Origin of the sequence: Pyxidicoccus sp. MSG2 (assembly GCF_026626705.1) — a bacterium.
In the GTDB taxonomy this organism is placed as follows: Bacteria; Myxococcota; Myxococcia; order Myxococcales; family Myxococcaceae; genus Myxococcus.
On the sequence record NZ_JAPNKC010000001.1, the window covers coordinates 7,205,545 to 7,320,537 of the forward strand.

91 protein-coding genes (2 of these 91 cut by a window edge) are annotated in these 114,993 nt (G+C 70.3%); 45 read left to right on the forward strand and 46 right to left on the reverse strand.

Going from position 1 to position 114,993, the window contains the following annotated elements; all coding sequences use genetic code 11:
• From OV427_RS28400 to OV427_RS28410, 3 genes are all read right to left on the reverse strand, one after another.
• A protein-coding gene (locus tag OV427_RS28400; RefSeq protein ID WP_267859321.1) for a hypothetical protein crosses the window boundary here: on the reverse strand, positions 1-1,371 show its 5' end (the start). The gene continues 2,997 nt to the left of window position 1, outside the view; 1,371 of the gene's 4,368 nt are visible here — the first part of the coding sequence; the start codon lies at positions 1,369-1,371; its stop codon lies beyond the left edge, outside the window.
• 395 nt (positions 1,372-1,766) lie between these two features.
• Positions 1,767-2,330: a protease gene (locus OV427_RS28405; protein ID WP_267859322.1), complete on the reverse strand. Its 564-nt coding sequence runs from the start codon at positions 2,328-2,330 to the stop codon at positions 1,767-1,769.
• Positions 2,331-2,414: 84 nt separating this feature from the next.
• Positions 2,415-3,509 carry a M35 family metallo-endopeptidase gene (locus OV427_RS28410; RefSeq protein WP_267859323.1) on the reverse strand — a complete coding sequence of 365 codons (1,095 nt, stop codon included), beginning with the start codon at positions 3,507-3,509 and terminating at the stop codon, positions 2,415-2,417.
• A gap of 548 nt (positions 3,510-4,057) precedes the next feature.
• Here OV427_RS28410 and OV427_RS28415 point away from each other — a divergent pair.
• Complete coding sequence (locus OV427_RS28415; protein ID WP_267859324.1) at positions 4,058-4,972, forward strand: TPR end-of-group domain-containing protein; 915 nt, start codon at positions 4,058-4,060, stop codon at positions 4,970-4,972.
• Positions 4,973-5,021: 49 nt separating this feature from the next.
• Here OV427_RS28415 and OV427_RS28420 read toward each other — a convergent pair whose 3' ends face one another.
• The gene (locus OV427_RS28420; RefSeq protein WP_267859325.1) at positions 5,022-5,531 is read right to left on the reverse strand and encodes a peroxiredoxin; all 510 of its coding nucleotides are present in this window, start codon (positions 5,529-5,531) and stop codon (positions 5,022-5,024) included.
• A gap of 524 nt (positions 5,532-6,055) precedes the next feature.
• On the opposite strand from OV427_RS28420, the gene OV427_RS28425 reads away from it, so the two are divergent.
• The 7 genes from OV427_RS28425 (at position 6,056) to OV427_RS28455 (ending at position 11,347) form a co-directional block, all read left to right on the forward strand.
• The gene (locus OV427_RS28425) at positions 6,056-6,478 is read left to right on the forward strand and encodes a PTS sugar transporter subunit IIA (RefSeq protein WP_163995050.1); all 423 of its coding nucleotides are present in this window, start codon (positions 6,056-6,058) and stop codon (positions 6,476-6,478) included.
• A gap of 33 nt (positions 6,479-6,511) precedes the next feature.
• The gene (locus OV427_RS28430) at positions 6,512-6,997 is read left to right on the forward strand and encodes a PTS sugar transporter subunit IIB (RefSeq protein ID WP_267859326.1); all 486 of its coding nucleotides are present in this window, start codon (positions 6,512-6,514) and stop codon (positions 6,995-6,997) included.
• 4 nt (positions 6,998-7,001) lie between these two features.
• Positions 7,002-7,718 carry a PTS sugar transporter subunit IIC gene (locus OV427_RS28435; RefSeq protein WP_267859327.1) on the forward strand — a complete coding sequence of 239 codons (717 nt, stop codon included), beginning with the start codon at positions 7,002-7,004 and terminating at the stop codon, positions 7,716-7,718.
• Positions 7,715-8,482: a PTS system mannose/fructose/sorbose family transporter subunit IID gene (locus OV427_RS28440; protein ID WP_267859328.1), complete on the forward strand. Its 768-nt coding sequence runs from the start codon at positions 7,715-7,717 to the stop codon at positions 8,480-8,482. The genes OV427_RS28435 and OV427_RS28440 overlap by 4 nt, the downstream gene beginning before the upstream one ends.
• A 20-nt stretch (positions 8,483-8,502) precedes the next feature.
• The gene (locus tag OV427_RS28445) at positions 8,503-8,781 is read left to right on the forward strand and encodes an HPr family phosphocarrier protein (protein ID WP_267859329.1); all 279 of its coding nucleotides are present in this window, start codon (positions 8,503-8,505) and stop codon (positions 8,779-8,781) included.
• Between the two features lie 46 nt (positions 8,782-8,827).
• Entirely contained in the window at positions 8,828-10,657 is a 1,830-nt protein-coding gene (gene ptsP, locus OV427_RS28450) for a phosphoenolpyruvate--protein phosphotransferase (RefSeq protein WP_267859330.1), read from the forward strand.
• Positions 10,658-10,792: 135 nt separating this feature from the next.
• On the forward strand, positions 10,793-11,347 hold the full coding sequence (locus OV427_RS28455; protein ID WP_267859331.1) for a hypothetical protein: 555 nt from the start codon (positions 10,793-10,795) through the stop codon (positions 11,345-11,347).
• Positions 11,348-11,365: 18 nt separating this feature from the next.
• Here the strand turns inward: OV427_RS28455 and OV427_RS28460 are convergent, their stop codons facing one another.
• The 5 genes from OV427_RS28460 to OV427_RS28480 all read right to left on the reverse strand — a co-directional run bounded on the left by OV427_RS28460 (position 11,366) and on the right by OV427_RS28480 (position 18,233).
• Positions 11,366-11,884, reverse strand: coding sequence for an MgtC/SapB family protein (locus tag OV427_RS28460; RefSeq protein WP_267859332.1), 519 nt, complete (start codon positions 11,882-11,884; stop codon positions 11,366-11,368).
• Between the two features lie 11 nt (positions 11,885-11,895).
• Entirely contained in the window at positions 11,896-12,501 is a 606-nt protein-coding gene (locus OV427_RS28465) for an MXAN_6521/LA_1396 family lipoprotein (protein ID WP_267859333.1), read from the reverse strand.
• A 59-nt stretch (positions 12,502-12,560) separates the two neighbouring features.
• Positions 12,561-15,278 carry an efflux RND transporter permease subunit gene (locus OV427_RS28470; RefSeq protein ID WP_267859334.1) on the reverse strand — a complete coding sequence of 906 codons (2,718 nt, stop codon included), beginning with the start codon at positions 15,276-15,278 and terminating at the stop codon, positions 12,561-12,563.
• A 129-nt stretch (positions 15,279-15,407) separates the two neighbouring features.
• Positions 15,408-17,549 (reverse strand): site-specific recombinase, encoded by a 2,142-nt coding sequence (locus OV427_RS28475; RefSeq protein WP_267859335.1) that lies wholly within the window; start codon positions 17,547-17,549, stop codon positions 15,408-15,410.
• A 105-nt stretch (positions 17,550-17,654) separates the two neighbouring features.
• A complete protein-coding gene (locus tag OV427_RS28480; RefSeq protein ID WP_267859336.1) occupies positions 17,655-18,233 on the reverse strand; it encodes an ABC transporter substrate-binding protein in 579 nt (192 codons plus the stop codon).
• 240 nt (positions 18,234-18,473) lie between these two features.
• Between OV427_RS28480 and metK the strand changes: the two genes are divergently transcribed.
• Entirely contained in the window at positions 18,474-19,643 is a 1,170-nt protein-coding gene (metK, locus tag OV427_RS28485; protein WP_267859337.1) for a methionine adenosyltransferase, read from the forward strand.
• Positions 19,644-19,719: 76 nt separating this feature from the next.
• On the opposite strand, the gene OV427_RS28490 is transcribed toward metK, so the two are convergent.
• Positions 19,720-20,553, reverse strand: coding sequence for a penicillin-binding transpeptidase domain-containing protein (locus OV427_RS28490; protein ID WP_267859338.1), 834 nt, complete (start codon positions 20,551-20,553; stop codon positions 19,720-19,722).
• 329 nt (positions 20,554-20,882) lie between these two features.
• Here OV427_RS28490 and OV427_RS28495 point away from each other — a divergent pair, with 329 nt between their 5' ends.
• Positions 20,883-23,630 (forward strand): CHAT domain-containing protein, encoded by a 2,748-nt coding sequence (locus OV427_RS28495; protein ID WP_267859339.1) that lies wholly within the window; start codon positions 20,883-20,885, stop codon positions 23,628-23,630.
• 712 nt (positions 23,631-24,342) lie between these two features.
• Here OV427_RS28495 and OV427_RS28500 read toward each other — a convergent pair.
• Positions 24,343-24,813: a YchJ family protein gene (locus OV427_RS28500; protein ID WP_267859340.1), complete on the reverse strand. Its 471-nt coding sequence runs from the start codon at positions 24,811-24,813 to the stop codon at positions 24,343-24,345.
• 115 nt (positions 24,814-24,928) lie between these two features.
• Between OV427_RS28500 and OV427_RS28505 the strand changes: the two genes are divergently transcribed.
• Positions 24,929-25,822, forward strand: a complete 894-nt coding sequence (locus OV427_RS28505) for an undecaprenyl-diphosphate phosphatase (RefSeq protein WP_267859341.1) — start codon at positions 24,929-24,931, stop codon at positions 25,820-25,822.
• 14 nt (positions 25,823-25,836) lie between these two features.
• Positions 25,837-26,439 carry a CoA pyrophosphatase gene (locus OV427_RS28510; protein WP_267859342.1) on the forward strand — a complete coding sequence of 201 codons (603 nt, stop codon included), beginning with the start codon at positions 25,837-25,839 and terminating at the stop codon, positions 26,437-26,439.
• 4 nt (positions 26,440-26,443) lie between these two features.
• Here OV427_RS28510 and OV427_RS28515 read toward each other — a convergent pair whose 3' ends face one another.
• Both OV427_RS28515 and OV427_RS28520 read right to left on the reverse strand, forming a co-directional pair.
• Positions 26,444-27,859, reverse strand: a complete 1,416-nt coding sequence (locus OV427_RS28515) for an MBOAT family O-acyltransferase (protein ID WP_267859343.1) — start codon at positions 27,857-27,859, stop codon at positions 26,444-26,446.
• A 1-nt stretch (position 27,860) separates the two neighbouring features.
• Positions 27,861-30,590, reverse strand: coding sequence for a GDSL-type esterase/lipase family protein (locus OV427_RS28520; RefSeq protein ID WP_267859344.1), 2,730 nt, complete (start codon positions 30,588-30,590; stop codon positions 27,861-27,863).
• Between the two features lie 192 nt (positions 30,591-30,782).
• Between OV427_RS28520 and OV427_RS28525 the strand changes: the two genes are divergently transcribed.
• A complete protein-coding gene (locus tag OV427_RS28525; protein WP_267859345.1) occupies positions 30,783-31,847 on the forward strand; it encodes a mannose-1-phosphate guanylyltransferase in 1,065 nt (354 codons plus the stop codon).
• Positions 31,848-31,877: 30 nt separating this feature from the next.
• On the opposite strand, the gene OV427_RS28530 is transcribed toward OV427_RS28525, so the two are convergent.
• Positions 31,878-33,476, reverse strand: a complete 1,599-nt coding sequence (locus tag OV427_RS28530; RefSeq protein WP_267859346.1) for a Tox-REase-5 domain-containing protein — start codon at positions 33,474-33,476, stop codon at positions 31,878-31,880.
• A 256-nt stretch (positions 33,477-33,732) separates the two neighbouring features.
• Here OV427_RS28530 and OV427_RS28535 point away from each other — a divergent pair, with 256 nt between their 5' ends.
• The 6 genes from OV427_RS28535 to tpx all read left to right on the forward strand — a co-directional run bounded on the left by OV427_RS28535 (position 33,733) and on the right by tpx (position 41,256).
• Complete coding sequence (locus OV427_RS28535; RefSeq protein ID WP_267859347.1) at positions 33,733-35,826, forward strand: serine/threonine-protein kinase; 2,094 nt, start codon at positions 33,733-33,735, stop codon at positions 35,824-35,826.
• A 119-nt stretch (positions 35,827-35,945) separates the two neighbouring features.
• Entirely contained in the window at positions 35,946-37,766 is a 1,821-nt protein-coding gene (locus OV427_RS28540; RefSeq protein WP_267859348.1) for a CotH kinase family protein, read from the forward strand.
• Between the two features lie 85 nt (positions 37,767-37,851).
• Positions 37,852-39,222, forward strand: a complete 1,371-nt coding sequence (locus OV427_RS28545; protein ID WP_267859349.1) for a phosphomannomutase/phosphoglucomutase — start codon at positions 37,852-37,854, stop codon at positions 39,220-39,222.
• A 3-nt stretch (positions 39,223-39,225) separates the two neighbouring features.
• Positions 39,226-39,777 (forward strand): NADPH-dependent FMN reductase, encoded by a 552-nt coding sequence (locus OV427_RS28550; protein ID WP_267859350.1) that lies wholly within the window; start codon positions 39,226-39,228, stop codon positions 39,775-39,777.
• A 16-nt stretch (positions 39,778-39,793) separates the two neighbouring features.
• Complete coding sequence (locus OV427_RS28555; RefSeq protein WP_267859351.1) at positions 39,794-40,726, forward strand: ROK family protein; 933 nt, start codon at positions 39,794-39,796, stop codon at positions 40,724-40,726.
• A gap of 14 nt (positions 40,727-40,740) precedes the next feature.
• On the forward strand, positions 40,741-41,256 hold the full coding sequence (gene tpx / locus OV427_RS28560; protein WP_267859352.1) for a thiol peroxidase: 516 nt from the start codon (positions 40,741-40,743) through the stop codon (positions 41,254-41,256).
• On the opposite strand, the gene OV427_RS28565 is transcribed toward tpx, so the two are convergent.
• Positions 41,217-41,714, reverse strand: a complete 498-nt coding sequence (locus tag OV427_RS28565) for a response regulator (protein WP_267859353.1) — start codon at positions 41,712-41,714, stop codon at positions 41,217-41,219. The genes tpx and OV427_RS28565 overlap by 40 nt on opposite strands.
• 205 nt (positions 41,715-41,919) lie before the next feature.
• Between OV427_RS28565 and OV427_RS28570 the strand changes: the two genes are divergently transcribed.
• A complete protein-coding gene (locus OV427_RS28570) occupies positions 41,920-42,522 on the forward strand; it encodes an RNA polymerase sigma factor (protein WP_267859354.1) in 603 nt (200 codons plus the stop codon).
• A 55-nt stretch (positions 42,523-42,577) separates the two neighbouring features.
• Here OV427_RS28570 and OV427_RS28575 read toward each other — a convergent pair whose 3' ends face one another.
• Positions 42,578-43,765 carry a low temperature requirement protein A gene (locus OV427_RS28575; RefSeq protein ID WP_267859355.1) on the reverse strand — a complete coding sequence of 396 codons (1,188 nt, stop codon included), beginning with the start codon at positions 43,763-43,765 and terminating at the stop codon, positions 42,578-42,580.
• A gap of 144 nt (positions 43,766-43,909) precedes the next feature.
• Here OV427_RS28575 and OV427_RS28580 point away from each other — a divergent pair, with 144 nt between their 5' ends.
• Positions 43,910-46,366 (forward strand): alpha-amylase family glycosyl hydrolase, encoded by a 2,457-nt coding sequence (locus OV427_RS28580; protein WP_267859356.1) that lies wholly within the window; start codon positions 43,910-43,912, stop codon positions 46,364-46,366.
• A 73-nt stretch (positions 46,367-46,439) separates the two neighbouring features.
• On the opposite strand, the gene OV427_RS28585 is transcribed toward OV427_RS28580, so the two are convergent.
• The 6 genes from OV427_RS28585 to OV427_RS28610 form a co-directional block, all read right to left on the reverse strand.
• Positions 46,440-48,125: a thiamine pyrophosphate-binding protein gene (locus OV427_RS28585; RefSeq protein ID WP_267859357.1), complete on the reverse strand. Its 1,686-nt coding sequence runs from the start codon at positions 48,123-48,125 to the stop codon at positions 46,440-46,442.
• Between the two features lie 29 nt (positions 48,126-48,154).
• Positions 48,155-49,708 (reverse strand): DJ-1/PfpI family protein, encoded by a 1,554-nt coding sequence (locus OV427_RS28590; RefSeq protein ID WP_267859358.1) that lies wholly within the window; start codon positions 49,706-49,708, stop codon positions 48,155-48,157.
• Complete coding sequence (locus OV427_RS28595) at positions 49,705-51,657, reverse strand: AGE family epimerase/isomerase (RefSeq protein WP_267859359.1); 1,953 nt, start codon at positions 51,655-51,657, stop codon at positions 49,705-49,707. Before OV427_RS28595 ends, OV427_RS28590 begins: the two co-directional genes overlap by 4 nt.
• A gap of 76 nt (positions 51,658-51,733) precedes the next feature.
• Positions 51,734-52,153: a VOC family protein gene (locus OV427_RS28600; RefSeq protein WP_267859360.1), complete on the reverse strand. Its 420-nt coding sequence runs from the start codon at positions 52,151-52,153 to the stop codon at positions 51,734-51,736.
• Positions 52,150-53,703 carry a GMC family oxidoreductase gene (locus OV427_RS28605; RefSeq protein WP_267859361.1) on the reverse strand — a complete coding sequence of 518 codons (1,554 nt, stop codon included), beginning with the start codon at positions 53,701-53,703 and terminating at the stop codon, positions 52,150-52,152. Before OV427_RS28605 ends, OV427_RS28600 begins: the two co-directional genes overlap by 4 nt.
• A gap of 27 nt (positions 53,704-53,730) precedes the next feature.
• Positions 53,731-54,096, reverse strand: a complete 366-nt coding sequence (locus OV427_RS28610) for a nuclear transport factor 2 family protein (protein ID WP_267859362.1) — start codon at positions 54,094-54,096, stop codon at positions 53,731-53,733.
• 173 nt (positions 54,097-54,269) lie between these two features.
• Between OV427_RS28610 and OV427_RS28615 the strand changes: the two genes are divergently transcribed.
• From OV427_RS28615 to OV427_RS28645, 7 genes are all read left to right on the forward strand, one after another.
• Positions 54,270-54,716: a hypothetical protein gene (locus tag OV427_RS28615; protein WP_267859363.1), complete on the forward strand. Its 447-nt coding sequence runs from the start codon at positions 54,270-54,272 to the stop codon at positions 54,714-54,716.
• A 154-nt stretch (positions 54,717-54,870) separates the two neighbouring features.
• On the forward strand, positions 54,871-55,299 hold the full coding sequence (locus tag OV427_RS28620) for a nuclear transport factor 2 family protein (RefSeq protein WP_267859364.1): 429 nt from the start codon (positions 54,871-54,873) through the stop codon (positions 55,297-55,299).
• 41 nt (positions 55,300-55,340) lie between these two features.
• The gene (locus OV427_RS28625; RefSeq protein WP_267859365.1) at positions 55,341-55,751 is read left to right on the forward strand and encodes a nuclear transport factor 2 family protein; all 411 of its coding nucleotides are present in this window, start codon (positions 55,341-55,343) and stop codon (positions 55,749-55,751) included.
• Between the two features lie 173 nt (positions 55,752-55,924).
• Positions 55,925-56,848: an ester cyclase gene (locus OV427_RS28630; RefSeq protein WP_267859366.1), complete on the forward strand. Its 924-nt coding sequence runs from the start codon at positions 55,925-55,927 to the stop codon at positions 56,846-56,848.
• A 45-nt stretch (positions 56,849-56,893) separates the two neighbouring features.
• Positions 56,894-57,724 (forward strand): hypothetical protein, encoded by an 831-nt coding sequence (locus OV427_RS28635; protein WP_267859367.1) that lies wholly within the window; start codon positions 56,894-56,896, stop codon positions 57,722-57,724.
• A 50-nt stretch (positions 57,725-57,774) separates the two neighbouring features.
• Entirely contained in the window at positions 57,775-58,506 is a 732-nt protein-coding gene (locus OV427_RS28640) for a hypothetical protein (protein ID WP_267859368.1), read from the forward strand.
• A gap of 44 nt (positions 58,507-58,550) precedes the next feature.
• The gene (locus OV427_RS28645; RefSeq protein ID WP_267859369.1) at positions 58,551-59,573 is read left to right on the forward strand and encodes an alpha/beta hydrolase; all 1,023 of its coding nucleotides are present in this window, start codon (positions 58,551-58,553) and stop codon (positions 59,571-59,573) included.
• Positions 59,574-59,694: 121 nt separating this feature from the next.
• Here OV427_RS28645 and OV427_RS28650 read toward each other — a convergent pair whose 3' ends face one another.
• Complete coding sequence (locus tag OV427_RS28650) at positions 59,695-60,237, reverse strand: hypothetical protein (RefSeq protein WP_267859370.1); 543 nt, start codon at positions 60,235-60,237, stop codon at positions 59,695-59,697.
• 15 nt (positions 60,238-60,252) lie between these two features.
• Positions 60,253-65,484, reverse strand: a complete 5,232-nt coding sequence (locus OV427_RS28655; RefSeq protein ID WP_267859371.1) for a patatin-like phospholipase family protein — start codon at positions 65,482-65,484, stop codon at positions 60,253-60,255.
• 442 nt (positions 65,485-65,926) lie between these two features.
• On the opposite strand from OV427_RS28655, the gene OV427_RS28660 reads away from it, so the two are divergent.
• The 3 genes from OV427_RS28660 to OV427_RS28670 all read left to right on the forward strand — a co-directional run bounded on the left by OV427_RS28660 (position 65,927) and on the right by OV427_RS28670 (position 71,621).
• On the forward strand, positions 65,927-66,895 hold the full coding sequence (locus OV427_RS28660) for a 3-oxoacyl-ACP synthase III family protein (RefSeq protein WP_267859372.1): 969 nt from the start codon (positions 65,927-65,929) through the stop codon (positions 66,893-66,895).
• A gap of 212 nt (positions 66,896-67,107) precedes the next feature.
• The gene (locus tag OV427_RS28665) at positions 67,108-70,764 is read left to right on the forward strand and encodes a serine/threonine-protein kinase PknK (RefSeq protein WP_267859373.1); all 3,657 of its coding nucleotides are present in this window, start codon (positions 67,108-67,110) and stop codon (positions 70,762-70,764) included.
• On the forward strand, positions 70,761-71,621 hold the full coding sequence (locus OV427_RS28670; protein ID WP_267859374.1) for a methyltransferase domain-containing protein: 861 nt from the start codon (positions 70,761-70,763) through the stop codon (positions 71,619-71,621). Before OV427_RS28665 ends, OV427_RS28670 begins: the two co-directional genes overlap by 4 nt.
• Here the strand turns inward: OV427_RS28670 and OV427_RS28675 are convergent.
• Both OV427_RS28675 and OV427_RS28680 read right to left on the reverse strand, forming a co-directional pair.
• The gene (locus OV427_RS28675) at positions 71,584-72,420 is read right to left on the reverse strand and encodes an SDR family oxidoreductase (protein ID WP_267859375.1); all 837 of its coding nucleotides are present in this window, start codon (positions 72,418-72,420) and stop codon (positions 71,584-71,586) included. The genes OV427_RS28670 and OV427_RS28675 overlap by 38 nt on opposite strands.
• Before the next feature lie 195 nt (positions 72,421-72,615).
• On the reverse strand, positions 72,616-73,023 hold the full coding sequence (locus tag OV427_RS28680; RefSeq protein WP_267859376.1) for a hypothetical protein: 408 nt from the start codon (positions 73,021-73,023) through the stop codon (positions 72,616-72,618).
• Between the two features lie 148 nt (positions 73,024-73,171).
• On the opposite strand from OV427_RS28680, the gene OV427_RS28685 reads away from it, so the two are divergent.
• On the forward strand, positions 73,172-73,993 hold the full coding sequence (locus tag OV427_RS28685) for a helix-turn-helix transcriptional regulator (protein ID WP_324289999.1): 822 nt from the start codon (positions 73,172-73,174) through the stop codon (positions 73,991-73,993).
• 30 nt (positions 73,994-74,023) lie between these two features.
• Here OV427_RS28685 and OV427_RS28690 read toward each other — a convergent pair whose 3' ends face one another.
• The 7 genes from OV427_RS28690 to OV427_RS28720 all read right to left on the reverse strand — a co-directional run bounded on the left by OV427_RS28690 (position 74,024) and on the right by OV427_RS28720 (position 83,844).
• Complete coding sequence (locus OV427_RS28690; RefSeq protein ID WP_267859377.1) at positions 74,024-75,325, reverse strand: MFS transporter; 1,302 nt, start codon at positions 75,323-75,325, stop codon at positions 74,024-74,026.
• 36 nt (positions 75,326-75,361) lie between these two features.
• Positions 75,362-76,375, reverse strand: coding sequence for a MerR family transcriptional regulator (locus OV427_RS28695; RefSeq protein ID WP_267859378.1), 1,014 nt, complete (start codon positions 76,373-76,375; stop codon positions 75,362-75,364).
• 97 nt (positions 76,376-76,472) lie between these two features.
• Positions 76,473-78,125 carry an FAD-dependent oxidoreductase gene (locus tag OV427_RS28700; protein ID WP_267859379.1) on the reverse strand — a complete coding sequence of 551 codons (1,653 nt, stop codon included), beginning with the start codon at positions 78,123-78,125 and terminating at the stop codon, positions 76,473-76,475.
• 81 nt (positions 78,126-78,206) lie between these two features.
• Positions 78,207-79,235 carry a pectin acetylesterase-family hydrolase gene (locus tag OV427_RS28705; RefSeq protein WP_267859380.1) on the reverse strand — a complete coding sequence of 343 codons (1,029 nt, stop codon included), beginning with the start codon at positions 79,233-79,235 and terminating at the stop codon, positions 78,207-78,209.
• Between the two features lie 81 nt (positions 79,236-79,316).
• Entirely contained in the window at positions 79,317-80,834 is a 1,518-nt protein-coding gene (locus OV427_RS28710) for a class I adenylate-forming enzyme family protein (RefSeq protein WP_267859381.1), read from the reverse strand.
• On the reverse strand, positions 80,834-82,510 hold the full coding sequence (locus tag OV427_RS28715; protein WP_267859382.1) for an isovaleryl-CoA dehydrogenase: 1,677 nt from the start codon (positions 82,508-82,510) through the stop codon (positions 80,834-80,836). Before OV427_RS28715 ends, OV427_RS28710 begins: the two co-directional genes overlap by 1 nt.
• Positions 82,511-82,644: 134 nt before the next feature.
• Positions 82,645-83,844 (reverse strand): FIST signal transduction protein, encoded by a 1,200-nt coding sequence (locus tag OV427_RS28720; RefSeq protein ID WP_267859383.1) that lies wholly within the window; start codon positions 83,842-83,844, stop codon positions 82,645-82,647.
• Positions 83,845-84,098: 254 nt separating this feature from the next.
• Between OV427_RS28720 and OV427_RS28725 the strand changes: the two genes are divergently transcribed.
• Positions 84,099-85,124 carry a BPSS1187 family protein gene (locus OV427_RS28725; RefSeq protein WP_267859384.1) on the forward strand — a complete coding sequence of 342 codons (1,026 nt, stop codon included), beginning with the start codon at positions 84,099-84,101 and terminating at the stop codon, positions 85,122-85,124.
• A gap of 219 nt (positions 85,125-85,343) precedes the next feature.
• A complete protein-coding gene (locus tag OV427_RS28730) occupies positions 85,344-88,196 on the forward strand; it encodes a cation-translocating P-type ATPase (protein WP_267859385.1) in 2,853 nt (950 codons plus the stop codon).
• 3 nt (positions 88,197-88,199) lie between these two features.
• Here the strand turns inward: OV427_RS28730 and OV427_RS28735 are convergent, their stop codons facing one another.
• Complete coding sequence (locus tag OV427_RS28735; protein WP_267859386.1) at positions 88,200-89,096, reverse strand: DUF547 domain-containing protein; 897 nt, start codon at positions 89,094-89,096, stop codon at positions 88,200-88,202.
• Positions 89,097-89,212: 116 nt separating this feature from the next.
• Between OV427_RS28735 and OV427_RS28740 the strand changes: the two genes are divergently transcribed.
• Positions 89,213-90,256, forward strand: coding sequence for an aromatic ring-hydroxylating dioxygenase subunit alpha (locus OV427_RS28740; protein ID WP_324290072.1), 1,044 nt, complete (start codon positions 89,213-89,215; stop codon positions 90,254-90,256).
• Between the two features lie 12 nt (positions 90,257-90,268).
• Here OV427_RS28740 and OV427_RS28745 read toward each other — a convergent pair whose 3' ends face one another.
• The gene (locus tag OV427_RS28745) at positions 90,269-90,487 is read right to left on the reverse strand and encodes a hypothetical protein (RefSeq protein ID WP_267859388.1); all 219 of its coding nucleotides are present in this window, start codon (positions 90,485-90,487) and stop codon (positions 90,269-90,271) included.
• A 144-nt stretch (positions 90,488-90,631) separates the two neighbouring features.
• Complete coding sequence (locus OV427_RS28750) at positions 90,632-92,056, reverse strand: TolC family protein (protein ID WP_267859389.1); 1,425 nt, start codon at positions 92,054-92,056, stop codon at positions 90,632-90,634.
• Positions 92,057-92,369: 313 nt separating this feature from the next.
• Between OV427_RS28750 and OV427_RS28755 the strand changes: the two genes are divergently transcribed.
• Positions 92,370-92,861, forward strand: a complete 492-nt coding sequence (locus tag OV427_RS28755) for a MarR family winged helix-turn-helix transcriptional regulator (protein WP_420718286.1) — start codon at positions 92,370-92,372, stop codon at positions 92,859-92,861.
• Positions 92,862-92,903: 42 nt separating this feature from the next.
• On the opposite strand, the gene OV427_RS28760 is transcribed toward OV427_RS28755, so the two are convergent.
• Genes OV427_RS28760 through OV427_RS28770 form a run of 3 tightly spaced genes read right to left on the reverse strand, consistent with a single transcriptional unit; the run spans position 92,904 to position 94,863 of the window.
• Positions 92,904-93,695: an energy transducer TonB gene (locus OV427_RS28760; RefSeq protein ID WP_267859390.1), complete on the reverse strand. Its 792-nt coding sequence runs from the start codon at positions 93,693-93,695 to the stop codon at positions 92,904-92,906.
• Between the two features lie 16 nt (positions 93,696-93,711).
• The gene (locus OV427_RS28765; protein ID WP_267859391.1) at positions 93,712-94,149 is read right to left on the reverse strand and encodes an ExbD/TolR family protein; all 438 of its coding nucleotides are present in this window, start codon (positions 94,147-94,149) and stop codon (positions 93,712-93,714) included.
• Between the two features lie 3 nt (positions 94,150-94,152).
• Positions 94,153-94,863, reverse strand: a complete 711-nt coding sequence (locus OV427_RS28770) for a MotA/TolQ/ExbB proton channel family protein (RefSeq protein ID WP_267859392.1) — start codon at positions 94,861-94,863, stop codon at positions 94,153-94,155.
• A gap of 304 nt (positions 94,864-95,167) precedes the next feature.
• Here OV427_RS28770 and OV427_RS28775 point away from each other — a divergent pair, with 304 nt between their 5' ends.
• Positions 95,168-96,382: a hypothetical protein gene (locus OV427_RS28775; RefSeq protein WP_267859393.1), complete on the forward strand. Its 1,215-nt coding sequence runs from the start codon at positions 95,168-95,170 to the stop codon at positions 96,380-96,382.
• A gap of 49 nt (positions 96,383-96,431) precedes the next feature.
• Here OV427_RS28775 and OV427_RS28780 read toward each other — a convergent pair whose 3' ends face one another.
• The 4 genes from OV427_RS28780 to OV427_RS28795 are packed head-to-tail and all read right to left on the reverse strand — an operon-like array spanning position 96,432 to position 99,386.
• Complete coding sequence (locus OV427_RS28780) at positions 96,432-97,427, reverse strand: aldo/keto reductase family protein (protein WP_267859394.1); 996 nt, start codon at positions 97,425-97,427, stop codon at positions 96,432-96,434.
• Between the two features lie 12 nt (positions 97,428-97,439).
• Positions 97,440-97,922, reverse strand: coding sequence for a DoxX family membrane protein (locus OV427_RS28785; RefSeq protein WP_267859395.1), 483 nt, complete (start codon positions 97,920-97,922; stop codon positions 97,440-97,442).
• A 50-nt stretch (positions 97,923-97,972) separates the two neighbouring features.
• Positions 97,973-98,797 carry a helix-turn-helix transcriptional regulator gene (locus OV427_RS28790; protein ID WP_267859396.1) on the reverse strand — a complete coding sequence of 275 codons (825 nt, stop codon included), beginning with the start codon at positions 98,795-98,797 and terminating at the stop codon, positions 97,973-97,975.
• Positions 98,798-98,801: 4 nt separating this feature from the next.
• Positions 98,802-99,386, reverse strand: a complete 585-nt coding sequence (locus tag OV427_RS28795; protein ID WP_267859397.1) for an RNA polymerase sigma factor — start codon at positions 99,384-99,386, stop codon at positions 98,802-98,804.
• Positions 99,387-99,509: 123 nt separating this feature from the next.
• On the opposite strand from OV427_RS28795, the gene OV427_RS28800 reads away from it, so the two are divergent.
• Positions 99,510-99,722: a YgaP family membrane protein gene (locus OV427_RS28800; protein ID WP_267859398.1), complete on the forward strand. Its 213-nt coding sequence runs from the start codon at positions 99,510-99,512 to the stop codon at positions 99,720-99,722.
• A gap of 85 nt (positions 99,723-99,807) precedes the next feature.
• Here the strand turns inward: OV427_RS28800 and OV427_RS28805 are convergent, their stop codons facing one another.
• The 3 genes from OV427_RS28805 to OV427_RS28815 all read right to left on the reverse strand — a co-directional run bounded on the left by OV427_RS28805 (position 99,808) and on the right by OV427_RS28815 (position 105,724).
• Complete coding sequence (locus tag OV427_RS28805) at positions 99,808-101,772, reverse strand: alpha-amylase family glycosyl hydrolase (protein ID WP_267859399.1); 1,965 nt, start codon at positions 101,770-101,772, stop codon at positions 99,808-99,810.
• 83 nt (positions 101,773-101,855) lie between these two features.
• On the reverse strand, positions 101,856-103,649 hold the full coding sequence (locus tag OV427_RS28810; protein ID WP_267859400.1) for a WD40/YVTN/BNR-like repeat-containing protein: 1,794 nt from the start codon (positions 103,647-103,649) through the stop codon (positions 101,856-101,858).
• Between the two features lie 176 nt (positions 103,650-103,825).
• Positions 103,826-105,724 (reverse strand): WD40/YVTN/BNR-like repeat-containing protein, encoded by a 1,899-nt coding sequence (locus OV427_RS28815; RefSeq protein WP_267859401.1) that lies wholly within the window; start codon positions 105,722-105,724, stop codon positions 103,826-103,828.
• Between the two features lie 209 nt (positions 105,725-105,933).
• On the opposite strand from OV427_RS28815, the gene OV427_RS28820 reads away from it, so the two are divergent.
• The 7 genes in view from OV427_RS28820 to OV427_RS28850 are tightly spaced (at most 29 nt apart) and all read left to right on the forward strand, a layout consistent with a single transcriptional unit that may run on beyond the window.
• Positions 105,934-107,487 carry a hypothetical protein gene (locus OV427_RS28820; RefSeq protein ID WP_267859402.1) on the forward strand — a complete coding sequence of 518 codons (1,554 nt, stop codon included), beginning with the start codon at positions 105,934-105,936 and terminating at the stop codon, positions 107,485-107,487.
• A gap of 29 nt (positions 107,488-107,516) precedes the next feature.
• Positions 107,517-108,515, forward strand: coding sequence for an AAA family ATPase (locus OV427_RS28825; RefSeq protein ID WP_267859403.1), 999 nt, complete (start codon positions 107,517-107,519; stop codon positions 108,513-108,515).
• The gene (locus OV427_RS28830; RefSeq protein WP_267859404.1) at positions 108,508-110,238 is read left to right on the forward strand and encodes a hypothetical protein; all 1,731 of its coding nucleotides are present in this window, start codon (positions 108,508-108,510) and stop codon (positions 110,236-110,238) included. The genes OV427_RS28825 and OV427_RS28830 overlap by 8 nt, the downstream gene beginning before the upstream one ends.
• Positions 110,235-111,218, forward strand: coding sequence for an ABC transporter ATP-binding protein (locus tag OV427_RS28835; protein ID WP_267859405.1), 984 nt, complete (start codon positions 110,235-110,237; stop codon positions 111,216-111,218). Before OV427_RS28830 ends, OV427_RS28835 begins: the two co-directional genes overlap by 4 nt.
• 8 nt (positions 111,219-111,226) lie before the next feature.
• Positions 111,227-112,744, forward strand: a complete 1,518-nt coding sequence (locus tag OV427_RS28840) for an ABC transporter permease (RefSeq protein ID WP_420718370.1) — start codon at positions 111,227-111,229, stop codon at positions 112,742-112,744.
• 8 nt (positions 112,745-112,752) lie between these two features.
• The gene (locus OV427_RS28845) at positions 112,753-113,601 is read left to right on the forward strand and encodes a DUF58 domain-containing protein (RefSeq protein ID WP_267859407.1); all 849 of its coding nucleotides are present in this window, start codon (positions 112,753-112,755) and stop codon (positions 113,599-113,601) included.
• Positions 113,598-114,993: the 5' portion of a BatA and WFA domain-containing protein gene (locus OV427_RS28850; protein WP_267859408.1), read on the forward strand. Its footprint extends 332 nt past the window's final position; the window shows 1,396 of its 1,728 coding nt (coding positions 1-1,396); the start codon lies at positions 113,598-113,600; its stop codon lies off the right edge, out of view. Before OV427_RS28845 ends, OV427_RS28850 begins: the two co-directional genes overlap by 4 nt.

A 114,993-nucleotide genomic window follows, 5' to 3' on the forward strand; every position in this document is an offset into this window, starting at 1 on the left:
CGCCCGCTGCACCGCATACCAGTCGCTGATGCTCTGCAGATGGAGGCGCACGTCGGTCGTGTCCGGCACCTTGCGCTGGAGCGCGTCCCCCGCGACGTCCACCCGGTGGATGTCCGAGAGCGCGCGCTCGTACAGCTTCAGCCACATGCCGTGGTACTTCTCGCGGTACACGTCGCCCTGGCAGGCGCCCGCGCTCACCGCCGCCACCTGCGAGGCCAGGCCCACGCAGTACGGCATCTGCGAGCGGGCCGAGGCCCCCGGCACGTGCGACGACGCGAGGCGCGTGCAGAGGTCCATCGCCGCGTTGAGCGGCGCCAGGTTCAGGCCGCAGCCGGAGACGGTGGGCGGGACGAAGGCCGCGCTGCACGTGGTGTTCGCCGCCGGGTCGGACTGGTACAGGCCGCGTACGTACTGGACCTGGGCCGGCGTCATGTGGTGGCTGTGCAATTCGTAGAGCAGCTTCAGCCGGGATACGACCTCGGAGCGGAGCTGCGCGCCCCCGGCGCCCGCCGGGAGTCCGGCGGCCAGGCCCTGTAGCAGGCAGTCGTACTTGGCGGTGACCTGCGTCTGCCCGCTCTGCGCGTTGAGGGCAAGCTGGTCACACGTGCGGCAGAGCGGCTGCAGCGTGTAGAGGGGGTTGGTCTCGAAGTTCTTCGGGAGCATCGCGCCCCAGACGTTGGTCGCCGTCTGCTTCACGGCGCCCAGCGTGGTGCCGGCCGCGGCGAACAGGGGGTCCGCGTTGCAGGCGGTCGGGACGTCGTTGCCGAAGCTGTTGTGACGGCACGTCGGGTAGATGGGCTTCGTCGTGTCGTCGCACGAGTACGAGCTCGTGGCGGCGCCGCACGCGGGGTCCTCCTGGTCATTGTAGGTGGGCCAGTTGCTCAGCGTGTACGAGCAGGACCCCGTCGACGTGGAGGACATCTCGTTGCCGTTGTACGAGACGATGGAGACCCCGGTGCGGTCCGCCGCCGGGAGGCTGTTGATCTTCGCCTGCGCCGTGGTGTGGCATTGGGTGTAGCAGTTGTAGCGGGTGACCGTGGTGCAGATCTCGATGTCGGGTGTCTGCGGCTTCGGACGGCACTCCGTGGAGGAGTAGGCGGGGCACGAGATGGATTGGGAGAAGGCCTTCTGCGCGCGGCTCTCGATGCCGAACTGCGGGAGCCGGCACACCGGGTAGTGGTAGCAGGTCTTCTGCTGGTACCCGGTTCTCGCGCCGCAGGTGATGTTGCTGCCCGACTTGTTGCAGTCGAGCCCGTACTGCCACGGCACCGCGCAGACGTTGGCCGGGTCGCCAGCGGAGGTCCACGCCAGCCGGGTCTCGTCACACGCGCCGACCTCCTGCGTGCTCGTGGCGAGCTCCTCCACATCCATCACTTCTTCTTCGGACGTTCCTCCGCAGGCCATCAGCACGCAGAGGACCCCGAACAACCACGGATTCGAGCGAGGCAAAGGACGCACTCCTTTCGTGAAGCTCGCGCAGGCGCACGGCTCCCGGCACTGGCGCCCTGGGGGACGCCTTCAGACTGGGACTGAGACGAACGCCGCGACGTGCCCGGGCCGCGTGTGCCCGGGGACCTCGGCGGCGAGGTGAGTACTGTTCTCAGGGCAACGAAGCCGGCGCCGGATATTCCCGGCGAATCATTCCAGGCGCGCGCGTTGCCGCGCGCCGGCGCCTCCGGCCTCCAGTTTCCGGTCTGAACGTCAGGAGGACCTCCCGGGCGCCCCGGTGGCCAGGAGCCATCCGGGGGCGGAGTCTCTCGCTGACCTCAGGGCGCGACGACAGCCGTCTCCACCTCGGGGCACTTCACCGGCAGCTCGCGGAACCCGTCGAGCGTGTGCGGCACTTCCGCCTGCTGCGTGGCGACATCCATCAGCCGGCCACGGAAGGCGATGCGGTAGCGGCCCGGCTGCGTGAAGTCATACGCGAGCGCGACATTCACGCGGCCCTCCACGGAGGCACCCGGCGCCACGGCGACATAGTCGTCCGCGCCCGGGTTGCCGCGCTTCAGCATGGGCCCCGCGTAGGACAACTCCGTGCCGTCGCGCGTAATCTGGAAGATGTCGTTGAGCAGCCCCTCCAGCGGCGTGTGCCAGTCGAGCACGTACAGCGGCTTCGCCGTGGGGTTGGTCAGTCGGAAGACCACCTCCACCGGCTCGCCCGCCTTCACCGTCTTGGGGGCGCTCAGTGCACACTCCAGCGTCGTCGCCATGGCGGACTCCTCCTGCCTTGCCGCGGCCGGCGGCGGTGTTCCCTCGGAAGAACGTGACGCGCACGCGCCACCCATGACTCCCAGGCACAGCAGCGTCAGGCTCAGCTTTCCACGTGTCATGAGAATGGGGCTCCAGGCTCCAGAAAAAAGAAACGGGGGCGTCGCCGCCCCCGTTCCACTGCACATCATGTCACCGCGCCGCGATTACGGCAGCGACGGCGTGTTCTCGGCGAAGTACTCGTGGCTGTCCGCGTTGTCGCGGGCGTTGGTGGGGCTGGACTTCGCCAGGTTCTTGGCGGCGGTCTGGCCGTAGGCGTGGTCGTCCGTGTCCGCCACCACCGTGAAGTGGCTCATCTCGTGGATGAGCGTGCCGGCGCGGGAGTCCGTGCCCGTGTTCGGCGCGCTCCAGAAGGCGTTGCACACGTAGATGCGGTACGGCGAGTTCTTGTACACGTACGCGTAGGCGCTGTCCGTGCAGCCGCAGTCGACGATGACGGACTTGGTGTCGAAGGCGCTCTTGATGGACGTGAAGTGCGTCTTGATGGTGCTCCAGCCCGAGCTGCTGTAGGTGCCGAACCAGGTGGTGTAGCGCGTGGTGGCGCTGGGCGTGCCGCCCAGGTAGGTCACCGCGCTGTTCGCGTAGGTCTTCGCGGAGTTGAACGCCGTGGTGACGGACGTCACACGGGCGCTGGTGCAGTTCGCCGTGGACAGCGCCATGGCGTCGACGGTGCCCGGGGCGGCCTCGGCCTCGGGGCTGACGAAGGGACGGCCCTCGATGAACACCGTCAGGCTGTTGGAGCTCAGCTCCGACACGCCATCGTGGCTCGCGGAGCCGAAGCTGATGTCGTAGGTGCCCGTCTTGGACAGGTCATAGACGGACGACAGGTCCACCTTGCTCGACACGCTCTCGCCCGGCGCCAGGTTCAGGTAGTCCGTCGCCTGCGGCGCGGCCCACTTGTAGTGACGGCCGTTGTACTCCGCCGAGACGCCATTGGCGGTGACCTTGAACAGGTCCTCCTTCAGCCCGTCCACCGCCGTGTGCCACTTGAGCAGGCGCACGGTGCGCGACGAGACGTTCGTCATCGTCACGGAGACGAGCACGTTGTCGCGCGCGGCCAGGGAGGACTTCTCCACGGACAGCTTCACCGCCACATCGCCCGCGACCGCGTCCTGCACGGTCTCGTTCGACTCGAGCGCGTCACCGGCGCGCTCATCCGGCGCTCCGCAAGCACCCAGCAGGGACACGCTGGCAACTGCACCAATCCACCAATTGAGACGACTGCGGGGGGTCAGGCTCATTTCGGGGACTTCCTTTCAGCTCGGGGGGAACTCAGCGGCAGCGCGGCGGCGTCCTTCGGCGAATGCCAGCCTGTCGCGCTATTCCGTTTATATCGAGCTGAAACCAGTCCCGTCCAGGGGCCAACATATTACGTGATGTTACGCGCGCCGCTGACGCGGGTGGCTATGAGTGCGCATAGGTGACGACCATCATCACCAGCCCGAACAGCTGCACCGCCATCAGCGGGCTGACGGCGAGGACGACGACGTCGAAGAAGCTCTCATCCGGGGTCTTCATGACCTTGCTCTCCCTGCCTCGCGTGTGTCGCGTGGCACTCCTCGCTTGAGCAAGGCCTGGGCCAGCGTCTGAAACACGCGGCGCGGCGTGCATGAAGTGAAGCACTTCGCGGGTTTGCGTCAGGGGCAGCGACATCCTGGCGAGGTTTCCGCGCGCGTGCGGGACAGCGTGTCCGCGGTGCGTGTTCGCGTGTGGGACGCGGGCGTGCGGCTCCGGCATTTCGGTGCTTGAAGTGGCGTCAAGGTCGCTTCGGACCCCTAGACTGCGCGCCATGCGACTCCCCACTTCCGCCCTGTTGCTCGTCCTCGCCGGCGCGTGTGCGCATGCGCCGGCTTCCACGGAAACCCCCACCGCCGCCGCGAAGGCGCCCGTCGCGGAGCTGCCGTTCATGGAGCCGCCCGCGGCGCCGATGCCCGGCTGGCAGCTCGTGAAGCGCGGGGATGTGTTGATGCGTGAGGGCAGGCACGCCGAGGCCCTGGCGGAGTACACGCGGGCGCTGGACGCGGGGAACACGAACGACGGCACCGCGTACTCCGCCGCGTGCGCGCTCGCGCTGCTGGGGAAGAAGCAGGAGGCGCTCGACCAGCTGTCGCGCGCGGCGGAGTGGGGCTTTCGCGACGTGAGGTGGATGCAGCAGGACGAGGACCTGGCCTCGCTGCGCACGGAGCCTGCCTTCACGGCGCTGGTGGCGCGCATCCCCACGCTCCCGGAGAAAGACCCCACGGCCCATGCCGAGCTGAAGCGGATGTTCGCGGAGGACCAGGCGGACCGCTCTCCGCCGCCGGCTTCTCCAGAAGCGTGGAAGGCCGTCACGGCGCGCGACGAGCAGCGCCGCGCGCGGGTGAAGGAACTGGTGGCAGCGGGCGAGCTGAAGGAGGGCGCGGACTTCCTCGCCGCCGCGTTCATCTTCCAGCACGGCCACGCGCAGGAGGACTTCGCCATGGCGCGGGAGCTGGGCGCGGAGGCCGCGCGCCGCGGTCACCCGGGCGGCCTGTGGATTGCCGCCGCCGCGTGGGACCGCTGGCTGATGAACGCCGAGCGGCCGCAGCGCTTCGGCACGCAGTACCGGGGCGACCTGCAGACGAAGCAGATGAAGCTCTACCCGGTGGACCCGAGCGTCACCGACGAGGAGCGCGCACGCTGGGGCTTCCCTCCGCTCGCGGAGATTCCCACCACACTGCGGTAGCCGGTGTCCCATCCGGGCCCGCCCGTGCCGGGCCCGGTGCCGGGAGCGTCTACTTCGCGGCGGACGCGCCCGTCGCCGCCTCACCCTCGCGGGCGAGCGTGCGGACCAGCTCCAGCGCGCGCCGCACGTGCTCGCCCACGCGCAGCTGCGACTCGAACGCGTGGCGGATGACACCCTTGCGGTCCACCACGAAGGTGACGCGTCCGGGGATGAGCCCCAGCAGGGAAGGGGGCACGCCGAACGCGTCACGCACCTCGCCGCCCGCGTCGCTCAGCAGGACGAAGGGCAGCCGGTGCTTCGTGGCGAAGCCCTCGTGCGACGTCACCGAGTCACCGCTGATGCCCACCACCTCCGCGCCCGCGGCCACGAAGTCCTCGTACTGGTCCCTCAGGCTGCACGCCTGCGCGGTGCAGCCCGGCGAGTCATCCTTCGGGTAGAAGTAGACGACGAGCACCTTCTGCCCCACCAGGTCGCGCAGCCGCACCGGCCGGTCTCCCGCGCCCTTCAGCGTGACATCGGGGACCGCATCGCCTTCCTTCAGCAGCTTCGACCGCGCCATGACGCCTCCATCCGCCCCGGGACGTCACACCGGCGCGTGCGATCCGCTGGATGCTGAGGAGTGACTCACATGTCAATTCATTCGTGCCAGCAGGGCGTCAGCAGGGACCCAGGTGCGCCCCGGGGCGCGGCTTCGAGCCCACCTGCCGGGCGCACGGCTCTGGCGGGGTCATGCATGTCCCCTCTATCGTTCCAGTCCCGACTCGTTTAATAGGGCGCTTGCTTCCTTGCTGTACGGGCGGTGGGTCGGGGTGGGTGGGGTAAAGGCGACGGCGCGCATCGCGCATGTCTCAGTGGCATCCGATAAGGTGTGGGGGGAACGAAGTCGCTCCCCCGTCCGGCAGGCGACAGCCCTGCACGCGGCCGGACCCGAAATTCCGGGCATGGGAGCCACTGTCGTCTTACCTTTCGACACAGGAAGTGGGAGCGTGGGTCTGGGGTTCAGGGCGGAAACTTTCGCCGGAGTTGCGCAACGCGGCGTTCAGGCGTAGACCGCAAACTTCGGGGGGTTGGTCAGGAGCGGACATGGTCGGCCTCGTCGTCGCATCGCACGGGCGTCTAGCGGAGGAGCTGGTCTCCACCGCGGAGCAGATCGTGGGAAAGCTTCCCGCGGTGGCAACCTGCAACATCGAGCCAGGGACTCCTGTCGAGGAGCTCCGCGCGAAGATGAAGCAGGCGGTTGCCCGCGTGGATGAGGGGGAAGGTGTCATCATCCTCGCGGACCTGTTCGGCGGCACTCCCTGCAAGGAGTCGCTGATGATGTGTCAGCGGATGAACCTGGAGGTCCTCGCCGGCGTCAACCTGCCCATGCTTCTCAAGGCGAACTCGCTCCGCAACGAGCAGTTGTCGCTTCCGGAGATGGCCAACCAGCTGGCTTCCCATGGCCAGCGCAACATCACCTGCGCATCCGCCCTGCTTCGCGAGGCCCAGCAGCAGCCGCGAACTTGACGGGCCCGCGCGGGTCGGCGATTCGAGACTGCCGTGATCACCCTGGTCCGCGTCGACAACCGCCTCATCCATGGTCAGGTCGTCGAGGCCTGGCTGCCCTTCCTCAAGGTCTCCCGGGTCGTCGTCGCGGATGACGAGGCGGCTTCCAGCCCCCTCATCCGGGCGGCCATGGCCCTGGCCGTCCAGAGCGCCATCGAGGTGCAGATTCTCCCCCTGGCCCAGGTGGACTTCGCCGCCCTCTCCAAGGACGGGGTGCGCACCCTGGTGCTCCTGCGGGACGTCGCGGCGGTGCCCTTCGCCTTCGCGCACGGCCTGTCCATGGACGAGCTGAACCTGGGCAACGTGCACTTCGGCACCGGGCGCCGGCAGGTGTCCCCGTCCGTCTTCCTGGCGGAGGCGGAGCTGAAGACGCTCCAGCAGGTGTCCGAGCAGGGCGTGCGCGTGGAGGCCCGCGCGGTGCCCTCGGAGAAGCCCGTGGAGTTGCTGGACCTCACCGACCGGTGGGCGAAGGCCGGGTGAGGACGTGAGCGTCGTCTGGACCCAGGTGGCGCTCGCGGGGCTGTGGGGCGGACTGGTGGCCTTGGAGCGCAAGGCGTTCCTCCAGGCCATGCTGTCCCGCCCCCTCGTGGCCGCCACCATCATGGGGCTGTTGCTCGGGGACGTGCCCTCCGGTCTGGCCGTGGGGCTGCTCCTGGAGCTGTTCTTCCTGGGCACCGCCAACCTGGGCGCCGCGCTGCCGGAGAACGACACGCTGGCCGCCACCGGCACCAGCGCCGCCGCCGCCACCCTCACCACCGCCACCGGCGCGGGCTCCACACCGGCCATCTGGTCCCTTGCTGTATTGCTGTTCATCGGCCTGGGGCGGGTGGGGCGCCGGGGAGACCGGCTCCTGGAGGGCTACACGGCGCGGCTGGCCCGGGTGGCGCTGGCCTCGGCGGAGGCCGGCAACCTCACCCGCGCCGTCCGACAGAACCTGTGGGGCATGTGGCCGCACTTCGTGCTGTACGGCGCCCTCACGTCGCTGTGCGCGCTGGCGGGCTTCTTCGTGGAGCCCCTGCTGCAGGCGCTGCCCCCCCCGGTGGTGCGAGGGCTGGCGTGGGCCTGGCCGGCCATGGCCTCGGTGGCGGCCTCCCTCGCGGCGCAGGGCAGCCACGCCCGGCGCGCGCCCCTGTACGCGGCGCTGGGGGCGGCGGCGGTGACGGTGGCGGTGGTGCTCCTCCTCCTCCGGGAGGGCCGGTGAGCGCGTCCGAATGGCCCCTGCCGCCGTGGGTGCTGCTGCGCGTCTTCCTGCGCTCGCTCTTCCTCCAGGCGTCGTGGAACCCCAAGGGCATGCAGAACCTGGGGCTGGCCTACTCCGTCTACCCCGCCCTGGCGCACCTGTACCCGGACGGCGCCGCGCGCGAGGAGGCGGTGCGCCGCCACCTCGTCTTCTTCAACACCCACCCCTATGTGGCCGCGGCGATTGTGGGCGGGGTCGTCAACCACGAGGTGCGCATCGCCCGGGGGGAGGAGACGCCGGACAAGGTCGTGGCCTTCAAGGCCGCGCTGATGGGGCCGCTGGCGGCGCTGGGGGACGGCTTCTTCTGGCTGTCCCTCAAGCCGGCGGTGGGGGCGGTGAGCGCGGCCATGGTGCCGCTGCTGGGCGTGTGGGCGGTGCCCCTCTTCCTGGTGCTCTACAATCTGGTGCACGTGCTCCTGCGCGTGCGGCTGTACTGGCTGGGCCTGTCCCTGGGAGACAGGCTGGTGGAGGCGGTGGCCCGGGCCAACCTCCCGTCACGGGGGGCGAAGCTGCGGGCGGTGGCGGCGACGAGCGCTGGCGGCCTGGCCGCCTGGCTGTCGGTGTCCTTCGGTACCAACGCGGGAGGGGCCCGTGCGCCCTTCCTGGCGGCCGGGTGTCTGGCCCTGGGGGTGGCGTCCTACGTGCTGGTCAGCCGTCGGGTGCCGAACTACGTGGTGCTCTACCTTGCCGCGGGGCTGGCCTGCGCGGCGGGGGCATTCCTTTAAGAAGAGAGGTGGGAGTCGCGATGGCAACCGTGGCCGAAGGGACATACGAGATCATCAACGCGCTGGGGCTGCACGCCCGGGCAGCGGCGCAGATGGTCAAGGTGGCCAACCGCTTCAAGAGCGAGGTCACCCTCGAGGCCCAGGGCCAGCGGGCCAATGCCAAGTCCATCATGGGGGTGCTGATGCTCGCGGCGGCCCAGGGGACCCAGGTGAAGGTGACGTGCAAAGGTGATGATGCCGACGCCTGCCTCCTGGAATTGGCAAAACTCATCGGGGACCGTTTCGGCGAGGCCCAGTGACGGGTGAGAATGGGAACGCGGTAGAGCCACAGGAGAAGATGGGAACGTGAGCAGCCAGGCCACCCCCACCCTGAGGTTGTTGGGCATCGGCGCCTCTCCCGGCGTGGCGGTGGGCCACGCCTTCATCCTGGACCGCAAGCGCATCCGCACCCCCAAGCTCCGGCTGGCCGAGGCCGAGGTCGAGCCCGAGCGGATGCGGATGAAGACGGCGATTGATTTGTCCGACCGCCAGCTCGCCGAGCTCAAGGACCAGATTACGCGCACCGAGGGCAGCGACCACGCCCTCATCCTCGAAGCCCACCGGCTGATGCTCCACGACCCGATGCTCGTGGACGAGGTCAACCGGCTCATCATCGACGACCGCATCAACGCCGAGTGGGCCGTGCGGCGGGTGGCGCGTAAAATCAAGCACCTCTTCGACAACATCCCCGACGAGTACTTCCGCGAGCGCCGCTCGGACGTGGACTACGTCGCCGACCGCATCATCCGCAACCTGATGGGCCAGGTGGTGGACGAGGAGGTGGAGGTTCCGGCCGAGGCCATCGTCGTCGCGCACGACTTGTCCCCCGCGGACGCGGCGCTGATGGCGCGCAGCGGACGGGTGGCGGGCTTCGTCACGGACCTGGGCGGCCAGACGAGCCACACGGCGATTGTCGCGCGGGCGCGCGAGACGCCCGCGGTGGTGGGCGCCGGCCGGGCCAGCGAGCAGATTTCGCCGGGCGACCTGGTGGCCATGGACGGCATCCGGGGCGTCATCCTCGTCAACCCGTCCGACGAGCAGCTTGCCGTCTTCCGCGAGGACCAGCGCCGCTACCAGGAGACCGAGCGGCTGGCGCTGACGACGAAGGACCTGCCGGCGGTGAGCACGGACAGCTACCGCATCCGGCTCTACGGCAACATGGAGTTCCTGGAGGAAATCCCCTCCCTGCTGGCGCACGGCGCGGAGGGCATTGGCCTGTACCGCACCGAGTTCATGTTCCTGGACCGGAAGACGGCGCCGACGGAGGAGGAGCACTACCGCGCCTACCGGCAGGTGCTGGAGGCCATGGGCGGGCGCCCCGTCACCATCCGCACGCTGGATTTGGGCGGCGACAAGGTGCCGGGCAAGACGAAGCACGAGAAGGAGCCCAACCCGGCCATGGGCCTGCGGGCCATCCGCTACTGCCTGTCCAACCGGGAGCTGTTCCGCACGCAATTGCGCGCCCTGTTGCGCGCCAGCGTGCACGGCAACCTGCGGCTGATGTTCCCGCTCATCTGCGGCGTGAGCGAATTGCGCGAGGCGCGCAGCGAGCTGGAGGCGTGCCGCACGGCGCTGGGCCGCGCGGGCGTGCCCGTGGGCAAGCGCTTCCCGGTGGGCATCATGGTGGAGACGCCGAGCGCGGCGATGATTGCCGACCGCCTGGCGCAGGAGGCGGACTTCTTCTCCATCGGGACGAACGACCTCATCCAGTACTCGCTGGCCATCGACCGCCAGAACCGCGAGGTGGCCTACCTCTACCGGCCCCTGCACCTGTCCGTGCTGCGGCTCCTGAGGACCATCATCGACGCGGGCAAGGCGGCGAACATCCCGGTGTCCATGTGCGGCGAGATGGCGGGAGACCCGCTGTACACGCTCGTGCTGTTGGCGCTCGGCTTCGACGAGCTGTCGATGACGTCGGGGCAGATTCCGGTGGTGAAGCGCTTCATCCGCCGGGTGAGCCGCGGGGACGCCGTGGAGTTGCTGAAGGGCGCCATGGAGCTGACCACCGCGGAGGAAATCGAGCGCTACGTGCGCACGGAGATGGACCGCCGCTTCGCGGAGGTCATGGAGCCGCCCTCCCACCCCGGCGAGCCCGAGCCCGCCGAGCACCAGCCCACGGACCGCACCACGGGCTGACAGCCCGCCTCCCTCCCCACCGTGGGGGGAGGCAGGGCCCGCCCGCCCGGACGTGGGGCGGAGCGGGGGATGCCGGGGGCTTCCCACCATGCCCAGTTTTCCCCAGGACGCGCACACGACTCCGGGGGAGCGAGCATGTTCAATCCAGCGAACATCCAGATGGGCATGACGGCGAGGGACCGGGACGGCGAGGTGGTGGGCACCGTCATCGCCGTGGACGCGGGGGGCTTCTTCGTCGGGAAGAGTCGCTACGTCACCCGAGACCTTCGCGTGGCCTTCACGGACGTGATGGACCTGGACGGGGACGACGTCTACCTGCGCGAGGCCGTGTCGGACATGCCCGGCGTCAACCCGGAGGCCCTCTCCGATGCACGGCGGGGCGTGAAGGCCCCGGAGCGGGCCCTTCAGCACGACCTCACCGGAGGCCTGGGGCTGGAGCCGGGGGACCTGGAGCAGGCCCGCATGGACAGCGCGAAGTTCCAGGCGCATGGCCGGTACGAATTCGGACAGGGCACCACGGCGTACCCGGAGCGGGCGCACCGCGGGGACGACCTCGTCAGCGAGGTGGACCCGGCGGTGGTGGCGGTCCGGCAGCCGCCGGGGGCGGTGGAGCGGCGGGCCGCGCGGGACGAGGACGAGACGCCTCGCCGAGAGGCGCCGTCCGACGTGGACCCGAACACGCGCCGCTGAGGCGCGGGCCGCTGCCGCTCATTCCCCGTCGAGGGGCGGGGACTCGGGGTGGATGGAGGCGGCGATGTCCTTGTCCGCCTTCAGCCCGCGCCGGGAGCGGTAGTGGTGGATGGCGCGCTCCAGGGGGCGCAGGCCCACCAGGCACAGCATGGCGATGGCCATGGTGGTGGCCGCCGCCGTGAAGAAGCCCAGCCCCGCGGCCAGGCCCACGGAGGCGGTGAGCCACAGGTTGGCCGCCGTCGTCAGCCCCCTCACCTGCCCGCCGTGGCGCAGGATGACGCCCGCGCCCAGGAAGCCGATGCCCACCACCACCTGGCTGGCGATGCGGCCGATGTCACCCCGCGTGCCCTCGGGGGCGCCCGCGCCGAGCACCACCTCGATGAAGACGCTGGCGAGCGTGAAGCAGCACGAGCCCAGGGACACGAGGATGTGGGTGCGCAGGCCGGCGTCCTGACCGCGCACCTCACGCTCCAGGCCCAGCACGCCGCCGAGCAGCGCCGCCAGGGCCAGCCTCAGGGCGATGGTCGTCTCGTCCACGAGGGACGAGCCTACTCACCCAGCTCTATCTTCTCGTCCTTGTCCGCGTCGTTCAGTTGGGGATTGGGCAGCGTGTCCAGCGTGGCCCTCAGCAGCTTCGCGGAGGGCACCACGTAGGGGCGCACCTCTTCGCCCAATTCCTCGACGTACTGGGCCACGCGCTGCTCGTAGTCCTCGTCCTTGGAGCCCCAGCTCCCGCCGGCCTCGGCGGCCCAGACCTCTTCGCCGTCGCGGCAGCGCGTCAGCCGCGCCTTGACCGAGGCCTCCGCGCCGTCGTCCTTGCCCTTGAGCGTGATGCTCGGGTCCAGCCAGAGCACGCCCTCCACGCCCTCCACGCACAGGCCCTTGAAGGACGTGTCCCCGGGCCGGTCCTGCAGCGCCAGGTTGGACTTCACGATGAAGTCCCGGTTCTGGTTCACCCACTGGCGGGCCAGCAGGCTCCACAGCTCGCCCACCGCGGGGATGCCGTTCGGCAGCGGCTGCGTCACCACCACCAGCCGCTTCACCTGCTGCTTGTCCACCTGCTCGTAGTCGGGGCGCACCCGATGGCTCTTCACCGTGGAGCACGCGGACAGCAGGCCCAGCCCGAGCACGGGCAACAGTCGCTTCGTGTTCATGTCCCTCTCTCCCAGCCCCCTTCGTGCGAAGGGGGCCTCCTTCAAGCACACCGTGGCTTTCAGGCCGCCTTCGTCTCGCTGCTCGCGTCGCCGCCGGACGTTCCGCCCGTTCCGGACGCCGCGCCGGCCTCGCGCTGCCGGCGGTCATGCATGAGCTGCATCACCGCGGCCAGCACCGTGAAGGACACCACCAGCGTGGTGATGAGGCCGATGCACGCCACCAGGCCCATGGACCGCAGGCCGTTGTGGGCGGCGGCCAGCAGCGCCGCGAAGCCCGCCACCGCCGTCAGCGTGGAGGACGCCACCGCCGCGCCCACGCTGCGCAGCGCCACCAGGGGCGAGGTGCCCTCCAGGAAGCGGTGCAGCAGGTAGAGGCCGTGACTCACGCCGAAGCCCAGCAGGATGGGCAGGATGATGATGTTCATGAAGTTCAGGCGCAGGTCCGTCAGCGACATGATGCCCAGCATCATCGCCACGCCCACGCCGAGCGGAATCACCGACGCCAGCGCCAGCTTCGCGTTGCGGAAGTCCAGGAAGTGCATCAGCAGAATCCACAGCGCGGTGAGCACCACGGTGACCTTGCCGTCCCAGAGCACGATGCTCGCCAGCTTCGCGTAGAGCTGCGTGGCACCCGCGGCGCGGAACTCCTTCTCCGCGGTGGGGCCTGGCGCGTCCCAGGCGTCCTTGTCCAACAGGCCCGGCGAGTACGTGGCGCGGATGGAGCGCGTCTCGTCCGCGAACTGCATCATCTTCTTGCCGTCGAGCAGGTCCACGCCCGAGTAGATGAACGTGAGGTAGCCCTGGTTCTCCGGCTGCGCGGTGGGCAGGTTCTTGAACTGGGCGGTGTAGTTGGCCGGCACGCCGTGGACGTCGAAGGGCTTCGCGTCCAGCACCTTCTTGAAGAACTCGGCCTTGTCCTGCATCTCCGGCGGCAGCGCGGCGGTGGAGAAGCCCTCCGACTCCAATTGCGCCAGCTCCGCCTTCCACTCCTCGAGCACCTTCGCGTTGGCCTCGGCCGTCTTCGCGGGCGGCACGAAGGTGAAGATGCTCACCACCTGGTCGATGGACGGGTACTTCTCCGGGTGCTGCGTCAGCTCCCGGTAGACCCCCTCGGCCTGGTCCAGGTCCTTGGTGTAGATGGCCATCGGGTCGCTGGAGATGTTGAAGCGCTCGTTGATTTCGTCCTGGAGCACCACGGAGGACATGCCGTCCGGGATGAGCGCGCGGGTGTTGTAGTTGAAGCCCACGCCGTACTTGAGGCGCTCGAGGAAGCCGAGCTTCACGCCCTTGGGCGCCTCCGCGTCCAGGCCCGCCCAGGGCACCGCCGCGGCGCAGATGAGGGCCACCGCGAGCGAGCTGACGGCCAGCACCAGGCCCGGCTTCGGGATGCGCAGCTCCTTGCCGGTGGTGGTGGAGGTGTTGGGCGGCGGCTTCATGATGCCGATGAGCTTCCGCGGCAGGTCCGGGTTGATGCGGCCCGCCAGCGCCAGCAGCGAAGCGCTCCACACGAACAGGGTGAGTCCGAGGATGAGCGTGCCGCAGCCGGCCAGGAAGCCGAACTGGCTGAAGCCCCGGAACTCGCTGACCATCAGCACGAAGAACGAGCCACCCGTCACCACCGCGGCCACCGCCGCGGGGCGGCCCGCGTTGACGAAGGCGTCGCGGATGGCCACGTCGTACGTCTTGCCCGCGCCCAGCTCCAGCCGGGTGCGGAAGATGAAGTGGATGCCGTAGTCGATGCCGAACCCCATCAGGATGCCGCCCAGGATGGAGGTAATCATGTTCAGCTCACCCACCGTCGCGTAGGTGAAGCCGAGCGTATAAATCGTCCCCATCACCGTGCCGCTCACCACGATGAACGTGGGCGCCAGCTTCCGGAAGAAGACGATGGTGATGAGGAAGATGGCCACCAGCGCGATGACCGTCACCGGCTGGAGCGAATCTTCAATCGCGAACGAGTCGTCCACCGTCGTCTTGTAGGAGCCGGTGAAGCCGTAGGCGATGGTGGTCGCGCCCTTGCCGTCCTTCGAGCCGTCGCGCTTGAAGGACTCCTTGTCGTAGTCCTCGACCAGCTTCACCTTGCCGGGCTGGGCGGAGTACGCGTCCAGCTGGAGCTGGAGCTTGTCGAGATACGCCTTCGTCTTGCCGATCTCCGTGGTGTCCCACATCGGCTTGATGAGCATCAGCACCATCTTCTTGTCGGTGGAGATGTTGTAGTCGTCGCGGATGCTCTTCTTGCCGACGGAGGAGTACTTGTCGACGAGGTCCTGCATGTCCAGCTCGACGGGCTTGGAGGCGCCCAGGTCGATGAAGAACGGGTTGCTGCGCTTCAGCTTGTCGCGCAGGAACGCCATGATGCGGCGCTTGCCCTCGACCAGGTCCTCCGTCTTCACGAAGAGGACCATGTTCTGCTGGATGAACTCGACGGGCAGCTTGTAGGAGACGTTGCGGACGTTCTCCTTGTCCGCCTCGAGCATCTTCGCGAGGTCATCCGCGGTGCTCTTCATGGCGGCCTCGTCCGAGGAGCGCAGGGCGAGCATCAGGAAGCCGCTGCCGCCCACCATGTCGATGACCTGCTTGACGTCCTTCACCTCCTGCAGGTCCTGGGAGATGAGGTCGAGCTGGTTGGAGTTGATGCGCAGCTTCGACGTGCCCCAGGCGGACAGGCCCAGGAGGGCCAGCAGGACCAGGAGGACTGCCCCGGGCCGGCGAACCAGCAGGCCGGCGAAGGCGAGGGCGAAGCGAGAGTGGGAGTTCGGGTTTCGGGCGCCGCTCATGCGGCGGCGACCCTACCGGCAAAAGCCCCCGTCAGGAAGCAGAGCCCGTCAGCCCGGCCGGTCCCCGGCCGCGGGCCCGCCGGGAATATTTTGTCATCCGCGTGTCACGGCGGGGGGCGGCGTGCCGTTTCAGGGCGAAGGCGGCGCGGACACCCGGAGCACGTCGGGGGCGGTGTCCCGGGGCGGCAGGAGGAAGGAGCGGGGGGCCTTCACGAGGTGGGCGGCCACCGCGCGCAGGAAGGGCAGGGCCTCGCGGGTGGGCACGTCTCTCGCGCGCAGGGCCACGCCCAGGGCCAGCGAGAAGGAGACGGTGAAGTTGAGCAGGCCGGTGAGCGCCATGCCCGCCAGCGCGGCGAGGAAGTCCGGCTGGAGCACCGCGCCCGCGCCCAGCGTCCCACCGGCCAGGGCCAGCGAGCCGAGCACGAAGGTGACGTGGCGCACGTCCAGCGTCACGCCAAAGAACTTCCCGACCACGGGCACCAGGGCCAGGAGGAAGCCCAGCGTCACGTTGCCGCCCAGACCGGAGGCGGCGTGCTGGAACCCGGAGGCCAGCCGGCTCGCTCCGGCCTCTCCCAGCAGCCGGCGCAGCACGCGGTGGTGCGCGAGCGCCTCCGGCAGCCGCCGGTACACCACGAAGTTCTCCAGCCACCCGCCCGCCACGCTGCTCAGCCACAGCAGCACGCCGGTGAGGGCCGCGAAGACGAGCGTGCCGCTCTTCCACGGGTGCATCGAGGCCACCATGGCGTGGGCCTTCGCGGGCGTGAGGAAGGTGTGGCCCGTCACCCCCTGGTACACCAGGGCCAGCGCCAGCGCCGCGGGGGCCACGACGCCGAGGTTGCCCGCGAAGGCCGCCAGCTGTGAGCGGGTGATGCGGGGGATGAGCTCCACCAGACTCGCCAGTCGCTCGCCCCGCGCGCCCTCGCCCACCGCGCCCGCCAGCGTGGCCGCCGTCACCGACGGCTGCTTGGTGGCGAGCGTGAAGCCCAGAACCTGGATGAGGACGAAGCCCAGGGCGTAGTTGAGGCCGGTGCCCAGCGCGAGGAAGAAGGGGGCCAGCGCCAGTCCGGAGAGGACGAGCTTCATCGCCACCGCCACGGCCGTCACCAGCCCGCCGCCCGCCGCCGAGTGCACCATGGCGTGGAACTCGGTGCGGGTGCTGGTGATGTAGTGCTCGCCGGAGTGGCCGGCGCGCTCGATGATTTTTCGCGCCAGCATCCGCACGTTGCGCTTCGCCAGCTCCATGACGGAGCGGTCCGCGTGCGCCCGCCGCAGCAGGTCCACCAGCAGCGTCATCGCCTCGCGCCAGCGGGGCTCGCCGCGCGGCGCGCCCAGCACCCGGGCGATGGCCTCCATGCGCTCCAGGCTCCGGCGGATGCGCTCCAGCCGGTACACCAGGTCCACGCTGACGCCCGCCTCCTCCAGGTGGCGCGACACGCTGGACACCACCTGCCGGCAGTCCGCCACGCAGGTGGAGAGGTCCTTCAGCGTGTCCTGCGCCGCGTCGCGCGCGAGCACCGCGTCGCAGACCAGGCGCAGCCGCAGGAAGGGCGAGCCCCGGAAGGACGTCTCCGGGCTGCGGTCCCTCACGTCCTCGGCCGTGCCCAGTCCGGCCGTCTGCACCGCCAGCAGCAGCAGCGCGTCCAGCATGTCCGCGCGCACGCGGGCGGCGGGCACCGGCTCGGGCGGACGCGCGTCGCCCACCAGCGACGCCAGCTTCGCGAGCAGCGCCGGGGACAGCGAGGCCAGCCAGTCCGCGTCGGCGGGCACGGGGAACAGCCGCAGGAGCAATTCGGACAGCTTTCCCGGCTCGGGGGGCGCGGGTAGGAGTGATCGCGCCAGCCGGTCCGAGGCCTCGGAGAAGAAGCCCTGGCCCGCGGGCAGTCCCACCTGCGCGAAGAGCTTCAGCCCGCGGCTGCCGTCGCACACCGCGGACACCAGCCGGGTGACGGCGGCGCGCATCGCGCTCTCGCCCTCCATCACCCGCACCATCAGCGTGAGGCGGCTGTCGGCGGCGGACAGCGGGGGCTCGTCGGCGTCCACCAGGGCATGGGCGGGGATGCGCTCGTGCAGCCACAACATCCACCGCTCCACCCACTCCAGCCGTGCCTCCAGCCCACCTTCGGGCACGTCGCACAGGAGCCGGTACAGGTCCCGGACGGCGGGGTTGCCCGGAGCGCGGGGGGCGTACTGCACGCAGAAGGCGTCCACCTCGCGGGCGGACGGGCCGGTGCTGCGGACAGGTGTGGGCTGGACGGGGGCGGGGGCGGTCATCGGCCAGTCACTCGGGGGGAGTGGGAGCCTATTCGATGACGCGCCGCCCCGGAACCCTTCCGGTGGCCGGGCGCCTGGTGGCCCGGCCGCCGGGTTCAACGGGGACTACTTCTTCTTCACCTTCGCCAGCTCGGTGCGCATGCGCGTCAGCAACAGGTCCCACCCACCCTGGGTGAGCAGCGGCTGCACCTGCGAGTCACGGATGTCCTGGAGCATGGAGGAGCCGAGCACCGTCACGTCCACCACCTTCCACGCGGCGGCGTCCTTCGTCAGGCGGTACTTCAGCTTCATCTCCTGCGTCTTCAGCGGGTGCTTGATGAAGATGGTGGAGGCGACGGTCGCCTCGTTGCCCTTCACCTCGGCGGGCTCGTAGGTGATGGAGTCCAGGTTCTTGAAGTTCTCCCGCACGCGGGGGAAGGCGATGCCCGCGAAGAGGCCCTGGAACAGCTCCACGAACTCCTTGCGCTGGGCGTCCGTGCCCTTGGCCCAGGCGTCGCCGAGCAGGAACTTCCCCTGCTCCTCGCTGCCGAAGAGCTTGAGGGCGGCCGCGTCGCGCTCGTAGCGCACGGACTGGACCACCGTCTTGACGGGCTTGGCGACGGCGTCGTCCTTCGGCGCGGCGAGCGCGGGGACGGCAAGGGCCAGGGCGGCCAGGAAGGTGACGGTACGGAAGCGGGCGTTCATGTCGGGCGGTCCTCCAGGAGGGAATTCGCGTGCTGCCTGTTAGCGCAAGGGAACGGCTGGCGCCCGGTGAAATTCACCGCCTCCTGGGGACCGGGCGTGCGGCGGGGGCCGCCTGCCCGCAGGGCTCGAATGGGGCGCGTAGGGTGAATGAAGAGGACCCGCCAGGCGTTTGACTCCTCTAGGACACGACGTTTAGTGTCCGGACCCTCGCGCACAGTCCCGCGCCAGTTCAGAGACGACATGCCTACCGACTATTTGTTCACGTCCGAATCCGTCACCGAAGGCCACCCGGACAAGATCGCTGATCAGATCTCCGACGGTGTGCTGGATGCCATCATCGCCAAGGATCCGCAGGCGCGCGTCGCCGTGGAGACCCTCGTCAAGACGGGCCTCGCCATCGTCGCGGGCGAGGTGACGACGAACTGTTACGTGGACATCCCGCGCATCGTTCGCAGCACCATCTGCCGCATCGGCTACACCGATAGCTCCATGGGCTACGACGGCAACACCTGCGGCGTCATGGTGGCCATCGAGGGCCAGAGCCAGGACATCGCCCGCGGCGTGGACAACAAGAAGGACCAGGGCGCCGGCGACCAGGGCATGATGTTCGGCTTCGCGTGCGACGAGACGCCGGAGCTGATGCCCGCGCCGCTGCACTACGCCCACGCGCTCACCCGCCGCCTGGCGGACGTGCGCCGCAAGCAGCACGACTGGATCCGCCCGGACGGCAAGAGCCAGGTGACGGTGCAGTACGTGGACGGCCGCCCGGTGCGCATCGACGCGGTGGTGGTGTCCACGCAGCACGCCGAGGAGGTCTCCAACAAGAAGATCCAGGAGGCCATCCGCGAGGACGTCATCGCGAAGGCGCTGCCCAAGAAGCTCATCGACAACAAGACCAAGTTCTTCATCAACCCCACGGGCCGCTTCGTGGTGGGTGGCCCCATGGGCGACTCGGGCGTGACGGGCCGGAAGATCATCGTCGACACCTACGGCGGCATGGGCCGTCACGGTGGCGGCGCGTTCAGCGGCAAGGACCCGTCCAAGGTGGACCGCTCGGCCGCGTACATGGGCCGTCACATCGCGAAGAACGTGGTGGCCGCGGGCCTGGCGAAGCGCTGCGAGGTGCAGGTGTCCTACGCCATCGGCGTGGCCGAGCCGGTCAGCGTCATGGTGGAGACCTTCGGCACCGCCACGGTTCCCGAGGAGCGCATCGCCAAGGCCGTGCGTCAGGTGTTCGGCCTGCGTCCGCGCGAAATCACCGAGTACCTGGACCTGCTGCGGCCCATCTACCAGAAGACCGCCGCGTACGGGCACTTCGGCCGCTCCGAGAAGGAGTTCACCTGGGAGCGCACCGACAAGAAGGACGCCCTGCGTGACGCCGTCGGTTCGAGCCGCCTGAAGGCGGTCTGATTCCGTCAGCCGCTGCTGGCTTGAAACCGCGCGCCTGTCCCGAGAGGGGTGGGCGCGCGTTTTCGTTCCGGGGCCTCTAGAGCAGCCCCTGTGCCTTCAGCGCGTCGATGGCGGAGGCGAGCGCGGGCGGAGGCGACGGCTTCTTGCCCGGCGGCGACTGCACGGCGCTGACGAAGACGTAGTTGCCGCGCGGCGAGGCGACGTGGCCCACCAGCCAGGTGATGTTGCCCTCGGGCTGGGGATACGTGCCCGTCTTGCAGCTCAGCACCGCGCCGTCCTTCCACGGGCCGCCCATGTTGATGCCCTCGCGGATGCTGGCCACGGTGTCCGGGCCCTGCACCAGCGTGGCCTTCACGGCCGCGAGGTTCTTCGGGCTCACGGGCAATTCGCCCCGGTACATGCGGGCGAGGAAGTCGAGCTGCTCGTCCGGGGAGATGCGCAGCGGGCCGCCCAGCCAGAAGCGGGTGATGTCGCCGGAGGCGTCCGCGGTGCCGTAGTGGAAGCGCTTCAGCCACTCCTCCATGCGCTGCTTCCCAAGCTGCTTCGCCGTGCCCTGGAAGAACCAGAGCGCGGAGCGGCGCATGGCCGTGTCCATCGTCTGGTCCTGGTTCCACATTTCGACTGCGTGCTTCGTGCCGTCCCACTTGCGCACCTCCGAGGTGCTGGAGACGACGCCCGTCTCCAGCGCGATGAGGGCGTGGGGCACCTTGAAGGAGGACGCGGGCACCAGGCGCTTCGCGCACTTCTCCGCGTCGTTGCGCGTCACCGTGCCCGTCGCCAGGTCCATCAGCAGGAAGCAGCCCGGGTGCGCGGAGGCGGGCTTCTTCGCGGGCTCGGCGGCGGAGAGCGTGGAGGCGAGCGTGGTGAGCGCGAGCAGCGCGGTGCGTGCGAAGCGGTGGGGTTGAAGCATGCGGGGCTCCTTGGGACTTCGTGGGCAGTGGACCTGCGGGGCGGGGCCTGGAGCAAGGTGTGGGCCAGCGTGGGTTGCTGTGGAGGGCGTTGGAGGCCGTGGCCGCTCGGACACGGGGTCGTGGGTCTCCGCCCGCACGCTGCCGCCGTGGGATGAGCCGACATGGGATTGCACCTGTTTCTGCTTCCGCGAAGCCGGAACCGCGCACCGGGCAAGTGAATGTCGCGGCTGCGGGGGAAGCGGCGTAGTTTGGGCGCGGGAAGATTCGTGGGCGCCGTCGTTGGGTGGGCGTGGGAAGCCACGGCACACAGGCAGGGAGTTCGGAGCTGGTGGAGGACAAGCCTCGTTCGTGGAGTCCGTGGCAGCGCCGGGCCGTGCTCATGGTCCTCGCGGCGGCCGCGGGAGTGGTCGCGGCAACGGTGGGCCTGCCGTCCCTGCGGAGCACGGCGCGTGAGTCGGTGCCTCCGGCCCTGTTCCTGGCGAACGCGCCCACGCGTGCGATTGAAGCGCGGGTGAGCTACCCGGGGGCGGACGTGCACCGCCCCTACGGGCCGATGCGCTCGGGTGATGCGGGAGCGCCGCCGCCCGCGCCGCTGCGCGAGCTGGCGCGGATGGAAGCGGAAGGGGACGTGCGCGGGCTGGCGGCGGCGTACCTCGTGCGCGGCAACATGCAGCTGGCGGCGCCGTACCTGGCGAAGGCGGGGGATTCACCGGACGTAGCCAGTGACAAGGCCGTGCTCGCGCTGGACCGGAGGGACTCCGCGAAGGCGCTCGAGCTGCTCGAGGGGGCGCTGAAGGCGGACCCGAAGCATGCGCAGGCCCTGTGGAACCGCGGGCTGGTGCTGAAGGAGCTGGAGCTGTGGGCGCTGGCGGCGCAGTCGTTCGAGGCGGTGGCCGCGCTGGGCGAGCACGGGTGGGCGGGGGAGGCGCGGGCACGGGCGGAGTCGCTGCGGGGACGGCTCGTGGACCACTGGCGCGAGTACTGGGATGTCTCGGAGGCGCTTGCCACCGGCGAGAGTGGCGTTGCTCCGGAGATGCTCCAGTCGCGGCCCGGTCTCTTCCGCGCGAGCTTGTATGAGGCCATCCGCGCCGCTCCATCGGAGGAGCGGCTCAAGGCACTGTGGCCGCTCGCCGAGGCGTTGGATGTGCGTTACGGAGAGTCCTCGCTCCGTGATGCCATTCGCTGGGCCGAGGCCCGGGACTTCCGCCGACGTGGGCCGCTGGCCGCGCGCTACCTGGAACTCCATCGCACGCATACCGTCGCTGGCGGGCTCCCTGCGTATCTGGAGGCGCTGTCCCAGGCTGGAGAGCGTGACCTGTACATGGGCGCGCTCCTTCGCGAACGGAAGGTCCAGGAGCATCTGGACTCCTTTGCGGAACTCGCCGCGCAGGTGGGGGACCCCTGGTTCCTGCTCATCGCTGAATATGAGAGGGCGCTGGCGGCCATCAACCGGGGGGAGTTCCTCCAGGCAGAGCAGTTCCTTCTGCATGCGGTCGAGCGCTGCAAGGCACATCCGATTGGTTACAGGTGCATTCCCATCGAGTCGCAGTTGGGAGACCTCTACCGCCAGCTTCATCGCCTGCCTGAGTCCAATCAGCACACGCTGGCGGCGCTCAAGGGCTATCCAGGGGATAGCCGCTGGAGCGAGACACAGCACCTGCTGCAGCTGGGGCAGAACGCTCGTTATCTCGAGGATGTAGCGCTGGCGCGGGCCTATCTCGAGGAAGCGCTCGTCCGAAATCCGGAGGACTGCCGCATCCGCCACTTCGTCCGTGCGAACGATGCCTTGGCGTTCATGGGGAGGTTCGCCGCCACGGAGGCGCGTGCGAGCATGGCCCAGGCATTGGCGTGCAAGGAGCCGCTTTCCATGGCGGGAGCCAAGACGTTGGCGGACCTGGCTCGCGTACTCCCCGATGCGGAGCAGGACCAGCGCCTGCTGGAAGGACTCGCGGCCAGGCGGAGCCAGGGCCAGCTCTCCCCGGGAGAGTTGGCGCTCGCGACGCACATCGAGGGTCGCTTCTACGTGGAGCGCGAGCGGGCGCGGGGCGAGGAGTTGTTCCGGCGCGCCATCGCCCTGGCAAGGGAGTTGCCCCGCTACAACGTCGATGCGCGCAAGGCCCGGGCCTTCAGCTACGCCTCCCTCATTCTCGCGGCTGGGAAGGCCGGTGAGTTCGAGCGGGCGCTCGCACTGTTCGGTGAGGAGCTGGGTGGAGAGATTCCCCGGAAGTGCGTGGTGGCTGTGACGGTGGACGAGGAGCGAACGTTCATCCTCACGCTCGGACCGGACGGACGGACGTGGGGCCACTACGACGCGAGCCGCGCGACACCTCTCGGTGAGGACGTGCGAGGGCTGGTGCCGGAGGCGCTGGTGGCTCCGCTTCGTGCCTGCGAACGAGTGCACGTGGTGGCCCGCCCGCCACTGCACGGTCGCGCGGGTCTGCTACCCGCCGACCTGGCATGGTCCTACTACGTCCTCCGGCCGGCGCTGCCAACGCCCACGTCTGGACCGGTCCGCCGTCTGGTCATCGCAGACGTGGCCGCGCCCAAGGCCCTCGAGCTTCCGTCGCTCAATGCATGGGACGGGGCTACCGAAGAGGGAACGACGCTTCTCTCCGGGACCCAGGCCACGCCCTCCCGCATGCTGGAGGCCATGGAGTCGGCCACGGAGGTCGAGGTCCACGCCCATGGGTTGGTGAACCCGAACCTTTCCGAGGCTTCACTGTTGGTGCTCTCGCCGGAAGAGGGGGGACGCTACGCATTGACGGCAGGAGAGGTTCAATCCCGGCGACTCCGGGAACACCCATTGGTCCTCCTGGCCGCATGCAAGGCTGCACATGGCGCCCCGTGGATGCATGAGCGCTTCAGTCTCCCCGTGGCGTTCATCGAGGCAGGAGCGCGCACGGTGCTCGCCGCCACGGTGGACGTGCCGGATGCCCAGGCGGGCGCGTTCTTCAATGCCGTCCGGGAACGCATCCGGAGTGGAGTGAACGCCGCCATCGCGGTTCGTGACGTTCGCATGGAGTGGATGACGCGGGACCCGGAGAGCTGGGTCCATGCGGTGCTGGTTTTCGATTGAGGATGGGATGCGCCCATCCAGAGGTTGGAGGGGGAAGACGATGATGAAGCGATTGCTGCTGTGTGCCTTGCTGGCCGGTTCGCTTTCGGGTTGCCGTATCTTTGGGGAGCCCCGGCCCACGCCGGACACGTGCCCTGAACCCGGACCGGCACCCAAGCCGCCACCGGTGTCGACGCTGCCTCCCGGAGGCACGTTGCCCAAGGGCGCGACCCAGATTGTCGGTGTGCTCTGCCCGGAGACGGGGGCCTTCGCTGCGGCCGGCGTGAACGTGTCGGGCCAAGCCTTCACCTATCTTGTGGCAGGCGAGCGCGCCGCGCGGGAGTCATTCCTCAACAACGCGTACAGGGCGGGAGTGCCCGTCGTGCTCTACACGGCTCCCGTGAAGTTGACGAAGGGGGCGGGCCCGGCGACGAGCGCGACCGTGACTTCGGGGGCAACTTCGGGCTCAGGAGCCGACGCGACGACAGCAGACCCGTGCGAGATCGCGAACTCGATTGGAGATCCTCCGCCGACTGACCCGAAGGACAAGGGCGACTCCAATCCGCGTCCGATAGACACCCTCACCAGCCTGGCATGGGCAACGGCTACCGCGGTCGATGGTGTGAGCGACCCAGCGGCCGCATCCAGCACCCAGCCGGCTCCCGGGACGAGCGTGCCCCGGTAGACTGATGAATGCAGGGCCGCCTTCCTTCGGGGAGGAAGGCGGCCTCAGCTACTCCGGAAACGTCGCCAGCGTCAGTGCCTCCGGAGGCCCCTTCACATCCTTCGGCAACACCGTCACACCGGACAGGTACCGCCAGCCGGTGCCGTCATGTCGGAAGTCCGAGCGCTCCACGAAGGACTGCTCCTTCCCCTTCTCGAACACCTTGGCGAAGAACAGCACCTGCGCCAGTCCGGACTCATCCGGAGCCTTCCGGTCCATCACCACCAGCTTCGGGAACTGGTGTCCCTGGGCGTAGGTGCGCAGCCCGCGCAGGTACTCCTCCTGGGGACGCGCACGGTCCGGGTGGTCCGGGTGCAGCGTCTTCCACAGGTACGCGACCTCCCGCAGGGCGAAGGCGCTGTAGCGGCTGCGCATCAGTCGCTCGGCGTCGGGCGGCTCCGCCTCACCTCGGTGGAACGGGGCGCAGCACTCCTTGTAGCGGAGTCCGGAGCAGCAGGGGCACGGTGGGGCAGGGGGCATGGCGCGGCGTCCAGCCTACCCCGGGGGCGTGCCCGTGCGTGTGGGCCCGCACAGTGACGGACGAACGCCCTTGCTGGCGGGGGAGAGCGGGCATACATCCGGGAGCCTCGCCCCTATGAGCCTCCTCCAAGCCATCGTCCTGGGTCTGGTCCAGGGCCTCACCGAGTTCCTCCCCATCAGCTCCACCGCGCACCTGCGCATCGCGCCGGAGCTGTTCGGCTGGAAGGACCCGGGAGCCGCGTACTCCGCCGTCATCCAGTTGGGCACGGTGGCCGCCGTGCTCATCTACTTCCGCAAGGACATCGTCTCGCTCACCGCGGCCTTCTTCCGCGGCCTGGCGCGGCGCGAGCCCTTCGGCACCCTGGAGTCGCGGCTGGCGTGGTTCGTCCTCGTGGGCACGCTGCCCGTCGGCATCTGCGGGCTGCTCTTCAAGAAGCTCATCGAGAACCAGTTCCGCTCGCTCTACATCATCTCCGGCAGCCTCATCGTCCTCGCGATCATCCTCTTCCTGGCGGAGCGGTTCGCCTCCCACAAGCGGACGCTGGAGGACATGCGCTGGAAGGACGGCATCATCATCGGCCTGTGGCAGGCGCTGGCGCTGATTCCGGGCTCGTCGCGCTCGGGCACCACGCTGACGGGCGGCCTGTCGCTGGGCTTCAAGCGCGAGGACGCCGCGCGCTACTCCTTCCTGCTGTCCATCCCCGCCACCACCCTGGCCGGTGTCTTCGAGCTCAAGCACCTGCTGGAGGCCACCGAGCGGCCGTCTGCCCTGTCCCTGTGGGTGGGCACGCTGGTGGCGTTCGGCTCGGGCATGGCGGCCATCGCCTGGCTGTTGCGCTACCTGCGCACCCGCACCACGCTGGTCTTCGTCGTGTACCGCGTGGCGCTGGGCGTGCTGCTGCTGGTGCTCCTGCAGATGGGCAAGCTCGCGCCGCGCTCCGGTTTGGAGAACCTCGACCTGCCGAAGGAGCCGGGCACGCAGCAGATTGAAAAGCAGGTCACGGACTAGGGAAGGGTGCCGTCGTGAGCGTGGAGGTGCTGTTCCAATCTCTGGAGGCGAGGCTGTCCTCTCGGCCGGCGCGTACGGTGGACCTGCCGGGGCTGGTGCTGCGCGAGGCCGCGGTGCTGGTGCCCGTCTTCGAGCGGGACGGCGTGCCGCACGTGCTCTTCACGCGCCGGCCCGCCAACCTGCGCACCCACGCGGACCAGTACAGCTTCCCCGGCGGCGGGCGCGATGCCGAGGATGCGACGCCGCTGCACACCGCGCTGCGCGAGACGGAAGAAGAGCTGGGCATCGACCGGCGGCGCGTGCGCGTGCTGGGCATGCTGGACGAGGTGCCCACCATCTCCCAGTACCGCGTGCGCCCCTTCGTGGGCGTCATCCCCGGTGACGGCCAGTACGCCCCGAGCGCGGAAGAGGTGGCCTTCATCCTCGAGGTGCCGCTGGCGAGCCTGCTGGACCCGGCCATCCTCCGCACCGAGCGCAAGGAGGTCTTCGGCTCCGAGCGCGAGCTGTACTTCTATACGTACGGCACCCACGTCATCTGGGGCGCCACGGCGCGCATCCTCCGTGACTTCCTCAACCACGTGACGCAGGTGTCCGAGCCGGCCCGCGCGCCAGGCTGAGTCGCTAGAACTGCAGGTACACGTACGGGCGCGTCTCCACCGAGGACAGGTGGCGGATGCCCAGGCCGAGCAGCACCAGGGCCACGGCGCGCACCGGCACCGGCATGCGGACGAAGAGCTCCGACGACACGGTGTAGAGCCTCAGCGGCACCGCGTGGAAGAACACCGCCGCCGCCAGCATGCCCCACACCAGCGGGCTCACGTTGGCGATGCCGGGCACGCCCGCAATCATTCGCACGTAGAACTCCCCCGCGTGCGTCATGTCCGGCGCGCGGAACACCACGCGCGTGAGCACCACAATCGTGAAGGTGGCCAGCATGCCCAGCGCGACGCGGGGGATGCCCGGCGACTCCGGCTTGCCCACCCACCACTCCCAGCAGCGGGAGATGCCCAGCGCCACGCCGTGCACCGCGCCCCAGACGGCGAAGCGCCAGTCCGCGCCGTGCCACAGGCCACCCAGCACCATCACCGTCATCAGGTTGAAGAGCACCCGCGGCTTCGACACGCGGTTGCCGCCCAGCGGCCGGTACAGGTAGTCCCGCAGCCACGTGGACAGGCTCAGGTGCCACCGGTTCCAGAACTCACCGATGTTCTTCGCCAGGTACGGGCGGTTGAAGTTCTCCGGGAATTTGAAGCCGAACAGCGCCGCCACGCCCAGCGCGATGTCCGAGTACCCCGAGAAGTCGTAGTAGAGCTCGAAGGTGTAGGCCACCGCGGCGACGATGCACTCGGCGGACGCGTACTTCTCCGGCGCGCCGAAGACGGGGTCGACGATGGCGCTGCCCAGCACGTCCGCGATGACCAGCTTCTTCACCAGGCCCACCGCGATGCGGAACAGCGCGTGGCCGCCCTGCTCGGGGGTGAGGCTCGGCGTGTCGCGGAAGTGCGCCATCAACTCCGACGCGCGGACGATGGGGCCGCTCACCACGCGCGGGAAGAAGAGCATGTACAGCAGGTGCTCGATGAAGGAGTGCTCCGCGCTCGCCTTCCCCCGGTACACGTCCACCGTGTAGCTGATGGCCTGGAAGACGAAGAAGGACAGGCCCACCGGCAGCAGCAGGTGGAAGGGCTCCGTGCGCACGCCGATGCCCAGCGGCGCCAGCAGCGACACCACCGTCTGCCGCAGGAGCTCCAGGTACTTGAAGCCCGCCAGCAGCCCCAGGTTGCTGACGATGGACAGCGTGACGAGCGCCTTGCGCGCGCCCTGTGACTGCGTGCGGGCCATGCCCTTCACGCACAGGTGGTCCACCGTGACGCCCGCCAGGAAGATGAGGAGCGGGAAGGGCGTGAAGACGGCGTAGAAGTACACGCTCGCCAGGAGCAGCACCGCCATGCGCCCCCAGTACTGACGGTGCACCGCCCAGTAGACGGCGAACACCACGACGACGAAGGCGAGGTATTGGAGGCTGTGGGACAGCACGTCAGTTGTCCTCCACGCGCGCGGTGGGCTGGGCCTTCTTGTGCAGCTCGTAGGCGGCGAGGAAGTCGCGCACGAAGGCGCCCGCCAGCCGCGCGTAGCCCTCCTGCGTCAGGTGCACACCGTCCGCGTGGCCCAGCGCCGGCTCCGCGCGCTGCCAGCGCAGCATGGCGCGCTCTCCGCCCATGGCCGCGCGCGGAGACCAGTACGCGCAGCCCGCCTCCTTCGCCACCAGCGGCAGCGTGTTCAACACCGAGGCCAGCGCGGGCGCCTCGTGCCACTGGCCATTCGCGTCCTGCTCCAGCCGGTCCGTGGGGCCCAGCAGCAGGCACTCCGCGTTGGTGGCCTTGCGCAGCCGGGCGATGAGGGCGGGGTAGTCGCGGCGCAGTCCCTCCGCGTCCAGGTCCGCCTTGCCGGCCTCGTTGGTGCCGTACCAGAAGACGAGCAAATCCGGCCGGCGCGAGGTGAGCTGCGCGTCCACCGCCGCCGCGTCCATGTCCCGCAGCGTGAAGGCGGTGGCGCCGGGCAGCCCCAGCGCGTCCAGCACCACGCCGGGCGTGTCCTGCTCCAGCGCGGCGCCCAGCACGGTGACGCCGCCCTCGGCGGGCGCGGACACCTGCACGGTGTGCGCGGGGCCGCTGATGGGGAAGGAGCGGATGCGCACGGTGGGCGCGGCGAGGGGCTCGGGCAGCGGCGCGTCCGGCGGCACCGGCTGGCCGTCCACGAGGATGTCCGGCGCGCCCGCGTTCGGCACGTCCAACGTGTAGAGGTCCAGCCGCCCCGCGGGTGTCTTCGCGTCCGGGCAGCCCTTGCAGAACTGGATGCGCAGCTTCGCGCCGGGCGCGCCCACGGCGCGGATGCCGGTGAGGCCCCAGAGGCCGCCGGGGGCCGCGTCCAGCGCGTCCTCCACCGTCCACTCGCCCTCCAGCTCGCGGGCCACGCGCGCCGTCTCCAGGCGCGGGGACGGCTTGCCGGCGGCGATGAAGCCCCGGCCCGCGTCGCCGAAGCGCTTCGTCAGCACCTCGCGCACCGCGTCCGTGAAGTAGTGCGAGGCCGTGTGCGAGGCGCCGAGCTGGGAGATGCCCACACGCACGGACTCGCCGGCCTCGCGGCGACCCAGCCGCTCGAAAGTCTTCACCAACGCCGCGTCCGCGCCTTGCAGCCCGGGCGGGTCCGCCACGGCCACCAGCGGCGCGTGCGACTTGGCGAAGGTGCGCTGCAGGGACAGGTCGAAGAGGTGGCCCAGCAGGTCCGAGCCCTTCACGCGCGGGTGGACGAGGTCCTCCAGCATCAGCCCCTCGTCCAGCCAGCGAATCGCGGAGCCCTCGCCGCCCATGGCGGTGAAGGCGTCGTAGAAGGCGCAGCCGCCCGCGCGGGCCTCCTCGCGGAAGATGTCGCCCACTTCCTTGGAGCCGCGGCGCGGAATCACGTCGCCGCTCAGGGTGCGCACGCCCGCGTCGATGGGGGACATGACGAGGCACGCGGAGTCCGGCACGTTGGTGCGCACGCGGGCGATGAGGTCCTTCATCTGCTGGCGCACCTGGTCCAGCGTGGTGCGCTCGCGCGAGAAGAAGAAGGCCTCGTTGCCGCCCACCATCAGCACCACCAGCGACGGCTTGCGCTGGCGCAGTTGCGCACGGAAGGCGGCGGGCTGGGCGCGCAGGTACACCTCCGCCATGCCTCCCAGCAGGCCCACCGTGTCGTAGACGATGCCGGGCGTGCCCGTCTCCAGCGACACGCCGTGCAGCTCCACCTTGCCGGACGTGGTGAGCGACAGCGTCTTCGCGCCCTCGGGCAGCAAGACGCGGGCGAAGGCCGCCTCGGACTTCGTCTTGGAGAAGCCGCGCGTCTGGATGCGTTGCACGGACTTGCCGTCCACGGACAACTGCACGGAGCCGCTGGCGGGCTGGGCGAGGAAGAACAACTCCGCCACCCGCGAGCCCTCCACGTCATAGCGCGTGCTCTGCGCCCCGCCGCCGGAGGTGAAGGCCACGCCCGTCCAGCCCACCCTGTCCCGGGGCCACTTCGTGTCGACGAGCCGCGCGATTTCCCAGCCGTCCGAACCGCGCCCGGAGCGCGTCCAGCGGCCGGCGCTGGCCGGACGGGTGATGAAGAGGAAGCCCCGGCCGCCCGCGCCGAAGCGCTCCTGGAGCCTGTCTCGCACCATGTCGGTGATGTGGTCGGACGCGACGAGCGAGTCCCCCAGGTGCACCACCCGCACCGGCGTGCGGCGGGTGTCGGCGCGCAAATCCGCCAGCGCACGGGTGAAGGGGGCGAGCCCGTCCTCCAGGCAGGTGCCGTCCGGGGCGGACTTCCGGCAGTTCAGCTCGATGTCCACGTGCTGGGCGCCCATGCGCTCGCGCAGGGCCTCCAGCTCCAGCGCGCGGGCCAGGGTGGGGGCGCTCAGCTCCTCCAGGCCGATGCCGGGCGTGGTGGGCACCAGGGGCAGGGCGGGCACGGTGTCCGCCACGGACGTCCCCGCGTCGGGCTCCTCCTCTTCGGGAGGGAGGGAGTCCGCCACCGCCGTGTCCACCGGGGGCGGGCGCGCGGGCTTCTTGCCCGTCAGCGACGGCGGCAGGACGAGCGCCACCAGCTTCGGCCCGAGCGGGCCGCTGCGTTGCAGGCTCGGGACGGGGCGGAGCGACTCGGGCACCGGTGCCAGCGACAGCCCCAGCGCCAGCGCGACGGTGAGGAGGAGCGTCAGCCCGGTGGATCTGGCCTTGAGGAAGTCCAACAGCGCGGCATGAGACTGGCTTTTTGGGGACCGGTCAAAACTCTCACCTACATTCGGAGTCTCCCCGGGCGGGGAGCAGGCAGGCTGCCGTGAGGCGCTCCGGGCCGGGAAGAGGCCCCGGCGGTGCGTTCCCCTTTTCCCGAGAGGCCGAAACGGTATGGTGCGCCGCCATACCAGGAGTTCGATACCCGTATGGCCCTCTATCCCGTCATCATGGCCGGTGGCTCCGGCACGCGTTTCTGGCCCCTGTCCCGCCAGGCGCGCCCCAAGCAGTTCCTGCCGCTGGCCTCGAAGCAGCCCCTCATCACCGACACCTCCGCGCGCCTCAAGGGGCTCGCCTCGGTGAAGGACACCTTCATCGTCTGCGGCCCGCTGCACGCGAAGGCCGCCGCGAAGCTGGTGAAGGGCCTGCCGAAGGCGAACCTCCTGGTGGAGCCGGTGGCGCGCAACACCGCCCCCGCCGTGGCCCTGGCCGCCGTGCAGGTGGCCGCGCGCAACCCGAAGGGCGTCATGGTGGTGCTGCCCTCCGACCACCACGTGGCGGACGTGCCCGGCTTCAAGCGCACCCTGGCCGAGGCCGCGAAGCTCGCCGAGGCGGGCCACATCGTCACGCTGGGCATCAAGCCCGCGCACCCGGAGACGGGCTATGGCTACATCCAGGTGGGTGAGGCCCTGGAGGGCGGCGGCCGCAAGGTGCAGGCCTTCAAGGAGAAGCCCGACCTGGAGACGGCGAAGGGCTACCTCGCGTCCGGTGACTACCTGTGGAACGGCGGCATCTTCCTCTTCCGCGCGGACGTCATCCTCGAGGCCTTCGCGAAGCACATGCCGGAGATGCAGAAGGGGCTGGACGCCCTGCGCAAGGCCGCGGGCAAGCGCACCTTCGCGTCCGTGCTGAAGAAGGTGTTCCCCAAGCTGCCGTCCATCTCCATCGACTACGGCGTCATGGAGAAGGCCTCCAACATCGCCGTGATTCCCGGCGACTTCGGCTGGTCCGACGTGGGCTCCTTCGCCGCGATTCCCGAGGTGCGCCCCGCGGATGCCAACGGCAACGTGGTGTCCGGTGACGCCGCGGTGGTGGTGGACTGCAAGAACTGCGTGGTGCTCGCCGACAAGCGCCCGCTGGCCGTCGTGGGCCTCACCGACGTGGTGGTGGTGGACTCCGGCGACGCCGTCCTCGTGGTGCCCAAGGACAAGAGCCAGGACGTGCGCAAGGTCGTCGAGGCCCTCAAGGCCCGCAAGCTGACGAAGTACGTGTAGTGCCCCGAGCGACTCCCCACGCCTCGCGCTTCACGGCGCGGGCGTGTGGAGGACCTCGACCTCGTCGAGCTGTGCGCCGTCGAAGAGCTTCCTCAGCGCACGCGCCGCCTTCTCCTCCGAGACGTGCCAGCGGACGCGCGCGCCCGTGGCCAGCGCCGCCTGCTGCTGCCGCCGCGCCCCCTCGACGAGCGCCTTCGCGCCCCACCGCGCGAACCAGGGCTTCGGCGTGAAGTCGTCGTTGAAGCGACTGGCGAAGCCCGGCCCCCGTGCCTCCAGCAGCGCGCCCTCCGCGACACCATCGAACCGCGTGGCGTCCTTCCGCCCCGGCTCGCCCAGCCAGTACGCCTCGCTCGCGGAGTGTCCGGACACGTGCTCCTGGTAGCGCGCCGCGCGCGGGGACAGCAGCTCGCGCGACGGTCCCCACCGTCCGGGGCCGCCCACCGGCTCGGGCCGACGGCGGGGCTCCGACAGGGACGCTTCCAGATGCAGGACGGCGGCCGCGCCCGGGCCTTCGCCCAGCACGGTGACGGCGCGGCCCACCGGCACCGCGACGCGCTCCACCACCAGCGTGCCGTCCTCCGCGAGCGACACCACCGGCACGCGGTGCGCCTCCCAACCCCGGCCCAGCGCCGCCAGCGTGCGCGGGGTGCCCACCACCGTGCCCCAGGTGGACAGCAGCGCGGCGCTCAGCTTCGACAGCTCGCGGACCTGCTCTCCGCGCGTCAGCTTCCGGAAGCGCTCCAGATACGCGGGCGAGGACGTGACGAGCATGGCGAGCCCCTCGGGGAGCTGGGCCAGCGCGGACAGGCTGTCTCCCGGCTGCGTGAGGAGCTGCCCCAGCGCGAGCACCAGCTCGATGAAGGTCTCCTCCGCGCCGTCCTGGGCCACGGCGTCGTCGCGCACCTCCGCCAGCACCGGGCTGTCCCAGCCTCGCTGGAGCGCGGCGTCCACGGGCCGCCACACGCCCGTGGCTCCCGAGTAGAGCGCGCCCACCACGAAGCCTCCCGCGCGGAAGGAACCCTCCCTCCACTGCACCTCGCCCACGCGCTGGCGCGCCGCCCCCGTGAGGGCCATGGCCAGGGTGCCATCCGGACGCAACACCGCGAGGCGCTCGTAGCGCTTCACGCGCTCCAGCAACTCCGCGCGCGACACCTCCTCGTCACCCTCCACCACCTCGCGCAACAGCCGCGAGGCGACGAGCCGCGGGCCGAAGCCCGCCACCGTGACGGGCTGCTCCAGCAGCGCGCCGAACAGGGCCGACGCGTCCTCGGGCGACAGCGGCGCCGTGTCGGGCAGCCGCTCGTGCGCGAGGGGCAGCCCGGCCCGCTGCAGCACCTGCACGAGTGCATCGCCGCGCACCAGCTTCTGCTTCACGGTGCTCGCGGCCAGGCCCGCCCGGGCCGCGGCGTCGCCACCTTCGGCGGTCGCTGGCTCCTCCGTCGGCGTGAAGGCGGGCGGCGACGCGGAGCGGTAGCGCAACGCGCTGCTGTCCATTTCGCTCAGCGGCATCTCCTTCAGGTTCCAGGTGCCGCAGCCGGTGACGGCCAGGAGCGGGATGAGCAGGGTGTGGGACCGGCCGCCAGGCTTGTGGGTGCTACAGCCGCGACGGCCGGGGGGACTGACGAACATGGGGGACCTCCCGTCAGTACCGGAGTAGCAGGCGGGGGTGACAGCCCTCGGAAGCGCCGGCATGGCGCCGATGTACGCGGGAGAATCTTCGCGGGCACCCCTGGAAGATTTACGGGTGCGTTCGGACCCGCACACCGGCGCTTCTCGCTCTCTCGGGAGGTTGTCCTGTCCATTCGTGGACGAAGGGGGGCTGCACGAAGGTTGCAGAGCCGACGCCGCCCGCCCCGCTTTCCGGGGCGCAACGAGGGTGGCTTCGATGGCATGCAAGCACTGCGCGGTGGCTCATCCGTCCGGGACTCCCTGCCCGGCCGAGCAGGCCACCTCCACCACGTCCGCGGAGGTGTCTCTGGAAGGGCAGCGGCACGGGCCGCTCGTCCTGAAGCGCCGGCTGGGCGCCGGGGCCCTGGGCACGGTGTACCTCGCCGAGCACCTCCCCAGCGCGCACCGCTTCGCCGTGAAGGTGCTGCACCCGCACCTGGCCGCGCGGCCCGCCATGCGCACCCGCTTCTACGCGGAGGCCCGCGCCCTGCGCGAGCTGACGCACCGCCATGTGGCCCGCGTGCTCGACGCGCGCCCCGGCCCCGGCGGTCTGCCGTGCCTCCTCATGGAGCATGCGAATGGCGAGCCCTTCTCGCGCCTGCCCATGCCGCTGGCGCCGGTGGAGGCCGTGGAGTTGCTCGCCCAGGCGCTGGAGGGCGTGGAGGCCGCGCACGCGCGCGGGCTGGTGCACTGTGATTTGTCCGCCGACAACCTCGTCCTCACCCGCGACAAGCGCGGCGAGCGGCGGGTGAAGGTGCTCGACTTCGGCGCCAGCGCCATCCTCAGCGCCAGCCTCTCCCGGGAGGAGCGCGCGTGCGGCATGGTGGTGGGCTCGCCCGCGTTCATCGCGCCCGAGCAGTGGTCCGGCGAGGCCGTGGATGGTCGCGCGGACCTGTACGCGCTGGGCGTGGTGGGCTACCTGCTCGTCACCGGGCGCCTGCCCTTCGGCTTCGGCCGCGTGGGCGAGCTGACCCCGCCGCAGCCGCACCTGCTCAACCCCGGCGTGCCGACCGCGCTGTCCGCGGTGCTGCTGCGCGCCCTGGCCCAGCGCCCCGACGAGCGCTTCCCGGATGCCCGCGCCTTCCGCGCCGCGCTCGCGAGCTGCCTGACGTCCGAGGCCGAGCCGCGCTCTCCGTTCGCCGACGAAGAGGAGCCGCTCGCCGACATCGAGGTCGTCGTGGACGAGCTGGCGGAGGGCCTGCCCGCCGGGGTGTCCGCGCCGTTCCCGAACACGGGCGTGCCGTGGGACATCCTCCCGCATCCCATTCCCCTGCTGGCCTCCATGGCGGCCCCGGGAATGAATGCCAGCATCTCCATCTTCGGGCAGCCGGTGCCCGCGGATGGCGCCACGCCGCTGCACCTGGCGCTGCGCGAGGCCGCGCATGGCGCCGCGCGGGTGCTGGAGGTCTCCGCGCCGTGTGTCCCCGCGCCCGCCGGGCTGCGCGTGCGCGTGGGGCTGGACGCCGCGTCGGGGCTGGTCTCCGTGGACGCCGGTGACGTGACGACGGATGGCTTCTTCGCCGCGTCGCTGGGGACGCTGCCGCCGCTCGCCGCGCGGGTGCCGGTGGAGCTGACCTTCGCCGGGCGCACGGTGGTGTGCGAGTGCGACGTCGTCCGTCACGTCACCCAGGACGAGGCCCGCATCTGGAACGTGGCCGCCGGCATCTTCGTCCAGTACGCCGAGCGCGGTGAGCCGCTGCTCCAGTTGCTGGCGCAGGCGCTCGCGAGCGCGCAGCGGCCCGCCCCACTCCGTCCGGACGCCGAGCTTGCCCGCCTGTTGTCTCGCGCCGCGGGCGTGGCGAAGGACCCGTACGCCCTGCTGGGCGCACTGCCGCACGCGGACTTCGACGAGGTGCGCCGCCGCGCCAGCGCCGCGCTGCGCCGCCTGGATGGCTTCCGCCAGCGCAAGCTGCCCGTGGAGCAGCGCCGCGCGCTGGAGTCGCTGCGCCAGCGCGTGGAGGCCGCCCGCCGCACCCTGGGCGAGCCGCTGAACCGCGCGGGCTTCGATGCCGTCCGGCGCAACCTCGCCGGGCTCGCGCGTTGCGTCGACGCGGGCCTCACCGACGAGGCCGTCGAGCCGCTGCGCCGCGCCTGGCTGGCCGCCCGTCCCGAAGCGGAGGCCCGCGCGCGCACCCTCTTCACCCAGGGCCACGCGATGGAGGCACAGCGCGCCCTGCGCGCCGCGCTCTCGCGCTACTCCGAGGCGCTCGCCCTGGACCCGCTCAACGTCTCCTGGCTGCGCCACTACCGGGAGCTGCGGCGCGGTGTGGCGTCCGTGACTCCTTCCCTGCCCTCGGGGGCGCTTGCCTGAGCGGGCCGCCGCCCGCGTCGGGGCAAAGCCTTTCCCTCTGGAGTCCCCGTGCTTCGCCTTTGCTGGCAAGACGCGGGCCAACATCCCTGGCGTGCGACTTGCTCTCACATCCAGGCGACATGAAACGCTTTGCCCTCCTTGCTGGATTGATGCTGCTGCTGGGCGCGTGTGGAAGCGCGTCCTCGAATCCTCCAACGCCAGACACTCCGCCGGACGACTCGGGCCGGGACGAGCGGCCCGGGTCTGATTCAGGCACTCCCGATGCGGGGGCCCCGGACGCCGGCACCTCCGGTGAGGACGCGGGGAGGGATGCGGGGACGGCCGACTCGGGCACGCCGGACTCCGGCACCCCCGACTCCGGCACTCCGGACGCGGGCCCCACGAAGCCGCTGCCGCCGGACTGGCCGGCCCTGCAGACCTCCATCCCCGAGTACCGGCTCACCGTGGCGCCAGAGCATCTCCAGGCGCTGAACGACAACATCGAGAACCGGGACTACGAGGTGCCGGCCTCCTTCGCGGCGGACGGGCGCACGTATGCGGTGGACCTGAGCTACCGCGGCCGCTCCACCCGCTACGAGGTGAAGAAGCCCTGGCAGGTGCACTTCGACAAGGCGGACCGCTTCCAGGGCGTGAAGCGCATCGAGTTGCTCGCCGCGTACAAGGACGGCGGCTACCTCACGGAGAAGCTCTGGTACGACACCGCGGCCAGCGTGGGCCTGGAGGTGCCCCGCGTCCGGTACGTCCACCTCTACCTCAATGGCCGGTACGAGGGCGTCTACGTGGAGGTGGAGTCCATCACCAAGGACTTCCTCGCGGCGCACGGCCTGGACGACGACGGCGACATCTACCGCTGCGGCATGCATGACTGTGAATTGCGGCCGCCGCCGAAGCAGCCGTACATGGAGGACTGGGAGAAGAAGACGAACGAGAAGGAGCCCTGGGACAGGCTGTGGACCTTCCTGGACGGACTCAACCGCACGCCGCCGGACCGCTTCGAGGCCTTCGCGCGAAAGAACGTCGAGCTGGACGACTACATCACCTGGATGGTGTTGGACGCGTTCATCGTCAATCACACACACCAGGACGCGCGCAGCTACCTCGTCTACAGCCGCGAGACGGGCCGGTGGACCTTCGTCCCGTGGGATTTGAACAACGCACTCAGCCTCTACAACCGCACGACGCCGCACACGAACCAAGGCGTGAAGAAGGACTACCCGCACCCGGGCTTCAGCGGGTACGACCGCAAGGTCTACGAGCTCTATGTCCACCGCCGGGATGACCTGGGCTACACGGACATGCGGCCCACGTGGAGCACGCTGACCACGCGCATCCTCAAGGACCCGAAGCTGCGCGCGCAGTACATCCGCCGCATGCGCGAGTTGCTCGACACGCGCCTCACCGAGGAGCAGCTGGGCGCCCGCATCGACGCGATGCACGCCCTGCTGGCCCCCTTCATCCTCCCGGACGGGGGCGGCCACGTCGCGGACCCGTACGTCAGCCCCGCGCACGCCGCGGAGAGCGCCAACTACCTGCGCCGCTTCGTGCGCGAGCGCCGCGCCTGGCTGCTCGCCCACCTGGACGCGCTGGAGAAGCGTGGCCAGGGCCCCCTGGTCATCGACCGGGTGGGGCGCGGAGCCTCCGGCGCCTGGTGGGTGCAGCTCTACAACCGGGGCAGCGAGCCCGTGAAGCTGGACGGCCTGCGCCTCTCGGCGGACACCCGGGTGCCCTTTGCCCCCCAACTGTCCCCGCAGACGCTGGCGCCGGGGGCGTACGTCACCTTCGGCCTCCCGGTGGACCCGGCCCGGACGGAGGCGGGCCTGTTCGACGCGGCGGGGATGATGGCCCTGGACCTCTGGTGGTTCGCCCCGCTGGCCCCGGGGGAGGCGTACGGCCGGGAGCCCCGGGGGGCGGAGTCGTTCAGGAGTCAGCCCGGCCCTTGAGGCTTGTGCCGCCCGGCCCCGTGCTCGTGTAGAGTCCGCCGCCCTCTGCCATGCCCTCTGGCATCCTGGGGGCGGGGACACCTTCATGAACACGCATATCTTTCGCGAGTACGACATCCGGGGTCTGGTCGACAAGGACCTCACTGCCGAGGTGGTGGAGCTGCTGGGCAAGGGCCTGGGCACCATCATCCGGCGTCAGGGCGGGCGCTCCATCGTAGTGGGCCGGGACTGCCGCGAGTCCTCCACCCGCTTCCGCGACTCCCTCTGCGCCGGCCTCACCTCCACCGGGCTCAACGTGCTCGACGTGGGCGTGGTGCCCACGCCGCTGACCTACTTCGCCGCCAACACGCTGCCGGTGGACGGGCTCGCCATGATTACCGGCAGCCACAACCCGCCCGAGTACAACGGCTTCAAGATTGGCGCGGGGAAGACCACCTTCCACAGCCACGAAATCCAGGCCCTCCGCAAGCTCATCGAGGCGAAGGACTTCGAGGTGGGCGTGAAGAAGGGCCGCGTGGAGCCCTACGACATCATCACCTCGTACAACCACTTCATCCACCAGACGGTGAAGATGGGCCGCAAGGGGATGCGCATCGTCATCGACGCCGGCAACGGCACGGGCGGCGCGGTGGCGGTGCCCCTGTTCGAGGCCATGGGCTTCGACGTGGTGCCCCTGTTCTGTGAGATGGACGCCACGTTCCCCAACCACCACCCGGACCCGACGGTGGTGGAGAACCTCGAGGACCTCATCGAGGCGGTGAAGCGCGAGAAGGCCGAGGTGGGCATCGCCTATGACGGCGACACCGACCGCATCGGCGTCATCGACGACAAGGGCAACATCCTCTGGGGCGACCAGATCATGGTGCTCTTCAGCCGCTACGTGCTGAAGGAGAGCCCGGGCGCGGCCATCGTCGGCGAGGTGAAGTGCAGCTACACGCTGTACGACGACATCGCGAAGCGCGGCGGCAGGCCCATCATGTGGAAGGCGGGCCACTCGCTCATCAAGTCGAAGATGAAGGAGGAGCACGCGGAGCTGGCCGGGGAGATGAGCGGCCACATCTTCTTCAAGAACCGCTACTTCGGCTTCGACGACGCCATCTACTCCACGGCGCGCCTGCTCGAAATCCTCACCAACGAGAAGCAGCCGCTGTCCGCGCTCCTCTCGGACGTGCCGAAGACGTACGCCAGCCCGGAGCTGCGCTTCGACACCAAGGAGGAGAAGAAGTTCGAGATGGTGAAGCGCGCCACGGAGACGCTGCGCGCGGCGGGGCACGACATCATCGACGTGGACGGCGTGCGCGTGACGTTCCCCGACGGCTGGGGCCTCATCCGCGCCTCCAACACGCAGCCCATCCTGGTGCTCCGCTTCGAGGCCAACACCCCGGAGCGCCTGAAGGAAATCCAGGCGCTCATCGAGGGCACGGTGGCCAGGGTGCAGAAGGAAGTCGGGGGCTAGCGCATGGCCGGCCCGCGCATCCTCGCCGTGAGCGGAAGCCTCCGGACCGGGGGCTTCAACCGCAAGCTCCTGGAGGTCGCCGTCCAGCACGCCCGCTCGCTCGGGGCGGAGGTGGACGTGGTGGACCTGAAGGCGCTGAACCTGCCCTTCTACGACGGGGACGTGGAGGCGGCGGGCCTGCCGGCTCCCGTCACCGAATTGCGCGAGCGGCTGGGCAAGGCGCAGGGGCTCCTCATCTCCAGCCCGGAGTACAACTCGTCCATTCCGGGCGGGCTGAAGAACGCCATCGACTGGGTGTCCCGTCCGCCGGGGCGGCTGTTCCACGAGAAGTGGGCGGCGATGATGGGGGCCACGCCGGGCGTCTTCGGCACCTCGCGCATGCAGCCGCACCTGCGGCAGGTCCTGTCCTCCACGGGGGTGCACGTGCTCCCCGCCCAGGTGCACCTGCCGAAGGCGATGGAGGCCTTCACGCCGGAGGGGAAGCTGAAGGAGGAGGCGCGGCAGAAGGAAGTGGAGACGCTGGTCGCGGCGTTGGTCTCCAAGCTGAAGGGCTGAGAAAGGAATGTCGCCGATGCCGACGCTGGGAATCGACCTGGGAGGGACGTTTGCCCGCGCCGCCGTGGTGGACGGGGGCGGGAAGATGCTGGCTTCCGCGAAGGTGGCCCTGGCCGAGCGCAGTCCCACCGGGGTGGTGGAGACCATCGCCCAGGCCGCGGCCGCGGCGGTCAAGGGCGCGGGCGTCCCGGTGAGCTCGTGCGGGGTGGGCGCCGCCGCCCAGATTCACAAGGACTCGGGTGTGCTGTCGGTTGCTCCCAACCTGGGCTGGCGCAACGTGCCCCTGGGGCAGATGCTCACCGCGCGGCTGGGCCAGCCGGTGCGCGTGGTGAACGACCTGGCCGCCGCGGCCTGGGGCGAGCTGCATGCCGGTGCGGGGCGCGGGGCGAGTGATTTGCTGGTGGTGTTCGTGGGCTCGGGCGTGGGCAGCGCCATCATCGCCAACGCGAAGCTGCTGGACGGCGCGGGCGGGGTGGCGGGCGAGTTGGGCCACATCAAGGTGGTGCCCGGCGGGCGGCGCTGCGGCTGCGGTGAGCTGGGCTGCCTGGAGGCGTACGCGGGGGGCCACAACCTCATCACCCAGACGCGCGAGCTGCTCGCGGCCGGGCGCTCTCCGAAGCTGGTGGAGTTGACGGACGGCGACCCGGCGCGGGTGACGCCGGTGACGCTGGAGCTGGCGGCGGAGGCCGGCGAAGACGCGTCGCGCGAGGTGTACGAGCGGGCCGCGCAGTTCCTCGCCCTGGCGGTGGCCAACCAGGTGACGGTGCTCAACCCGGCGCGGCTCATCCTGGGCGGCGGCGTGCTGACCCACTGCGTGGGCATGCGGCGTCGTGTGGTGGAAGGCGTGCAGAGCTGGGCGTCCCAGGTGTCGCGCGAGGGACTGCTCATCACCGAGTCCGAGCTGGGCGACGACAGCGGCATCATCGGCGCGGCGCTGCTGGCCGCCTGAAGGGAATCCGGTTCATGTCCGAACTCGCGGGTGTGGTGACTTTCAGGGGCAAGCCCCTGACGCTGGTGGGTGAGCAGGTGAAGGTGGGGGACAGCGCCCCGGACTTCACCGTCTTCAAGGGGCTCAACGACGCCGTGCGGCTGTCGGACACGAAGGGCAGCGTGGTGGTGTTGAGCGTGGCGCCCAGCGTGGACACGCGCGTCTGCGCCATCCAGTTGCGCACCTTCAATCAGCAGGCCACGGAGCTGGGGCCGGACGTGAAGGTCTGGTTCGTCACGCTGGACCTGCCCTTCGCCCTGGGGCGCTTCAGCGCCGCCGAGGGCATCCAGAACGTCACCGTGGTGTCGGACTACAAGGACCGCGAGTTCGGCCAGAAGTACGGCGTCTACATGAAGGAGCTGGGCCTGCTGGCGCGCAGCACCTTCGTGGTGGGCCGGGACGGGAAGGTCGTCTTCCGGGAAATCGTCCCGGAGATGACGCACGAGCCGGACTACGACGCCGCGCTCGCCGCGGTGCGCGCGGCGCTCTGAGCAGGGCCTCGCTCCCGTGAGGCGCGCGAACCGCGCCGGGAGTCCGGAGTGGGGCGGGGTGGCGCACGCGGCCCCGTCCAGGTGGGAACTGCCGTCGGCCGTGGCCGCTGCGCCTCGGTCAACGTGCGCGTCACCCCCTCCGCGAAGTCATCCAGCCTGCCCGTCTTGGGAAGGAATCGCTGGACGCCGGGGGCCCGGGGATTGCCGGACGAGCTGTGCATGATGATGGGAAGGCCCTGGAACTCCGGCGCCTGCGCCAGCGCACTGCACAGCATGACGCCGTTCATGCGCGGCATCATCCAGTCCGTCACCACCAGATCCGGACGCCGCTGGTGGGCCAGCTCCAGTGCCTGCTGCCCGTCGCTCGCACGGACGACGTCGTGGCCCATCAGCTCCAGCACCTCGGAATAGACCTCGAGGACTTCCGCTTCATCATCAACCAGGAGAATGGTGCTCACCGCGTTGCTGCCCCTTTCCATTGAGGGCCGACCTGCACCGCTTCGCCCCTCACTTTGTAGACCCCCGGACCGCTGCACTGTGATGGCCGCCGCCGGGGCCCGCTCCGGGTTTCTCCGCGCCGTCACAAAGGCGCGCCCGGAACTCCCTCCTCCCGGGAAGCCATTGCCGAGAGGGATTCGCTTGCAAGTGAATGAGAGAAACCGATTGGAAGACGAGATTCAGGCGCTCTGCGGGAGCGGGGAGCTGAATCGGGCTGTCGAGCAGGCGCTGCGAGGTTATGGGCCGGAGCTTCGCCGGATGATGGGCGCCATCCTCCGGGATGACGCACAGGCCCATGACGCCTTCAGTCTCTTCTGTGAGAGCCTCTTGAAGGGGCTGCCGGACTTCCGTTGGGAATGTTCCTTCCGGACCTGGTCGCAGCGCATGGCGCGCAACATCTGCTACAAGCTGCTGAACGCGCCCGCCGCCCGGCATCCGCACGTCGGCCTGTCCGCGATTTCCGCGCGGTCCGCCCGGCGGGCCTCCTCCACGAACCCGTGGCAGCGCACCACCATGAAGGCCCGCTTCCGTGCCCTGCGCGAGCGCCTGGACCCCGAGCAGCAGCGCCTGCTGGTGCTCCGGGTGGACCAGAAGCTCTCGTGGCCGGACGTGGTGCGGGTGATGGCGGATTCCCAGACGCCGCTGACGAGCGAGATGACGGCCCGCCAGGCGACGGCGCTGCGCCAGCAGTTCCAGCGGCTGAAGGCCCAGCTGCGCACGCTGGCCATCCAGGAAGGACTGATTTCCCTCGCAGACACGCGCGCGTAGCGGCGAGCGGGGACGTCCCGGTGGACGCTGGACGGGGCTTGCGCGAGCCCCGTCCTCAGTTCGCGGCATGCCCTGCGTTCACTCGCGCCTGGAGCCGCGCGACGAAGAACGGGAGGACGACGAGCGCGACCGCGCTCCCGGTCAGCAGGAAGGCGGGCAGGCGCTCACCCAGCAGGGCGACCAGCAGCATCACTCCCGCCGCCCCCAGGAGCAGCTCGGGCCGCGGGTCCTGCTTCGGACTCTCGCGGGGGACCGGGGCCGAGGTGAGCAGGATGACCCCGAGCGAGACGAAGCAACTGGCCGTGGCGGTGCAGAAGAGCCACCGCGCGGCGCCCGTGACGGCCTGGTCGGGCGGAGAGGCGATGACCCCCTCCGCGCCGGCCCCGCTCGCCGTCAGGCCCATCGTCAGCAGCAGATGGAAGTACACCCAGGCGTGCGCCGAGAGCCGGCCCCGGCGCACGGTGGAGTGGCTCACGTTGTCGAAGTAGAGCCACCACATCCCGAAGGCGAAGAGGAAGGACAGGACGGCCGTCAGCACGGAGGCGGCGGCCCAGTGCTGCCCGGCCACGCCGCTCACCACCGCGACCAGCGACTCGCCCAGCACGATGATGGTGAACAGACCGAAGCGCTCGGGCAGGTGCGAGTGGCTCAGCGGCATCGACGCCTGTTGGGCCCGCGCGGTGAGCGGGGTGGCCAGGTCGATGACGATGCCGGCCGCCCAGAGGGGGATGCGGAGCGGGAGCGGGACGAAGACCGAGGCGAGCCACGGCAGCACCGCGAGCGAGAATCCCATCATGTACCTGGCCGCCAGGGGCCGGGCGGCCGGGATGTGCCGCCAGGCGCGCGCGTACTGGAGGACGAGCAGCAGCCGCAGCACGCAATAGGCCAGCGCGAAGCCGGGGGCGTTGACGCCCGTCCCGTCGTGAAGCTGCACGGCGAGCGCCGCCACGGCCAGCGTCTGCAATGCGAGCAGCAGCCGGTCGGCGGTGCCATCCGAGTCGAACCGGTCGGAGTAGACGGTGACGCCAATCCACGACCACCAGACCGGGACGAAGAGGCATGCGAATGCAGCGGCCCCGGCCAGCGTCGGGGTCTGCTTCAGCTCATGCGCGAGCCGCGCGATGGCCACGACGTACACCAGGTCGAAGAACAGCTCCGTCCAGGTGACCTTGCGCTCCTGATGGGCGCTCTCGCTGGAGCGGAGCACGGGGGCCTGGCGTGGGGGCTCTGCGTGTGGATGCACCTGTCACCTCCCGGTGGTCTCCATGGAGCCCCGGGACGGGCGGTGTGATGGCCGAGCGGTCGGACGGAGGCAGGCAGCCGTCACACCCCTGGGGGCGGTGGCTCCATGGGCCTGCCACTGCCTCATCCACCCAAGGAAGGTCTCATGTCTGTTTCCGTCCAATTCGAGTACCGCACGGGGTTGAAACGAGAAGTCTTTCGAAACGTCCGACTCACCGGGAGCTGGGACGCGGGAGGCCAGGCCTCCGACACGTGGTCCGTCATCCCCATGGAGCCGGCCCTCGCGGAGGATGGCTGCCCCTGCTTCCGCGCCACCGTGACGTTCGACGCGTCCCAGGTGGGCAGGGAGTTCAGGTGGGGCGTCATCGCGGACGGCCCCGGCGGGGTGGACGCATGGGCCATCCCGGCCGAGCGTGGGGACACCGTCCCGCCCGAGTCCGTCCGCGCCTTCGTGCTCGGCGCCGAGCCCTCGTGCGAGCGCTACTTCCTGACGCAGGGCCGCCGCCTCGGTGCCCAGAAGCACTTCCTCCAGGGCGCGGCCCGGCCGCTGGCGCGCTTCGCCGTCTGGGCTCCCAACGCCAGGCAGGTCGAGGTGGTCTTCGGGACGCAGGAGGGCGGCTACATCGCGGATGACGGGACGGGCCTGTCGCCCACGCTTCCGGTGCTGCCCATGGTCCGCGGGCCGGGCGGTGTCTGGGAGACGGAGCCCGACGGCTCCGGGGCCCTGGCCTTCGAGCAGCTCCGGTTCCAGCCCTACATGTTCCGGGTCACCAAGGCCGACGGACAGGTGGCCTACAGGACCGACCTCTACTCGCGCTGCCAGTTGGGACGAGGGACTGTCGACCCCCTGGGCAAGCCGCATCACGGAAGCCGGAATGAGGTGAACGCCACCGTGAGCTGCTCCGTGGTGGTGGACCCCGACCAGGTGACGAAGCACTTCGCAGAGCCGCGGTGGCCCGAGCAGGAGTTCCTCCCCGAGGAGGAGTTCTGGCGTGACGAGTTCCGCCCCGGCCGGCCCGTGCCCACCCGGGTGCAGGACCTGGTCATCTACGAGCTGCACGTCGGAGCGCTCGGCTTCGGGAAGGACGCGGTGGGCACCCTGACGGACGCGGTGGCGCTGCTCGACCACCTCGAGTCGCTCGGCATCAACGCCGTGGAGCTGCTCCCGATGTCCGAGTTCGGAGGGCTGCCGAACTGGGGCTACGCCACCACGCACTACCACGCCATCGAATACGCGGGCGGAGGCCGCGACCAGCTCAAGCACTTCGTGCGTGAGTGCCACCGCCGCGGAATCGCTGTCATCATGGACGTCGTCTACAATCACTACCACCCCGACTCCGAGCGGGCGGAGTGGATGTATGACTCCAACGTCCACACGGAGAACCTCTACTTCTGGTACGAGGGCCGCCCCGAGGACTACCCCGACTACGAGCGGGCGGCGACGCAACCCGGCTCGACGGCGGCGCCAGGGCACGGGGGCTACATCGACAACCAGTCGACCGGGTACGCCCCCCGCTTCCACGAGGAGGCGGTCCGCGCGCTCTTCACCAGCAGCGCCGTCACGCTGATGGAGGAGTTCCACATCGACGGGTTTCGCGTGGACCAGACGACGTGCATCCACAGCTACAACGTGCTGCACGCCAACGGGCAGCCTGCCTCCGGCCCCAACATCGCCGGGGCCCGGTTCCTCCGGGAGTGGTGCCGCACGCTGCGCCTCATCCGCCCGGGGGTGATGCTCATGGCGGAGGACCACTCCGGCTGGGACGCGGTGACGACGCCGGTGGGGGAGGGGGGCCTGGGCTTCGACGCCGCCTGGTACGCCAACTTCTACCATCACCTCATCGGAGGCCCGACGCGGGGCACGGAGTTCGCCAAGCTGCTCTGGACCTCGGGCAGGGGAGATGGCTCACCGCTGGCCATGGGCACCTTCGCGGGCGTGCTGGCCCGGACGGGAAGCAAGACGGTCGTCTACCACGAGTCCCACGACGAGGCCGGCAACGGCGAGGGCACGCGGCGGACCCTCGTCGTCGCCGCCAACGGGGCGGAGCTGCGGGGAGAGACCCTCCGAGCCGCCGAGGCCCGCTGCCGGACGGTCTTCGGCCTCTCCGCGCTCTCGGCGGGAACGCCCATGTTCCTCATGGGCGAGGAGGTGGGCGCCGCCAATGACTACCGGTACGACACCTTCGTGAGCCAGCGTGAGGACCTCCTGGGGCTGCGGGAGGGCAGGGGACAGCACCTCTTCCGGTACTACCAGGAGCTCATCCGCCTGCGAGGGGCCTCGGAGGCGCTGCGCTCACGTGAGCTCGAGGTCCTCGCCGTGCACGACGTCAACCGCGTCCTCGCCTTCCGGCGCTGGAGTGGGACGGAGGAGCTCCTCGTCGTCGTCAGCCTCAACGACCGGCCGTTTTCGGACGGCTATGAGCTGATGCACTCCCGGCTCGGCGGGGGCGCCTGGAAGGAGGTCTTCAACAGCGACGCCGAGCGGTATGGGGGAGACAACGTCGGCAACCTTGGCGGGACGCTGGTGCCCCGGGGAGACGCGCTGCGAGTCGTCCTCCCCGCGCGCGGGCTCGTCATCCTCCAGCGCGTCGCCGTGAACTGAGGCGCTGAAACGACAGAGGCCAGGCTCGGAGTTCCCGAGCCTGGCCTCTTTCTTCATTCCAACGCGGCGGCTGCTACTGCCCGCAGCGGCGGTCGGCGTCCGGGTCCAGGGGCTCGCGAGGGAGCACCCAGTCGATGAGGAACGGGCCTGGAGTCGCGAGGGCCAGGTCGAGCGCGGGGCCAATCTCCTTCACCGTGCTCACCCGCGCGGCGGGCACGCCCATGGAGCGCGCGAGCTCCACGAAGTGCAGCGTGGGGAAGGCCAGGCTGAACGAGTTGGGGAACGGATGCTCGGGGATGCCGCGCTCCTTCCAGTACTCCAGGAGATTGGCGTCCAGCAGCCGGTAGCCCCCGTTGTTGCACACCACGAACTTGGCGCCGATGCCGTGACGCACCGCCGTCCAGAGGGCCTGGATGGTGTACATGCTCGCGCCATCCCCGGTGAAGCTGATGACCGTCTTGTCCGGGTGGGCCAGCTTGACGCCCAGGGCGCCCGGAATCCCCACCCCGAGGGAGCCGCCTCGCGTCTGGAAGTAGTGCCCGGGCCTGCGCGCGGGCAGCGCCCGGTTCACCTCCGGCGAGGAGGTGATGGCCTCGTCGAAGATGATGGCTTCGTCGCCCACCCGCCTCGCCAGCTCCCGCAGGAAGAGCGCGGGCATTGCGTCGTCGCCCGCACCGGCTTCCCGCGTCCGGACCCGCTCCTGCTCCTCCCGCGCGCCGCGCAGCCGCCCCTCCGCGGCCGCCCGCCGTGCCGGTGTCAGGACTTGCTCCAGCGCCTCCGCGAGCGCCCCGAGCGTGCGCTTCGGGTCCGCCACCAGGCCCAGGTCGACAGGGAAGTTCTTGGCAATCTCATACGCGTCGAGATCGACATGGGCGACCCGGGCGCCCGGCCGGAAGACGCCGGACAGGGCGGGGAAGACTTCGGGGAACACATACGTGCCGATGATGAGCACGGCGTCCGCCTGGGAGACGACCGCCGTGCTGTCCTTGCCGAACATGTGCCCCAGCAGGCCCCGGTACAGGGGATGAGCGGCGTCCATATTCACCTCGGAGCTGTTGGCGCCCCACACCTCGGCGCCGAGCAACTCGGCCACGCGGGCCAGCTCCGCCTGGGCCCCCGAGGCCTTCACTCCGTCCCCGATGATGAGCATCGGCGCGTCGGCCTCCGCGAGCATGCGTGCGAGGGCCTCCACCGCCTCCGGCTCCGGCGCCGCCCGGGTGTCCAGCCGCGGCGTGGGGAAGACGCGCTCGTCGTTCAGCGCATCGAGCACGTCCATGGGCAGCGAGACGAAGACGGGCCCCATGGGTGGCGTCGAGGCAATCTTGATGGCCTTGCGCAGCACCCGCAGCACCGAGCTCGGATGGACGACGCGCGTGGCCCACTTGGTGACCGGGCGGGCCATGGTCACCAGGTCGCAGGCCATCTGCGCGTCCATGGCGTCATAGGGGAGTCCGGCCTCCCCCGCGAACACCACCAGCGGGGAGTTGCCGCGCTTCGCCTGGTAGAGCATCCCGATGCCATTGCCCAGCCCCACCCCCGAGTGGAGCTGGACGAAGGCGGGCCGCCCGGTCGCCCGCGCGTGGCCATCCGCCATGGCCACGGCCACGGACTCCTGGAGGCCGAGGATGTATTGGATTCCAGGCACGGCGCGCATCGCATCGAGGAAGCCCTCCTCGACGGTGCCCGGGTTGCCAAACAGATACGTGGCTCCCTCCGCGACGAGCTGCTCGAGGAGGGCAATGCACCCTGTTCTCTTCATGGTGTCTCCTCCTTTTGTCTGTGATTGCATTACCAGCCCCACCGGCGCAATCCCTGCTCCAGCACCTCGACGAGCTTCTCGCCCGTCAGGGTGGAGTCCGGGGTGGAGCGGCCGGTGATGAACGGGTAGTCGACGATGACCGACCGCTCCTTGCCGAAGTTGCCGTGGTACTGCCCCTCGGGCCCCGTCGCATCGCGGAGGATGAACTCGAGCGGGTACGGCGGCGGGCCCATGTTGAAGTCGGTGCCCACGAAGCCGGTGCCGTCCTTGTAGTCGTATTCCAGGCAGTGTCCCGTCACGTGCTTGTTGCGCAGGATGCTGCGCCGGTCCTCCACCTCCCGCGCGAAGGCGAGGCAGGTCACCGCGTAGCACTCCGCGGCGATGGGCTTGCCCAGCTTCAGGAAGCCCAGGATGAGGTCGTGCACGCGCTGGTTGTTGGCCAGGTCGACGATGGGGCCGCTGCCGCCCACCAGCAGCAGCGCGTCGAACCGCTCGAACGCACGCAGGGCCTCATCCCGCTCGCGGTAGTAGGCCTCCAGCGCGCGCACCAGCACGGGGTGGCTGAAGTAGGGCCGCTCGGGCAGCAGCGCCGAGAGGTTCAGCGGAGCATCGAAGAGCCGGGACTGCTCGCTCGGGTCGGGGCCGACGTCGTCGAGCCGGCGCACCGCACGGGCCATCTCCGGTGAGGTCACCGGACGCCCGAGCGGCGGGTCGACGTAGCTCGCGTCCATGCTGGGAGGCAGGGCCACGGGGCGCCGCCCGTCCGGCGTGGCGAACTCGACGCGGTAGCCCTGGCGGGTGAAGACCTCCAACGGGCCCACCAGCTCCTCACCCCAGTAGCCGTGGCCGGACAGGACGACGAGGATGCTGCGGGGGCCGCCCGGTGCGGGCTTCGGCCCCCGGGACGTGGCGGCGGGCCGCTGGAGCGCGGTGGGAGGGCCCTCCGGAGGCTTCCCGCTCACGAGCAGTTCCTCGATGCGCTCGATGAACTCGGAGACCTCGTGGACCGAGCGCCCCGTCACCAGGTCGCCGTCCACCACCACGCCCGAGGCATCCGGCGTGTAGATGCCGCCGGCGTTGGTGATGTCGGCCAGCACGACCTCGTGGCAGATGACCTTGCGCCCCGCGAGCAGCTCCGGGGTGGGTGTCAGCAGCCAGAGGGCGTGGCACAGCGCGCCCTTGATGATTCCCGGCTGGCGCATGGCGCGGCCGAAGAACTGGACCGCCGGCGCGGTGCGGGTCATGTCCGGGGTGATGGGCAGGGGCCTGCCATCCGGCCCGTCGGGCGGGACGAAGTGGCGCAGCCGCACGCTGGGGTAGTTGGCCGCCACGATGACGGCCGCGTAGTCCTCCGGGTGGGCCTTCCGGATGTCCCGCGTGACGGTCAGCAGCTTCGGCGTGGTGCCGGGCTCCTCGACCTCGCTCACGAGGTTCAGGTGGGATTGGCCATACAGGTTCGCGAGGAAGTGGACCTCCGCTCCGTCCTCCTCGAACCGCTCCCGGTACTGCGCCAGCTCCTCGGCGATGTACTGGCTCTCGACGAGGACGGCGATCTTCTTGCCCTTCAGTGCCTGGGTGCTCATGACTTCCTCCGGAACTGGACGACGACTTCCGAGCCCAGGTCCTCGTGCCTCAGCTGGACCTGGAACTGGTCGGGGTCGAAGTCGGCCCGACGACGGCCGTTGATGGAGATGCTCGAAATCTCGATGGAGCCGGGCTTCACGAAGTCCGGCAGCACGTTGATGGAGCGGAACCCGCTGTTGGCGGACGGATGGAAATACAGGCAGAAGTTCGCCTCCGGGCTGGAGGCGGGAGTGACGTAGGCCCGCGTGTAGACGTGGGCCAGGTAGTTCAGCTCGAAGGAGTGGTAGCCCGCGACGGCGTACTGCGCCTTGTTGCCATACCCCCCGCTCACGATGGGCAGGCCGTCCTCACTGACACGGAAGAAGACGCCCTGGTTGTCCCGGTCCAGGAAGAACTTGTTCCAGAACGCGGACATGGCGCGGGACTGGTCCAGGTACTCCGGGTCGCCCGTCTGTCCATGGAGGATGAGATTGGCGAGGATGGCCTGCTCCTGCTGCCAGAAGTCCTTCGCGCTGGTCCAGGCGAACTCGAGCGGCTGGCCGTTGGTGGGATTGCGCTCGACGGTGTCGAAGCACCCGCCGCGGAGGGGGTCGGCGCCGTGGGAAATCATCGACCTGGCGAGCCGCTCGGCGAGGACGAGCGCGCGCCGGGCCTCCTCCTCCCGCCCCGAGCCGCGCAGGTAGTGGGCGACGCGGGTCAGGTTCCACGCAATCTTGTAGTTGTGGCCCACGACGGCGCGGTTCTGCTGCCAGCCCCACTGGTGCTCGGGCGTCCAGTCCGCGTGGAAGCGCTCATTCACATACACCGAGTCGTCGTCCGGGAACTTCTCCAGGATGAGCCGCGTGGTCCGGTCCAGCATCTCCCGGCACGTGTCGAGGAAGCGGGCGATGCCCTCGTCCGCGCCCTGCGGCAGCGGATCCAACGCGAGGATGAGGTTGATGAGGTACGCGGGGATGTGGTCGCCAATCGAGTTCCAGTTCTTGCGAGACTGGAGCCGCCCCAGTTCCGGCGAGTCCGGACGCAGGGTGACCGGGTCGAGGTGGGTGAAGTAGCCGTCGAACCCGGGGAACTCGGCGTTGACGTCCTTGCTGTCCAGGAACAGCGTGTTGAACGTGTTCACGGTGCGGCGGATGTCCTCCAGCACCTCGGGGTCTCCGGTGATTCGGAAGTACTGGGACAGCCCGGCCAGGCCGTAGATCTGCTCGTACATGGAGATGGCGCCGGCGTCGTCGCCGTTCTCCGAGGCCATCACCGTGACGGTGCCATTCACCCCCTTGCGACGACCGTAGGCCCAGATGCAGGACTGCCCGTCGTGGCTGAGGATGCGGAAGGAGGAGCGCTGGAACTCGATGCCCGCCGCGGCCGCCAGCCGGTAACGGTGGTCACCCGTCAGGAGGTACGACGAGGACAGCCCGTAGATGAGCCGGGACAGCGTGGCCATGGCCTGGAGGTTGTCGTCCGTGGCCCCGCCGTAGATGTTGAGGTTGGTGCGGTAGAGCTTGGAGAAGTCGTCCTCGCGGTAGGTGCGCGAGTCCCCGAAGAGGTCATCCAGCCATCCGTTGGCCAGATGCATGGTCTGGGTCATCCACCAGTGTTTGTCTTCGAAGAGGAAGCGCTCCGGCTCGGAGTGCATCCGGGTGACGCCGCGCGCGTCGAAGCGGACCCTCCCGCCGTGCTCGAGCCGGGCGGCCTGGACGAAGATGGTGTCCCGGGGGCGCAGGTACCGGGTCACCTTCCGGACCAGCTCGCTGCCCTCCAGCGGGGGGCCCTCGGGCACCCGGTCATGCGACGCGCCGTCGATGTTGGTGAGCACCGAGAACGTCGTCTCGGCGCCGAAGTGGAGCGTCACGGCGTCGCCGTTCCGCAGGCGCAGCTCGCACCGCAGTTGCTCGGGCTCGACGGACGTGACGGTGCCCTGCAGTGTAATCATCTGACAGAAGTTGTTCATGGTCTCTCTTGGGTGCCGCGTGCCGTTGTTGGCTGTCTTTAGACTCGCGGGCAGCGATTTGTGATGGGATTGGGCGCTAGGTCCGTGGCGGCTCGTCCACGTAGCCCTGGCTGATCTCGATGATGTTTCCCTCGGGGTCGGCCACCCAGGCGGAGCGCCAGCCCTCGATGAAGTCATCGAAGTCCTGCGGCAGCAGCGTCACCCGCGCGTCGGAGCCCAGCGCGGCCAGGGTGGTGTCGACGTCGTCGACGGTGAACGCGATATGCCGCCAGCCCGGGTACCAGGGCCCGTCCCCTCCCGCCGGGAGCACCGGGGAGGGCTGCCGGGCCTTGAAGAGCTCCAGGGTGAGGGCGCCCGACTTGAGGAAGACAATCTGCTCGTCTCCCAGGGGAACGACTCGCGCCCGATGGAAGCCGAAGTGCTTCGTGTAGAACTGCTCGAGCGCCAGCGGGTCCCGGCAGGCCAGCGCGAAGTGCAGGAAGGTGGGAGCCTTCATGGCTTCGCCCCTCCCTGGTTCATGCGCAGGCCGTACGCGACCTGGAGCAGCTCGGCGCACCGCTCGGCAATCATCACGATGCCGGCATGGCAGTTGCCCGAGGGGACGGACGGCATCACGCTGGCGTCCGCCACGCGCACGCCACTGACGCCGAAGACGCGCAGCTCCGGATCCACGACGGCCAGGTCATCCAGCCCCATCCGGCACGAGCCGGCCTGGTGGTGGTACGAGTCGGCGCTCCGCTGGACGAAGGCCCGAAGCTCGGCCCGGGTGCCCACGACGGGGCCGGGCATCAGCTCATCACCCACCCAGCCGGAGAACGCCTGCGTGGCGAAGATTTCCCGGGCCAGCTCCACGCCCTTCATCAGGCGCGTCAGGTCCGACTCGACGGCCAGGTAGTTGGGGTTGACGAGCGGCTTCGCGAGCGGGTCCCGATTGGCCAGGCGGACCCATCCGCGCGACAGGGGCCTCACCACGCCCGGCAGGATGCTGACGGCGTTGGGGTGCTTCTGGCCGATGGCGGCGTCGAAGGGCACGTGGACGAACGCGAGCTGCAAGTCGGGTCCGACCCAGCCCGGAGTGGACTGGCAGAAGAGGGCGCTCTCGGACAGGTTGAGCCGGGGCGCCGGGACGGGCCGGGAGCACTCGCGGATGACCCCCGTCAGGACGTGGTTGTGGAAGTTCTCCCCGACGCCGGGGAGGGCCGCGAGGATGGGAATGCCCACCCGGCCGAGCTGCTCGGGCTGACCGATGCCGGAGAGCAGGAGCAACTTGGGCGACTCCAGGGCCCCGCACGCGACGACCACCTCGTGCGCGGCGTACGCGCTCACGAGCCTGCCTTCGTGGTGGTACTCCACGCCCATGCAGTCCGTGCCCTCGAAGAGCAGCCGGGTGGCCTGCGCGTCCGTCACCAGCGTGAGGTTGGGCCGCGCCAGCGCCGGCGCGAGGTAGGCCGCGTAGACGCTGTGGCGCTTGCCGTCCTTGATGTTGACGTGGTGCCAGCCCGCGCCCTCCATCTGGGGACCGTTGAAGTCCTCGGTGAGGGGAAAGCCCAGCTCCTGGCAGGCCTGGATGAAGGCCTCGGAGGTGGGGTTGGGCCCGTGGTTCTTCGCGTTCGTCACCGGCAGCGGACCGCCGTGGCCCGCGGTGGGGTTGGTGGTGTCCTCCTGGTCCTCCAGTTTCTTGAAGTAGGGCAGCACGTCCTGCCAGGCCCAGCCCGGACAGCCCTGGTGCGCCCAGGCGTCGTAGTCAGACGGGTGCCCGCGGATGTGCATCATGATGTTGAGGTTGCTGCTGCCGCCGGCCAGCTTTCCGCGGGGCTCGTTGATTTGCCGGCCCTCGAGACGCATCTGCGGCACGCTGGCGTAGCCCCAGTCGACGGCCGAGCCGAGCAGGAGGGGCCACTCCGCCGGTCGGGTGACCTGCTCCGGAATCCGGCCGCCTCCCGCCTCCAGGAGGAGCACGCGGACCTTGGGGTTCTCCGTCAACCGGCTGGCGATGACGGCTCCCGCCGAGCCCGCTCCGACCACGATGAAGTCATAGGTATCCATGTCTGTTTTCACGCTCCTTTCGTGGGCTCAGCGCGCCTGCGGCCCGAGGATGGGGGCGAAGGGTTTGCTGTCGTGGAAGTTGGCCAGGTAGGTGATGCGGCCTTCCTGGACACAGAAGTAGTTGGCCACCTCCGCTTCGATGGCTTCACCGCTCGCGCTCGTCGCGGAGAGGTGTGACACCACGCAGGCCTGGTCGCCCTGGACGACGATGTACCGGGGGTGGTTCTGGAAGCGCGAATACGCCCGCTTCATCCCTTCCACGGCCGCGCGCAGCGTATGGAGGCCTTCGAGATGGCCGCCGAGCTGCTCATCCATGACGTACCGCTCGTCGAAGAGCTTCAGCCAGCCATCCCAGTCACCGGCATTGACGCATTCATAGTATCGGTCAATCACAGCACGAACCTGCATTGTCTTTACCTCCATTGCTCGGGGCTGAAATAGAGCCAGGAGGGTCGCGCTGTGACGGAACGGGACTGGAACAGGCTGTAGGCGCGGGCCGGCGTTCCGTCACGCCGGGCGCCTTGCGTCTCTAGGGCTTGAGTCACACCCAACCCCAGAGAGAGAGCATGACAACACCCATCACCTACGAGCAGGTGAAGCGCTTCGCGACGGCGTGGTACCAGGCCCTGGATCAGCATGTGCCGGTGGAGGAGTGCTACCGCCTCCTGGCCGCCGAGGGACTGCACATGCGGTTCCCGGACGGCGACATCCAGGACTTCGACGGCTTCAAGCGCTGGTACGAGCGCGTCATCCACCTCTTCTTCGACGAGAACCACACCGTCCACACCGTCGAGGCCCTCATCGGAGAAGCCTCGGCGGAGGTGCGGGTCGTGGTCGGCTGGCAGGCGAGCTGGTTCGAGCCGCCCGCCGCGAAGAGCATGCGGCTGTCCCTGGATGCGACGCAGCGGTGGAGCGTGCGGCGCTCGGACAAGAACGCGTACGGGCTGGAGCTCGTCACCTACGACGCGACGGCCGAGCCCTTCCAGTACGCGCCCGGCTTCGCGCGCTTGTGACGGGCGTCATCCCTCCCTGATGCGGCGCGGCCGGCGGCAGGCGGGCCTGCGGGCGCAACCCCGCCTGTCGCCGGTCGCCTCCGTCACACCGAAGCCCTCCGGGGGTCCATGGAGGGCTTCACGCAGTCCACAACCCCAACGAGCAGGAGCTGCAATGTCGCGTTCGAATCTGGCACTCGTCGAGAAGATGTACGCGTGTTTCAACACCGGAGACATGGAGACCATCAAGCGGGAGGTCTTCGCCGAGAACCTCGAGTGGCGCTTGCCGGGCCACCATCCGCTCGCCGGCACGAAGTACGGCGCGGATGAGGTGATTGCGTTCTTCACGCAGTTGTCGAAGTCCGGCATCAAGGTCGATCTGACCCGGATCGACTCCTTCGGCGAGGAGTATGTCGTCGAGGTGCACCGCGGCCATGGCCAGGCGGGTGACGCCCGGCTGGATGCAATCAATTGCACGCACTACCACGTCGTGAATGGCCGCATCCAGGACGTGCAGGTCTACACCAGCGACCAGCATGCGGTGGACCTGTTCTTCAACCAGACGTACGCCCTCGCCCCCATTCCGCGGCGCCTGACGCAGTAGCGCACCCGTTCGCCACCAGGCCCGGACAAGGAGGAACCCAGATGCCGAAGGTCACCCCGGAGTTGGTCGCCACCGCCTATGCCGCGCTGGCGACCGGAGACAGGAACAGGATTCGGGAGTACTGGGCGGAGGACATGCGCTGGCTCGTGCCCGGACACAACAGCCTGTCGGGCTGGAAGGAGGGCCTGGAGGGCTTCCTCGGGTTCATGAGCCAGGTGGTGGCGCTGTCCGGCGGCAGCTTCCAAATGGACAACATCTCCACCACCACCAACGATGAGTACTCGGCCGATGTCACCCGGAACCGCGGGAAGCGTGCGGACAACCCGGACAAGACGTTGGACATCATCGCCGTGCACGTCCTGCGCTGGCGCGACGGCAAGGTGGTCGAAGGCCGCGGCGCCATCATGGAAGACGGGACGACGCGGTACGACCAGTTCTGGTCACCTGTGTAGTCCCGTGCTGGCTCGCCGGGGAGGAATCCCCGGCGGGCCAGCGGCGGGTGCTTGCCGAACCCTCGAAACCTGAGCTGAGGCGCCTGTCACATCCAAGGCGTCGGCTCTCTATTGCACACACGCTGGGGAGCGGTCCCCGAGCGATCAATTGAAAGTGATTGGAAGGGAAATCCATGTCTGAAGAGAACAAGGCCCTCGTTCTTCGGTTCTACGAGGAGGTCATGAACAACGGTCGGGTGGACGTGCTCGACGAGATCATGACTCCCGACTTCAAGGACCACGGCGAGACGTTGCTCGGCAGCCCCACCGGTCGCGAGGTGTTGAAGCAGGGAATCACCGGCACGCGGCAGATCCTCGAGGGGCTCACCGTCCACCTCCAGGAGATCCACGCCGAGGGCGATCTGGTGGGCGTTCGTGGCCGGATGAGCTGTGTCCACCGGGGCACGTTCTTCGGCGTACCGGGGACGGGCAACGAGTTGTCGTGGGCGGGGCTCGCGGTGTTTCGCATCCAGGAGGGCCGGCTCGCCGAGCGCTGGTTCAACTCGGACAGCCTGAGCATCGTCCGGCAACTGGGCATCTCTACGCCGCTCGCGCAGCCCGCGATGTCATCGAGTGAGGGGGGCTTGCCTGCCCTCGATGCCGCGCCACGAGCGAGCGCGTCCGCGAGCATCGAAGACGTGCGCAGGCTCGCCGTGGCGATTGGCGACCCGGATCCGAACGCTCTGTCGCGCACGCTGGACGAGCTACTCGCGCCGGGCTTCGTGCTGCATGAGGAGGCGGGCTCACCGCTCGTCATGGGCCGTGAGGTCCTCGAGCCGGTGCTCTCCTCCTTCAAGGAGGCGTGCACCGATGTCGAGGTGACGCTCGAGGCGAGCGTCACCGAAGGCAATGCGGTGATGGCGCACCTGCGGGTCGGCGGCATCCAGCGGCGTGAGTGGATGGGCCTGCCCGCCACGGGCAAGGCGCTCACCTGGACCCTGACCCTCCTCGCCGTCCGGTCCGCGGAGGGGCTGTCGGAGGGCTGGATCATCCAGGACCGACTCGGCTTGTTCGAGCAGCTCGGCCTGATGGCTCGCATCCCCGGCCAGGGTGGATAGCCACGAAGACGCAATCACGACGACGAGACGAAAGGAATCATCACAATGGCAGCGATGTCCCCTACAATTTCCGAGCACCTCACCACCGCTGGCTTCAAGGGCAGGTATTCAATCACCGGCGTCGGCTGGGGCGGACAGACACCCATGGCGTCCGTGGGTGTCCTCCGCTTCGACGGCCAGGGCAGGGTCTCCGGAAGGGAGATCATGAACGTGCCCGGCCCCGGCTTCGAGCGGAGGAGCCTCTCGAGCCTGTCATGGAACGGGGCCTACGAGGTTGACCCCGACGGCTCCGGATATGGCTCGACCGAGCTGGCGGCCAGCCTGCCGGACGGGTCCACGCGGAAGGTCCGCACGACCTTGCTGATCACCCGTGCGTCCATGATGGGCGGCGAGGTCATCGTGCAGGAGGCCTCCCTCATGCAGCACGATCCGGAGCCCGCCTCGGGAAGTCTGGTCATGTACTCCGTCTTCCGTCAGCCCGACGAGGGGAGCTTCTCACTGTCCAGCTTCCGCGGCATCTATGCCGGCCCCGGACTCGGGCGAGGCAACCAGCTCCCGGCGGCGGCCATCGGCATCGGTGCGGTGAACTTCAATGGCGCCGGACGCTTCACCGGCGTGGACGTCCAGAACCTGCCGGCGGACTCCTTCGCGCATCGGCGTATCGCGACCTTCGATACGCCGGAGGCCCACTACACCGTGGACGAGGACGGGCTTGGCATGATCCTCGCTCCGAATGGGCAGGCGCACCTGGTGGTCACCCGCTCCGAGCCGAACGACGGTGTCAGGCTTTGTCTGGAGTACTTCTTCGTCACCAACGAGCTGCATCCACTGACGGGGAATCTCGTCACGACCTTCGTCACCCGTCGGATGCGGTAGCCACGCTCCAGGAGGCAGTCACGATGTCAGGACCTGTATTTGATGTATCGATGTTTCAAGGCACCTTCGCCCTCCATGGCGCGGGCGTGGGCGGCCGGGCTCCGCTCGCCGCGATTGGCACGCTGACCCTCGACGAGCGCGGGGGCTTCAATGGCCACATGCTCCGGAGCGTGCCCGGTGAGCCGCTGCGGACGCAGACGCTCGAGGGCGTCTGTCTCATGGAGCCGCGAGGCAGCGGCACCGTGCTCGCGGTGGGGGGCTCCGAGTCCGAGCTGGTCATCGCTTCCTCCCGCGTGGGACGGATGGGTGGTGCCTGGGGCGTCGACGAGCTCGCACTCGTCTTCCGGCTGCCGGATCCGGTGAGTGGGGGGCTCCTCACCGCACGCGCGACGCGGCTTCCGGACGAGGGGAGGTTCAATCAAGCCAGCCTTCGCGGAACCTATGTGGGCGCCGGGAGCGGGCGTGGCGGCGGGCTTCCATCCGCTGGGCTCGGCATCTTGAGCTACGACGGAGCGGGCCGCTTCTCCGAGTCCAACGTCGCGAACGTGGCACTCGGCGCACTCCAGGAGAGGACCTTCGTGAGCGGCTCGGACGCGGGGGCCTATGCCGTCGAGGCGGATGGCACGGGCACCGTCGCTGGTGGTGGGGTGCTCTTCGTCATCACGAGGGCCGAGGTGCTCGACGGCGTCAGACGCGCCCTGGAGTACGCCTTCATCGCCCCGGGTCAGGCACAGGCGTCCAGCGCCTGGGCCACGGGGCTCACCGTACGTCGTTCGGACTGACCGCCGCGACGCGCAAATCCCAGAAAGGAAGTGAGAGGAAAGCCATGTCCACGATTCGTATTCGACCGACCCTTGATGTCGCCCGCGAGGGCAATGACCCTTCATACTTCCAGGCGCGGGCGCCAGAGGACCAGCTCCGGGCTGAGCCCTCGCGTCGGACGCCGGTGCGCTTCACCAGTGAGGGGCTCACCCTCGCCGGGCACCTCTACCGCCCACCCGACGTCACGCCTGACACGATCACCCCTGGCATCGTGATGGCCGGCCCGCTCTCCAGTGTGAAGGAGCAGACCGTGCCCCACTACGCCGAGCGCCTGGCCGAGGCTGGCTATACGGTGCTCACCTTCGATCCGCGTACCTTCGGCGAGAGCGAGGGGATGCCCCGGTGGCATCAGGATCCCAACATGATCATCCAGGACATCACCAACGCGGTGACCTGGATGCGCACGAGGGGGGATGTCAATTCCGAGAAGATTGGGCTCCTGGGTGTCTGCATGGGCGGCGGGTACGCCGTCTCGGCGGCGGCACGGGACAAACGCGTGAAGGCGGTCGCCAGCGTCGGCGGAGGATACGACGTGGGGGGGAGCTTCCAGCGCTTCATGGGGGTCGAGGGCTTCGCGGCCTACTGCCGCCGGGTCAATGCGCTGGTCGAGAAGCAGACGCTCACGGGCGAGGTGCAATACATCCCCACGATTGCCCACGGCCTGTCCGCCGAGGTGCCTGTCGCGATGATGCCGGGTGACGAGGCGTACAGCTATTACGACCGGACGGCCAGGGATGATGCGCCGACCTGGTCCTCTCAGGTCACGGCGGCGAGCCTCGAGCTTCTCTTCGCCTACAACGCCGTCGTGCACGCGCCGCTGGTGGCGCCGACGCCGATGCTCATCGTGCATGGCACGAAGGACCTCACGCTTCCGCCTGAGCTCGCCAGGGCGACCTACGACGCGGCGATCGGTCCGAAGGAGCTCGTGTGGATCGAGACGCACAACCACGTCGAGCTGTACGACCAGAGGCCGTATGTGAGCGAGGTGTGCGGGCATCTCGTCCGCTGGCTCGGGACGCAGCTCTGAGCGTCCAGGTCGTGGAGTTGCCCCGCGAAAACAGGGCAACTTCACTTCCTGCCCGCCTGGCGCCCCTGGAACCGCCACGAGGTGCGTCCCTCCTTCGCCGACATGCTCGCCACCCTCGAGCTCAGGGGAACAAGGTCTTCAGCATGGCCATGATTGTCTGGGGTTCCAGCGCGTCGTCCGAGCTCGCGGCCGTCGTGTGCTGCTCCAGTCGCTTCAGCACCACGGCGAGCGTCTCGAGCGAAGAGGTCAGGGTGTCGATGCCGCTGTAGAAGCTGACGAACAGCAGCCGGTAGGCGATGTCCTTGGGATCCAGGCCCACCATCAGGCCCCAGTAGAAGTGGAGCGCGAGGTACATCCGTCGGTTTCCCATCCGGGCCGCCAGCAGGGCGATGACGATCTGCTCGCGATCCCGGGCGAAGTCCTGGGGTTCGTAGAACTCGGTCAGCATCTCCTGGAGCAGGTCGGTGGATTTTTCATACATGCCCGTGATGGTGTCGATGGAGGTGTTCGCCACCTGGTGCGGCGTCTGGCTGTAGGCGCGGCGGAGCCGCTCGAGCGCACCCGGGGTGAGCAGCGAGGTGACGTCCTTGAGCGGCGGGGGAAGCGGCGGCACGGGGATATAGCTGGGGCTGTCGCTCTGTTGCATGGTGGGTCCTGGTTCCATGTTGGCTCCTTGGGTTCACTGCGTCTGTCGGTATTCGTAGGCGGTGCCGGGCGGGCACTTCCACCGCTGGTCCTGGCACTGCAGGTAGTGGGTGCGCTCGTGCTCGGCGAACTCGTTGCGACTCGGCATGGCGGCCACCCGGTCCACCAGCGTCTCGAAGGTGGCGGGGTGGAGGCGGAGGCTCGAGCCGTCCGCCGCCATCGTCACCAACCACCGGCCATCGGGCGTGAAGGCGGCCCAGCGGAGAGGCGCGGGCTCCGACTCCAGCGCCGCGGCGATCATCCAGCGCCCGTCACTGCCCTGCCGCCAGAGCAGCCCGCGGCCGTCCCTGCTCGCGCTGAACAGGCACGAGCCGCTCGCGTTCCAGGCCAGGTGCTCGATTCCCCCCCACCGCGTCTGGGGGCTCGCCACCAGGTCGTAGCCGCGCGAATCCCAGATACCCACCAGTCCTCCGGCGTCACCCGTGGCGAGGAACTGTCCATCCGGGCTCCAGGAGACCCGGCAGGCCGCGAACATCAGTCGCAGACTCCACAGCGGCTTTCCGAGCGCGCAGACGCTCGGGCAATCGTAGATGCGAGCCCAGCCGTCATTGCAGGCGATGGCGAGCTGCTTGCCCGACGGGCTCCAGGCCAGGTCCCACAGCCTGTCCTGCTCCGCTCCCGAGGGGTGCATCAGCTCCGCTCTCGTGACGTCCCAGAATCTGGGCTCCTTGTCCTTCTTCAGCGCGAGTCCCAGGGCGTGGCCGGAGGGGTGCCACACCAGCCTCGTGAGGTCGTGTGGCAGCTTATTCACGGACGCTTCGCGTTCGCCGGAGTCGGTCCATAGGGAGAAGGACCGCGCCCCGTCCTGGACCGCGACATGCTTTCCATCGGGGCTCCAGCAGGCCGCGAAACCGCGCCCCTTCACGCCGGGGGCGGTGCTGAAGTCGTGGCCCTCCCAGAGCGGCAGGGACTTGTGCGCCGCGGCCGGCAGGGCGGCCTGGTGCGGCCTGCGCGGACTGTAGCGGGCCCAGGCGGTACCAGGAGTCCCCGGCTTCAGCGGGAGCTCCGGCGGGTGGAGGAGGGTGCCGTCCTTCTTCAAGCGCCGCTCCACTTCGTCCCAGGTGTCGTGGCGCTCGGGGCCGCCGAGCGTGTCGTCCCAGATGCGCGCCGTGGCATCCGCGCTCACGGTGACCAGGCGCCTGCCATCGGGGCTCCACGCCACCTGATGGATGCGTCCGGAGTGGCCGGTGAGCGTCGCCACCGTCTGGCCGCTCTCCGCGTGCCAGACCCGGGCCTGGTTGCCGCTCCAGGTCGCGAGGACTCCGGGCCGCCTGGGATTCCACGTGACTCCCTCCAGCGGATCTCCTTCCACCGGGAGGACATTCAGGAGGTGGCCCGAGTCCGTGTGCCAGATGCGCAGCGCCCTGGCACTGGCCCCTGCCAGCCACCTGCCGTCCGAGCTCCAGGCCACGTGCTCCACCGGGCCGGGCGTCTCCAGTTGCTCCACCTTCTTCCCGGAGCCGGAGCCGCGGAGCAGGGCGGCTCCCTTCGCGCCCCCGGCGGCGAGCACCGGCTTCCACGGGTGCCAGGCCACCGTGCGCACCCCCTTCACGGGGAAGGCCTCCTGCTTGGAGACCGTGTGCTGGCTGTCGCGCCGCTCCACGCGCCAGATTCCCACCTCGTTGCGCCCGGCCGTGGCGAAGCGCTTCCCATCGGGTGCCCAGACCGCGTCGCGAACTTCGGCAAGCCCGGGCGTCACCCGCTCGGAGTCACTCACCGGGAGCAGCTTCTTCCTCGCCACGCTGAGCAGGCCCGCGTGCCACGAGGTGTCGCTCCTGCTGGAGCCGCCCTCGCTGAAGGGCCCGAGCAGCAGCCCCTGCCTGGGTGAGAACCGGAGCCCCCAGGGGCTCTGGGTTCCCCCCTCATGGGAGTGCACCACCCTGGCTCCAGGTTCGCCCACCCTCATCACCCGGACCTGGCAGTCATTGCCAACGCTGGCCAGCAGGTTGTCCCGTCCGGCCCAGGCAAGCGCGTTCACGCCGGGGTTGTTGGCGCTCTCGTCCACCGTGAGGGATTCGGGCTCCTTCCATGGTGAATGGAGGTCCCAGATGCGCACCGTGCCCGTCCTGTCTCCGGTGGCCAGGTATCTGCCATCCGGACTCCAGGCGGCGCAGAGGGTCGCCGAGCCATTCGAGAGGACGCGCAGGCAGAGCCCACGGTGCTCGAGCACCGCACGCAGCACCTCGTCGAGCAGCGTCTGGGACTCCAGCGGGAGAGGGAGGCGTCGTGGGCCGGGGCGGGCGCCGTTCGAGGCCTCGTGGACGTACTCCGTGGCCTCGAGCGCGAGCAGCCGCGCCAGCTCGGGGGCGCCCTCCCGGACCTGCTGGTCCGCCTCGGAGAGGAGGGTCCGCATCCGGACGTTCGCCTGCGCCTGCCGCAGCTCCGTCAGGTAGCCGCGGTAGGTCTCCAGCATCCCCGCGGCTTCCAGCATCACGTCGCCGGTCATCGTGCGCGTCTTCAAGACGGTGAGCTCCACCCGGGAGGACTGTCCTTCCGCGCGCTCCAGCAGCGCGGGCTCCCCCACCTTCACCTCCTTCTGGAAGATGCGGAGCTTCAGGTAGTCCGCGAGGGCCCGCGCCCGGCGCCGGGCGGTGGCCTCGTCCGGCGCGGTGAGCTGGATCTGGAAGGACTCGATGGCCTTCTGGGTGTGGAGGTATTCCGCCAGCTCGGAGAGGACCGTGTCGCTCGTGGACCTCAGCTCGGAGCGGCTCTGGAGGTCCCGGAAGACCAGCGGGAGCGCCAGCTCTATCTGCTCCGGCGTCGTGTCATTGGCGGAGCGCGGCCTGCTCCGGAGCCACCACGAGTTGTTCAGCCGCCTTCTCCAGGCGGTCCGGGCCCGGAGGGCCGCCGAGGACACCTCCAGGCTGCAGTGGGCCCTCTCGACGATGCGCCGGCCGGACTTGAAGTCCAGCAGCTGGATGCTGGAGCGCTCCGGCTGGTACATCACGGCCCCGCCGTCGCGGTCCTGGAGGCCTCCTGACAGCCGTCCCATGATTTGCAGCATCCGGAAGCTGTCCTTGATGCGCAGGCACGGATTGAGCTGGCGCCACAGGTCCCCCGTCCAGGGGCGCGGGAAGCTGCGCTTGCGTGGCGAGACCCGGGAGATGGGGTTCGCGGCGATGAGGATGTCCGCCCCTTCCGTCCGGAGGACATCCGTCGGCACGTTGGCCACCAGTCCTCCGTCCAGCAGGCGGCGGTTCCCGATGAGGGTGGGGCCGAAGAGGGGAGGCAGCGAGCTGCTGGCCCGGATGCCGCGCCCGACGGACCCGGTGCGCAAATCCCACTCCACCCCCACGTCCGCGTCGGTCACCACCGGGAAGAACGGCACCTCCAGCTCATCGAGCAGGCACCCACCGAGCTGGAGGTCGGTCCACCATTCCAGAATCGCACTCGACAGGGCGCTGAGGCCGATGATGGGCAGCATGAGGGAGGACTGCTGCTCGAGCAGCGCGAGCGCCTTGCGACCGCCGACGCAATAGAACGCCCCGACCACGGCGCCGAAGCTGGAGCCGGAGACCATGTCGATGGGCACCCGCAGCCGGGAGGACTCCTCCGCGTCGTCCTCCGCCGCCTCCAGGTCCAGCCTGCGCAGCAAGGCGATGCTCACGAAGCCGAAGGACCCTCCTCCTCCGAGCGCCAGCCCGACGCGGCGCCCGGTGGCGGCCCGCGCCCAGCGCTCGAACCTCTCCCGGAGGACCTCCTGGCCCCGCCCCTCCAGCGACGTTGGCAACGGTGCTCCGTCGCGCCAGGAAGCGGGGAAGCGCACGCGGACCGTCCCCATGGGCCACTCGGGTGGCTCGTCGGACCTGCTGGCGGTGCGCAGCTGGCGCAGCTTGCGGCGCGCGGCCCCTGTCACCAGGGCGGCGGCCCGCGCGGCCTTGTCCCGCTTCGTCAGCGGCGCCTTGCCGTTCATGAGGCTCGCCAGCGACAGCCCCGGGCCCGGCCCGGTTTCGTCGTCGGAGAGCACGCCGGTGTTGATGCGCTTCACCCTGTCTGGAAGCTCCAGCGTGGGGGGCTGCCGGGAGCGGCTCAGGTGGAGGTACTTGATGGGCACCTCGGCCGGCGTCTCCCGGGCAAGCTGCTGGAGCACCTCCTGGCGCGCTTCGGCCGTGAGCGCCGAGGTATCCACCAGGGTGACATTGATGCGGCCGGCGAACCCGCCGTTCTCCAGACTCCACCAGGTGGTCATCGTGCTCGGCGGGAGGAGGGGCTCTCCATCGGTCCGGGTGGGGGGCCGCTCACAGTCAGCCACCCAGCCGTTCATGGCCCTGGCGGGCCTCTGGGGCGTGAAGTGGCCCTGGGGCGACGCGCCCTCCACGAGCCGCACCACGAGGACATGCTCCTGGAGGTGGACCGCCATCCGTTCGGCGAGGAGTCGGCCCAGCGCGCTCCACGGAGGCATGTCCTTTTCGGATTCTCCCCACACGATGACCTGGTGCGCCGCGGGCGGCGGCGGCGCGTCGAGCAGCTCGGGGCTTCCCCTCGTGACGGCGCGGTCGAAGTCCGGCTCCGTGGCCCGGACGTGATTGAACCACTCCCCGCGGATGTGGAAGGCGAGGGCACCCTGTCCCGCATCCTTCAGCATCACGGGCCCTGCCAGTGGCTTGTGGGCCAGGAAGTTTTCGAGCCCGACGCAGGTCGGGGCTTCGAGCTCGGTGACGGGGCCGCTGGCGGAGACGACCTCGCCATGCCCCCGGAGCACGACGTAGAACCCCTCCGGAACGACGGGGTCCGAGAACAGCGGCGTCCCCTCCGGGCCTCCGTTCAACTCCACCGGTGCGGCGCCCTCCGCGAGCCGGAAGAGGTCCGCGTCCTGGGCGTTGGCCAGCCGCGGCGACTCGCTCAGCACGCGCACGAGGTCCACCGCGCGGGCGTCCGCCTCATGGGCCGCGAGAAGCCGGGCGAGCAGCGTGTCGTTGTACTGAAAGGCCTGCTTGAACTGAGTGCACTGCAGCTCCAGCAACTGGGTGCGGACGCGGGCCCTGGCCTCCTCTCCCGGACGGACCTCCTGGTCCTTGCTCCATTCGGCCAGCGTCCGCAGACCCAGGAGGCTTCCTGGCCCGCGCACCTGCCTTCCGTGAGGCAGGGCGCGGCAGTTGCGGTTCACCTCCACCGCGCCGGAGACGATGAAGCGCAGGGCAGGCGGACGCCGTGCGAGGTCTTCGTCGGGCTCGAGGGTGATGTGCTTCAACAGGGGTGCCAGCACCGACAGCCAGGCCCGCTGCTCCGGCTGCGCCGACGTCTCCGGGCCCGCTCCTGCCCGCGTTCGCTCCCTGGGTCCATGCGCACGCCGAGCCTTCAGTCCTCCCCCGGAGTGACCATCGGCCTTCCTTCCCTTCCTCCGCCTCGAGCTGTCCGGAGGGGGCATCCGGAGGGTGGGGCAGGTGGATAGGAAGGTGAGAACGTCGTTCTCGGGAATGCGCGGCATGAATTCATCCCCCGGATTCGAAGCGCCTTGTTCGAGGGTAATCACCTGCGCTCGGGGCCATGGTCACCGAGCAGCCATCGCACGGTGCGCATGGGCCCTGCCGTGTCATCCCCGGAACCGTTCGCTTCGGCACGCTGGCCCGGCGAGGCGGGCTCAAGTGCTAGCTTCCTCCAGTGGCCTCGGGGGAGGTGCGGATGGAGCGTTTCCTGGAGGTGGGGCGGTGATTCCGGTCCGGATACTGGGAACGGCCAGCGTGCTGCCGGAGCGCAGGGTCACCACGCGGGAGCTGGGCGAGGCCCTGGGGCGCAACCCCTCGGCGATTGAACACAAGACAGGCATCCGGGCCCGCCACTGGTCGCCTCCGGGCACGAGCATGGCCGAGCTGGGCGCCCAGGCGCTGCGCGGGGCCCTGGCGGCCGCGGGGCTGGACGCCCGGAATCTGCGGCGCATCCTGTTCGTCTCCTCCACGGGGGGCGACGTCCTCATCCCGGCCACCGCCAACCGTGTCGCCGCGGCGCTGGGGCTGGCGGGCACCTGCGATGCGTTCGACCTCAACAATGCCTGCATGGGTTTCGTCTCGGCCTTCGACGTGGCCAGCCGCTCGGTGGCGACCGGGCTCGGGCCGGTGGCCATCGTCGTGGTGGAGCTCGGCTCGCGCATCATCAGCGTGGAGGAGCCCCGGCCCTACCTCGTCTTCGGTGATGCGGCCGCGGCCGCCATCGTGGGGACGGCCCGCGACGGTGAAGGTGTCCTGGGAGCGGCCTTCGGCAATGACGGTACCCAGCCCTCCGACGTGTGGATGGCCCACCCCCTGGTGACCCGCACCGCCGAGCGGGTCCGGTTCGAGTTCTCCAACCAGCACATCGCGGAGGTGGCCATCGAGGCCTTGAAGACCGCCACCCGTGCCGTCCTGGAGCAGGCCTGTCTGTCATTGGCGGAGGTGGAGTGGGTGCTGCCGCACCAGCCCAATGGGGCCATGCTGCGGCTCATCACCGAGGCGCTCGGGGTGGACCCGGCGCGAATCGTTCCGGTGGTGGAGGAGGTCGGCAGCGTGGGGGCGGCCTCCATTCCCATCAGCCTCGACCGCTTGCTGCGGACCCGCACGGTGCGCGCCGGGGCGCGGCTCCTGATGGTGGGCGTCGGGGCGGGAGTCTCGCACGGAGCCGTGCTCTACCGGGTCGGTGGATGAAGGCCGACACCGGCAGGCGGGCCGGGGTCCCTCCCCACCGTCGAAGCCCCTCCGAGTAGGACCCGGGCCGGCCCCAATCAATACATATCGGCCGGGCCGACTCCGTCTTCATGGGTGTCGTGTGAAGAGGGGACTGCCATGCTCGGACAATCATCGTCGGGGCCACCGCGAGAGGCATTGGAAGGAACCGCCTTCCGGGCGCCCCCCCGCCCATGGAGCTGGGCAGGCGGTATCAAATCCTTCGCTGCCTGGGCCGCGGCGGCTTCGGGACGGTGTACCTCGCGAGGGACCGCTTCGGCGGGCTGGTCGCCTTGAAGCGGCTGCACGCGAGCCGGTGCGACGCCTTCGCGGCCGGGTTCCCCGAGAGCGGGCCTCCCCCGAAGCACAACTACCGCACGACGTTGGCGCTGGCGCACGAGTTCGAGGTCCTCGCCTCCCTGCGGCACCCGAACATCATCAGCGTGCTGGACTACGGGTTCGATGGGCCGTGGCCCTACCTGGTCCTCGAGTTCCTTTGCGGAGCGCAGACCTTCACCCAGGCGGGGCGCGGGCAGTCCCGGGCCGTCCAGGTGGGCATGCTGGTGCAGATGCTCCAGGCGCTCCTCTACCTGCACCGGCGCGGCATCCTCCACCGCGACCTCAAGCCGGCCAACATCCTGGTGGTGGACGGACAGGTGAAGCTGCTCGACTTCGGCCTGGCGGTGGGCCTGGAGCAGCGGGTCCGCGCGAGGAGCTCGGGGACGCCGGGCTACCTCGCACCGGAGGTCCTCTGCGGCGACTCCCCTTCGGAGCTCTCGGACCTCTACGCGGTCGGAGTCCTCGCCTACGAGCTCTTCGTGGGGAGTCATCCCCGGGCTCATCGCTCACCGCGTCCCTCCCTCGCGGAGGGCTCGCCCGCCGCCTGGATGTATGGCGCGGAGAAGCTGGACGAGTACGACGGGGCCGACAGCATCGGCTCGTCGCTCGCCTGGATTGTCGACGGGATGCTGGTCGGGATGCGCAAGCCGGCGGACTGCAAGGTCATCGACATGCCCGAAGAGCTCGAGCCGGTGCTGGCCCAGCTCCTCGGCAAGCTGCTCGACCCGTTGCCGTGTCGGCGCTTCCAGAGCGCGGACCTGGCCATTGGCGCGCTCTGCGAGGCCACGGGGCAGGTGCTTCCCGTCGAAACAGTGGCCACCCGGGAGAGCTTCCTGCAGGCGGCCCGCTTCGTCGGCCGCGAGGAGGAGCTGGCGCTGCTCGGCGACGCGCTCGACAGCGCCGAGCGGGACGAGCACGGAGGGGCGTGGCTGGTCGCGGGTGAGAGCGGGGTCGGCAAGTCGCGCCTGCTGGACGAGCTGCGCGTCCGGGCGCTGGCCCGGGGCACCACGGTCCTGCGCGGGCAGGCCGTCAGCACGGGGGGACTGCCCTATCACGCATGGCTCCCGGTGCTGCGCCTGCTGACCTGCCTCACCGAGCTGGAGGACTGGGAGGCCTCGGTCCTCAAGCCCCTGGTGCCGGACATCTCGGAACTGCTTCGCCGTCCTGTCGCGGACCCGGCGCACCTGAGCAGCGAGGCCTCCCACCAGCGTCTGCTCCTCGCGGTGGAGGACATCTTCATCCGGCTGCCCCAGCCCGCGGTGGTCATCCTCGAGGACCTCCAGTGGGCGGACTCCTCCACCCTGTCACTGCTGACCCGGCTCGCGAAGCTGACGCCAGGGGCGCGGCTGCTCCTGCTGGGCTGCTACCGGGACGACGAGCGCCCCAGGCTGTCGGAAGCGCTGCCCGGGTTCCAGGTGCTGAAGCTGCCACGGCTGTCGTCCGCGGAGATTGCCTCGCTCAGCGAGTCGATGATGGGCTCACCCGGACGGGAGCAGCGCGTGCTCTGCCTGCTGGAGCGCGAGACGGAGGGCAACCCCTTCTTCCTCATCGAGGTCATCCGCTCGCTGGCGGAGGAGAGCGGGCGGTTGGACCGCATCGGCCAGGGGGCCCTGCCCGCCAGGGCCTACGTGGGTGGCATGCGCGCCATCATCGAGCGGCGGCTCGGGAAGGTGCCACCGGGCGCGCGGGAGCCGCTCCGGCTCGCGGCCATCCTCGGGCGGGACATCCACGAGGAGCTGCTGCGGGCGGTCCACCCCGGGCTCGACGTGACGGACTGGTTGGTCGAGTGCGCGGACGCCGCGGTGCTGGAGGTGGCCGGGAACCGCTGGCGCTTCGCGCATGACAAGCTGCGCGAGGGGTTGCTGGACAGCCTGTCTCCAGAAGTCGCACGGGCGCTGCATCGAGAGGCGGCGCGCGCCATCGAGGCGGTGCACCCGGACGAGGCGGGGTGGATGGTGGCGCTCGCCCACCATTGGGGGCAGGCGGGAGACGCGGCCCGGGAGGCGCACTACTCCGAGCGGGCCGGTGAGCAGGCCATGTCTGTCTATGCCTGCTGCGAGGCCATTCCCCACTTCGAGCGGGCGCTGTCCTACGCCAGGACCCGGCCGGACGCGGCCACTTGGGCGGTCCACCTCGAGGGCCGTCTGGCCCAGGCCCTCTACCTCCTGGGAGACATGGAGCGCTGCCGGGCGCATGTGGAACGCGCCCTGCGGACTCTTGGCCATTCACCGCTGCGGCGCCTGGATGGCTCGACGCTGGGCGTCCTGCATCAGGTCCTCGGCAGGCTCCTCCAGGCCGCGGTCCCCTGGGCCTTCCGTGTGGACTCCCCCGAGCGCCGGCAGCTGCGCCTCGAGGAGGGGCGGATGTTGTGGCTGCTGAGCGAGACGCTCTTCTACGCCCAGGATGCCTCACGGCTCCTGTGGACGGCCTTCCGGCTGCTCAACGTGCTGGAGCCCACCGGGCCTTCGCTGGAGCTGGCGCGCGGCCACGTCAACACGGCGACGGTGCTGTGCAGCCTCCCGGTGCTGCGCCGGCTGGCCGAGTCGTGGCACACGCGCGGCCTGGAGGCCATCGAGCGGTTGGGGAGCTCCACCGATGTGTCCTGCGCCCTGGTGCGCCGCACCGTCTCCGGCATCGGGTATGCCCAGTGGACGGAGGCGGAGGCCTGGGCGGAGCGGGCCCGGCGACTCGCCGACTCCTCCCGGGACTACCGGCGGTCGGAGGAGAGCCGCATCGTGCTGCTGATGCTCCGCCTCTATCGCGGGCAGTTCCGGCGCTGCCTCGAAATCTCCCACGAGCTGGAGGACTCCGCGCGGCGGCGGGGCTCCGTCCAGACGCAGCACTGGGGCCCGAGCGCCCGGGGCGGGCCACTGGTGCGCCTGGGCCGCGGTGAGCAGGCCATCCGCGAGCTGGAAGTGGAGTTGCCCTGGTTCGAGGCCCACGCCGGCGCCTCGGAGAAGGTGGTCGTCCAGGGGGCGCTGGCCCTGGCGCTGCTGCGGCAACACCAGGAGGCGCCGGCGCTCGAGGTGGCGGGCCGGGGGCTGGCGTTGCTGCGGGAGATGCTGCCCGTGGCGTATTGGATTTTCACGGGGGTCTCCTGCGTGAGCGAGGTGTACCTGACCCTCTGGGAGCAGCGCGGTGGGGAAGCGCTCCCGAAGGAGGAGCCGCTGGTGCGCGCGGCGCATGACGCCTGCAAGGCCATGAGGGCCTTTGGTCGCGCCTTCGTCTTCGGGAGGCCATTCGCCCTGCTGTGCAGCGGGCTCGAGGCGCAGCTCGCCGGGCGCTCCCGCTGCGCACACCGGGCCTGGCGTCGCTGCGTCGAGTGCGCCCGGGAGCTGGAGATGCCCTATGAGGAAGGGCGTGCCCGGCTCGAGCTGGGGCGCCATGACCTCCTCGAGGGGCCGGCCCGGCGGGAGCACCTGCTGTGCGCGCGGGACATCTTCATGCGACTGGAGGCCCCTGATGACCTGGCGCGGGTGGAGACCGCGCTGGCGGGAGGAGGCGCGGGATGACACCTGAGGATGTCGGTCTGTTGGCCTGTCCCTCCTGCCGGGATTCGCTCGCGTGGGAGGGGCGGACGCGAGGGATGCGGCTCGACGAGGGGCGGCTGGGGTGCGCGGGGTGTGGTGCCGCATGGCCGGTGGCGGCGGGCCTGCCCCGGCTGTTCTCGGAGCGGGAGGTCCGGGGGACGGACCGCTTCATGCGGGTCATCTACGATGGGCTGCCCGCGCTGCACGACCCGCTCGTCACGCTGCTCACGCCCCTGCTGCAGGGCGATACGGAAGCGCGGCTGCGCGGCCATTACATGCGCCGGCTGGCGCTGGGCGCCCTCGAGCCGCGCCCGGTGGGGCCGCCGCTGCGCGTGCTGGAGGTGGGAATCGGCGCGGGGGCCAACCTCCCGCTCATCGCGAGGGATGTGCCTCCGGGGCTGGACGTGGAGGTATGGGGCGTGGACCTCAGCGTGGGGATGCTTGGCAGGTGCCGCCGGCGCCTGCACCAGGAGGGCCACCGCGGCGTGCGCCTCGTCATGGCGGATGCCCACGCCCTGCCGTTCCCGGACCACTCCTTCGACCGGGTGTTCGAGATTGGCGGCATCAATGGCTACCGGGCCCCGGAGCGCGCGCTGGCGGAGATGGCCCGGGTGGCCCGTCCCGGGACACCGCTGGTGGTGGTGGACGAGCAGCTCGATGGCCGGGAGCGTGCCCTGCGGCACCGGCTGGCGTTCCGGCTGCTCACCTTCTACACCCGCGACGCGCACTGCCCGCGGGAGCTGCTCCCGCCCACGGCGGTGGACGTCCTCGAGGAGCAGCTCAGCCGCTACTATTTCTGCCTCACCTTCCGGATGCCTCCTGCGCGCGCTGTCCATTGAGGATGATGTCGAGCAGGCGCAGCGTCATCCCGCCGGTGAAGTCGATGGTGGCTCCGTTGAACCACTCCGCTTCCTCGCCCACGAGCGTGGTGACGAAGCGGGCCACCTCTTCCAGGGTGCACATCCGCCCCGCCGGGTTCAGCTGGCGGTGGGCGTCTTCCAGCCGCGCCAGCACCTCCGGGGAATAGACGTGGCGGATGGCGGGGGTCATCACCGTGCCGAACTTGAGCAGGTTGACCCGGTGCCCCAGCGGGCCGAGCTCCAGCGCGAGGTGGCGCACGTAGATTTCCAGCGCGGCCTTGGCGGCGGTGATGGCGCCGCAGTTGTGGAGGAGCGACTCGGTGAGCGGGTTGGTCAGACCGAGCAGGCGGGCCGATGGAGCGAGCAGGTCCCGGGTCACCAGCGCCTGGGCCCAGTACACGAAGGAGTGGGCCATGGACTCGAAGGTGCGATGGAGCTGGCGGTGATGAAGGGGCTCCTGCTCGCCCGGGATGAACCGCCCCACCGAGGCGCTGGCGAGCGAGTGGACGAAGAGCTTGACGGTGCGGGGGCCGGCGGCGGCGAGCAGGGCGTCGGCGCCTCGTGCCACTCCCTCCGGTGTGCCCGCATCTCCCCGCAGCATCACCATGCGGCGGCCCGTGGCGAGCACCTGCCGCTCCACCTCGGCGGCCTGCTCGAGGTAGCGACCCCGGTGCATTCCAAAGACATCCATGCCCGGCTGGCGTGCCACCTGGGCCGCGATGGCGGCGCCGGTCCCCGAGGACGCCCCCACGATGACGGCCCACGGCCTTCCACTCATGTTCCCTCCCTGGCTGTCCCCAGGAAGCGTAGCCATGGCAGGCATCCGGGACTGCTGCGCCGGGGAAGCAGAAGAATTCCGCCGTCTGTTGGAGGACGCGGAACCCCAGGCGCCAGTCGTCCCCATCACACCGCTTCGCGGTGCGGTCTGTTTCAACCCTCACCGCGGGGCTTCGTCTTTGTCGCCTACGTCATCTCAGGCGTGCACCACCGTGCGCGCCCCGCGCAGGCCGAAGTACTGGAGCCCGGCGAAGCCCGCGACGGCCACGGCCTGGAACACGGTGAAGGCATAGCCCAGCGTGGTGGGCGCCACCCAGTCCGTCGTGAGCAGCAGCAGGCTGTCCACGGCCCACAGCACGTTGACCACGAGGATGCCCCAGACGAGCGGCTTCGACACCGTGGGCCGCACCGCGAGGAACACCAGCAGCGCGGCGAAGGGCAGCAGGCTGAAGCCGGCCACGCGCAAGAGGCGCTCGTGCAGGCCCAGCAGGTCCGCCAGCGGTGAGGCCGCCAGGAACATCAGTGCGCCGGTGGCACCGCTGACGACGCCATCCAGGAGCAGGGTGCGGCCGAGCAGGGACTTGGAAGAAGAGAGAGCAGTCATGTGCGGGTCCTCGCAATGCGGGTAGGCACGAGCGGCGGCGATTCGCGTTCCGCCGTCGTGATGAACCCAAATTGCGCTTCCCGCTGTCCGGTCTCAATTACGTCTGAGGTAATTGGAGGCCCTACCCCTCGCTTCTATGTTTCCGGACATGATGACCCAGAGCCGTCCCGTCGGAGAGCTGCTGCGCACCTGGCGCCAGCGCCGGAGTCTCAGCCAGCTCGACCTGGCGCTGCGCGCGGAGGTGTCCGCCCGTCACGTCAGCTTCATGGAGACCGGCCGCAGCAGGCCGAGCCGGGAGATGCTGCTGCACCTCGCGGAGGAGCTCGACATCCCCCTGCGCGAGCGCAACGCGCTGCTTGTCGCCGGAGGCTTCGCCCCCGTCTACCCGGAGACCGGCCTCGACCAGCCTGAGCTCGACGCCGCGCGCGAAGCGGTGGACCTGGTGCTCACCGGCCACGAGCCGTACCCGGCCCTGGCCGTGGACCGCTACTGGACGCTGGTGGCCGCCAACCGCGCGGTGGGCCTGCTCCTGGAGGGCATCTCGCCCGAGTTGTTGGAGCCACCCGTCAACGTGCTGCGGCTCAGCCTGCACCCGAAAGGGCTGGCGCCGCACATCGCCAACCCGGCGCAGTGGCGCGGCCACGTGCTCGGCCGGCTGCACCGGCAGGTGGCCGTCACCGCGGACGAGAAGCTCGCCGCGCTCCATGAGGAGCTGCGCGCCCTGCCCCCGCCCGGTGGCGGCGCCTGGCCGAAGGGCCACGGCGCGGAAGAGCCGGTGAGCGTCGTCGTGCCCCTGCGCCTGCACACGCGCTTCGGGCTGCTGTCGCTCTTCAGCACGACGACGGTGTTCGGCACGCCCGTGGACATCACCCTGTCCGAGCTGGCCATCGAGTCCTTCTTCCCAGCCGACAGGCCCACGGCCGAATTGCTCCGGCGCGTGTCCTCGGAGGGGAAGCCGGCGGACGCGTGAACTGAAGACCCCGCGCCCGCGCGGCCCGGCTCAGCTCCCAGCGGGCGTGGGCGCTTCCGAGATGTCGCGGATGCGCGAGGTGGCCATCGCCACCACCACCACCGCCACGAGGCTGCCTCCGCTGACGGCGAACACCTGCTCCAGCGTCACGCCCCGCATCAGCCAGCCCGTCACCGCGGCGGAGATGGGCGCCAGCCCCATGAAGATGAACATGAAGATGCTCATCGCGCGGCCCAGCATGGCGGGCGGCACGCGGCGCTGAATCCACGTGAAGACGGCCACGTGCATGAACCCGCTCAGCAGGCCGATGGCCAGCAGCAGCGAGGCGCCCTGCCACAGCGCGGAGACGAGCCCCATGGGGATGAAGAGCAGGCCCACCACCCCGTCAACCAGCAGCAGCGTGGTGCCCAGGTTGCGGGCCCGGATGCCGGGCCGTGCCCCGGCGACGCCCATCCCCAGCAGTGTGCCCGCGCCGTGCGCGCCCATCAGCAGGCCGAACCCCGCCGCGCTCGAGCCGGGCAGCCGGCTGGCGAGCACCGGCAGTGCAATCTGGATGGGCCCTGTAATCAGCAGCGCAACGGCCGACCAGTAGAGGAAGCACGTGCGCAAATCCCTGTCGTTCCAGCACCACTTCAGGCCCTGCACCACCGACTGCCACACCGCCTGTCCCGCCGGAGCCCCGGTGCGGTCCGCCGGAGCGGTGGTCATCACCCGGGACAGCGTCCACGCCGACACGGCGAAGCTCACTGCATCGAACAGGAAGGCGATGCCCAATCCCCGCGTGTCCGACACGCGCTCGCTGTGGCCGTCACCGAACGCGGCGATGAGCCCACCCGCCAGCAGGGGACCCGCGAACATGGACAACTGGCGCAGGCCCAGCACCACGCCGTTGGCGGCCTGGAGCTGCTGGGGCGGAAGCACGTGCGGCAACAGGGACGTGCCGGACGGAATGCTGAAGGCCATGGCCAGGCCCAGGCCGAATGCGAGCACGGACAGCGAGCCCGTCGAGATGTTTCCGGTGAAGACCAGCGCGGCCAGGGCCAGGAGCAGCACCGTGCTCACGTGCTTGGTCCACATCAGCACCCGCTTGGGTGAGTACCGGTCCACCACCGCGCCGCCCACCAGCATGAACACCGCGCGCGGCACGCTCATCACCCCGAGCACCAGGCCCAGCACCAGCGTGTCGCCGGTCATCATCAGCACCAGCCAGGGCAGGGCGATGATGGTGAATTGGTCGCCCAGCATCGAGATGATGCTGCCGCTCAGCATCCACTTGAAGTTGCGGTCTTGAAACAGGCCGGCGCGTGGCGGGCCGCTTGGATTCGTAGTCATGGTGTCTCTGACTCCTTGGGAACGGAGCCTCCAGCCTCACGCTGCGATAGGGTCAAGCACGGATTGCACCGCGCGCTGCAGGTACTGCCGCACCGCCTCTTCGCGAACCGACGCGGCGGCCACCAGCGGCTCCTGGCGCCAGGCCGCCAGCAGCTTGTCGAACAGCACGGCGTCATGGTCCGCCACACGCTCCAGCAGGCCCAGCCACTGCTTCCCGAGCGCTCGCGCCCGGGAGGCGCCAGGTGACACGCCCTGCCGCATCAGCTCCGCCGCGGAGCCCGCCAGCGTGTCCCACGCTTCGGGCGGCACCTGCTTCAGGCGCAGCAGCTCGTCGATGCTCAGGTGTCGTCCGAGCGCGGCCATGCGCAGTTGGATGGCCCGGTCCATGTACGCCACCATGCCCAGGTCGGGCCCCTTGCCGGTCAGCGCCGACGGCTCGTGCCTGTACATCTCGCCCCACCGGTGGATGAGGTCGAGGTTCCCATCCATCCAGATGCCCATCAGCGTCATCCAGCGGTGCGCGAGGGGCTGCACCTCCAGGCTGTCCGCTGGAACGCCGGCCTTCATGGTCCGCCGCACGTCGGTGATGAGCGCCGCCCAGTCGGTGTAGATGCGCCGCCAGTTGCCGAAGATGGTCTTCAGCTCGTCGGCGCTGAAGTACTTGTCGCAGGTGGTCATCATCCGGATGGTGGCGAGCCAGTCATCCATGTCCGGCATGCTTCCGGTCGCCAGCTTGGCCTGGAGCATGCCGAGCCGCGCGCGCAGCTTCTCGGCCTGCTCAATCTGCACGTCGATGGCCCGCAGCTGCTGATCCACGATGATGGGCAGGGTGGTGCCGCCACCGTCGTCCAGCAGCCGGCCGATGTCCTCCAGCGACAGGCCCAGCTGGCGCATCGCCTGGATGGCGTGCAGCCGCGCGATGTCCTCCGGCCCGTAGAGCCGGTAGCCACCCTCGGAGCGGGTCGAGGGCGTGAGCAGGCCGATGGCGTCGTAGTGGTGCAGCGTCCGCACCGTCAGCCCGGCATGCCTGGCGAGCTCCCCGATTCGCATCCCATGTCCTCCCATCCTGGCGCCCAGGATGAACCCTGACGCTACGTCAGGCTCAAGTCCTGAATGCCAGGGCGGAGGCTCGCTGGGAAGGTGGGGCTCACGCCGGGTCGGACGTGGTGCCTGGCTGCTCCAGGGAGGCGATGGGCTTCTTGAGGCTCCGGGTGACTTCCGGGACGAGCTCCTCGTCGCCCGGCGTCACGGCGTCGCGCTCGGCGCCGATGCTCTGCTCGAAGGAGAAGAGGTGCGTCGGGTCGTACTTGCGCTTCACCTGGCGCAGCAGCGGGTAGTACTCGGCCCAGTAACGGCGCTGCCACTGGTTGATGTAGGGCTTCGGGTAGTTCTGGTAGGCCTCCTGGTTGGTCCACGGCTCGCCCAGCTCGAGCCAGCGGTCCAGGAAGGCGAAGGCCCGGGGCTTCTCCTCCTCGCTGTCCCAGTAGGTGTTGATGTACGTGTGGAAGTCGGCGCGGCGATGGATGTAGGCGTTCTCCCCCCGGCGCCGCTCGTTGATGGCCGCGCCCGCGGGCTCGATGACCATCTGGGTGCCAATCTTGAGCTGCGTCGGGGCGCTCCGGATGTGGTCCACGAAGCGGCGCCAGCCCGCCTCGCCCAGCGGCTTGTCGAAGTAGCGCGACTGCTTCTCCTGCCGCGGGGACAGGGCGAGCGGCGCCTCCGCCGCCAGGGCCTGTGGGAAGTCCGGCTCCTGCGCGTAGCCCATGAGCTTGTTGTTCATCGAGTAGAACGAGCCCATGTCCTCCCAGAGGACCTGGCAGCCCGGCGTGGCGACGAGGTCCGCCAGCAACTGCCGCCACAGCCCCCGCTCGCCGCGATACATGGCGCGGACGATGAGGAAGGGCCCGTCCCAGTTGGCTCCATGCTGGATGAGCGCGAGGTAGCCCAGGCGCCGGTCGTGGTTGGAGCCCATGTAGCGCCGCTGGAGCAGCTCCAACGCATGGGCGCCCTGCGCCGCCTCCGCGTCCGTGCTCAGCCGCCACTGCATCACGACGGCGCCCACGTCCCCCAGCGGGTGGAGCTGGTAGGTGGCGCGCGTCAGGATGCCGAACTGGTTGCCCGTGCCGCCGCGCACCGCCCAGAAGAGGTCCGCGTTGTGGCGCGCGTTGGCCTGGACCACGCGACCGTCGGCGAGCACCAACTCCACCTCGCTCACGTTGTCGCAGCTCATCCCGAACATGCGCGAGCCGAAGCCATAGCCGCCGCCCTGCATCATCCCCGCGATGGGGACGTCCGGGCAGCTCGCGCCCGGCGCGAAGAGGTCGTAGACCTGCATCGTCCGGTAGAAGTCCCGCATCTGCACGGCGGGGCCCACGTGGGCGAGCTTGTGCTCCGGCTGGACGAAGATGTTGTTCACCCCGCGCAAGTCCAGCATCAGCCCGCCGTCCACGGTGGAGTAGCCCGCGGTGCTGTGGCCTCCCGTGCGGGGCACCCACTTGAAGGATGGGTTCGTTCTCCGCTGCTCGCGGATGAACTTCAGGAAACAGCGCACGTCGTGCACGGACTCGCACACGCCGATGGCGGCGGGGCGCACGTTCTCGAAGTTCGCGTAGGCCACCGCGCGCAGCCGGTCGTAGTCCGCGTCCCACGGCAGTACCAGCCGCCCGCACGTCTCCCGCAGCAGGTCCGTGGCCTGCTGGCGGGTCAGCTGGAGCCGCGCGAAGTCGGAGTCAGGCCGCCGGGCCCAGGCGGCAACACGCCGGCGCACTTCCGTCTGTTGGGTGTCCTGGTCGAGCTCCATGAAGGCACACTCCCGTGTACGGACCAGGGGACATCCTGGCCTGTCGCAAAGTGTACGGATGGCACCTGACGACGCCGTCGCTCACGGCTCCAGCACGTTGCTCCAGGCGGCATCGCCCGCTACCCACTGGGAGACCCAGTCCTCGAGTGCCACCCCGGTGGTGCTGGTGAGGGTGTCCAGGCTGCCCAGGAAGGTGTGCTGCGTTCCGCGCTTCAGGAAGTACCTCGCGTTGGCCCGCCCGTCGTACGACGTCGTGAGCAGTTGCAGCGTCCGCGTCTCGAAGTCCGTGGCGGAGTAGCCGAAGAAGTTGCTGAGCACGCCGTCCCGGCTCCACGCGAGCAGCGCGAAGCGCGACTCCGGATGCGTGTCCGCCAGGTACGCGGGGAAGCGCGTGAAGTCCGTCTCGCAGTTCGTGCACGCGGCCGGAATCGTCACGCCCCAGTTCGTGAGCCACGTGTCGAGGAGCGTGCCCGCGGGCGTCACCATCTGCCCGGAGTCGGCGAGGACGTGTACCTCGGCCGTGGGGAAAGCGGCGGCGACGCGCTCGTAGTTCAGTTGCGCGCCGAACGCGCCCGCGCTGCTCCCCCCGAGGAACACGCGCTTCACACCCGGGAAGGTGGAGACCAACCGGGGGAGCCAGGCCTCCACGTTGCTGGCGCCCTTGTGGTGCACCTGCTGCGTGCCGTAGGTCTGCACCGCGTTGCCCCCGTGGACGTCACCCGTGCAGTAGGGGACGAAGACGTAGGACATGCCCCGGAAGGGGTTCGTCGGCTCCTCCCGGTCGAACATGTACGCATCGCGGGTGCCGTCGGTCTGGAACTGGGCCGCCCGGTAGCCCGTGCTCAGGTTGCTCGCGCTGCGCAGGACGAAGCACGTCCGCTCGTCCCAGCAGGCGCCGCCGCCCTGCAGGTAGATGTAGAGGTCCGTGCTCGCCTCGTTGGGGTTGACCCCGATGCCTGTCTGCTCGCCGTTGCCGCACTCGGTGCCGGGGACGTCCACCCAGGTCCAGGCGTCGGGCGTCGCGTCGATGGGCGTCTCGTCCTCGTCACCACAGGCGGTGAAGGCGAGCGGAAGCGAAGCGAAGAGGAAGGTCAGCAGGAGCTTGCGCATGGCGGGGGAGTGTCCCCGCCGTCAGAGGACTCGGCAATCACCCGCTGGCGGCACGGGGGAGGGCCGTGGACTTCTGCACGCTCACGCCCGCGCGTACTTCTTGCGCAATTCCACCTTGATGACCTTGCCCGAGGGCGTGCGGGGCAGGGTGTCCGCCACGTGGAAGATGCGCGGCGACTTGTACCGCGCCAGGCGGGCCTCGCAGTGGGCGCGCAGGCTGTTCTCGTCGAGGGTGGCGCCCGGCTTCAGGACGAGGACGGCGGCGACCGTCTCGCCCCAGTCCGTGTGCGGAAGGCCGATGACCGCCGACTCGAGGAGGTCCGGATGGCTGGCGAGCGCGTCCTCCACTTCCTTCGAATAGACGTTCTCCCCGCCGGTGATGATCATGTCCTTCAGCCGGTCGACGATGAACAGGTAGCCGTCCGCGTCGATGCGGGCGACGTCCCCCGTGCGGTACCAGCCGTCATGGAACGCTGCGGCGGTGGCCTCCGGGTCTCGGTGGTAGCCCAGCATCATCGACTGGCACCGCATCCAGATTTCGCCCACCTCGCCCGGCTTCGCCTCCGTGTCGGTGTCGCGCATCACCTTCACGTCGCAGCCGCTGACGGCATACCGGCCGATGGAGCCGGCCTTGGCCACCTGCTCCTCCGGCCGCAGCAACGTGCCCGTGGGGCCCGTCTCCGTCATGCCGAAAATCTGGAAGAAGCGCTCGGTGCGGTAGCGCTTCGCGAGCAGGCGCGAGGTGTCCGCGTCGATGGGGCCGCCGCCATACAGGAAGGTCCGCACGCTGCTGAGGTCATACCGGTCGAAGTCCGGCACGACGCGCATGGGCATGAGGAAGGCCACGGGAGCGCCGAAGAACAGCGTGCACCGCTCGCGCTGAATCGTCTCCAGCATGCCGAGCGGGTGGTACTCCGGCATCATCACCACCGTGGCGCCGACGTAGAGGCTGCCCAGCAGCAGGTTGTTGAGCGGGAAGCTGTGCCACACCGGCATCGCCAGGAGGACGCGGTCGGTGGGGTCCAGGCCATAGGCGAGGCTGCTGGCGATTCCCGCGAAGATGACGTTGGCGTGCGAGTGCAGGCAGCCCTTGGGCAGACCCGTCGTGCCCGACGTGTAGAGAATCTCCGCGGCGTCATCGGGAGCGCAGGCGCGCCGCGAGCGGACGGCGGGCGCCGGAGCCCCGAACATCGTCACGCCGTCGAGCGTGTCATCCCCGCCGAGCAGCAGGACGCGGCACTTCTCGCGGCTGCTGTCGGGCACGCTCGCGGCCAGGTCCTTGTCGGCGAGCAGGACCTTGCTCTCGCTGTGGCCCAGGATGAAGGCCAATTCCGGCGGGGCGAGCTTGTGATTGAGGGGCACCGTCGTGCCCCCCAGCCGCAGCGTCGCGAGGAAGCCCACCACCCACGAAATCGTGTTGCGGCCGAAGACGGCGACCTTGTCGCCCGGCCCCACGCCGTGCGTCTGGAGGTGGCCGGCCATCCGGGTGACGGCCGCGTCCAGCTCGGCGAACGTCACGCGCCGGCCCGTGGTGACGAGCGCCTCGCGGGGGCCGTACTTCCGCGCCGCCGTCGTGAGCACTTCATCGAGCGTCCACATCACTTCACTTCCTCGCTGAAGGTGCGCTCGATGAGGGCCTGCATCGGCGCGTGCGCCGGGAGCGTGCCGAAGGTCTGCCCGTGGGCGCCGCCCAGGCGCGACTCGCAGAAGGCGTCCGACACGGCGGTGTTGCCCGCGCGGATGAGCAGCGACGCCTGCAGCGCGATGGCGAGCCCCTCGACGATGAAGCGCGAGCGCGTCTCCATCGAGTCCGTGTTGGCCAGCTCCTTGTGCAGGCGCGCCGTCGCCGCGTCGTACGCCGCGTGCCCGCCCTGCGCCGCGAGCAACTCCGCGAAGAGCGCCTCGCGGCTGGCCGGCTCGCGCGAGGCCGCGCGCAGCACGTCCAGGCACTGGATGTTGCCGCTGCCCTCCCAGATGGAGTTGAGCGGGGCCTGCCGGTACAGGCGGGCGAGGTTGGCTTCCTCGACGTAGCCCGCGCCGCCCAGGCACTCCTGCGCCTCGTTGACGAAGACGGGCGTGCGCTTGCAGACCCAGTACTTGCCCACCGCGGTGGCGATGCGGGCGAAGGCGGCTTCCTTCGCGTCACGGGGGCTGGCGTCCACGGCGCGGGACACGCGCGCGGTGAGCGTCAGGTGGGCCTCGGACTCCAGCGCCAGGTCCGCGAGCACGTTGCGCATCAGCGGCTGGTCCACGAGCCGCTTGCCGAATGCGGTGCGGTGCCGGGTGTGGTGCAGCGCCTGCACCAGCGCCTGCCGCATCTGCCCGCTGGAGCCAATCATGCAGTCCTGCCGCGTCATCGCGACCATCTCCAGGATGGTGGCCACGCCGCGTCCCTCTTCGCCCACCATCCACGCGAAGGCGCCGTGCAGCTCCACCTCGGAGGAGGCGTTGCTCCAGTCGCCCAGCTTGTCCTTGAGCCGCTGGATGTGGATGGCGTTCAGCTCGCCGTCCGGCGTGAAGCGCGGCATGAGGAAGCAGGAGATGCCGCCCTCGGCCTGCGCGAGCACGAGGAACGCGTCGCTCATGGGCGCGGAGAAGAACCACTTGTGGCCCACGAGCGCGTACGGCTGCCCGGGCCCGCGCGCGCTGCCCATCCGCTGGGCGCGCGTGGTGTTGGTGCGCACGTCCGAGCCGCCCTGCTTCTCCGTCATGCCCATGCCGACGGTGTTGCCCGTCTTCCGCGACGCGGGGATGAAGCGGCTGTCATAGGTGGCGGACGCCACGCGCGGCACCCACTCGCGCGCCAGCTCCGGCTGGTGGCGCAGCGCGGGCACGCAGGCGTACGTCATGGTGAGGGGGCAGCTGGTGCCCTGGTCGGCCTGGTTGTGCAGGTAGAAGAGGGCCATGCGGGCCACGTGGGCCCCGGGCTTCTCCTCGTTGCGCCACGCGAAGCCGGACACGCCGTGGGCCATGCCCAGCTCCATCAGCCGGTGGTAGGCGGGGTGGAACTCCACCTCGTCGCGGCGGTGGCCATAGCGGTCGAACGGGCGGAACTTCGGCTTGTTCTCGTTGGCCAGCACCGCCAGTTGCTGCATCTCCCCGCCCACCAGCGGGCCGTACTTCGCCAGGTCGGCCTCGGCCCAGCCGCCGCCCTCGCGGGCGACGACTTCGCGGAGCACGGTGTCCGTCTTCCACGCGTCGTAGACGAGCGGCGGAGGCTGGTTGGTGACTTCGTGGGTGACGAAGCCAGCGGCGATGGAGTGGGGGTCGGTCATGGTGCAGGTCCTCCCTCGGGCCGGGGCCCAGGCTGTCCCTGCTTACCGTGAATGGGGACCTCAAACCACTGGGGCCCGAGGGCTCCCGCACCCCCGGCATGGCCGGAATTGACGCCTGGAGAGAGCTCGGCGTTTCAGCTGTTGCCCAGGAGCAGCAGGCTCGTCATCAGGTTGCCGTGCTCGGGCCGTTGGGGCATCACGCAGCCCTGCTCGCCGAAGGTGAAGACGGAGACGAATGGCGTCTGGCCCACCGTCCGCTGGAAGTCCCGCAGCATGTCGGGGACCTGCTTCTGGATGGTGAGCATGCAGCCCGCGCAGTAGACGAGAAGCGCGCCGGCGAGCTTGTCCGGGGTGAGCCCCGAGCTGCCCAGTGCCCACTCCGCGAGCTGTCCGCTCTGCTTCACGAGCGCCCCTTCCGTGCTGCGCATCAGGACGAGCTGCTCACCTTCCTTCACATCGGCGAAGAGCGTCAGCGCACGCTCGGGCAGGAGGACCTTCTCCGGATGCACGACGACGTGCGTCTCGAGGCCATCCAGGGCCCGGGGCACGCCGAGCGGACAGAGCGTCGTGTTGCCCAGCACCGTGCCACCCGTCTGGAGGAACGGCTTCAGCGTGCCGCCAAGCCACTCGTTGTAGACCTCGGCCGCCGGCCGCCCGTCGATGGTGTACACGATGCGTCCGCTCGCCCGGGTGACGACGCCGCGGTGACGCGTGACGAGATAGCCGCCCTGGCACATGGCGGTGAGCCGCCAGGGCCAGTCACACACGGCGAGCACCGCGCCCGTCCGGTGGACTCCCGCTGAAGACCAGACGGACCACTGTCCGGTGATGTCATTGTCGGCCGCGCTCCCTCCGACCAGGAGCGTGCGCTTCGGCAGCACGTCGTAGAGCCCGGCGAGCAGCGACTCCTCGCTGCCCGGTGTCGCGTGAACGATGGCGAAGCGTGCCGCCTCGGGCGGGATGTGGCCATCCTTCAGCGCGTTGCTGGCGAGCTCCCGGCCCTGGGCGCGAACATCGCCGTTGCGAGCCAGGGCACTCACGCCGAAGCGGAAGCCTTCACCGACGAACCAGAGCGCGCTCACGATTCGCTCGGTGCGAAAGCCCTCCGCCGAACCGACCCCCAGGCAGGACGTCGCACCGACGAAGGGCACTCCGGGGAGTTGTTCGACGAGCGCCTTCTGGAGTGCCGGCGTCTGGATGCCGACCGTGCAGTAGACGAACCCGCCCCGCACTCGCGCGCCAGCGGCCTGCTGACGCAGTTGCGTGACGAGCTCTCGCGCGGCGCTGGCCTCATCCGTCGCGGTGGAGTGGGTGACGACGATGCGAGCCGACATGTTGTCTCTCCGGGGATGTGCGGGACGACCCGGTCCGCGGACGCCGCCGCCGCTCGACGCGAGCGTACCACCCACGGATGCAGCGTCCGGAGACGCGCGGAGTGTGGATGAGCGGCCTGCTCGCCCCCACCCGGACCGGAAATTCAAAGTACCCCGCAACCATTTTTCACGGTCCGTGTTGAAGGCCGTGGCGCGCCGTGAGAGCGGCCGCCGCCAGCGGGAATGGGCCGGCTGGCCGTCGAGGAGACGTCTGCTTGAGCAAGCCGAACGTGTGGATGCGGTGGTGTGCCCCCATCGTGCTGGGGCTGGGACTCGTCACGGGGTGCGGAGCCGGTCCCGAGCCTGCCCCGGAGGAGCTTCCGGTGGCGCGCGTCGAGCAGGGCGTGACGACCTGCACCGGCCCCACGGGCGCCATCTGCCGCTTCGTCACCCCGACGGAAGCGGGGACGCCCGGCTCGGGCAACTACCTGGACCCGCACGTCGTCATCCGCCCCACGGTTCCGACGAAGGCGGAGCTCGTCGTCTTCCTGCCGGGCACGGGCGGCAAGCCGGAGAACTCGCTCAGCGGCAACTACGCGGACGCCAACCACAGCATCTACGCCAGCGCCAGCTCCAAGGGCTACCGCGTCATCGGGCTCACGTACCAGAACTCGCCCGCCATCGGCATGCTCTGCGGGAGTGACGATGCCTGCTTCCTCCCCACCCGCCGCACCCTCGTCACTGGCGATGTCCAGTCCGGCAGCGCGGTGACGACCATGAACCGGGAGGACGCCATCATCCCCCGGCTCACCCGGTTGCTCGTGTATCTGCGTGACACGGGGGACCCGACCGGGGGCTGGGGCAGCTTCCTCATGAATCCCTCCTGCATCCCGCTGTTGTGCCGCCTCAACCCGGCGAAGGTCATCATCTCCGGGCACTCGCAGGGCGGCGGCCACGCGGGCGTCATCGGCAAGGACTACGCCGTGCGCCGCGTCGTCATGCTCGCCTCGCCCTGCGACGCGCTCGGCAACCCGGGGCCCGCCGCGAGCTGGACCCTGCCGCCGTTCACGACGCCCACGGGCGCCGACACGTATCGGGGCCTCATCGCGCGCGGCCAGACGAGCACCGGCTACACGCTCGACCTGTGCGACCCGGATGCGCCCAGGCACTGGGCCCCGGAGCGGATGAACGCGCAGTGGAGCCGCATCACCAGCTCCACCGGCCTGTGCCCCACGGACCCGCACGCCTGTGTCATCCGGGACGCGCAGTTCTTCACGGAGTGGCAGAACCTGTGGCCGTAGCGCCGTGAGCCGTGTCGCAAGGACACGCCCGCGGCGGGGCGTGTCCCCGCGAGACTCACGGCACTGAGTCCCCCTCCGGCGATGGCTCGAACTTCAGGAACAGCAGCTCCTCCTTGCTGTCGGGCCCAGGTTCCGGGCGGAAGGCTCCAGCCGCCGTGCCGCCGCGTGAGATGGAACTGGCGGCCACCGTCACCAGATTGGTCGAGGAGGAGCCGCCCCATGCACGACCCGTCCCCAGACAGCGCCCTGTCGCGCACTCCGCCGCCCGCCGGGCCGCCCGCTGCCCAGGCGCCCCCGTGGCACGCCCTGCCGCCCGACGCAGTGCTGTCCCAGGTGGAGAGCGGCCCTCATGGCCTGGCCGAGGGGCAGGCACGCGAGCGGCTGGCGCGCTTCGGGCCGAACGTCATCCAGCGCCAGAAGGGCGAGGGGCCGCTGAAGCTGCTCTGGCGGCAGGTGAACAGCCCCTTCATCTGGGTGCTCATCGCCTCCGCGGTGCTGGCCATCGCCATGGGCAAGGTGACGGACGGCCTGGTGGTGGCGGCCGTGGTGGTGCTCAACACCCTCATCGGCTTCGTGCAGGAGTACCGCGCGGGCAAGGCGATTGAAGCCCTCAGCCTCATGGTGCCGGAGAGTGCCACCGTGCTGCGCGGGGGACAGAAGCAGTCGGTGCCGGCCGCGCAGCTGGTACCCGGGGACGTGGTGGAGCTGGCGTCGGGAGACAAGGTGCCCGCGGACATGCGGCTGCTCGCGTCGCGCAACCTCCAGGTGGAGGAGGCCGCGCTCACGGGCGAGTCGGTGCCGGCGCAGAAGCATGTGCCCCCGGTGGAGGAGGCGGCGGAGCTGGGAGACCGGACGAGCCTCGTCTTCGGCGGCACGCTGGTGACGTCCGGCACCGGCTCCGCCGTAGTAGTGGCCACCGGCCATGACACCCAGCTGGGCCGCATCTCCACGCTGCTGAGCCAGGCCGCGGACCTCCAGACGCCCCTGACGAAGGCGCTGGCCGTCATCGGCAAGTACATCACCGTAGGCATCCTCGCGGTCTCCGCGGTGCTCCTGGGCGTGGGGCTGTGGCGCGGCTACGAGGTCAGTGAGGCCGTGGTGGTGGCAATCACCCTGGCGGTGGCCGCGATTCCGGAGGGCCTGCCCGCCATCGTCACCATCGCCCTGGCCATCGGCGTGCAACGCATGGCGGCCCGCCGCGCCGTCATCCGGAAGCTGCCCGCGGTGGAGACGCTGGGGAGCACCACCGTCATCTGCTCGGACAAGACGGGCACCCTCACGCGCAACGAGATGACGGTGCAGGCGCTGTGGACGCCGGCGGGCCGCTACTCGCTCAGCGGCGTGGGCTACGCGCCCACCGGCGAGCTGCGCCGGGACGGCGAGCCCCTGGGCGCGCTGCCCGACGACGTGCGCGAATTGCTGCTGGCTGGCGCGCTGTGCAACGACGCCGCCCTCCAGGGACGGGGCGAGCGGTGGGAGATGACGGGGGACCCCACCGAGGGCGCGCTGGTGGTGGCGGCGGAGAAGGCCGGCCTGCGCGTGGACGAGGCGCGCACGAAGCACGCGCGCCTGGACGTCATCCCCTTCGAGTCCGAGCACCAGTTCATGGCCACCCTGCACGACGACGGGCAGGGGCGCCGGCGCATCCTCCTCAAGGGCGCGCCGGAGGCGGTGCTGTGCCGCTGCGCTCCGCATGACGGCGCCACGCCCGAGGCGGTGCTGGCGGAGGTGGAGCGACTGGCGCGACAGGGCATGCGCGTGCTCGCGGTGGCGGGCCGCGACGTGCCCGCCTCGCACGCGGGCCTCTCCGAGCAGGACGCGGCCTGCGAGCTGCGGCTGCTCGGGCTGGAGGGAATGATTGACCCGCCACGCGAGGAGGCCATCGCCGCGGTGCGGGCGTGCCACGAGGCGGGCATCGTGGTGAAGATGATTACGGGCGACCACCCGGCGACGGCGGAGGCCATCGGCGCGCAGCTCGGCCTCCAGAAGGAGGGCGCCCCGGGCATCACCGGTGCGCGGCTGGCCACCATCGACGACGCGCAGCTCCCCGAGGTGGCCGTGGGGACGAACGTCTTCGCGCGCGTGGCGCCCGAGCACAAGCTGCGGCTGGTGCGGGCGCTCCAGTCGAAGCGGCACGTGGTGGCCATGACGGGGGACGGGGTGAATGACGCGCCCGCGCTCAAGCAGGCCAACATCGGCGTCGCCATGGGGATTACGGGCACGGCGGTGTCCAAGGAGGCGGCGGACATCGTGCTCACGGACGACAACTTCGCCTCCATTGCCGCGGCGGTGGAGGAGGGGCGGCGCGTCTATGACAACCTCATCAAGTCCCTGGCCTTCGTGCTGCCCACCAACCTGGGCCTGGCGCTCATCCTCATGTTCGGCGTGGCCTTCTTCCCCATCCACGACCTCGAGGGGGCGCGGGTGCCGCTGATGGCCATGCTCCCCACGCAGTTGCTCTGGATAAACCTGGTGGCCACCGTGTCGCTGGCGCTGCCGCTGGCCTTCGAGGCGAAGGAGTCGGACGTCATGCGCCGGGCACCGAGAGACCCGGACGCCCCGGTGCTCAGCCGCTTCGTGTTGATGCGCACCGGCATGGTGGCGCTGCTGATGGCCGCGGGCGCCATCGGCCTGTTCCTCTGGGAGTACCAGCGTGAGCTGCCGCACACGGGCCACGCGATGGCGCTCGCCGAGGCCCAGACGATGGCCGTCAACACCGTCATCAGCTTCCAGATCTTCTACATGCTGATGTGCCGCACCCTCACCGGCTCGCTGCGCAAGGTGGGCCTCTTCAGCAACCGCACCATCTTCGTCGGCGTGGGCGTGCTGGTGCTCCTGCAGCTGGCCTTCATGTACGTGCCCTTCATGCAGCGGGTGTTCGGCTCCGCGCCGCTGACGTTGGAGGCCATCGGCCTGTCCGTCCTGCTGGGCGCGGTGGTGCTGCCGGTGGTGGGCCTGGAGAAGTGGCTGCTCCAGCGCAGCGGCACCGAGGTGGTGAAGCAGGTGCACCGCGACAAGGACAAGAAGGAGGAGCCACCGCGCCCGGGGCCTCGCGAGCGGCTGCCCGCGTAGCGTCTACGGACGGGGCTCGCGGGCGGCGGCGTCCGGGAGCGTCCAGTCCTCCGGCGTGTAGACGATGTGGCAGCGGTCCAGCCGGGGGCCGCAGGCGCGGTCCAAGTCACTCCGCGTGGCGCAGCCGGGCCGCTCCTCGCAGGTGTCCGGCAGGAAGGCCCAGACGAACTGGAGCACGTTGCCGCCGCGCCCCTCCGGCAGCGCGCGGAGGAAGTCGTCGCGGTACGTTTCGAACAGGCGCGCCAGGTGGACGGTGTCGCCGTCCAACTCCACGTGGCGCTTGTCGGCCATGAAGCGGCGGCTGGCGTCGTTGAGCTGGGCGTCCAGGTACTCCGGCTGGAAGTGGGAGCCGTCCAGCCGGGGGCCGCCGCGCGCGCCCTGGAAGAGGGCGAAGTGGATGCGCGGGTCGGCGAACTCGGTGCGCAGCACGCGGCTCTCCAGCGCCCACAGTGTCAGCCGCTCGCCGCCCACCGGCCAGGCGCGGCCCCAGAAGAAGCGCCCCAGCCAGGGCTGGCGGACGCTCTCCAGATAGGGGTAGCCGTCCACCACCTGCTGGAGGACGAGCGCGTTGTAGGTGTTGAGCCAGTAGGCGAGCGCGTCCTCGGAGGTGGGGAAGACGTCCGGCCGATTGTGGGGCGAGAAGGAGGCCAGCGACTCGACGAAGCCGTCCAGCACCTTCCGCTCGCGGCCCACCGATGCGAAGTCCACGTCGCCGTCCGGCCGCACGTGCCGCAGCACCTGCTCATACCCGCTGTAGTGGAAGGGCTCCGACGCCGCTGGCACCCGCGCGGGCAGCAGGCCTTGCACGTGCAGCGCCGCGGTGGCGACCCCCAGGGCCGTCACGGCGAAGAGCAGGGCGGGCACCCGGAGGCGGCGCAGGAGCGAGGGCGGAGCGTCCACGGCGCCCCATCATAGACCAGGGCCCCGGGGGCCGCTGGCAGGGGAGGGTTGACCGGATGGCAGGCCCCCATTGCGGAAGCACCGGCTACGACGCAGGTCGCTATACTCGGGGCGTCATGGTGCCCTCGCCCGACGTCATCCGTCACTTCCACCCCGTGCTCCCCGCCCGCTCGCTCGGCAAGAAGCCCGTGCGCGTGGAGGTGGCCGGCCGTGCCTATGCCCTCTTCCGGGACGCGTCGGGGAAGCCCGCCGCGCTCGCGGACGCCTGTCCCCACCGCTTCGCGCCCCTGTCGAAGGGGCAGGTGCGCGCGGACGGCCGGCTCCAGTGCCCGTACCACGGCTGGCGCTTCGACGCGGAGGGCAGGGGCGCCAACCCCAGCCAGCCGGACTTGCGCCACTGCGACACGCGCAGCTTCCAGGTGGTGGAGCGCCACGACTACCTCTGGCTGGCCGAGCGGGACACGCCGCTGTCCGCGATGCCCGACATGGAGGCCGACGAGTACGTCTATGGCGGGGCCTTCTCCCATGTGTTCGAGGCGCCGCTGCACGTGTCGCTCGACAACTTCAGCGAGGACGAGCACACGCCCTACGTCCACACCCGCCTGGGCTGGGACGACCCGCGCGCGGACCAGGTGGAGTTCGAGGCGCACAACTTCGACGACCGCACCGAGGTGCACTACCGCGCGCCCCAGCGCGCCGCGCTCCTCATGAAGGTGCTCGGCGTGCGCGACGGGGACTTCTTCCAGAACGACTGGGTGACGCGCTTCGACCCGGTGCGCAGCCGGTACACCGTGAGTTGGGTGTCACCCACGGGCAAGCAGCGGCCATTCATCACCCGCGCCAACATCTTCTTCGTGCCGGAGACGGCGACCACCACGCGCCTGCACGCCTTCTCGTTCCTCAAGTGCGTGGTGCCCGCGATGCGCCCGCTGCTGCCCGTGGCGGCCCGCGCGGCGGCCGCGCTGACGTGGTGGGAGGTGCGCGACGACGCGCGCTTCATCCCCACCGTCGCGGACACGCCCTACAGCCACAAGGGCATGCGGCTGGACAAGTACGACAAGCCGCTCGTCCACCAGCGCAGGCTCATGGAGCGCATCTACTACCGCACCGGACCCAGCGTGGCGGCGGTGCCGCTCGCGCGCGAGGCGTCCAGCGGCTGAAGACGGTGGCCGTCAGTGCACGGAGGGCGCGGGCTCCTGGTAGGGCGTCGCCGTGCCGGCGATGCCCGCGCGGGCCTCCCAGGCGTTGCAGCCGCTGTTGCCGGAGACCTCGAGCTCGAACTCCGCCAGTTCCGGCTGCATGCACCGGCTCGTCTCGTCGCTGCCCGGCTGGGGATGGTGGCTGTCGAAGTACTTGCAGCCCTTGCAGTTCCCCCACTGTCCGTCCGCCATGACGTGCTCCTCGGGAAAGGGTGGATGCCTCTCCCCCGAGGGTGGGGCTGGTGGTGGGCGCTCACAAGCGCCGCTCGCCACCCGCGCTCCAGGGCAGGCGGCCCGGCGCCCGGGAATGGGCGCCGGGGCCTGCAACCCCGATGACTACGGCTGGGGCGCCGGCTGCTGCGCGGGCTGCTCCGGCTGCGGCTGCGCGGGCTGCTCCAGCTGCTGCGGCATCGTCTGCCCCGGCAGCGGCTGCAGGTGCGGCGGCACCGCGTCCGGGTCCTTCAGGTCCGAGTCCAGCGCGCGGGCCTCGAAGGCGCCCACGGAGCGCAAGAGGCGCAGCGCCGCGAGGGACGACTGGAGGCGCTCGTTGACGAGGCCAATCTCCGCGCTGGTGAGCGCGGTGTTGGCGTCGGCGACCTCCAGGTAGGTGGCCACGCCGGCCTTGAAGGAGACGTCGGTGAGGCGCTGGGACTCGCGCGCCAGCTCCACCGTCTGCTCCGCCTTGAGGCGGTTGGCCAGGGCGCTCGCCAGGTCCAGCTGCGAGCGCTTCACGTCCTCGCGCGCGGTCAGCTCGGCCTTGCGCTGGTTGGCCAGGCTCTCCGCGATGCGGGCGGAGGCCTCGGTGAGGTTGGCCTCGCGCAGGCCGCCGTCCCACAGCGTCCAGGACGCCGCGAAGGTGATGAGCCAGGTGTCGGACTGGCCGGTGAAGCCGCCCGAGTTGGCGATGCGGTACGCGCCGTTGACGCCCACCGTGGGCAGGTAGGCCAGCCACGCGCCCAGCTTGTTGGTGCGCGCCAGCTCCACCGTCTCACGCGAGGCGGCCACGTCCGCGCGCTGCTCGAGCGAGCGCTGATAGAGCTGGTCCGGGTCCGTCTTCACGGGCACCTCCGGCTCGGGCGGCGGGGCCACGTCGAAGTCGGCGTCGTCGAACGCCAGCAGGGTGGCGAGCACCAGCCGGGCGGAGGCGTACGCGTTCTGCGCGCGGATGAGGTCCTGCTCGGCGCGGGACAAATCCTGCTCGGCGCGCAGCTGCGCCACGCGCGTCACCGTGCCGGCCTCGAAGCGCACGCGGGTGTCCTTGGCGCGCGCCGCGTTGAGCTCCACCAGCCGCTCCTGCACATTCACGGCCTTCCCCTGCGCCGCGGCGCCGTAGTACGCCTGCGCCACGCCGAAGAGGATTTCGCGCCGCGCCTGCTCCACGTTCAGCGCCGCCACGCGCTCGGACTTGTAGGCGGCGGAGATGCCCGCCCACAGCTGCGGGGCGATGATGGCCTGGCGCAGTTCAATCTGCGCCTGGCGCTGCACCAGCGGCTGGATGGTGATGGGCACCGGGGCGATGGGGCCCGGAGGAATGATGGCCGCATCCGAGTTGCGGATGATGGCGCCGCTGGCGGTGATGGTGGGCAGGTAACCCGCCCAGGCCTTGCGCGACGCGGTGTCCGCCTGCTCCAGGCGGGCCTGCGCGGCCTTCAGGTCCAGGTTCTCCTTGCGGGCCCGGGAGAGCGCGTCCTCCAGGGTCAATACGGGCGGCGGTGCCGCGGCCAGGGTGGCCGCCAGGGTCAGCGCCAGAAGTGAGCTCATACCGCCTCTACCTCCTCAAGGGCCCGCGCCGGCGCGAGCCATGACGTCCAAATGGACTTGCTACGGGTTGTCTCTGCACTGCGAGCGCCCGGACTACTCACCCGGGTGCCCCGGAATCGACAGGAAATCAGCGGTGCGCACCGTGCAGGGGCTAATAGGACTCATCCGCGGCACGGTCACCCGACCTCCTGTCCCTCCAGGGCCCGGGACGCATAGGCCAGGGCGTCCGAAATTGGAAGCTCCGGAATGTATTAATCGTCAAAGGTTGATGAAGTCAATTGTTTAGGTGCTCGTGGGGAATTACATTGAGGGCATGAGCAGCGAGCACCTGGAGCGGAAGACGAGGCCGGCGGACTCGCGTCGACGGAGCGAGCCCGCCATGGAGCCGGAGGAGCAGGACCTGCCACGCCAGGCGTGGGCGTTCCTCTTCGAGTTGATGCACGCGCACATGCGCAACTTCCCGGCGCTGGCGGCGGAGTTCGAGCTGTCGCCGGTGCAGGCGCACGTGCTGCGGCAGCTCGGCGAGGCCCCGCTGGCGATGAGCACCCTGGCCAACTACCTGTCCTGCGACGCGTCCAACGTGACGGGGCTGGTGGACCGGATGGAGGCGCGGGGGCTGGTGGAGCGGCGCAGCTCCGAGCAGGACCGGCGGGTGAAGATGCTGGTGCTGACGGAGGCGGGCGCGGCCCTGCGCGAGCGACTGCTGGCGCGCATGGCCGAGCCGCCCGAGGCCATCGCCGCGATGGGCGACGAGGACCTGCGCGCCCTGCGCGACATCATGCGCCGGGCACTGAAGCCGCAGTGAGCAGGCAGGCGGCCACGCTCCCCGGGAGGGAGCGCGGCCGCTTCAGTCCAGCAGAAAGGTGTACGAGTACTTCATCTCCGTGGAGACGGCCTCGCCGCCCTTGATGGCGGGCTTGAAGCGGAAGCGCCTGATGGCGTCTCTCGCCGCTTCGTTGAGGCCGTAGCCCGGGCCGTTGAGAATCTTCGCGGCCACCACCTTGCCCTCGTTGTCGATGGTGATGGACAGCGTCACCGTGCCCTCGACACCGGCGCGGCGGGCCTCCTCCGGGTAGGGAATCTTCACCTCGGAGGCCACGGTGGGCTCGGAGTCCACCTGGTAGATGGGCGTGTACTTGGGCGCGGAGTACCCCTTCACCTCCTTGGGGTCCTTCGCGGTGCGGTCCACCCGGCCGTAGGACGTGTTGCCCACGGGCGCGGCGAAGGTGCCGGCGCTGGTGGTGGACGACATCGTCATGCCCACCACGAGCGGCGGCGGCTTCGCCTGCGGCTCCGGCGGGGGCGTGTTGTTGGGGGGCGGCGGGGCCTCCACGGGCGGCGGCGGCTTGGGGGCCTCGGCCACCTTGATGGGCGGAGGCTTCACCGGCTTCACCTTGGGCGGAGGCGGCTTGGGCTCCTCCTTCTTCTCCTCGGGAGGAGGCGGCGGGGGCGGCTTCTGCACCTCCACCATGACCAGTTCCACCGGACGCTGGGCGACGGGGCGGGGCCGGTCCGCGATGCGGGCGAGCATCCAGAAGCCGCCGGCGTGCAGCACCAGCGACACGAGCAGGAAGGCGACCACCGCGGTCTGCGTGCGGCGGGGAGGCAATGACGAGCTGTCGAGGACCGCCTGGCTCATGGGGTGACGTCTCGCTTCAGGGCGCGGCGGGCGTGGCCGCGGGGGCCACGTCCTTCTCGATGTTGAGCGCGAACTTCGCGATGCCCTGGCCCTTCACCACGTCGATGAGCCGCATCACCCGGCCATACGCGAGGCTCTGGTCGGCGCTGATGATGGCGCGGGTGTCCTTGTCCTTCGCCACCTGCTCGGCCACCTTCGCGGTGAGGTCCGCCTCGCTCACCTCGGCGCCGTCGAAGAAGAGCTTGCCCTCCTTGTCGAGCACCACGTTGACCAGGCCCTGCACCGTCTCGCCGCCGTTGGCCGCGCGGGGCAGGTCCACCTCCACCGTCTCGCGGACGATGAAGTTGGCCGTCACCATGAAGATGATGAGCAGCACCAGGACGATGTCCACCAGCGGCGTGACGTTGATGCCGGTGATTTCCTCGTCGTTGTCCTGCGGGGCCCCTGCCGCCATGGCCTAGCGGACCTCCGCGGCGCGCGGGGCCGCGTCGGAAGCAGGGCGCTCGGCGCGCAGGCTGCCCACCAGGGCGAACCCCAGGGCGTTGGCGCGGCTGGTGAGCGTCTTGAGCTGTCGGTTGAAGACGTTGAAGGCCACCACCGCCGGAATCGCGACGGCCAGACCCACCGCCGTGGCGACGAGCGCCTCGGAGATGCCGGCCATGACGGTCTGCTGGATGGCGGCGCCCTTCACGGCGGAGGCGCCCAGGTCGTGGAAGGCCTTGATGATGCCGAGCACCGTGCCGAACAGCCCGATGAAGGGGGCGTTGTTGCCCAGCGTGCCGAGGAAGGACAGGAAGCGCTCGTACTGGGGACGCTCGCGGGCCATGGTGGAGGCAATCACCTGCTCCACGGTGTCCGCGCCCTGGGCGGTGGACGCCAGTGCCTCGCGGACGACGGCGGCCTCCATGCCGCTCTTGCCTTCCACCGCCTTGCGCGCCGCCTCGAAGTCCCCGCGCGCCAGGCGCACGGCCAGGGCTTCGGAGTCGGGCAGCCGGTGGCGGGTGAAGTACACCGCGCGCTCCAGCATGATGGCGATGGAGAGCACCGAGAGGACGACGAGAATCCACAGCACCCACTCGGCGGAGCTGAGCGTCACGCCGAGCAGCTTGCTGCTGAGCCAGCCAAGCTCGGGTTGACCCGTCTGGGACAGGAGAAGGTAGGGCGTCATGAAGGGAAGCCTAAGTGTAGGTGGGCTACGAGCCTGAAGTAACCCGGTTGCCAACTCGCGCGCCCATCTCTTGTTCCCCGAGCCGGGAAAGTCAAATGGAAGGGCGGGTTTGGCGCCCATCCGCTCGGTGGGGGACGGGGACGTGGCGCGGAAGTCGAGGGTGTCACGCTCCCGGTACGCCCCAGGGCCCGCCGTGTTACCCCGGCGGGCGGTGGACGGTGACGGACGCTGCACCGGGGTGCTCCTTCAGCCTGCCCGCCCGCCTCCTGTATAAAAGGGCGCACTTCGCTGGGGGGAATCCAGAATGTTCAAGGGCTTCAGGTTCGCGGTGATGCTGGCGCTGGTGGCCACGGGCTGTGGGCAGTCATCGACCCTGGTCTCCGCGGATGGGCGCGCGGAGTTGGAGGAGTCGGAGGTGACGCCCGAGCTCCCGCGCACGACGACGAACGAGCCGATGGATGGGGGCTGTGGCGAGCCGGTGCCTCCGCCTCCGCCTCCGCCCGACTCCTGCTCCCTGTCCCGGCCGGTGCTCCGCATCGAGGACTGTCCGACGGAGGAGGGATACCGGGTGACGGGCTACACGAAGCCGGACCCCCGGGGCCCGGAGCTCGTGGTGCTGGGCATCTACGAGAGCAGCAGCGACCACTCGGCCACGGGCGAGGCCACGGTGCACGTGAAGCGGACGACGCCCCATGTGCTGGTCCTCTCCTCCTACGAGCCCACGCGGTGGACGCTCGACGTGGCGCCTGGCGCGCGGCTCGAGCGCGTCATCCTGAACGGGTACCACGCCCAGAGCCTGGCCTCCGTGCCCGCCGGTGTCGTCGTGGAGAGCCGCAGCGAGGTGGGCCACTACCTGTCCGCCTGCGCGTACAAGTGGCCGGATGACAACCAGGGCTGCAACACGCAGGGGCTGATGACGGGCTTGCAGCGGCTCACCTCCCACGAGGTGACGGACTTCGCCGGGTGCTACCGCGCCACCCAGTTCACCGTGGAGGACGGGCCGGGCTCGTGCCCGCCTCCGCCGCCTCCGCCGTCGCCCGTCAAGCATGAGGCCGTCTGCACGCCGGGGCAGGGCACGCTGTCCACCTACGTGGCGCCGACCCTGGGCTCGCCCGAGCTGCACCTGCTGGGCGTCTACGAGTCGCACTCCAACCACGGCGGTGGCACCCACCCGGAGGGCGCGGCCACCGTGGACGTGACACGGAAGTCGCCGCTCATCCTGACGCTCTCCTCGTACGAGCCCATCCACTGGACGGTGAACGCCGCGCGGGGGGCGCGCATCCAGCGCATCATCCTCAATGGCTATCACGCGCAGCGCGTCACCGCGCCGGAGGGGATTCCCGTGGAGAACCACAGCGGCCCCGGCAAGTCGCTCGGCGCGTATGCCTACGCGTGGCCGGCCACCTCGGGCGGCAGCGACACGCAGGGGCTGGTCTCTGCGTTGGAGTCGCTCACGTCCACGCGGCTGAGCTCCTTCGCGGGCTGCTACCAGGGCACGTACTTCAAGCTCGGCGAGTGAGTCCCGCCGCGCGGCCCCGTCTCTCCAGGAGGCGGGGCCGCGAGTGGCCCTACGGGCGTTGGGGCGGGCTCTCGGTGAGGGCCGGGTCCTTCTGCACGACGGGGCCGAGCACCGTGTCGATGCGGCGCAAAAGCTCCGCCTCCAGCTTCACGCCGGCGGCCTTCACGTTGTCGTGCACCTGCTCCGGGCGCGTGGCGCCGATGATGGCGGAGGAGACGCTCTTGTTCTGGAGCACCCAGGCGATGGCGAGCTGGGCCATGGTGAGGCCCGCCTCCTTCGCCAGCGGCTGGAGTTGCTGCACGCGGGTGAGCACGTCGTCGGACAGCAGCCGGGTCATGAAGCGCGAGCCATTGGGGTCCGTGGCGCGGCTGCCGGCCGGCGGCGGCTTGCCGGGCAGGTACTTGCCGGTGAGCACGCCCTGGGCGAGGGGCGACCAGACAATCTGCCCCAGGCCCTCCGCGTCCGAGGCGGGGACGACCTGCGACTCAATCACCCGCCACAGCATGGAGTACTGCGGCTGGTTGGAGATGAAGGGCACGCGCAGCTCGCGGGCCAGCGCGGCGCCCTTGCGAATCTGGTCCGCCGTCCACTCGGAGACGCCGATGTAGAGCGCCTTGCCCTGGCGGACGAGGTCGGCGAAGGCCAGCATCGTCTCCTCCAGCGGCGTCTCGAAGTCGTAGCGGTGGGCCTGGTACAGGTCCACATAGTCCGTCTGGAGCCGCTTCAGCGAGCCGTCGATGGCCTCGAGGATGTGCTTGCGCGACAGGCCCCGGTCGTTCTTCCCGTTGCCGGTGGGCCAGTACACCTTGGTGAACAGCTCATGGCCGGCGCGGCGCTGGCCCTTGAGTGCGCGGCCGAGCACCTCCTCGGCCCGCGTGCCCGCGTAGACGTCCGCGGTGTCGAAGGTGGTGATGCCGGCGTCCAGCGCCGCCTTCACGCATGAAACCGCAGCCTCCTCCTCTACCTGCGAGCCGTGGGTAATCCAGTTGCCGTAGGAGATTTCACTGACGACCAGGCCGCTGCGTCCGAGATGGCGGAAGTGCATAGGTGCGCGAGACTAACCATGCGCCGGAAGCCTCGCACGGCCGAAGGTGCGCCAGAGTCCACCGGCCCACGCCACCCAGGCGATGTAGACGAGCTGGAAGGGGATGCGCAGCCAGAAGTACCAGTCCGGCAGGGGCAGCACGTGCGAGGCGCTGTTCGCCGCGGCCTCGTGGAGGTTGGCGGGGAGGATGGCCAGGAGCAGCGCGATGAGCCCCAGCGCCGCGAGCCGCCGGGTGCGCTGGAGCAACATCCCCACGCCGCCGGCCACCTGGAATACGCCGGAGAGGAGGACCCAGAAGAGCGGGGACGGGAGCTGCGGCGGAATCATGGCCTCGTAGCGCGCGGGCATGAGGAAGTGCATGACGCCGGCCCCGATGAAGAAGAGGCCCGCGGCCACGGCCGCCCTGTCCCTGGGTGTGGCGAGCGCCGGGAGGCGGCGCAGCGGGGGCAGGTGTAGCAGCGCGAAGAAGGTCAGCAGGACGAGCGAGAAGGTCATGACGGGCTCCTTGAAGGGTGGCGGCGGGCGGTGTGTCCGCCGCTGTGCCTTCAAGATGCGTCGGTGGGGCGGGCCTTCGCTTGAACGAACTGGCTACGGCGTTGGAGTGACGAGGGCGTGGTGCCGAACATGCGCCGGAACGTCCGCGTCAGGTGGGCCGAGTCTGAGAAGCCGGCCGCGTGGGCCGCCTCGCCGAGGGTGCGGCCCGCGGCGATGGCCCCCGCCGCGCGCTGGAGCCGGAGCCAGAGGAGGTAGGGCCGCAGCGGCACGCCGAGCGAGTCCGTGAAGGCGTGCATCAGCCGCCCGGGCGACAGGCCGGCCACCTCGGAGAGGGCTTCGAGGGACGTGTCCTCGGGGGCGGGCTCGGCGCGCAGGTGGCGCAGCAATTTGCGCACGCGCGGGTGGACGCGGTGCGGAGCCTCCGGCGTGCCGGAGAGGGCTTCGAGGGTGGACTCCATCCACGGGCCCACGGCGTCGTGGGGGATGGGGCCGGTGCGGGGCAGGGCGCTCAAGAGCGCGTCACGTTGGGCCTCGTCGAAGAGGCGCACCGGACCTTCGAGCGAGGCCTGGAGCCGGATGCCGTCATGGCTCTCCGGCTCGATGAAGAGGAGGAGGACCTCACTGCCGCGCGCGTCGAGCGCGTGGGAGGCGTCGGGGCCTACCAGGACGCCGGCCGCGCGCTCGGCCGACTTCAGGCCCTGCGCGCGGACGGTGAGGGTGCCCTGGCGGCAGAGCACCAGGTGCATGGCGTGGTGGGCGTGCTTCGTGGACTGGTCACCCGGGCCCCACATCGCGAGCGCGGCGGGCCAGACCACCAGGGGCATGTCCGGCCACGGGGCCCGTGGCGCGAGGTCTGGAGGTCGGGCGAGCAGCATGGAGTCAGTCCTTGCTCGGGGCTGCGTCCGGAATCCCGGCGAGAAGGTGCTCGCGCACGGCAAGGCGGGCCCGGTGGAGTCGCGTCTTCATCGCCTCCAGGGTGAGGCCCATGGTCCGGGCCACCTCGGGCCCGCTGAGGCCCTCGATGTCGCGCAGCACGAGGACCTCGCGATAGGGGGGCTCCAACAGCTCAATCGCCTCGCGCACTCCACGGACGACCTGCTCGCGACTGACGGCCTCCTCGGGTGTGGGCGCCGGGTCTGGCAGGTCCAGCGCTTCCGGTTCGTCCACGAGCGAGCCCAGGGCCTTGCGTGCGCTGGCGAAGGGCCGCATGAGCCGGAGGCAGGCGTTCTTCACCACGGTGAGCAGCCACGTGCCCACGGAGGTCTCCTCGCGCAGCCGGGAGACCTCCCGGCTCAGCGTCACGAACGCTTCCTGCACGGCATCCTCGGTGTCCACGGCGTCGCGGCACACGCGCAGGCCAAAGCGGTAGACGCGCGCCTGGTAGAGGCGCACCAGCGCATCGAGCGCGGCACGGTCCCCGTCGCGGGCGGCCTGGAGCAGGGTGACGTGGGGAGTGCTGTCCATCCCGTCCCTGGATAACCGAGCCCGCGCCGGGCCGCGAGGGACGTCCGCGAAAAATCCCGCTGAATCCTTTTCCCGCCTCGCGGGCTCTCTGGGTCACCCACCCTTTCAGACGGGAGTGACGCGATGACTCGCAATGTAGGCAACGTGGACAGGACGCTGCGCGCGGTGGCCGCGGTAGGGCTCGGAGTGTGCGCGGTGGCGGCGCCGGTGGATGGCTGGATGCGGGGCCTGATGGCGGCCCAGGGGCTCTACTTCCTGGGGACTGCGCTGGCGGGCACGTGCCTGGGCTACCGGCTGATGGGGAGGTCCACCTGCCCGGTGTCGTCCCGCGGTTGAGGCCCTGACGCCGGGCGTGGAGCGCCGGGCCTCCGGATGGGGTGTCATCCCACGGAGGCCCGCACTCATCCGCCGTGTCCGCGCATCACCAGCGGTCCTTCGACAGGATGACGGCGCTGTAGCTTCCCAGCGCGAGCCCGCCGTGCGCGGGCATGCCGTCCCGCCCGCCCCACGAGGCCCAGAAGTCATTCGTGGACGTGTTGCCGAAGTCGGGCGCGTAGCCCTGCCAGTCGCTGTTGAAGCGCACCCGCCACAGGCCGTCCGTCGGCAGGCCGAGCTCGTACCAGGAGAAGGCTCGGCTGCCGAGGTTGACCAGCACCACCACGTCGTCGCCGGGGCCGCCGTGCTGCCAGCGGTGGAAGGCGAGCACCTTGTCCGTGTGGTTGAGATGGAAGACGTGGATGTTCTCACCGCGCAGGCCCGCGGTGGTGTCGTGCCAGTTGCGCCGCAATTGGATGAGGTCCTGGTACGCCTGACGGATGCCGGTGAACCAGCCGGCGCGGTTCCAGTCGAGCGGGCTGCCGTCATCGAAGTGGCCGTCCTGCAGGAACTCCTGTCCCATGAAGAGCATGGGGATGCCGGGAGCGGTGAGCGTCAGCGCGGCGCCGAGCACGGACTTCTTCTTCGCGCGCCAGCTTCCGGTGTCGCCCTGCGCCACTTCTGACGGAATGCGGCTCTTGCCGTTGGCCACCTCGTCGTGGCTCTCCGTGTAGATGACGCGCTGGGTGGCCTGGCCGTTGTAGCGGGCGTACAGCGCGTCACGGACGGCGTGGAGGTCTCTCGCTTCATCGAACGGCGTGGTGAGCGCGGCGCGCACGGGGTGGACGAACGACGCGTCCCACTGCGAGTCGCAGCCGGCGCCCTGGGGATGGGTGAGGGCCGCGTCTCCGCCCATGTCCTCCGCGATGACGAGCTTCCATGGGAACTCGCGCTTCACGGCCTCGGAGATGGTGCGGAGCACCTCCCAGCCGGCCGGGTTGTCCACGCCGTTGGCGGTGCGAATCTCCTTCGTGGCGTCCAGGCGCAGGCCGTCCATGTGGTACTCGCGCAGCCACATGAGCGCGTTGTCGCGCAGGTAGTCGCGCACCTCGGGGCGGCCGTAGTCGGGGCGCGTCTGGCCCCAGGGCGTGTTCGCGCGCTCGTCCGTGTAGAAGTACATGCCGCCCCTGCCGAACGTCTCTCCGTCGAAGTCCCAGTGCGGCAAATCACTGGGGCCCAGGTGGTTGTAGACCACGTCCAGGATGACGCCGATGCCGCGCCGGTGGGCCTCGTCCACGAAGCGCTTGAGGTCGTTCGGCGTGCCGTACGAGCTCTCCGGCGCGAAGGGGAAGGTGGGGTTGTAGCCCCAGGAGAAGTCCCCGGCGAACTCGGACGAGGGCATCAACTCCACCAGGTTGACGCCGAGATCTCTCAGGTAGTCGAGCTTGTCGATGGCGCTCAGCCAGTTGCCGGGACCCCAGCCCGGCGCGTCGTGGAAGGTGCCCACGTGCAATTCGTAGAGCACCACTTCGTTGAAGGCCGGCATGCGGAAGTGGTCGTCGAAGCGCCAGAGGAAGTCGCGGTGGTCGACGATGATGCTGTTGCCGGTGGAGGTGGTGACGTCCGCGGCGCGCGGGTCATTGCGCCAGCGCCAGTCGCCGTACTTCCCCTGGATGACGTACTGGTACTGGTGCCCGTTCCAGGCCCCGGGGACGTCGCGGGAGAAGTTGCCCGAGGGCTCGCGGGCCAGCTCCACCGCGTGCCAGTTGCTGAACTCGCCCACCACCTGCACGCGCTGCGCGTGAGGGGCCCAGACGCGGAAGGTGGTGCCGCCGTCGTAGGGGATGGCGCCCATGCCGCCGCGCCAGGAGGGCTCGGGCCAGGATTCGGGGACGAAGGTGGTGAGGTTCGACGGCGCCTGGAGCTTCTCCGCCGGGCCGAACAGCTCCGGCGCGGAGCGCGTCCGGGGTGTGCGCTGGAGGACCTCGTTGCCGCGTGCCTTGCAGATGGACTCGAGGAAGTCCTTGCGTGGCCGCTTCACGTCGTCTGGCTTCACCTTGTTCGTCGCCATGTAACCCCCCGGATTGCGTGGGGCGGCATTCCGACAGCGCGGCCGGGCGAGGGCAACCCGGCGCAGGTACGAACGCGTTCAATTCAGGGCAGTGGCGTGGTGCTCCGTGGAGATGCGTTCTTCACGGTCCGCGCCGCAATCTGGAACAGGTGGAGTGCACGGGCATATCCCCCGGGCCACCGGGTGAGACTTTCGTGCCCGCCGCATTTGTCTGCTTTGAAGACCAGCCTGCCCTCCTTCACGGGGCTGGAGGGACAGGCCCACTCGAGGACCACCTCCCGGCTGTTGGTGGAGCCGCAGCCGGTAGGAGCTTCTTCGTGGGTGGCGGCCTCCTCCAACTCTCGGAGGATGCGCTCTCCCTCGGTGCGTGAGAGCTTGAGTGCGTCGGCCTTCCAATGGTCGACGCGCACGGACTCCACCGTCAGGCGGCTCTCCTCCAGCCTCCCCGAGAGACTGGCGCCATCCCGGGTGAGCTCCAGCCGGAGTGTGTTCTCGACGTAGTGCTCGCAGCCCTGTTCGATGAAGCGGACATCCACGGTGGCGGGCGCGGTGGAGCGCAGGCACTCGAAGGGTGAGCTCACGCGGGCCTCGCCCGCTGAGGGTCCGGCGTTCATCTCGAAGTCGTAGGTGTCCATTGCCTCCGTGGCAATCACCCATTCGCGCCCGAAGTGGACGTCCCGGGAGCGCAGCAGCGTGCCCGTCGCCGTCCTGGCCAGGGCCGTGCCCGTCTTCAGGAACACGAGCCGCTGGATGGGCGTCTGCGGGAAGCGCCCCACCTTCACCCAGCTCCGGCCCGCATCGAAGGTGGCGACCACATGCTCACCCGACCACCCGAGCCACTCCGCGGAAGACTTCTGCGCGATGCCGTCCAGCGGCGTGGCGACGCCGGTACCCGCGCTTCGGAGGGGGCCCGCCCACGCGAGCCGGCCCGAGACGTGGGTGCGCAGCTGGCTTCCTCCGAGCGTCACCACCGCGTTTTCGCCCATGGCGACCGCGTCCTCGTTCAGGGCGGGAACCCACGAGGCCGGAGCACCACGGACCGTTCCCAGGGTGATGACCTGTTGCCCGCTCGGTGTCACGGCGAGGCCCAGGCCCGAGTCCTGCTCCTCGGAGGTCAGGGGCCGGGCGTGCCACGTCTTCCCGCCGTCGGTCGTCTGGAAGCGGCTCGCCTCTCCGGCAAGCCATCCCACCTCGGGCGTGAGGCGGACCACCTGGAGGAGCCGGTCGGGTTCCGGAGGGCGCAAGGCGCTGTCGACCAAGGGTGGCTCGGGAGCCGTCAGTTGCTGCCAGTGCTCACCGCCGTCCCGGGTCTCCCACAAGGTCCCGCTGCTCCCGAGGGCCCATCCCCGCTCGGTGTCGAGGAAGGACATGGACCTGCAGCGGTCGAAGTCGTTGAAGGGCGTGCCCTTCAGCGCGCGCCAATGGGCACCCGCGTCGTCGCTGCGGTGGATGCCGCCGGAGGAGCCACAGAGCCACGTGCGTTCGCCCGCGCGCTCCAGGTCATAGACCCACAGGTCTTCCGACAGCGGCACGGAGTGCCAGGTGCGCCCCGCGTCCACCGTGCGGAGCACCCGCGCGCCCATGTAGCCCGCGATGATGCCGATGTCGGGCGTGTACCAGACGAAGAGGTCGAGGTTGTGGTGGTCGTCGATGATGCCCCGGGAGAGCACGGCAGTGAGCTCCGGCTCCTCGCGCCAGGAGCGTCCGGCATCCGCGCTGCGCATTATCTGGAAGGGAACGGCTTCGTTGCTCGGACTGCCTCTGCGCGAGCCCTTCACCACGGCCCACCAGTCCCCCTCCATCCGTTGGGCCACGCTCGCCACCCGCTGGTAGTCGAGCTCCTGGACGCCCAGGTCCACGAGGAGGGTCGGGTCCACTGTGCGAGCTGGCTCGTCCCACGGAGGGAGCTCGCCGCGGGTGGGGCACCCGGGTTCCGTTACCAGCAGCAGCCCGAGCAGGGCTGGTAGGCACGAGGCGGGACTCATGGTGGAACCCTCCAGGGAGACAGCCTATCGCGGTGGCGCGCGCCGCCGTGCAGGCCCGTGAATGGCAATCAGTGGGACGCGTTCTTCAGGATGCGCATCGCGACGTCGTGCGCGTGGATGGCCCGCTCATAGCCCGCGGGGAAGGGATTGTGGAATTCGGGGGGGAGGGTGCAGTCATACGCACGGAGCTCCAGCTTGCCTCCCTTCGAGGGACTGGAGGGACACGTCCACTCCATGACCACCACGAAGCTGTTGGTGGATTGGCAGTCCATCGCCTGCTCCTCGTGCAGGACGATCTCCGCCAGCTCCCCGAAGATGCGCTCTCCCTCGGCACGAGAGAGGTTCCGTGGCTCGATGGGCGCTGTCTGCTCCATCCCTCCCAGAGAGCGCACTCCTGTGAGCTTCGCGCCGTCCTGGGCGAGCTCCAGCGTGAGCGTGTTCTGGGCCCCCCCGAAGCAGCTCATCTGGCCGAACTGGACCTTCAAGGTGGCGGGCGTGGTGGAGCGCACGCAATCGAAGGGCGCGAGCACGGGGCCTTCCGCCGGTACGGACCCCGTGCCTACCGCGAAGTCGTAGGCGTCCATGGCATCCGTGGTGACATCCCACCGGCTCCCGAAGAAGAGGGCGTGCGAGCGCATCAGCGTGCCGTCGGCCGCGCGAGCCAGCGCCGTTCCCGTCTTCCGATACACGAGCTGCTGGATGGGCGATTTCGGAAAACGCCCCACCTTCACCCAGCTCCGGCCCGCATCGAGGGTGGCGAACACGTGCTCACCCGACCACCCGAGCCAGCTCTGGGCAGACCTCTTCGCGACGCCGTCCAGCGCCGTGAAGGTCCCGGTGCCCGCGCCCCGGAGCGCGCCTGCCCAGACGAGCCGGCCCGAGACATACGTGCGCGGACCGGACTCCCCAAGCTCCCTCGCGGCGTCCCGTCTCTCGAACGCCATCACCGCGTCATCGCCCAGGGCGATCGCGTCCTTGTTCAAGGCGGGAACCCAGGTGTCCGGAGTACCACGGGCCGCTCCGACGGTGACGATGCGCTGCCCGCTCGGAGTCGTGGCGACGCGCGGACCTTCGTTCCGTTGTTCGAAGGTCAGGGGCCGGGCCTGCCACGTCTTGCCGCCGTCGGTCGTCTGGAAGCGGCTCACCTCGCCGGCAATCCAGGCCACCTCGGGGGTGAGGCGGACGACCTGGTGGAACGTCTCGGGCGCCGCGTCCCGCGACGGCTTGTTGGCCAGTGCCGCGACGGAGGACTTCAGGGGCTGCCAGTGCTCGCCTCCGTCATCGGTCTCGAACAGGGCGCCCGTCGCCCCCAGGGCCCAGCCCCGCTCCGGGTCCACGAAGGAGAGGGAGACGCAGTGGTCCTCGGTGGCGAGGGGCGTGCGCAGCTTGCGCCAGGTGGCGCCCGCGTCATCGCTGCGATGGATGTTCCCGGTGGAGCCGCAGGCCCACGTGCGTCCGCCCACGTGCTCCAGGTCATGGACCTGATGGTTCCACATGACTTCGGGCAGCTGCACGTACTTCCAGGTGTGCCCCGCGTCCTCCGTGCGCAGCACCCCCTTGCCCAGGTTGCCCGCGATGAGCGCGATGTCGAGCGTGAGCCAGGCGAAGTGCTCGATGCGGAAGGTCATGCTGGGGTGGAACCAGTTCAGCGCGGCGGTGAGCGCCGGGTCCTCCCGCCATGAGCGGCCTGCATCCGCGCTGCGCAGGACCGCGAAGAGGGGCGCCTGGGTGTTCGGCTCGTCCCAACGCCAGGTATTGGCCACGGCCCACCAGTCGCCCTCCTTCCTCCATGCGATGCTTTCGACTCGCTGGTAGCCGAGGGACTCGACGCCCAGGTCCGCGAGGATGGCCCGTTCCACCGTGCGAGGCGGCTCGTTCGAGGCGGCGGGCTCGGTGCGGGGGCTACAGCCGGAACCCGACAGCAGCATCAGCCCGAGCAGGGCTGGTACCCACGAGGTGGGACCCATGGTGGAACCCTCCAAGCACGCCAGTATACGTCAGCCGTGAGTACCGACTCGCGGGGATGCCGTAGACATTCGTAACCCTGCTGCATCTGGGAGGGCCTTGCAGCCGACCGCTCGCGGCGGTGAAACGACGGTTGCCGGTGGGTCCGTGACGCATCAGCCGGGTGTCGCTTGTGGGGAGTGGTCCGAGTGTCCGACACTCCCTCTCCTACATGGCCGCCAGCGAAGAACGCCGCTTCCAGGCATTGGTGCTCGCGCCCGTCCGGCGGGTGCAGCGGCGTCTCAATGCCGTGGCCTGGGCCGACGCGGGCCTCGCCCCGGTGTGGGCCACCGCCACCGCGTGTGTGCTCGCCCGGCTGCTCCTTCGCGGCGCCGTGGTGTGGGCGCTGCCTCCGCTGTTGGCCGCGGGCTTCGCGTGGTGGTTCTGGCGTGCGCGCTCGCGCGGTGTGTCGCTGGAGCATGCCGCCGTGCTCGCGGACCGCTCGGCCAATGCCGGGGGACTGTTGCTCACGCGCCTGGAGCGGCCTGTCGGCGAGTGGGAGCTCACCGTCAACCAGCTCGCCGGCGCGGTGAAGACTCCCGAGGTGCCGTGGCGCAGGCCCGTGGGTGCGTTGCTGGGCGCGCTGCTCTTCACCGGAGTGGGCTTCCTGCTGCCACTGCCCGCGCCGCGCGTCCGTCCCGCCAATGCCGCCGCCGCCGCGAAGGTCGCCGCCGTGCAGGCCCAGGCGGAGGCCCTCGCGAAGGAGGAGGTGCTGGACGAGGCCGTGCGGGACGAGCTGCGCCGGCTCGCCGAGGAGGTCGCCGAGGGCCGCTTCGACTCCGGTGACTGGGAGGCCGCCGACGCGATGGAGAAGCGGCTCGCGGAGAAGGCCGCCGAGGCCGCCGCCGAGCTGTCCCGCGCCTCCGAGGCCGCGCGCGAATTGGAGGAAGCGCTGGGCGCTGCTGGAGGCGCCGAGGCCACCTCCCGCGAGCGCGAGGAACTGGAGCGCGCGCTGATGGAGCTGAGCGGCGGAGACCCCAGCGCCTCCCAGGACGGTAGCGAGGGCACGGAGCAGGGCCAGCAACAGTCCGGCGAGTCCCAGCAGGGACAGCAGGCCCAGGCACAGCAGGGACAACAAGGTCAGCAGGGACAGCAGGCCCAACAAGGTCAGCAGGGGCAGGGCCAGCAGTCACAACAGGGGCAGCAGGGCCAACAGGGCCAGCAGTCCGCCGCCGCGCGGGCGCGCTCGCAGGCGTCGGGCTCGCCGGACCAGATTGCCAACCTCCGCCAGTCCCTGGAGCGACGTCGCCAGGCGCTGGAGAACCGCTTCGACCCGCAGAAGAACAACGGCTCCGAGGCCCAGGCGCAGCAGCGCTCGGGGCAGGGCCAGAAGGGGCAGTCCGGCCAGGGCCGTCCGGGGCGCGAAGGCTCCGGTGAGGGCCAGGGCTCCGAGGGACAGGGCTCGAAGGGACACGCGAGCCGGGGCGTAAGCAAGGGCGCCGGTGCGGGGCGCGGGGGCGAGAGTCAGCCGCTGGTCTACGGAGACCAGGCGGAGATGGACCCGGAGCGGCTCGCCTTCGAGCCGCTGCCGCAGGGTAGGGGCGGTAACGAGGCCGAGGAATTGTGGGGCCTCCAGGCCGCGGAGCCCCTGCGGCACGCGGGGCCCGCGGGAGCGGGTGGAGCACAGGGCACCAGTGCCCGGGGCGATGCGACGGCGGGGCCCGGTGCGGCGCCGCTGCTGCCTCGCAACCGCGACCTGGTGAAGCGGTACTTTGGGGGCGAGTAGTCGGGGAGTCGTCCAGAAGGGGAGAACACGTGGCAGCGGAGCTTCTCAGTCCCGTCGAGGCGCAGGGTGCGGCGGAGGTGGCGGCGCGACTCAAGGACGCGCTCAACACCGTGATGCTCGACCAGGAGTCCGTCGTCGAGCAGGTGGTGGTGGCGGTGCTCGCGCGCGGGCACGTGCTGCTGGAGGGACTGCCCGGCCTCGGCAAGACGGAATTGTGCAAGGCGCTGGCGCGGCTGCTCTCGCTGCCCTTCCGCCGCATCCAGTTCACCCCCGACCTGCTCCCCGGCGACATCACCGGCACCTACGTGCTGGAGGGCGAGGGCCGCCGCGACTTCGTCTTCCGAGAGGGCCCGCTCTTCGCCAGCCTCGTGCTCGCGGACGAAATCAACCGCTCCAGCCCCAAGACGCAGTCCGCGCTGCTGGAGGCCATGCAGGAGCGCAGCGTGACGGTGCTCGGGCAGACGCGCTCCCTGCCCGACCCGTTCTTCGTGCTCGCCACACAGAACCCCATCGAGCTCGAGGGCACCTACCCGCTGCCCGAGGCGCAGCTGGACCGCTTCCTCTTCCGCATCCAGGTGCCCCCCGTGGGCGCGAAGACGCTGCGCACGCTGCTCACCACGCGCGTGCGCGGCACCCCGCCGGAGTTGTCCCCCGTGCTCGACGCGAGCGGCCTCGCGCGCCTGTTCACCGCGGTGGACCGCGTCCACCTTCCCGGCCCCGTGGCGGACTTCATCGGCCGGCTGGTGGAGGCCAGCGACCCGCGGCAGGCTTCCGCGCCGGACGCGGTGCGCCGCTTCGTGCGCTATGGCGCCAGCCCTCGCGCGGCGCTCGCGCTCGCCGCCTCCGGGCGTGCCCTGGCGCTGCTGCGCGGCCGTCCCAACGTGGGCTTCGATGACGTGGTGGCCACCGCGTCCGCCGCCCTCAACCACCGCCTCGTGCTCGCCTACGAGGCGTCGCTGGAGAAGGTCACCGCCCCGGACGTGGTGCGCGCCCTCCTGCAGGCGGTGCCCGAGGTGCCCCGTGGCTAGCGTCCTGACGGCCGCGGTGCTGCTCGTGCTGCTCGGGTCCGCGCCCGCCGTGGCGGACGAGGAGCGCGTGCGCTCGGGCTACAGGAATGCCTCGGGCAAGAGCGAGGTCCTCCAGGAAGGCACCCTGCGCGTCTCCATCCGCACCGGAGTGCTGAAGCCTCCGCGTGGCTATACGCCGGTGGAGGTGGTGCTGCAGAACACCGGCCCGGTACCGCTCCAGGCACGGCTGTCGTTCGAGGGGCACTACGGCACGGGCTCGCGCACCTCGGAGCGCACGGTGGAGGTGGGCCCCCTCGCGCGCGTCGTCACGTGGCTGCCCCTGCCCGCGGTGCTTCAGGCGGGCAACCTCACGGTGGACGCGCCCGGCCTGCCGAGGATGGTCCAACCCATGTACCTGGACGACGCGGGCGAGGGGGCCGCGCTGGTGCTGGGCAAGGTGAAGGACTTCGAGAAGGACGTCGCCCTGCAGGAGACGCAGTCGGAGCAGGAGCCCCTCTTCGCCGTCCGCTTCCTCGAGGAGCGCGAGGCGCCCCGCGACCTGTCCTCGTACGTGGGCTACCCGGCGGTCGTCGTCGCCATGGACGCCACCCAGTTGCCCGCGGACGTGTGGGCCGCGCTGGAGGCCTACGCCGCCACCGGAGGCCGGCTCGTCATCACGCGCCCTTCACGAGACGTGCTCGAGCGTCTGCCGCTGCTGCCCGCGGGCGACCGCGCCCGCGAGTTGGAGTATGGCTTCGGCCGCGTGTGGCTGGGCGCGCAGACCGGAGGCTACTACCCGGGGATGGTGCTCGAGCCCTCCGGGAGCGGGACAGACCTGGGGATGGTGAATCCCGTGGGCCCGCCGCCGCGCTGGGAGCGGGGCAGCGCGCTCCGGAATGGAGCCGCGCCGCTGCTGGAGAGCGCGCGTGCGCCGGTGGGACGCTTCCTCTTCCTCATCTTCGCCTTCGCGCTGGCGGTGGGCCCGGGCGGGCTGATGCTGGCGCGGCGCCGGGGGCCGGTGTCCGTGCTCGTGGCGGTGCCGTTGATTTCGCTCGTCACGTGCCTGGCCCTCGTCTCGTGGTCGGTGCTGGTGGACGGCTTCGCGGTGCATGCCGCGCGCTACAGCCTCACGTGGCTGGACGGCGAGCGCTCCCGCGCGGTGACGCTGGGCGTGGGCGCCTGGTACGCGAACCTGGCACCGGGCTCGGTGAAGCTGCCCGGCTCCAGCACGCTGCTGCCTCCCGGTGACGTGGAGGCGCCGCCCGCGGACCTGGACTGGACGGAGGGGTTGACGGTGACGGACGGCTTCCTCACGCCGCGCACCTACCGAGAGTGGGGCGAGGTCTCCGTGCTGCCCACGCGCGCGCGCCTGGTGCTGCGGCAGGAGGGCAAAGCGCTGAGGGTGCAGAACGCCCTGGGGGCGGCCATCAAGGAAGGCTACGTGCGGCGGGGAAACGCGACGTACCGGCTGCCCCCGCTGATGGACGGGGCGGAGGCGGCGTTGCAGGGGCCCGTGCCCGAGAGCGAGATGCCCCATCCGACGGAGGTGCTGATGGACCAGATGGGCTCCGCCCTGTCCGACCGGCTCCTCAAGAACAAGGGCGCCTTCCGCGCGGACCTGCCCGACGGCGGCTTCATCGTGCTCACCGGGGGAACGGGTATGGCGCCCACGTCCTCGATGAAGGTGGAGCTGGAGGCCGGCGTGCACCTGGTGCGCGGCCAGGTGCGGGAGGCGCGGCCATGAGCCTGCTGGAGGTGAAGGGGCTGCGGCGGGACTTCGGGACGCTGCGCGCGGTGGACGAGGTGTCCTTCAAGCTGGAGGCCGGCAGCATCCTGGGCTTCATCGGCCCCAACGGCGCGGGGAAGAGCACCACACTGCGCATCCTCGCCACGCTGGACGTGCCCACTTCGGGCGAGGTGCTGCTGGACGGGCACTCGCTGGTGGACGCGCCGGACAGGGCCCGGCCGCTCATCGGCTACATGCCGGACCGGTACGGCACCTATGACGACGTCACCGTCTTCGAGTTCCTCGACTTCTTCGCGCGTGCCTACGGGCTGAAGGGCGCGCAGCGCAGGCAGCGGGTGGACTCCGTCATGGCCTTCGCCGGCCTCACCCCGCTGGCGGACAAGCTCACCACCGCGCTGTCCAAGGGCATGCGGCAGCGCGTGGCGCTCGGGCGCACGCTGCTGCACGACCCACGACTGTTGCTCCTCGATGAGCCGGCGGACGGGTTGGACCCGCGCGCCCGCATCGAGCTGCGCGAGCTGCTGCGCGCCCTGGCCGACCAGGGCAAGGCGGTCATCATCTCCAGCCACATCCTCACGGAGCTGGCGGAAATCTGTGACACGTGCGCCATCATCGAGCAGGGCCGCCTGCTGGCCACGGGCAAGGTGGAGGACATCCTCCACCAGGGCGGTGGCCACGCCGTGGCCCCGGAGCTGACGGTGCGGCTCGCGACGGGCGCGGAAGGTGATGCCCTCTGGGCTCGCGCGGAGCGACTGCTGCTGGAGCAGCCGCGGGTGGCGCGGGTGGCGCGCGAGGGTGAGTCGCTGCGCGTGCGGCTGGAGTTGGAGGCGGGCGCCGGGCCCGCGCAGGCGGACGCGGCGGCGGCGGTGCTGCTGGCGGCGCTGGTGTCCGCGGGCCTGCCGGTGTGTGCGTTCAACGCCCGGGAGCGGAACCTCGAGGATGCGTTCATGACGGTGACGAAGGGGAGGGTGGCGTGAGCACGCCCATGGACACGGCCGCGAGCACGGCACCCGAAGCGGCGGCGCCCCCGGCGGGAGGCACGGCGGCGAGCGTGGCGCCGTGGTGGGAGCGGTGGGGAGACAGGCTCAACCCGCTGGTGGTGAAGGAGGTCCGCCAGGGCCTGCGCACGCGCATCTTCTGGGCGTGCTTCGGGCTGATGCTGCTGGCGTGCGTGGTGCTGTCGCTCATCGCCTACGTGGAGGTCCGCGAGGCGGCCTTCGCGCGCCATGGCCGGACCTACTTCTTCTCCTTCTTCTTCTGCCTGGGCGTGGTGCACTTCTTCGTCATCCCCTACAACGCGTACCGCTCCCTCGCGCGCGAGCGGGAGGACGAGACGTGGGTGCTGCTGGTGCTCACCGGCCTGGGGCCCCGCCGGATTCTGCGCGGCAAGGTGGCGTCGTACCTGGTGCAGGCGGGCCTGTATGCGTCGGCGGTGGGGCCCTTCCTGCTCTTCAGCTACTTCCTCAACGGCATCGCGTTGCCCAACATCCTCGTCATCCTGGCGCTGGGGGCGGCGTGGCTCGTCTTCCTCACGGTGGTGGGCGTGTGCGCGGCGACGCTGGCGGACGGGCGGTTGGGCCGCGCCTTCATCCACTTCACGCTGCTGGCCGCGCTGGCCACCGCGCTGGTGCAGGGGCTGGTGGCCGCGTTCGTGATGAGCGACGAGGGAGACCGGCTGCTGCGCGATGACGACTTCGTCTACGCGGCGGGAATCTCCCTGCTGTTGATGCTCACCGACGGGTGGCTGCTCTTCGAGGCCGCCGCGGCGCGGCTGTCGCTGCCGACGGAGGACTACACGCGCGGGCCACGCCGGGCGCTGCTGGTGCAGGTGCTGCTGGGCATGCTCGGCGGCGTGGCGGTGTGGTGGGCCGAGGGGCGCGACCACACCGCGTCGGAGATATTCGGCATCATGGGCGCGCTGCATCTGCTCGCGGTGGGGCTCTTCGTGGCCACGGACGCGGACGGCCAGGCACGGCCGCTGCGCGCGCTCACCCGGCCATGGTCGCTGCTGCGGCCGGGCGCGCTGCGGGGCTTCCGGCTGGTGGTGCTGTTGCTTGTGGCCTGGGGCGTGTGGTTCGTGGGGTTGGAGGTGCTGTCCGCGGACATGCCGCTGCGCGGGGAGTCGATGCGGATGGCGACCGTGGCGACGCCCACCTACGGCATCCTCTTCCTGTCGGTGGCGGTGCTGCTGGGACGGATGGGCCGCTCGGACCGGCTGTCCTCGCCCGCGGCGGTGCGCCTGCTCTTCGTGGCGTCGGCGGGCCTGGCGGCCGCGCTGCCTCCGCTGGCGGCCGTGCTGATGGAACTGGAAGGGGATGACGGGCTCATGAACCTGCTCAACCCGGTGGTGGGCATCGTCAACTTCGGCTCGTATGACTACTCGACGTCGGGCTCGAAGATGACGTGGGCGCTGCTGGGCTTCGTGGTGGGTGTGGCGGCGCTGGCCGCGTTCGCCGCGGACCGGGTGCTCGCCGAGCGCGAGAATCGGGCCCACGCCTCGTGAGCGCGAGGATGGACGAGGCGGCTGTCGCGCGGCTGGTGCCGGGGCTGGGACTGGCGCTTCCGCGCGTGCCCCACCGGGGCCGGGTGGGCGAGGTGCGCGCCACGTCCGCCGGAAGCTCGCTGGAGCTGCACGACTTCCGTGCGTACCAGCCGGGTGATGACTTGCGGCAGGTGGACTGGAATGCGGTGGCCCGCACGGGGGAGCTCATCCTGCGCATCCGCCAGGACGAGGTGTCGCCTCGCGTGGAGGTGGTGCTGGATGGCTCCCGCTCCATGGCGCTGTCGCCTCGCAAGGCGGCGTGCGCGCGCGAGGTGGCGCTGCTCACGGCGGAGGTGGCGGCGCGGCAGGGACTGTCGCCCACGTTGATGGTGGCGGGGACGCGGCCGGAGCGGGCGCAGGGGAATGCGTGCCGGGCGGCGCTCCATGCGGCGGAGTTCGACGCACGGGATGACTTGTCGGCGTCGCTGGGACGGCTGCCTCCGCTGCGCCCGTGCGGGCTGCGGGTGGTGGTGAGCGACTTCCTCTTCGAGGCGGACCTGCCGGCGCTGTGCTCGCGCCTGTCGCGCGGGGCGTCGGGGGTATTCCTGGCACAGGTGCTGGACGCGGAGGACCTGGACCCTTCGGGCGGGGAGGGGGCGCGACTGGTGGACGCGGAAAGCGGCGCGGCGCTGGAGGAGTTGCTGACAGAGGACGTGCTGGCCGCGTACTCGCGCCGGTTCGCGGAGCACCAGCGCGGGTTGAGGGCCGCTGCCATGCGGGCGCGCGGGACGCTGGTGACGGCTCCAGCGTCGGAGTCGCTCGCGGCGCTGGTGGCCGGGCCGCTGCGGCCCCTGTTCATCGCGGGAGGTGGGGCGTGAGCTTCGGCTTTCCGTGGGGGCTCTTGGCCCTGGGGGCGCTGGCGCCGCTCGTCGCCGCGTATTTCCTGCGTCGCCGGCAGAAGCCCGTCGTGGTGAGCGCGCTGTTCCTGTGGCGCACGCCGCGTCCCCGCGCCGAGGCGGGCCCACGCTTCGAGCGCTTCACGCGCGAGGCCTCGCTGCTGCTGGAGGTCCTGGCCGTCGTGGCCGTGGCGCTGTTCCTCGCGGACGTGCGGCTCGGTGAGACGGCGAGAACGCGGCACCTGGTGCTGGTCGTGGACGGCAGCCTGTCCATGTCCGCGCGCGGCCGGGACGGGGTGACGGTGCTGGAGAAGGCGCGCCAGGAGGCCGCGAAGCGCGTGGAGGAGGTGGACGCCACGCAGGTGACGGTGCTGGCCAGTGGCATCGCCCCGCGCGTGCTGGCGGGCCCGGAGGCGGAGCCTTCGCGTGCGCTCGCGGCGCTGGAGTCCTTTCATGCGCAGGGCGCGGACCATGACCCCGTGCCCACGTTGATATGGGCGCAGGAGCTGGCCGGTGCCGGCAGGCGCGTGGTCTTCCTCACCGACGTGGCTCCGGAGAACGCGGCCCTCGTGCCGGACTCGGTGCGGTGGATGGCGCTGGGGTCGGGGCGCGACAACGTGGCGCTCGTCTCCGCGCAGCGGCGGGACGAGGGCGCCACGGCCACGGTGACGCTGCGGGTGGCGCGCTTCGGCGCGGGGCCTCGGGAGGTGGAGGCACGGGTGCGCGCGCAGCCCGGCCCCGGCGCGAAGCAGGGCACCGAGCGCGTGGAGCGCGTGCAACTCCCCGACGAGGGCACCGCCACCGTGCGCCTCACCTTCCAGGGCGCGGGGGAGGTGGAGGTCTCCCTGCCCGACGATGCGCTGCCCGAGGATGGACGCGTCCGCCTGTCGCCCGCGCCGTTGCGTCCCATCGCGGTGGGACTCGCGGAGGGGCTCGCGGCGCCCGAGCGTCAGGCCGTGGAGCGCTTCCTCGCGGTGGCGCCCGAGGTGGAGAAGGGCACTCCGACGACTGGAGAGACGCTGCTCATCGGCCCCCGGGGGACGGATGCGCGGGTGACGGTGGGCGCGGCGGGGACGCTGCGCACCTTCCTGGGGCCGTTCTTCGCCGAGAAGGGCCACCCACTGCTGGATGACGTGCAGCTCGCGGGCGTGCGGTGGACCGCGGGGGACAACCCGCCCGGGCGTCCGCTGGTGACGGCGGGTGAGGCGGTGCTCGTGTCCGAGGAAGAGGGCGGCCGGGTGCACCTCAACGTGGACCTGACGCGCTCCAACGTCCAGCGCGTGACGGCGTGGCCGGTGCTGCTGGGCAACCTGGTGCGCGAGGCGCGGCGCACGCGCGAGGGCTTCCCCCGGCGGCAGCTCACCCTGGGCGAGC

What these genes read in the sequence shown, in the direction of transcription:
- OV427_RS28580 (WP_267859356.1), top strand. Translation starts at nt 43,910, where the DNA reads ATGTCTGTTTCCGTCCAATTCGAGTACCGCACGGGGTTGAAACGAGAA.
- OV427_RS28770 (WP_267859392.1), bottom strand. Translation starts at nt 94,863, where the DNA reads ATGACGCCCTACCTTCTCCTGTCCCAGACGGGTCAACCCGAGCTTGGC.
- OV427_RS28840 (WP_420718370.1), top strand. Translation starts at nt 111,227, where the DNA reads ATGGACACGGCCGCGAGCACGGCACCCGAAGCGGCGGCGCCCCCGGCG.
- OV427_RS28445 (WP_267859329.1), top strand. Translation starts at nt 8,503, where the DNA reads ATGGCAACCGTGGCCGAAGGGACATACGAGATCATCAACGCGCTGGGG.
- OV427_RS28425 (WP_163995050.1), top strand. Translation starts at nt 6,056, where the DNA reads ATGGTCGGCCTCGTCGTCGCATCGCACGGGCGTCTAGCGGAGGAGCTG.
- OV427_RS28685 (WP_324289999.1), top strand. Translation starts at nt 73,172, where the DNA reads ATGATGACCCAGAGCCGTCCCGTCGGAGAGCTGCTGCGCACCTGGCGC.
- OV427_RS28715 (WP_267859382.1), bottom strand. Translation starts at nt 82,510, where the DNA reads ATGACCGACCCCCACTCCATCGCCGCTGGCTTCGTCACCCACGAAGTC.
- OV427_RS28845 (WP_267859407.1), top strand. Translation starts at nt 112,753, where the DNA reads ATGGACGAGGCGGCTGTCGCGCGGCTGGTGCCGGGGCTGGGACTGGCG.
- OV427_RS28475 (WP_267859335.1), bottom strand. Translation starts at nt 17,549, where the DNA reads ATGACCGCCCCCGCCCCCGTCCAGCCCACACCTGTCCGCAGCACCGGC.
- OV427_RS28795 (WP_267859397.1), bottom strand. Translation starts at nt 99,386, where the DNA reads ATGGACAGCACTCCCCACGTCACCCTGCTCCAGGCCGCCCGCGACGGG.
- OV427_RS28745 (WP_267859388.1), bottom strand. Translation starts at nt 90,487, where the DNA reads ATGGCGGACGGACAGTGGGGGAACTGCAAGGGCTGCAAGTACTTCGAC.
- OV427_RS28595 (WP_267859359.1), bottom strand. Translation starts at nt 51,657, where the DNA reads ATGAACAACTTCTGTCAGATGATTACACTGCAGGGCACCGTCACGTCC.
- OV427_RS28730 (WP_267859385.1), top strand. Translation starts at nt 85,344, where the DNA reads ATGCACGACCCGTCCCCAGACAGCGCCCTGTCGCGCACTCCGCCGCCC.
- OV427_RS28555 (WP_267859351.1), top strand. Translation starts at nt 39,794, where the DNA reads ATGCCGACGCTGGGAATCGACCTGGGAGGGACGTTTGCCCGCGCCGCC.
- OV427_RS28775 (WP_267859393.1), top strand. Translation starts at nt 95,168, where the DNA reads ATGTTCAAGGGCTTCAGGTTCGCGGTGATGCTGGCGCTGGTGGCCACG.
- OV427_RS28690 (WP_267859377.1), bottom strand. Translation starts at nt 75,325, where the DNA reads ATGACTACGAATCCAAGCGGCCCGCCACGCGCCGGCCTGTTTCAAGAC.
- OV427_RS28500 (WP_267859340.1), bottom strand. Translation starts at nt 24,813, where the DNA reads ATGCCCCCTGCCCCACCGTGCCCCTGCTGCTCCGGACTCCGCTACAAG.
- OV427_RS28600 (WP_267859360.1), bottom strand. Translation starts at nt 52,153, where the DNA reads ATGAAGGCTCCCACCTTCCTGCACTTCGCGCTGGCCTGCCGGGACCCG.
- OV427_RS28800 (WP_267859398.1), top strand. Translation starts at nt 99,510, where the DNA reads ATGACTCGCAATGTAGGCAACGTGGACAGGACGCTGCGCGCGGTGGCC.
- OV427_RS28755 (WP_420718286.1), top strand. Translation starts at nt 92,370, where the DNA reads ATGAGCAGCGAGCACCTGGAGCGGAAGACGAGGCCGGCGGACTCGCGT.
- metK (WP_267859337.1), top strand. Translation starts at nt 18,474, where the DNA reads ATGCCTACCGACTATTTGTTCACGTCCGAATCCGTCACCGAAGGCCAC.
- OV427_RS28665 (WP_267859373.1), top strand. Translation starts at nt 67,108, where the DNA reads ATGGAGCTGGGCAGGCGGTATCAAATCCTTCGCTGCCTGGGCCGCGGC.
- OV427_RS28545 (WP_267859349.1), top strand. Translation starts at nt 37,852, where the DNA reads ATGAACACGCATATCTTTCGCGAGTACGACATCCGGGGTCTGGTCGAC.
- OV427_RS28670 (WP_267859374.1), top strand. Translation starts at nt 70,761, where the DNA reads ATGACACCTGAGGATGTCGGTCTGTTGGCCTGTCCCTCCTGCCGGGAT.
- OV427_RS28705 (WP_267859380.1), bottom strand. Translation starts at nt 79,235, where the DNA reads ATGCGCAAGCTCCTGCTGACCTTCCTCTTCGCTTCGCTTCCGCTCGCC.
- OV427_RS28750 (WP_267859389.1), bottom strand. Translation starts at nt 92,056, where the DNA reads ATGAGCTCACTTCTGGCGCTGACCCTGGCGGCCACCCTGGCCGCGGCA.
- OV427_RS28835 (WP_267859405.1), top strand. Translation starts at nt 110,235, where the DNA reads ATGAGCCTGCTGGAGGTGAAGGGGCTGCGGCGGGACTTCGGGACGCTG.
- OV427_RS28525 (WP_267859345.1), top strand. Translation starts at nt 30,783, where the DNA reads ATGGCCCTCTATCCCGTCATCATGGCCGGTGGCTCCGGCACGCGTTTC.
- OV427_RS28710 (WP_267859381.1), bottom strand. Translation starts at nt 80,834, where the DNA reads ATGTGGACGCTCGATGAAGTGCTCACGACGGCGGCGCGGAAGTACGGC.
- OV427_RS28605 (WP_267859361.1), bottom strand. Translation starts at nt 53,703, where the DNA reads ATGGATACCTATGACTTCATCGTGGTCGGAGCGGGCTCGGCGGGAGCC.
- OV427_RS28590 (WP_267859358.1), bottom strand. Translation starts at nt 49,708, where the DNA reads ATGAGCACCCAGGCACTGAAGGGCAAGAAGATCGCCGTCCTCGTCGAG.
- OV427_RS28760 (WP_267859390.1), bottom strand. Translation starts at nt 93,695, where the DNA reads ATGAGCCAGGCGGTCCTCGACAGCTCGTCATTGCCTCCCCGCCGCACG.
- OV427_RS28420 (WP_267859325.1), bottom strand. Translation starts at nt 5,531, where the DNA reads ATGGCGCGGTCGAAGCTGCTGAAGGAAGGCGATGCGGTCCCCGATGTC.
- OV427_RS28490 (WP_267859338.1), bottom strand. Translation starts at nt 20,553, where the DNA reads ATGCTTCAACCCCACCGCTTCGCACGCACCGCGCTGCTCGCGCTCACC.
- OV427_RS28465 (WP_267859333.1), bottom strand. Translation starts at nt 12,501, where the DNA reads ATGAACACGAAGCGACTGTTGCCCGTGCTCGGGCTGGGCCTGCTGTCC.
- OV427_RS28415 (WP_267859324.1), top strand. Translation starts at nt 4,058, where the DNA reads ATGCGACTCCCCACTTCCGCCCTGTTGCTCGTCCTCGCCGGCGCGTGT.
- OV427_RS28410 (WP_267859323.1), bottom strand. Translation starts at nt 3,509, where the DNA reads ATGAGCCTGACCCCCCGCAGTCGTCTCAATTGGTGGATTGGTGCAGTT.
- OV427_RS28635 (WP_267859367.1), top strand. Translation starts at nt 56,894, where the DNA reads ATGGCAGCGATGTCCCCTACAATTTCCGAGCACCTCACCACCGCTGGC.
- OV427_RS28780 (WP_267859394.1), bottom strand. Translation starts at nt 97,427, where the DNA reads ATGCACTTCCGCCATCTCGGACGCAGCGGCCTGGTCGTCAGTGAAATC.
- OV427_RS28720 (WP_267859383.1), bottom strand. Translation starts at nt 83,844, where the DNA reads ATGTCGGCTCGCATCGTCGTCACCCACTCCACCGCGACGGATGAGGCC.
- OV427_RS28790 (WP_267859396.1), bottom strand. Translation starts at nt 98,797, where the DNA reads ATGCTGCTCGCCCGACCTCCAGACCTCGCGCCACGGGCCCCGTGGCCG.
- OV427_RS28805 (WP_267859399.1), bottom strand. Translation starts at nt 101,772, where the DNA reads ATGGCGACGAACAAGGTGAAGCCAGACGACGTGAAGCGGCCACGCAAG.
- OV427_RS28740 (WP_324290072.1), top strand. Translation starts at nt 89,213, where the DNA reads ATGGTGCCCTCGCCCGACGTCATCCGTCACTTCCACCCCGTGCTCCCC.
- OV427_RS28585 (WP_267859357.1), bottom strand. Translation starts at nt 48,125, where the DNA reads ATGAAGAGAACAGGGTGCATTGCCCTCCTCGAGCAGCTCGTCGCGGAG.
- OV427_RS28480 (WP_267859336.1), bottom strand. Translation starts at nt 18,233, where the DNA reads ATGAACGCCCGCTTCCGTACCGTCACCTTCCTGGCCGCCCTGGCCCTT.
- tpx (WP_267859352.1), top strand. Translation starts at nt 40,741, where the DNA reads ATGTCCGAACTCGCGGGTGTGGTGACTTTCAGGGGCAAGCCCCTGACG.
- OV427_RS28535 (WP_267859347.1), top strand. Translation starts at nt 33,733, where the DNA reads ATGGCATGCAAGCACTGCGCGGTGGCTCATCCGTCCGGGACTCCCTGC.
- OV427_RS28470 (WP_267859334.1), bottom strand. Translation starts at nt 15,278, where the DNA reads ATGAGCGGCGCCCGAAACCCGAACTCCCACTCTCGCTTCGCCCTCGCC.
- OV427_RS28700 (WP_267859379.1), bottom strand. Translation starts at nt 78,125, where the DNA reads ATGGAGCTCGACCAGGACACCCAACAGACGGAAGTGCGCCGGCGTGTT.
- OV427_RS28405 (WP_267859322.1), bottom strand. Translation starts at nt 2,330, where the DNA reads ATGACACGTGGAAAGCTGAGCCTGACGCTGCTGTGCCTGGGAGTCATG.
- OV427_RS28625 (WP_267859365.1), top strand. Translation starts at nt 55,341, where the DNA reads ATGCCGAAGGTCACCCCGGAGTTGGTCGCCACCGCCTATGCCGCGCTG.
- OV427_RS28455 (WP_267859331.1), top strand. Translation starts at nt 10,793, where the DNA reads ATGTTCAATCCAGCGAACATCCAGATGGGCATGACGGCGAGGGACCGG.
- OV427_RS28640 (WP_267859368.1), top strand. Translation starts at nt 57,775, where the DNA reads ATGTTTCAAGGCACCTTCGCCCTCCATGGCGCGGGCGTGGGCGGCCGG.
- OV427_RS28615 (WP_267859363.1), top strand. Translation starts at nt 54,270, where the DNA reads ATGACAACACCCATCACCTACGAGCAGGTGAAGCGCTTCGCGACGGCG.
- OV427_RS28675 (WP_267859375.1), bottom strand. Translation starts at nt 72,420, where the DNA reads ATGAGTGGAAGGCCGTGGGCCGTCATCGTGGGGGCGTCCTCGGGGACC.
- OV427_RS28630 (WP_267859366.1), top strand. Translation starts at nt 55,925, where the DNA reads ATGTCTGAAGAGAACAAGGCCCTCGTTCTTCGGTTCTACGAGGAGGTC.
- OV427_RS28650 (WP_267859370.1), bottom strand. Translation starts at nt 60,237, where the DNA reads ATGGAACCAGGACCCACCATGCAACAGAGCGACAGCCCCAGCTATATC.
- OV427_RS28820 (WP_267859402.1), top strand. Translation starts at nt 105,934, where the DNA reads ATGGCCGCCAGCGAAGAACGCCGCTTCCAGGCATTGGTGCTCGCGCCC.
- OV427_RS28530 (WP_267859346.1), bottom strand. Translation starts at nt 33,476, where the DNA reads ATGTTCGTCAGTCCCCCCGGCCGTCGCGGCTGTAGCACCCACAAGCCT.
- OV427_RS28550 (WP_267859350.1), top strand. Translation starts at nt 39,226, where the DNA reads ATGGCCGGCCCGCGCATCCTCGCCGTGAGCGGAAGCCTCCGGACCGGG.
- OV427_RS28815 (WP_267859401.1), bottom strand. Translation starts at nt 105,724, where the DNA reads ATGGGTCCCACCTCGTGGGTACCAGCCCTGCTCGGGCTGATGCTGCTG.
- OV427_RS28645 (WP_267859369.1), top strand. Translation starts at nt 58,551, where the DNA reads ATGTCCACGATTCGTATTCGACCGACCCTTGATGTCGCCCGCGAGGGC.
- OV427_RS28505 (WP_267859341.1), top strand. Translation starts at nt 24,929, where the DNA reads ATGAGCCTCCTCCAAGCCATCGTCCTGGGTCTGGTCCAGGGCCTCACC.
- OV427_RS28695 (WP_267859378.1), bottom strand. Translation starts at nt 76,375, where the DNA reads ATGCGAATCGGGGAGCTCGCCAGGCATGCCGGGCTGACGGTGCGGACG.
- OV427_RS28680 (WP_267859376.1), bottom strand. Translation starts at nt 73,023, where the DNA reads ATGACTGCTCTCTCTTCTTCCAAGTCCCTGCTCGGCCGCACCCTGCTC.
- OV427_RS28765 (WP_267859391.1), bottom strand. Translation starts at nt 94,149, where the DNA reads ATGGCGGCAGGGGCCCCGCAGGACAACGACGAGGAAATCACCGGCATC.
- OV427_RS28540 (WP_267859348.1), top strand. Translation starts at nt 35,946, where the DNA reads ATGAAACGCTTTGCCCTCCTTGCTGGATTGATGCTGCTGCTGGGCGCG.
- OV427_RS28785 (WP_267859395.1), bottom strand. Translation starts at nt 97,922, where the DNA reads ATGACCTTCTCGCTCGTCCTGCTGACCTTCTTCGCGCTGCTACACCTG.
- OV427_RS28620 (WP_267859364.1), top strand. Translation starts at nt 54,871, where the DNA reads ATGTCGCGTTCGAATCTGGCACTCGTCGAGAAGATGTACGCGTGTTTC.